This is a genomic window from Streptomyces sp. NPDC047061 (assembly GCF_040643955.1).
GTDB lineage: Bacteria > Actinomycetota > Actinomycetes > Streptomycetales > Streptomycetaceae > Streptomyces.
The window spans coordinates 1-115,343 of record NZ_JBEYVI010000038.1; the positions used below are offsets into that span (position 1 = coordinate 1).

Annotated in this window: 86 protein-coding genes and 3 pseudogenes (1 of these 89 running past the window's edge); 34 read left to right on the plus strand and 55 right to left on the minus strand. The window is 72.4% G+C overall.

Annotated features, from left to right (window positions below; all coding sequences use genetic code 11):
- Nucleotides 1–366: 366 nt before the first annotated feature.
- A pseudogene (locus ABZ887_RS38805) lies at nucleotides 367–477 on the plus strand (aldehyde dehydrogenase family protein); the annotation flags it as partial.
- 57 nt (nucleotides 478–534) lie between these two features.
- Here the strand turns inward: ABZ887_RS38805 and ABZ887_RS38810 are convergent.
- The 3 genes and pseudogenes from ABZ887_RS38810 to ABZ887_RS38820 form a co-directional block, all read right to left on the minus strand.
- Nucleotides 535–582, minus strand: a pseudogene (locus tag ABZ887_RS38810) (excalibur calcium-binding domain-containing protein); the annotation flags it as partial.
- A gap of 16 nt (nucleotides 583–598) precedes the next feature.
- Nucleotides 599–1,774, minus strand: a complete 1,176-nt coding sequence (locus tag ABZ887_RS38815; protein WP_361300677.1) for a cytochrome P450 — start codon at nucleotides 1,772–1,774, stop codon at nucleotides 599–601.
- Between the two features lie 243 nt (nucleotides 1,775–2,017).
- Nucleotides 2,018–4,033: a discoidin domain-containing protein gene (locus ABZ887_RS38820; protein ID WP_361300923.1), complete on the minus strand. Its 2,016-nt coding sequence runs from the start codon at nucleotides 4,031–4,033 to the stop codon at nucleotides 2,018–2,020.
- A gap of 315 nt (nucleotides 4,034–4,348) precedes the next feature.
- Between ABZ887_RS38820 and ABZ887_RS38825 the strand changes: the two genes are divergently transcribed.
- Nucleotides 4,349–4,993: a dihydrofolate reductase family protein gene (locus tag ABZ887_RS38825; protein WP_361300680.1), complete on the plus strand. Its 645-nt coding sequence runs from the start codon at nucleotides 4,349–4,351 to the stop codon at nucleotides 4,991–4,993.
- Between the two features lie 45 nt (nucleotides 4,994–5,038).
- On the opposite strand, the gene ABZ887_RS38830 is transcribed toward ABZ887_RS38825, so the two are convergent.
- A complete protein-coding gene (locus ABZ887_RS38830) occupies nucleotides 5,039–5,167 on the minus strand; it encodes a hypothetical protein (RefSeq protein WP_361300683.1) in 129 nt (42 codons plus the stop codon).
- A gap of 387 nt (nucleotides 5,168–5,554) precedes the next feature.
- Between ABZ887_RS38830 and ABZ887_RS38835 the strand changes: the two genes are divergently transcribed.
- Entirely contained in the window at nucleotides 5,555–6,685 is a 1,131-nt protein-coding gene (locus ABZ887_RS38835) for a glycoside hydrolase family 19 protein (protein ID WP_361300686.1), read from the plus strand.
- An 89-nt stretch (nucleotides 6,686–6,774) separates the two neighbouring features.
- Here ABZ887_RS38835 and ABZ887_RS38840 read toward each other — a convergent pair whose 3' ends face one another.
- Complete coding sequence (locus tag ABZ887_RS38840; RefSeq protein WP_361300689.1) at nucleotides 6,775–9,561, minus strand: lectin; 2,787 nt, start codon at nucleotides 9,559–9,561, stop codon at nucleotides 6,775–6,777.
- 267 nt (nucleotides 9,562–9,828) lie between these two features.
- Here ABZ887_RS38840 and ABZ887_RS38845 point away from each other — a divergent pair, with 267 nt between their 5' ends.
- Nucleotides 9,829–11,316 (plus strand): FGGY-family carbohydrate kinase, encoded by a 1,488-nt coding sequence (locus tag ABZ887_RS38845; protein WP_361300692.1) that lies wholly within the window; start codon nucleotides 9,829–9,831, stop codon nucleotides 11,314–11,316.
- A gap of 115 nt (nucleotides 11,317–11,431) precedes the next feature.
- Here the strand turns inward: ABZ887_RS38845 and ABZ887_RS38850 are convergent, their stop codons facing one another.
- The 18 genes from ABZ887_RS38850 to ABZ887_RS38935 form a co-directional block, all read right to left on the minus strand.
- Entirely contained in the window at nucleotides 11,432–12,688 is a 1,257-nt protein-coding gene (locus tag ABZ887_RS38850; RefSeq protein ID WP_361300695.1) for a DUF3103 family protein, read from the minus strand.
- Between the two features lie 72 nt (nucleotides 12,689–12,760).
- Nucleotides 12,761–13,489 (minus strand): GntR family transcriptional regulator, encoded by a 729-nt coding sequence (locus ABZ887_RS38855; RefSeq protein ID WP_361300698.1) that lies wholly within the window; start codon nucleotides 13,487–13,489, stop codon nucleotides 12,761–12,763.
- A gap of 151 nt (nucleotides 13,490–13,640) precedes the next feature.
- On the minus strand, nucleotides 13,641–14,564 hold the full coding sequence (locus ABZ887_RS38860; protein WP_361300701.1) for a hypothetical protein: 924 nt from the start codon (nucleotides 14,562–14,564) through the stop codon (nucleotides 13,641–13,643).
- Nucleotides 14,565–14,690: 126 nt separating this feature from the next.
- Nucleotides 14,691–15,524, minus strand: coding sequence for a dimethylargininase (gene ddaH, locus ABZ887_RS38865; protein WP_361300926.1), 834 nt, complete (start codon nucleotides 15,522–15,524; stop codon nucleotides 14,691–14,693).
- 15 nt (nucleotides 15,525–15,539) lie between these two features.
- Nucleotides 15,540–16,829 carry an MFS transporter gene (locus ABZ887_RS38870; protein WP_361300704.1) on the minus strand — a complete coding sequence of 430 codons (1,290 nt, stop codon included), beginning with the start codon at nucleotides 16,827–16,829 and terminating at the stop codon, nucleotides 15,540–15,542.
- Nucleotides 16,826–23,932, minus strand: coding sequence for an amino acid adenylation domain-containing protein (locus ABZ887_RS38875; protein ID WP_361300707.1), 7,107 nt, complete (start codon nucleotides 23,930–23,932; stop codon nucleotides 16,826–16,828). The genes ABZ887_RS38870 and ABZ887_RS38875 overlap by 4 nt, the downstream gene beginning before the upstream one ends.
- 35 nt (nucleotides 23,933–23,967) lie before the next feature.
- Nucleotides 23,968–24,999 (minus strand): TauD/TfdA family dioxygenase, encoded by a 1,032-nt coding sequence (locus ABZ887_RS38880; RefSeq protein WP_361300710.1) that lies wholly within the window; start codon nucleotides 24,997–24,999, stop codon nucleotides 23,968–23,970.
- A gap of 11 nt (nucleotides 25,000–25,010) precedes the next feature.
- Nucleotides 25,011–25,220: an MbtH family protein gene (locus tag ABZ887_RS38885; RefSeq protein ID WP_361300713.1), complete on the minus strand. Its 210-nt coding sequence runs from the start codon at nucleotides 25,218–25,220 to the stop codon at nucleotides 25,011–25,013.
- Between the two features lie 134 nt (nucleotides 25,221–25,354).
- Entirely contained in the window at nucleotides 25,355–26,596 is a 1,242-nt protein-coding gene (locus ABZ887_RS38890) for a cytochrome P450 (protein WP_361300716.1), read from the minus strand.
- Complete coding sequence (locus tag ABZ887_RS38895) at nucleotides 26,566–27,360, minus strand: thioesterase domain-containing protein (RefSeq protein ID WP_361300719.1); 795 nt, start codon at nucleotides 27,358–27,360, stop codon at nucleotides 26,566–26,568. The genes ABZ887_RS38890 and ABZ887_RS38895 overlap by 31 nt, the downstream gene beginning before the upstream one ends.
- Entirely contained in the window at nucleotides 27,357–29,177 is a 1,821-nt protein-coding gene (locus ABZ887_RS38900; protein WP_361300722.1) for a non-ribosomal peptide synthetase, read from the minus strand. The genes ABZ887_RS38895 and ABZ887_RS38900 overlap by 4 nt, the downstream gene beginning before the upstream one ends.
- Nucleotides 29,178–29,215: 38 nt before the next feature.
- The gene (locus ABZ887_RS38905) at nucleotides 29,216–33,736 is read right to left on the minus strand and encodes an amino acid adenylation domain-containing protein (protein ID WP_361300725.1); all 4,521 of its coding nucleotides are present in this window, start codon (nucleotides 33,734–33,736) and stop codon (nucleotides 29,216–29,218) included.
- 89 nt (nucleotides 33,737–33,825) lie between these two features.
- A complete protein-coding gene (locus ABZ887_RS38910) occupies nucleotides 33,826–38,541 on the minus strand; it encodes an amino acid adenylation domain-containing protein (RefSeq protein ID WP_361300728.1) in 4,716 nt (1,571 codons plus the stop codon).
- Nucleotides 38,542–38,659: 118 nt separating this feature from the next.
- Nucleotides 38,660–39,949, minus strand: a complete 1,290-nt coding sequence (locus ABZ887_RS38915) for a glutamate synthase-related protein (protein ID WP_361300731.1) — start codon at nucleotides 39,947–39,949, stop codon at nucleotides 38,660–38,662.
- Nucleotides 39,946–40,947, minus strand: a complete 1,002-nt coding sequence (locus ABZ887_RS38920) for an asparagine synthetase A (protein WP_361300734.1) — start codon at nucleotides 40,945–40,947, stop codon at nucleotides 39,946–39,948. Before ABZ887_RS38920 ends, ABZ887_RS38915 begins: the two co-directional genes overlap by 4 nt.
- A complete protein-coding gene (locus ABZ887_RS38925; protein ID WP_361300737.1) occupies nucleotides 40,944–42,284 on the minus strand; it encodes a methylaspartate mutase in 1,341 nt (446 codons plus the stop codon). The genes ABZ887_RS38920 and ABZ887_RS38925 overlap by 4 nt, the downstream gene beginning before the upstream one ends.
- Entirely contained in the window at nucleotides 42,281–42,724 is a 444-nt protein-coding gene (locus tag ABZ887_RS38930) for a cobalamin-dependent protein (protein ID WP_361300740.1), read from the minus strand. Before ABZ887_RS38930 ends, ABZ887_RS38925 begins: the two co-directional genes overlap by 4 nt.
- 88 nt (nucleotides 42,725–42,812) lie before the next feature.
- Complete coding sequence (locus ABZ887_RS38935; RefSeq protein ID WP_361300743.1) at nucleotides 42,813–44,093, minus strand: helix-turn-helix domain-containing protein; 1,281 nt, start codon at nucleotides 44,091–44,093, stop codon at nucleotides 42,813–42,815.
- Nucleotides 44,094–44,357: 264 nt separating this feature from the next.
- Between ABZ887_RS38935 and ABZ887_RS38940 the strand changes: the two genes are divergently transcribed.
- Complete coding sequence (locus ABZ887_RS38940) at nucleotides 44,358–44,546, plus strand: hypothetical protein (protein WP_361300746.1); 189 nt, start codon at nucleotides 44,358–44,360, stop codon at nucleotides 44,544–44,546.
- 98 nt (nucleotides 44,547–44,644) lie between these two features.
- Here ABZ887_RS38940 and ABZ887_RS38945 read toward each other — a convergent pair whose 3' ends face one another.
- The 5 genes from ABZ887_RS38945 to ABZ887_RS38965 form a co-directional block, all read right to left on the minus strand.
- Nucleotides 44,645–47,719: a BTAD domain-containing putative transcriptional regulator gene (locus tag ABZ887_RS38945; protein ID WP_361300749.1), complete on the minus strand. Its 3,075-nt coding sequence runs from the start codon at nucleotides 47,717–47,719 to the stop codon at nucleotides 44,645–44,647.
- A 271-nt stretch (nucleotides 47,720–47,990) separates the two neighbouring features.
- On the minus strand, nucleotides 47,991–48,554 hold the full coding sequence (locus ABZ887_RS38950; protein WP_361300752.1) for a hypothetical protein: 564 nt from the start codon (nucleotides 48,552–48,554) through the stop codon (nucleotides 47,991–47,993).
- A 163-nt stretch (nucleotides 48,555–48,717) separates the two neighbouring features.
- Nucleotides 48,718–49,182 (minus strand): DUF1153 domain-containing protein, encoded by a 465-nt coding sequence (locus ABZ887_RS38955; protein WP_361300755.1) that lies wholly within the window; start codon nucleotides 49,180–49,182, stop codon nucleotides 48,718–48,720.
- 100 nt (nucleotides 49,183–49,282) lie between these two features.
- The gene (locus tag ABZ887_RS38960) at nucleotides 49,283–49,876 is read right to left on the minus strand and encodes a hypothetical protein (protein ID WP_361300758.1); all 594 of its coding nucleotides are present in this window, start codon (nucleotides 49,874–49,876) and stop codon (nucleotides 49,283–49,285) included.
- Nucleotides 49,877–50,114: 238 nt separating this feature from the next.
- Nucleotides 50,115–51,353, minus strand: coding sequence for a 4-hydroxybenzoate 3-monooxygenase (locus ABZ887_RS38965; protein WP_361300761.1), 1,239 nt, complete (start codon nucleotides 51,351–51,353; stop codon nucleotides 50,115–50,117).
- Nucleotides 51,354–51,576: 223 nt separating this feature from the next.
- Here ABZ887_RS38965 and ABZ887_RS38970 point away from each other — a divergent pair, with 223 nt between their 5' ends.
- On the plus strand, nucleotides 51,577–52,365 hold the full coding sequence (locus ABZ887_RS38970; RefSeq protein ID WP_361300764.1) for a DUF5995 family protein: 789 nt from the start codon (nucleotides 51,577–51,579) through the stop codon (nucleotides 52,363–52,365).
- 231 nt (nucleotides 52,366–52,596) lie between these two features.
- On the plus strand, nucleotides 52,597–53,973 hold the full coding sequence (locus ABZ887_RS38975; RefSeq protein ID WP_361300767.1) for a glutamate decarboxylase: 1,377 nt from the start codon (nucleotides 52,597–52,599) through the stop codon (nucleotides 53,971–53,973).
- Between the two features lie 52 nt (nucleotides 53,974–54,025).
- Here ABZ887_RS38975 and ABZ887_RS38980 read toward each other — a convergent pair whose 3' ends face one another.
- The 3 genes from ABZ887_RS38980 to ABZ887_RS38990 form a co-directional block, all read right to left on the minus strand.
- Nucleotides 54,026–54,553 carry a hypothetical protein gene (locus ABZ887_RS38980; protein ID WP_361300770.1) on the minus strand — a complete coding sequence of 176 codons (528 nt, stop codon included), beginning with the start codon at nucleotides 54,551–54,553 and terminating at the stop codon, nucleotides 54,026–54,028.
- 118 nt (nucleotides 54,554–54,671) lie between these two features.
- The gene (locus tag ABZ887_RS38985; protein WP_361300773.1) at nucleotides 54,672–55,790 is read right to left on the minus strand and encodes a Gfo/Idh/MocA family oxidoreductase; all 1,119 of its coding nucleotides are present in this window, start codon (nucleotides 55,788–55,790) and stop codon (nucleotides 54,672–54,674) included.
- Nucleotides 55,790–56,587: a sugar phosphate isomerase/epimerase gene (locus ABZ887_RS38990; RefSeq protein ID WP_361300776.1), complete on the minus strand. Its 798-nt coding sequence runs from the start codon at nucleotides 56,585–56,587 to the stop codon at nucleotides 55,790–55,792. The genes ABZ887_RS38985 and ABZ887_RS38990 overlap by 1 nt, the downstream gene beginning before the upstream one ends.
- Nucleotides 56,588–56,669: 82 nt before the next feature.
- On the opposite strand from ABZ887_RS38990, the gene ABZ887_RS38995 reads away from it, so the two are divergent.
- Genes ABZ887_RS38995 through ABZ887_RS39005 form a run of 3 tightly spaced genes read left to right on the plus strand, consistent with a single transcriptional unit; the run spans nucleotide 56,670 to nucleotide 58,575 of the window.
- Nucleotides 56,670–57,299 (plus strand): TetR/AcrR family transcriptional regulator, encoded by a 630-nt coding sequence (locus ABZ887_RS38995; RefSeq protein WP_361300779.1) that lies wholly within the window; start codon nucleotides 56,670–56,672, stop codon nucleotides 57,297–57,299.
- Nucleotides 57,300–57,341: 42 nt separating this feature from the next.
- Nucleotides 57,342–58,007, plus strand: a complete 666-nt coding sequence (locus tag ABZ887_RS39000) for a nitroreductase (RefSeq protein ID WP_361300782.1) — start codon at nucleotides 57,342–57,344, stop codon at nucleotides 58,005–58,007.
- Nucleotides 58,008–58,050: 43 nt separating this feature from the next.
- Complete coding sequence (locus ABZ887_RS39005) at nucleotides 58,051–58,575, plus strand: hypothetical protein (protein ID WP_361300785.1); 525 nt, start codon at nucleotides 58,051–58,053, stop codon at nucleotides 58,573–58,575.
- Between the two features lie 40 nt (nucleotides 58,576–58,615).
- Here the strand turns inward: ABZ887_RS39005 and ABZ887_RS39010 are convergent, their stop codons facing one another.
- Both ABZ887_RS39010 and ABZ887_RS39015 read right to left on the minus strand, forming a co-directional pair.
- Entirely contained in the window at nucleotides 58,616–59,560 is a 945-nt protein-coding gene (locus ABZ887_RS39010) for an amidohydrolase family protein (protein WP_361300788.1), read from the minus strand.
- Between the two features lie 95 nt (nucleotides 59,561–59,655).
- Nucleotides 59,656–59,919, minus strand: coding sequence for a DUF2630 family protein (locus ABZ887_RS39015; RefSeq protein ID WP_361300791.1), 264 nt, complete (start codon nucleotides 59,917–59,919; stop codon nucleotides 59,656–59,658).
- Nucleotides 59,920–60,252: 333 nt separating this feature from the next.
- Here ABZ887_RS39015 and ABZ887_RS39020 point away from each other — a divergent pair, with 333 nt between their 5' ends.
- On the plus strand, nucleotides 60,253–61,599 hold the full coding sequence (locus ABZ887_RS39020) for an RICIN domain-containing protein (protein WP_361300929.1): 1,347 nt from the start codon (nucleotides 60,253–60,255) through the stop codon (nucleotides 61,597–61,599).
- 49 nt (nucleotides 61,600–61,648) lie between these two features.
- On the opposite strand, the gene ABZ887_RS39025 is transcribed toward ABZ887_RS39020, so the two are convergent.
- From ABZ887_RS39025 to ABZ887_RS39035, 3 genes are all read right to left on the minus strand, one after another.
- On the minus strand, nucleotides 61,649–62,914 hold the full coding sequence (locus tag ABZ887_RS39025; protein ID WP_361300794.1) for an MFS transporter: 1,266 nt from the start codon (nucleotides 62,912–62,914) through the stop codon (nucleotides 61,649–61,651).
- A gap of 212 nt (nucleotides 62,915–63,126) precedes the next feature.
- The gene (locus ABZ887_RS39030) at nucleotides 63,127–63,564 is read right to left on the minus strand and encodes a transcriptional repressor (RefSeq protein WP_361300932.1); all 438 of its coding nucleotides are present in this window, start codon (nucleotides 63,562–63,564) and stop codon (nucleotides 63,127–63,129) included.
- A 79-nt stretch (nucleotides 63,565–63,643) separates the two neighbouring features.
- Nucleotides 63,644–63,850, minus strand: a complete 207-nt coding sequence (locus ABZ887_RS39035; RefSeq protein ID WP_361300797.1) for a DUF2180 family protein — start codon at nucleotides 63,848–63,850, stop codon at nucleotides 63,644–63,646.
- A gap of 180 nt (nucleotides 63,851–64,030) precedes the next feature.
- On the opposite strand from ABZ887_RS39035, the gene ABZ887_RS39040 reads away from it, so the two are divergent.
- From ABZ887_RS39040 to ABZ887_RS39070, 7 genes are all read left to right on the plus strand, one after another.
- Complete coding sequence (locus ABZ887_RS39040) at nucleotides 64,031–64,750, plus strand: GntR family transcriptional regulator (RefSeq protein ID WP_361300800.1); 720 nt, start codon at nucleotides 64,031–64,033, stop codon at nucleotides 64,748–64,750.
- Entirely contained in the window at nucleotides 64,747–65,739 is a 993-nt protein-coding gene (locus ABZ887_RS39045; protein WP_361300803.1) for an ADP-ribosylglycohydrolase family protein, read from the plus strand. The genes ABZ887_RS39040 and ABZ887_RS39045 overlap by 4 nt, the downstream gene beginning before the upstream one ends.
- A 216-nt stretch (nucleotides 65,740–65,955) precedes the next feature.
- Entirely contained in the window at nucleotides 65,956–67,434 is a 1,479-nt protein-coding gene (locus tag ABZ887_RS39050) for a cytosine permease (protein WP_361300806.1), read from the plus strand.
- Nucleotides 67,431–68,384 carry a PfkB family carbohydrate kinase gene (locus ABZ887_RS39055; RefSeq protein ID WP_361300809.1) on the plus strand — a complete coding sequence of 318 codons (954 nt, stop codon included), beginning with the start codon at nucleotides 67,431–67,433 and terminating at the stop codon, nucleotides 68,382–68,384. The genes ABZ887_RS39050 and ABZ887_RS39055 overlap by 4 nt, the downstream gene beginning before the upstream one ends.
- A 158-nt stretch (nucleotides 68,385–68,542) precedes the next feature.
- Nucleotides 68,543–69,463 carry an NADP-dependent oxidoreductase gene (locus tag ABZ887_RS39060; protein ID WP_361300935.1) on the plus strand — a complete coding sequence of 307 codons (921 nt, stop codon included), beginning with the start codon at nucleotides 68,543–68,545 and terminating at the stop codon, nucleotides 69,461–69,463.
- 67 nt (nucleotides 69,464–69,530) lie between these two features.
- Complete coding sequence (locus ABZ887_RS39065) at nucleotides 69,531–70,388, plus strand: DMT family transporter (RefSeq protein WP_361300938.1); 858 nt, start codon at nucleotides 69,531–69,533, stop codon at nucleotides 70,386–70,388.
- Nucleotides 70,389–70,505: 117 nt separating this feature from the next.
- Complete coding sequence (locus ABZ887_RS39070; RefSeq protein ID WP_361300812.1) at nucleotides 70,506–71,063, plus strand: universal stress protein; 558 nt, start codon at nucleotides 70,506–70,508, stop codon at nucleotides 71,061–71,063.
- Between the two features lie 105 nt (nucleotides 71,064–71,168).
- On the opposite strand, the gene ABZ887_RS39075 is transcribed toward ABZ887_RS39070, so the two are convergent.
- From ABZ887_RS39075 to ABZ887_RS39085, 3 genes are all read right to left on the minus strand, one after another.
- Nucleotides 71,169–71,675 (minus strand): MarR family transcriptional regulator, encoded by a 507-nt coding sequence (locus ABZ887_RS39075; RefSeq protein WP_361300815.1) that lies wholly within the window; start codon nucleotides 71,673–71,675, stop codon nucleotides 71,169–71,171.
- 146 nt (nucleotides 71,676–71,821) lie between these two features.
- Nucleotides 71,822–77,647: a DUF4157 domain-containing protein gene (locus tag ABZ887_RS39080; protein WP_361300818.1), complete on the minus strand. Its 5,826-nt coding sequence runs from the start codon at nucleotides 77,645–77,647 to the stop codon at nucleotides 71,822–71,824.
- A gap of 121 nt (nucleotides 77,648–77,768) precedes the next feature.
- The gene (locus ABZ887_RS39085; protein ID WP_361300821.1) at nucleotides 77,769–80,153 is read right to left on the minus strand and encodes an excinuclease ABC subunit UvrA; all 2,385 of its coding nucleotides are present in this window, start codon (nucleotides 80,151–80,153) and stop codon (nucleotides 77,769–77,771) included.
- A 334-nt stretch (nucleotides 80,154–80,487) separates the two neighbouring features.
- Between ABZ887_RS39085 and ABZ887_RS39090 the strand changes: the two genes are divergently transcribed.
- The 3 genes from ABZ887_RS39090 (at nucleotide 80,488) to ABZ887_RS39100 (ending at nucleotide 84,710) form a co-directional block, all read left to right on the plus strand.
- Nucleotides 80,488–81,480, plus strand: coding sequence for a phospholipase D-like domain-containing protein (locus ABZ887_RS39090; protein WP_361300824.1), 993 nt, complete (start codon nucleotides 80,488–80,490; stop codon nucleotides 81,478–81,480).
- Between the two features lie 146 nt (nucleotides 81,481–81,626).
- Nucleotides 81,627–82,463: a PaaX family transcriptional regulator C-terminal domain-containing protein gene (locus ABZ887_RS39095; RefSeq protein ID WP_361300827.1), complete on the plus strand. Its 837-nt coding sequence runs from the start codon at nucleotides 81,627–81,629 to the stop codon at nucleotides 82,461–82,463.
- A gap of 216 nt (nucleotides 82,464–82,679) precedes the next feature.
- Entirely contained in the window at nucleotides 82,680–84,710 is a 2,031-nt protein-coding gene (locus ABZ887_RS39100) for an NAD(+) synthase (RefSeq protein WP_361300830.1), read from the plus strand.
- Nucleotides 84,711–84,782: 72 nt separating this feature from the next.
- On the opposite strand, the gene ABZ887_RS39105 is transcribed toward ABZ887_RS39100, so the two are convergent.
- The gene (locus ABZ887_RS39105; RefSeq protein ID WP_361300941.1) at nucleotides 84,783–85,247 is read right to left on the minus strand and encodes a PaaI family thioesterase; all 465 of its coding nucleotides are present in this window, start codon (nucleotides 85,245–85,247) and stop codon (nucleotides 84,783–84,785) included.
- Nucleotides 85,248–85,318: 71 nt separating this feature from the next.
- Nucleotides 85,319–85,903, minus strand: a complete 585-nt coding sequence (locus ABZ887_RS39110; RefSeq protein WP_361300833.1) for a TetR/AcrR family transcriptional regulator — start codon at nucleotides 85,901–85,903, stop codon at nucleotides 85,319–85,321.
- Between the two features lie 516 nt (nucleotides 85,904–86,419).
- On the opposite strand from ABZ887_RS39110, the gene ABZ887_RS39115 reads away from it, so the two are divergent.
- A complete protein-coding gene (locus ABZ887_RS39115; protein ID WP_361300836.1) occupies nucleotides 86,420–87,031 on the plus strand; it encodes a hypothetical protein in 612 nt (203 codons plus the stop codon).
- A 48-nt stretch (nucleotides 87,032–87,079) separates the two neighbouring features.
- Here the strand turns inward: ABZ887_RS39115 and ABZ887_RS39120 are convergent, their stop codons facing one another.
- Entirely contained in the window at nucleotides 87,080–87,769 is a 690-nt protein-coding gene (locus ABZ887_RS39120) for a DUF6215 domain-containing protein (protein ID WP_361300840.1), read from the minus strand.
- A 158-nt stretch (nucleotides 87,770–87,927) separates the two neighbouring features.
- Between ABZ887_RS39120 and ABZ887_RS39125 the strand changes: the two genes are divergently transcribed.
- Both ABZ887_RS39125 and ABZ887_RS39130 read left to right on the plus strand, forming a co-directional pair.
- Nucleotides 87,928–88,632, plus strand: coding sequence for an alpha/beta fold hydrolase (locus ABZ887_RS39125; RefSeq protein ID WP_361300843.1), 705 nt, complete (start codon nucleotides 87,928–87,930; stop codon nucleotides 88,630–88,632).
- 56 nt (nucleotides 88,633–88,688) lie between these two features.
- The gene (locus ABZ887_RS39130) at nucleotides 88,689–90,602 is read left to right on the plus strand and encodes a cellulase family glycosylhydrolase (protein WP_361300846.1); all 1,914 of its coding nucleotides are present in this window, start codon (nucleotides 88,689–88,691) and stop codon (nucleotides 90,600–90,602) included.
- 29 nt (nucleotides 90,603–90,631) lie between these two features.
- Here ABZ887_RS39130 and ABZ887_RS39135 read toward each other — a convergent pair whose 3' ends face one another.
- Nucleotides 90,632–91,462 (minus strand): AfsR/SARP family transcriptional regulator, encoded by an 831-nt coding sequence (locus ABZ887_RS39135; RefSeq protein WP_361300849.1) that lies wholly within the window; start codon nucleotides 91,460–91,462, stop codon nucleotides 90,632–90,634.
- Between the two features lie 285 nt (nucleotides 91,463–91,747).
- Complete coding sequence (locus ABZ887_RS39140) at nucleotides 91,748–92,728, minus strand: EamA family transporter (RefSeq protein WP_361300852.1); 981 nt, start codon at nucleotides 92,726–92,728, stop codon at nucleotides 91,748–91,750.
- A 459-nt stretch (nucleotides 92,729–93,187) separates the two neighbouring features.
- On the opposite strand from ABZ887_RS39140, the gene ABZ887_RS39145 reads away from it, so the two are divergent.
- Nucleotides 93,188–94,465 carry an FAD-dependent oxidoreductase gene (locus ABZ887_RS39145; protein WP_361300855.1) on the plus strand — a complete coding sequence of 426 codons (1,278 nt, stop codon included), beginning with the start codon at nucleotides 93,188–93,190 and terminating at the stop codon, nucleotides 94,463–94,465.
- 27 nt (nucleotides 94,466–94,492) lie between these two features.
- Here ABZ887_RS39145 and ABZ887_RS39150 read toward each other — a convergent pair whose 3' ends face one another.
- The 5 genes and pseudogenes from ABZ887_RS39150 to ABZ887_RS39170 form a co-directional block, all read right to left on the minus strand.
- Complete coding sequence (locus ABZ887_RS39150) at nucleotides 94,493–95,323, minus strand: AfsR/SARP family transcriptional regulator (protein ID WP_361300944.1); 831 nt, start codon at nucleotides 95,321–95,323, stop codon at nucleotides 94,493–94,495.
- 82 nt (nucleotides 95,324–95,405) lie between these two features.
- Complete coding sequence (locus ABZ887_RS39155) at nucleotides 95,406–96,074, minus strand: ScbR family autoregulator-binding transcription factor (RefSeq protein WP_361300858.1); 669 nt, start codon at nucleotides 96,072–96,074, stop codon at nucleotides 95,406–95,408.
- Nucleotides 96,075–96,289: 215 nt separating this feature from the next.
- Nucleotides 96,290–96,955, minus strand: coding sequence for a ScbR family autoregulator-binding transcription factor (locus ABZ887_RS39160; protein ID WP_361300861.1), 666 nt, complete (start codon nucleotides 96,953–96,955; stop codon nucleotides 96,290–96,292).
- 174 nt (nucleotides 96,956–97,129) lie between these two features.
- A pseudogene (locus tag ABZ887_RS39165) lies at nucleotides 97,130–97,231 on the minus strand (short-chain dehydrogenase); the annotation flags it as partial.
- Between the two features lie 92 nt (nucleotides 97,232–97,323).
- Nucleotides 97,324–98,055: an HAD family phosphatase gene (locus ABZ887_RS39170; RefSeq protein ID WP_361300864.1), complete on the minus strand. Its 732-nt coding sequence runs from the start codon at nucleotides 98,053–98,055 to the stop codon at nucleotides 97,324–97,326.
- A gap of 397 nt (nucleotides 98,056–98,452) precedes the next feature.
- On the opposite strand from ABZ887_RS39170, the gene ABZ887_RS39175 reads away from it, so the two are divergent.
- Nucleotides 98,453–99,409 carry a ScbA/BarX family gamma-butyrolactone biosynthesis protein gene (locus tag ABZ887_RS39175; RefSeq protein ID WP_361300867.1) on the plus strand — a complete coding sequence of 319 codons (957 nt, stop codon included), beginning with the start codon at nucleotides 98,453–98,455 and terminating at the stop codon, nucleotides 99,407–99,409.
- Nucleotides 99,410–99,457: 48 nt separating this feature from the next.
- Here the strand turns inward: ABZ887_RS39175 and ABZ887_RS39180 are convergent, their stop codons facing one another.
- Nucleotides 99,458–100,060 carry a TIGR03086 family metal-binding protein gene (locus tag ABZ887_RS39180; protein ID WP_361300870.1) on the minus strand — a complete coding sequence of 201 codons (603 nt, stop codon included), beginning with the start codon at nucleotides 100,058–100,060 and terminating at the stop codon, nucleotides 99,458–99,460.
- 64 nt (nucleotides 100,061–100,124) lie between these two features.
- Here ABZ887_RS39180 and ABZ887_RS39185 point away from each other — a divergent pair, with 64 nt between their 5' ends.
- Entirely contained in the window at nucleotides 100,125–100,925 is an 801-nt protein-coding gene (locus ABZ887_RS39185) for an AraC family transcriptional regulator (protein ID WP_361300873.1), read from the plus strand.
- Nucleotides 100,926–101,165: 240 nt separating this feature from the next.
- Here ABZ887_RS39185 and ABZ887_RS39190 read toward each other — a convergent pair whose 3' ends face one another.
- Complete coding sequence (locus ABZ887_RS39190) at nucleotides 101,166–101,846, minus strand: lamin tail domain-containing protein (protein WP_361300876.1); 681 nt, start codon at nucleotides 101,844–101,846, stop codon at nucleotides 101,166–101,168.
- 495 nt (nucleotides 101,847–102,341) lie between these two features.
- On the opposite strand from ABZ887_RS39190, the gene ABZ887_RS39195 reads away from it, so the two are divergent.
- On the plus strand, nucleotides 102,342–103,679 hold the full coding sequence (locus ABZ887_RS39195) for a jacalin-like lectin (RefSeq protein WP_361300879.1): 1,338 nt from the start codon (nucleotides 102,342–102,344) through the stop codon (nucleotides 103,677–103,679).
- A 68-nt stretch (nucleotides 103,680–103,747) separates the two neighbouring features.
- Here the strand turns inward: ABZ887_RS39195 and ABZ887_RS39200 are convergent, their stop codons facing one another.
- The gene (locus tag ABZ887_RS39200; RefSeq protein WP_361300947.1) at nucleotides 103,748–105,397 is read right to left on the minus strand and encodes an FAD-dependent monooxygenase; all 1,650 of its coding nucleotides are present in this window, start codon (nucleotides 105,395–105,397) and stop codon (nucleotides 103,748–103,750) included.
- 304 nt (nucleotides 105,398–105,701) lie between these two features.
- Here ABZ887_RS39200 and ABZ887_RS39205 point away from each other — a divergent pair, with 304 nt between their 5' ends.
- The 3 genes from ABZ887_RS39205 to ABZ887_RS39215 all read left to right on the plus strand — a co-directional run bounded on the left by ABZ887_RS39205 (nucleotide 105,702) and on the right by ABZ887_RS39215 (nucleotide 109,338).
- On the plus strand, nucleotides 105,702–106,151 hold the full coding sequence (locus ABZ887_RS39205; RefSeq protein ID WP_361300882.1) for a hypothetical protein: 450 nt from the start codon (nucleotides 105,702–105,704) through the stop codon (nucleotides 106,149–106,151).
- A 125-nt stretch (nucleotides 106,152–106,276) separates the two neighbouring features.
- Nucleotides 106,277–106,693 (plus strand): nuclear transport factor 2 family protein, encoded by a 417-nt coding sequence (locus ABZ887_RS39210; RefSeq protein ID WP_361300885.1) that lies wholly within the window; start codon nucleotides 106,277–106,279, stop codon nucleotides 106,691–106,693.
- Nucleotides 106,694–106,980: 287 nt separating this feature from the next.
- Nucleotides 106,981–109,338, plus strand: a complete 2,358-nt coding sequence (locus ABZ887_RS39215) for a nitrate- and nitrite sensing domain-containing protein (protein ID WP_361300888.1) — start codon at nucleotides 106,981–106,983, stop codon at nucleotides 109,336–109,338.
- Between the two features lie 18 nt (nucleotides 109,339–109,356).
- On the opposite strand, the gene ABZ887_RS39220 is transcribed toward ABZ887_RS39215, so the two are convergent.
- On the minus strand, nucleotides 109,357–110,535 hold the full coding sequence (locus tag ABZ887_RS39220) for an AI-2E family transporter (protein ID WP_361300891.1): 1,179 nt from the start codon (nucleotides 110,533–110,535) through the stop codon (nucleotides 109,357–109,359).
- Nucleotides 110,536–110,649: 114 nt separating this feature from the next.
- The gene (locus tag ABZ887_RS39225) at nucleotides 110,650–111,384 is read right to left on the minus strand and encodes a serine hydrolase (protein WP_361300950.1); all 735 of its coding nucleotides are present in this window, start codon (nucleotides 111,382–111,384) and stop codon (nucleotides 110,650–110,652) included.
- A 336-nt stretch (nucleotides 111,385–111,720) separates the two neighbouring features.
- Between ABZ887_RS39225 and ABZ887_RS39230 the strand changes: the two genes are divergently transcribed.
- Nucleotides 111,721–113,172 carry a cytosine permease gene (locus ABZ887_RS39230; protein ID WP_361300894.1) on the plus strand — a complete coding sequence of 484 codons (1,452 nt, stop codon included), beginning with the start codon at nucleotides 111,721–111,723 and terminating at the stop codon, nucleotides 113,170–113,172.
- A gap of 34 nt (nucleotides 113,173–113,206) precedes the next feature.
- Here ABZ887_RS39230 and ABZ887_RS39235 read toward each other — a convergent pair whose 3' ends face one another.
- Entirely contained in the window at nucleotides 113,207–113,725 is a 519-nt protein-coding gene (locus ABZ887_RS39235; RefSeq protein WP_361300897.1) for a transglycosylase SLT domain-containing protein, read from the minus strand.
- Nucleotides 113,726–114,118: 393 nt separating this feature from the next.
- On the opposite strand from ABZ887_RS39235, the gene ABZ887_RS39240 reads away from it, so the two are divergent.
- Both ABZ887_RS39240 and ABZ887_RS39245 read left to right on the plus strand, forming a co-directional pair.
- Complete coding sequence (locus ABZ887_RS39240; RefSeq protein WP_361300900.1) at nucleotides 114,119–114,841, plus strand: response regulator transcription factor; 723 nt, start codon at nucleotides 114,119–114,121, stop codon at nucleotides 114,839–114,841.
- On the plus strand, nucleotides 114,838–115,343 hold the start of the coding sequence (locus ABZ887_RS39245; RefSeq protein WP_361300903.1) for an ATP-binding protein. 982 nt of this gene lie beyond the right edge of the window; only the first 506 of its 1,488 coding nucleotides appear in the window; its start codon is at nucleotides 114,838–114,840; its stop codon lies beyond the right edge, outside the window. The genes ABZ887_RS39240 and ABZ887_RS39245 overlap by 4 nt, the downstream gene beginning before the upstream one ends.

Below are 115,343 nucleotides of genomic sequence, written 5' to 3' on the forward strand. Positions count from 1 at the left end.
CACCCCCCACCTGCCCCGCCCCACGACGAGACAGCACGACAAACGCGCCGGCACCCGAGAACGGACACCGACACGAACGCCGGAGAGTGGATGACGACGAGTCTGCGGGCACACCACCACCCCCGACAAGCCCCAACGAACGTGCCCTCCGTCCTACCGCACACCACCCCCGAACAGGCACAATGGACCTGACACCCACTCAAGCCCCCCATGCGCCCTGCCCTGTTCCCGGGCGTCGGCGCCACCGCCACCACCTTCGGCCTCTTCGAGGCGGTGACCACCCCGGCAGGGTCACCGGACGCGCACCGAGTGCGGCACCGCGGCGAGCGGCGGGCTGGTGGACCCGGGGCCGGAGCGGCCGGGCTCGGCTGCGAGGTGCCCTTCGGCGGGATGAAGCGTTCCGGCTTCGGCCGGGAACTCGGCCGACTCGGCATCGAGGAGTTCACCAACAAGAAGCTGATCCGCGCGGTGGCCTGAACTGGTCCGATGGCAGGCCGTTGTCGTGTCCCCCGCCCCCGGGCGGGCTTGGCGCTGTCATTCGCAGGCAACGCCGTCGCCGTCCCGGTCGAGATGCGAGTCGTATCAATGACGTCGGTCGTCAGGCCGGAGCGTCCCAGAGGACGTGGAGGGCGGCCGGCTTGCGGAAGACCAGGCCGTGCGGGGTGGCGGGGCGCTGCGGGTCGAGGCGGAGTCCGGGGAGGCGTTCGAGCAGGCGCTGGAGGGTGATGCGGGTTTCCAGACGGGCCAGGTGGGCGGCGAGGCAGTGGTGCGGGCCGTGGGCGAAGGCCAGTTGAAGGCGGGCTTCCGCGCGCCGGACGTCGAAGCGGTCCGGGTCGGTGAAGACGGCCGGGTCGCGGTTGGCGCCGGTCAGAGAGACGCTGACCAGGTCGCCGCGGCGGATGGCGGCCGGGCCGAGCACGGTGTCGCGGGTGGCGTAGCGGTCCACCACAGCCGCGCCGGGCTCCAGCCGCAGGGACTCCTCCACGGCTCCGTCCAGCAGGCCGGAATCCGCCTGCACCAGGGCGAGTTGGGCGGGGTTCTGCAGCAGGTGGAGCAGGGCGTTGGTGATCATCGCTTCGGTCGTTTCGATGCCGCCGAACATCAGCACCGCCGCGTTGGAGGCCACTTCGGGCACGTCCAGCTGCCCGGCGGCGGAGACGAGGAGCGAGGAGGCGTGCGGGTCGGCGACGGTTGCCTCGACGGCGGCCCGCAGCTGTGCGTAGGCGGCGGGACCCGCCGGGCCCGCCGCCAGGCCCTCGGTGATGTCCGAGACCGACCGTACGATGGCGTCGTACCAGGAGAGCACCGTGTCGGTGGTCGTCCCGACCAGCCCGAGGGCGTCGGTGACGACGGCCACCGCGAGCGGTCCGGCGAAGGCGCGGCGCAGTTCGCCGGCGCCCTCCGGTTCCAGTGCGGTGATGAGGCGGTCGGTCTCCCGTTCTATGAACGCGGCGAAGTTGTCGTGCACCCTTCTGGGCCGGAAGGGGGCCGCGAAGGGCTCGCGGTGGCGGGTGTGCGCGGCACCGTCCAGGGACAGCATGCTCGGTCCGACGACCTGGGCGGTGGTGAAGCGGGGGTCGTCCACGGTGAACGTGGCGGAGTCCCTCATCACGTCCAGCCCGAGGTCACGGCGGGTGACCAGCCAGCCGTTCAGCTCGGGCAGCCACGACACCGGCTCGTGGGCGCGGAGCAGTGCCAGGCGCGGGTGCGGATCCCGGGCGAGTTCGGCGAGCGTGGTCGAGGCTCCGAGGGGGAACGAGTCGGCGGTGCTCATCGCGCTGTCCGGCCGGGAGGAGGGAAACGGTTCACGAGGCATCGTAATCACGGCGCCTCGTCCGCACGTGCACCGGCCCTGGCGCGCGGTACGCCCACGGAGTTGAGCGAGGTGCGTCCCCGGGAGGACACGGGTGCGCCGCGGGACGGACGACCTGTGGATCAAGCGGGACGGCCTGACCGGGGTCGGCGGCGGAGGCCGCAATGGCCGGGCCTCGGTGGTGGTGGTCGGGCCGGTCTCGCCTCAGGCGCTGTGGACCCCGACCTCGTACAGCGAGTACCCCCAGTCGGTGCCGCGGTCGAGGCCGTGGATCCGGACGTAGCGGGCCGGGGTGCCGGTGAACCGGGCCGTGTCCAGGCCGCCGTCGCCGCTTGTGGTGGACCAGGCGGTCTGCCAGGTGGTGCCCTCGGTGGAGAGTTCGATGCGGTACGACTTGCCGTACGCGCGTTCCCAGTCCAGCGTCACCCGGGAGACGAGGTGGGTGGAGCCCAGGTCGACCTGCCACCACTGGTCGTCGCTCCAGTCGCTGGCCCAGCGGGTGGAGTCGTCGCCGTCCACGGCGCGGCCCGGCTGGTAGCTGGTGAACGGGTTCGACTCGGACGAACTGGCCGTGGCCGGCTGCCCCTTGGCGAGGTTGGCGGAGGCCTGGTGCTGTTCGGTGGCTCCCCAGGTGTCGAGGTAGGACTCGGCGCCCCGGAACAGGTCGTTCACCACGTCCTGGCCGCCGACCTGCCGGATGTCCTCGATCCAGTCGGGGATCATGCCGGCGTGGGCCGCGCCGTCGGTGTTGATGTCGAAGGTGCGCTCGCCGGAGGTCTGCTTGTCGATGAGGGAGCCGCCGTCGACGCTCTTGAAGGGGTAGGTCACCTTGTTCGCCGCGTCCGCGCCGCGCGGGGCGGGGTGGTCGCCGATGCCGTTGAAGTCGGTGCCGTAGCCGTAGCCCACGTCGTACTTGTCGCGCAGCGCCTTGGTCCGGGCGGCTTCCGCGACGAAGCCCTCGGAGCCGTGCATGTACTGGGCGACGAAGCCGCCGAGGGCGTAGACCCGCTCGGTCCAGTTCAGGTCCATCCAGCTGTGCGAGGAGATCACGCCGGGGTAGGACGCCGACTCCAGGATGTCGAGGGCCTGACCGACGGCCTTGACGCCCATGTGGTCGATCTCCAGCATCATCTTGCGCTTCATCATGCCGCGCACGGCGTACTCGCCGAGGTCGGTGAGACCGCGCTTGTTGCACTGTGCGTCCGCGTCGTACGAGGGGACGTCCACGCCCGCCGGGAGGTCGGACTCGGCCTCCGAGGAGGCGGTGCCGATGGGGTTGTCGTGCTGCGGGCCGGTGCACTTCTCGGTCTGCCAGAAGGTGCCGGTGGACAGGAACTGGCCGACGTTGATGGCCGTTCCGAGGCCGCCGGAGTCGAAGCGGACGCCGCACAGCGCGTTGTCGAACTTGTGGCAGAGGAACATCGAGCGGACGCCGAGTGCGTAGAGCTCGTCGAGGCCCTTGTCGATGTCCTCCTTGCTGCACTGCGGGATGTCGAGGATCTGCTTGCAGCCGAAGGGTTCGGAGGTCTCGACCCCGAGGACGACGGCGAGTTTGCCCTCCTCGATGACCTGCCGGGCCTGAGCGCTGTCGGTGACGACGCGGAACCAGCCCTTGCCGGTGCCGCCGTACATCTTGTCGATGTAGGCCTGGAGCGCGTAGGTCATCTTCGCCTGCAGCCGGATCGAGGTCATCTCGTCACAACTGCGGTCCTTGAAGGGGTAGACGGAGCAGATCATGCCGTTGGTGACGAGGTCGTTGACGAGCACGCGCTGGCCGCCGCGCCAGGCCCGCTCCACCCAGGCGTAGTAGTCGGCCTGGTGCGTCATCGAGTCGTACGCGGGCCAGTTCTCGAAGGTCGGCCAGCCGACCGGGTCGTGCTTGCCGTCACCGCCGTGGGTGATGTAGTCGAAGAGCGCGAGGGAGCCGTCGGGGTAGTGCTCGGGGCAGTCCTTGAGGGCGTCGGCGACTCCGGCCTCGGAGAAGACCTTGCCGCAGATCAGCCGGCCCCCGAAGGCCTCGTTGCCGAACAGGTGGTTGTGCGCGTCGACGAACCCCTGTACCTCGCCTGCGGAGTTGGTGCCGGTGAACGGCTCGCCGGTGACGTCGATCTGGACGTCCGGGGCGGGTCGTGCGGTCGGGTCCCACCAGTTGTTGCCGGCCGCGGCACTCGGGGTGGGTCCGAAGGCCATGGTCAGTACCAGGAGCAGCAGCGACAGCATGGTGACGTGCTTGCGTCCGCGGTACGAACGTGCGGTCGGCGTCACGGTCCACGTCCCTCGGTCGACGGGAGGGCGCGATTGACGAAACCATGGGCTTGTCATGAACCGCGCAATACCTGGGACGAGGATCATGCCCCGCGCCGACGGAGTCAAGTGCCCGGGACGCCTGACCTGACATGCTGCCGACGGGCGCGCTGCGCGACACGCCCTGGAAGAGAGTCGTGCGCCGTTGTCGATCCGGCCACCTTCTGTTCGACGTCATGATGTGGGGCGCTCGGCCGCACGACGACGCGACAGGGTTCGGTGAGGATGCAGGTGGATCAATTGCTGAGAGTCATGAACTTCAATGTCTCGCGTGACGGAATCGCTGCCGGTGAGCATCAAAGCCTGGAGAAGCCGTTCGGCCTCGACCATGCGGACCGGCTGTTCGCCTGGGCCGGAGCCACGGCAAGCTGGCCCATGCGCACGGATCCCGGAGGGAGCCGGGGCCTGGACGACTACTTCACGCGGGACTTCGCACGCAACATCGGTGCGGAGATCATGGGCCGCAACAAGTTCGGGCCCCTGCGCGGGCCCTGGCAGGACCATGAGTGGCGCGGCTGGTGGGGCGAGGAGCCCCCGTTCCGCACGCCGGTGTTCGTCATGACCCACCACGAGCGTCCCTCGTTCACGCTCTCCGACACCACGTTCCACTTCGTCGACGGCGCCCCGGCCACGATTCTCGAACGGGCCCGGGACGCGGCGCGAGGCAAGGACGTCCGGCTAGGCGGCGGGGTCACCACCGTCCGGCAGTTCCTCGACGCCGACCTCGTGGACACCCTGCATGTGGCGGTGGCGCCGGTGACGCTCGGGGCCGGACTGCGCCTCTGGGACTCCCCCGACGAGCTGCTCGACCGGTTCCACCTGGAGGTGGTGCCCAGCGCGAGCGGCGTGACGCACCACTTGTTCTGGCGAAGGTGACACCGCGAGGACGACCAGGCTGCCGTCGACCGGGGCGATGAGCCGTTACGGCCTCACGCGGTCGGCCTGCGGGTCGTGGTCACCGGCCTGCGCGGCGAACTCGCTGTTGATGTGCACCACGTCGTAGTCGGCGCCGTGCTTCAGGCCCGGGCTGACCAGGATGTGGTCCAGCATCTGCCGGGCCGTCCGACACCGCCCGGGCGGCGGCGAACACGGCCGCGAGAGTCTCGGCGGGAGGGCGCCCCTGCAGCGACGAAGAGCTCGATCACCTCCTCCGTGAGACGGCCGAGCTCAGCCTGATCAGCAGCCGTACGCCGTCCTGGCCGGTCTGCTCCACGTACTGCGTGCGCGGGTCCTCACCACGCGCCAGCCGGCAGCCCTCGATGCGCCGCCACCGGCGCCGGACGATCAGCCGTGGGGACTCGGCCCGTATCTGTCATGTTCACATCTTGACGGACTTGGTATAGACCTTTTACCTTCCCGGTGTCAGGTCGCCCTGATGTGCGTCCTGTCGGTGTCCGCCGCACCCGCATGCCACCTCGGAAAGGCTGCCCACCCCCCATGGCTGATCGTTCTTCCCTCCTCACCACCGCGTTACGCGGCAGTCCTGTCATAGCCCTGCTGGCCCTGCTGGTCAGCCCGTTGGCCACGGCGCCGGCGGCCGCGGTGACCGGTACGGTCACGGGCCTCGCCGGCAAGTGTCTCGACGTCGCCGGCGCCGGCACGGCCGACGGCACCCCGGTGCAGCTCTACGACTGCAACGGCACCGGCGCCCAGCAGTGGACCCCGGGCGCCGACAGCACCCTGCGCGCCCTGGGCAAATGCCTTGACGTCACTGCCAACTCCACCGCCGACGGCGCCAAGGTCCAGCTGTGGACCTGCACCGGCGCCGCCAACCAGCAATGGACCGTCACCGCCGCCCACGACATCGTCAACCCCGCGGCCGACAAGTGCCTGGACGTGACCGACCGTTCCTCGGCGAACGGTGCACGGATCCAGATCTGGACCTGCACCGGCGCCGCCAACCAGAAGTGGAACGCCCCGGCCAACGGAGGCGGAGGCGGCAACCCGTCCGGGTTCGTGGTCACCGAGGCGCAGTTCAACCAGATGTTCCCGAGCCGGAATTCCTTCTACACCTACCAGGGCCTCACCGCCGCACTCAGCGCCTACCCGGCCTTCGCCAACACCGGCAGCGACACCGTCAAGAAGCAGGAGGCCGCCGCCTTCCTCGCCAACGTCAGCCACGAGACCGGCGGACTGGTGTACGTCGTCGAGCAGAACACCGCCAACTACCCGACGTACTGCGACTGGAGCCAGTCCTACGGCTGCCCGGCCGGCCAGGCCGCCTACTACGGGCGCGGCCCCATCCAGCTCAGCTGGAACTTCAACTACAAGGCGGCCGGTGACGCGCTCGGCATCGACCTGCTCAACAACCCCTGGCTCGTGCAGAACGACTCGGCCGTCGCCTGGAAGACCGGCCTGTGGTACTGGAACACCCAGAGCGGCCCCGGCACCATGACCCCCCACAACGCCATGGTCAACGGCGCCGGATTCGGCCAGACCATCCGCTCCATCAACGGCTCCCTGGAGTGCGACGGCCGCAACCCGGCCCAGGTCCAGAGCCGCGTCGACGCCTACCAGCGCTTCACCTCCATCCTGGGCGTCACCCCCGGTGCCAACCTGTACTGCTGACCTCCCCCGTGTGTTCGTGGAGCCGGCCGGGCGGGCAGATGCCCGGCCGGCTCCGGGGCGTCAGGGCGGTTCGCTTCCCCGCCGACGGGTCAGCTCGGCAGTTTCCAGTTCTGGGCCGCCGTGCCGTTGCAGGTGTACAGCTGAAGCTGCGTGCCGTTCGTGGTGGAGGAGTTGGGGTCGTCGAGGCACAGGTTCGACTCGGGGTTGACCAGGGACCCGTTGGCGCCGGTCGTCCACTGCTGTGCGCCGGTGCCGTTGCAGGTCCACAGCTGGATCAGGGTGCCGTTGGTGGTCCCGCTGTGGTCGGCGTCCAGGCACTTGCCGAGGGCCCGGACGGTTCCGTCGCCGGCGACGATCCAGTCCTGGGCGTAGGTGCCGTTGCAGCCCCAGATCTGGACGTGGGTGCCGTCGGCGGTGCCGGAGGACGCGTCGTCCACGCAGAGGGTCGAGGCCACCGACGAGGTGAGCGGACCGATGCGCGGCGAGGCCGGGGCCGTGGTGTCGCCCGCGTAGGAGGGAGGTGCCGCGCCGGCCGCGGTCGCCCACGAGGTGTTGGCGCTGGTGCCCAGGGTGAAGTCGAGCGTGCCGCCGGACGTGATCGCCGTGGTGGGGGCGTAGGCGTTGTTCCACGCCGTGCCGTTCCACGCCGCGGACTGGACGTAGGGGGCGTTGTCGGCCGCGCCGTTGCCGTTGACCGTCAGCGTCCCGCCCGAGGGAAGGGTGATCACGGCCTGGGTGAACAGCGGTGAGCCGAGGGCGAGGTCGGCGGTGCCGGGTGTCTCGGGGAACATGCCGAGCGCCGACCACACGTACCAGGCGCTCATCGCACCGAGGTCGTCGTTGCCGTCGGCCAGGCCGCCCGGGGTGTTCGACCAGATCTGGTCCTGGATCGCCCGTACCGTGCCCTGTGTCTTGTAGGGCTGCCCGGTGTAGTCGTACTCCCACGGGAGTTCGATGCTCAGCTCGTTGCCGACCCAGGCGTAGCCGTTGGCGCCGGTGTAGCTGCGCAGCACGGTGTCCAGGTAGTGGTTCATCGCGGTGTTGCCGCCCTTGGCGTGCGCCAGGCCGCCGATGTCGAAGGGGACCATTCCGGTGTAGATCCAGGAGTCGGCCTCGACCATGTCGGTGCCGCTGGTGGGGTCGAAGCCGCCGGTCCAGGAGCCCCCGGCGTTGCGGGGTTCCACGAATCCGGAGGCGGGGTTGAGGACGTTGCGCCAGTCCTGGGCGCGGTTGGCGTAGGTCTTCTGGTCGGCGGTGTCGCCGAGTGCTCCGGCCATCGCGGAGATCGCGAAGTCGGCGGTGTCGTACTCCAGGGTGGTGGCCACCGGGCCGTAGAAGTTGCAGCAGCCGTAGCTGCCGTCGTGCGGCATGTATCCCGGCGAGTTCAGGTAGGCGAGGCCGGGCCGGTCGTTGTTGGTGGTGCTCGCCTGCTTGACCATGTCGGCGAGGGCGGTGGTGGTGTCGAAGCTGCGGGCACCGAAGGCGTAGTAGTCGGCGATGATGGCGTCCGCCGGGTCACCGACCATGACGTACGACTCGCCGTTGTTCTCCGACCACTTGGGGAAGACGCCCGTCTGCGCGTAGTCGTCGACCATCGACTGCGCGGTGTCCGAGGCGACCTGGGGGGCGATGAGCGCTTCGAGCTGGGCCTGTGAGCGGTAGATGTCCCAGCCCGAGTAGTTCGCGTACACCGCGCTGTGGCCCGCGTCCACGATGTGCGTCCTGCCGTCGAAGCCGTAGTACTGGCCGTTGGCGTCGCTGATCACGTTCGGGTGCAGCAGCGAGTGGTAGAGCGCGGTGTAGAAACTCTGTTGCTGCGCGGCCGTCCCGCCGGCGATCTGGACCTTGCCGAGCGTGCTGTTCCACGCGTTCTGTGCGGCGGTGCGGGTCGCGTTGAAGTCCCACCCGGTGTTCTCCGCGGTCCGGTTGGCGACCGCGTTCGCGATCGACACGTAGGAGACGCCGACCTTGGCCTGCACGACCGGGTTGCTCGTGGTGTTGAAGGTGACGTAGCCGTTCGAGGCGGCGGCGTCGGGGGAGACGCTGTCCTTGGTGGTCTGCGTCGACTTCGGGCGCGTGGTGCTGGGAGTCTTGCCGTGCAGCACCGGCTGGTTGGGCTTCTCGGCGGCGTTCTTCGACACTGTGGCCGGCGCGGTGGGAGTGGCGGTCGACGCCTTGGCGAGCGAGCTGCCCTGTGTGGTGAACGGTTGGTCGAAAACCATGTCGAAGTACACGGTGTACGTGTTTCCCGCGCCGCAGAAGTGGCCGCTGGTGACCTGTCCGCTCACCTCTGTGCTCGACACCTTGGTGAACTGGGTCGAGCTGGCACCGTTCTGACTGCCCGTCAATTTGAAGATCAGGTTGGCCTGGCTGGTGGACGGGAAGGTGAAGCGGGCCATGCCGCTGCGTGTCGTGGTGGTCAGTTCGGTGGTCACCTGGTTGTCGAGCGCGACCTTGTACGACCCGGCGGACGCCGACTCGTTGGCGTGCGAGAACGTGCCCGTGGCGCCGGTGTTCACGGCTCCCACCGTGGGCAGCACCGGTATGTCACCGGCCGCGCCGCAACCGGGTCCGGCGATGTGGGTCAGGCTGAAGCCGGTGATCGACGAGTCGTTGTACTCGTAGCCCCCGCCGTCGGGGCGCGACGGCGTGTCCGGGCTCCACTGCACCATGCCGAACGGGACGTCGGCACCCGGGAAGTCGTCTGCCTGGTTCGACGTTCCGATGAACGGATTGACGAGCGTCGCCGGCGAGGTGACGAGCGCGGCCTTCCCGGCCGCCCACGCGGGCGTGCACAGCCCGGCCGCGGCCAGCGCCGCGGCGGCGAGGAGACCGACCGCCATGGTTCCGGGAGGTCTCGACAGTCGTGTGATCACGGGGTTTGCTCCTCTACTCGGAAGTGGAGGTCCGACAACGTTGTCTTCGCGTCGAGAACGCGGCCCCGGGTGATACGGCGCGCCGAGATGTCTTGATCACCCAAGACTGACAACGTTGTCCAACCGTGGAGATGAGGTGCCTGGGATGCGAACGCTTCGATGGGACCCTGGGGCCATGGGCGCCCAGGGAGCAGAGCGGGAACTGTTCGTGAAGCTAGCCACAAGGCAGGAACATGTCAACGACTGCAGCGGACGGGGAGGCAGGACATGATCGACGTCGTCTTCGGGGTTGACGTCGGCACCTCCAGTACCAAGGGCGTGGTGGTCGACACCGCCGGCCGGATCCTGGGCGAGGCCGTACGCCGTCACGTGGTCGACCGGCCCCGGCCGGGGCACGTCGAGATGGACGCGCACGTGTGGTGGGACGAGTTCGTCTCGCTCGCGGCCGAGCTGCTCGACCGCGACGACATCACCGTCCGGGCCGTCGGAGTCAGCGGCATGGGCCCGTGCACCCTCCTGGTCGACGACGCGGGAGAGCCGGTGCGTCCGGCGGTGCTGTACGGCGTGGACACCCGCGCCGAGGAGCAGATCGCGCGGCTGAACGGGGAGTTGGGGCCGGACACGATCTTCCGCAGGTGCGGGTCGGCGCTGTCGTCCCAGGCCGTCGGGCCGAAACTCGCCTGGATCCGCGAGCGGGAGCCCGAGGCGTGGACCCGCGCCCGCCGCCTCCTCATGCCCGCGTCGTGGCTCGCCCACCGGCTGACCGGCGCCTATGTGCTGGACCTGCATTCCGCCAGCCAGTGCACCCCGCTGTTCGACATCCACGAGCAGCGCTGGATCCCCGAATGGGCCGAGCGCATCGCGCCCGGCATCGAACTCCCCCCGCTGCGCTGGCCGGGCGAGGAGGCCGGCCGGGTGAGCACACCGGTTCCGGGCATCCCGGCCGGGACACCGGTCGTGGTGGGGACGATCGACGCCTGGAGCGAGGCCATCAGCGTCGGCGGCCACGGCGTCGGCGACCTGATGCTGATGTACGGCACCACGATGTTCCTGGTGAACACCGTCGACCGGCTCGTCACCAGCCCGTCGATGTGGTCCACGGTCGGCGCCCTGCCCGGCACCCGTTGCCTGGCCGGCGGCATGGCCACCTCCGGAGCCGTCACCGACTGGCTGGGGCATCTCTTCGGCGACGTCTCCCCCGGCGTGCTGTTCGACGAGGCGGCCGCCTCGCCCCCGGGTGCGAACGGCCTGGTGATGCTGCCGTACTTCGCCGGGGAGCGCACACCCGTCATGGACCCCGACGCCCGGGGCGTGGTCGCGGGACTGACGCTGGGTCACACCCGGGGCGACCTGATGCGGGCGGCGCTGGAGGCGACCGCCTACGGAGTCCGGCACAACGTCGAGACGATGCTCGCGGCCGGTGCCGACATCCGGCGGGTCGTCGCGGTCGGCGGCGGCACCCGCGGCGGACTGTGGCCGCAGATCGTCAGCGATGTCACCGGTCTCGAACAGATCGTCGCCCGCACGACCATCGGTGCCAGCTACGGTGCCGCCTTCCTCGCCGCCGGGCTGATCGGCCGGCCGGAGATCACGGCCTGGAATCCGGCGGAATCGGTGGTCCGGCCCGACCCCGCCACCGCGGGTGTCCACGACCGCAGGTTCAGCCAGTACCGGGCACTGTACGAGAGCACCACCGCGGTGACCCACGCTCTGGCCCGCGACCAGAGCACCGGCGGTGACGAAGGTACTCCGTGACGTCGCCTGCACCCTGCGCGCCGTCCGAGCGTGCGCTCGGACGGCCGCGTCCCCGGCGCGGACCGGCCCGTTCGCCGACGTGCGGCGGCGGCCGGTCCGCTCTCGCGTGCGGGGTCTAGAACTCCTCGACGAAGTAGGGCTCGACGGTCATCCAGCCGTTGCCGGAGGCGCCGTTCAGCCGGCCCGTGGAGTTCTGGGCGAGGGTGTACCAGGACTCCACGTAGTCGGGGTCGTCGGTGAACCAGCTGTCGGGGATCGCGCTCAGGACCGCGTTCACCAACGGGATGTACGTGCCCTGGTCGGTCACGGTGAGCAGCGCCGTGGTGATCGCCTGGGCGAGCGCACGGTAGTTGGTGCCGTCGTCGTCCTCCATCATGACGACGTCGGCCAGGTTGTACTTGTAGTTCGACCAGTTGACCAGGATCTGGTTCGGGTAGTAGACGGTGCCGTCGTAGTCCAGGTAGGGCATGTCCACCGAGTCGACGCGTGCCGTGCCGTCCTGGCCGAAGCCGGTCACGAGCGAGAACATCTCGGCGGCGCCCTTGAACCAGGGTTCCTGGTCGTCGTTCACCTCGACGGCCGTGACCTTGGTCGCCCACCAGCCTGCCGTGCTCGCGGCGGCGGCGCTGTTCGGCGCTTTCGCCGGGAGGGAGGTCAGGCCCTTGTCGGCGAAGGCCTTCTGCAGCACCTTCAGGCCGGCCCGGTGGGCCTTGGTGACGTCGATGTCGAGGATGTACAGCGGGCGGTCGGGAACGCGCGCGGTGTCGACGGCGTGGGCGTTGCCCCGGCTGTCGTATGCCGTGAGGCTCTTGGCGTCGTCGGCGGCCGCGGCGACGGCGATCCAGGGAGTCGCGCCGGCGTCCAGGCGCGAGCGCATGGACGGCGCGCCCAGCCGGACGCGCAGCAGCGACCCCGTCGACGCGGGCAGGCCCTTCAGACCTGCGATGCGGCGGTCCGCGGCGGAGACGGAGGCGAACAGGTTCCTGCCCGCCGGAGGGGTGGTGCTGCTGCCCGCCAGCGCTTGGAGGTCCACGTCCTCGGTGCCGAGCGCGGCCGTACGGACCTGTTCGCGCCACCGCGGGTCGCGCAGCGAGGCGGACAGCGCCCGCGCGATCTCCTGCTCGGTCGACGCCACCGGAGACTTCCGGAACGGCGTGGCCTGGTCTCCCGCGTCCCGCACCGGTGCGGCGATCGCCGGCTGGACGGTGCCGCCGATGACGGCGGACAGCATGACGCCGATGAGGACGCCGCGTCTCCTGCTTGATCTGCTCACCATGCTCCTCGTGTTGTCGGTCGCCGCCGCGCCCACGGTGAACGGGCGGCCGTCATAGGGGTGGTGGGCCCGGACCGGGGCCGATGTTGTCCTGTGCATGACATGACAGGAAACGTGGAACGAACACGCGTCCACGCTTGATCGGAGACTCGCAGGGGCCGGGAAACCCGGCTACCGGGGGCTGTCGGTGGTCGGTCGCCCGTCAGGACCGCTCAGCGAACCGAGCATGATCTTCTCCGTGTCGGCCAGATACGCCGCCGCCGCGCGCCGCGCCTCCTCGGCGTCCCGGTCGACCACGGCCCGTACCACCGGCGCGAGCCGGTCCGTCGCCCGCGCCGCGTCCTCGAACGGCGCCCGCAGCGCGGCCCGTACCGGAAGGTACGCGTTGAACAGCGTGTTCGTGAGGAGGAGATAGACCCGGTTCCCGGTGGCCCGCGCCAGTTCGCGGTGCACTTCCACGTCGGCGAGCTGGACGGCGTCGGCGTCCGGGCCGTCGGCGACCTGGTGCAGCAGGTGCTCCAGCCGCCGGGCCTGCCGCTGCGTGCGCCGGTCGGCCGCGCGGCCGGCGATCAGGGTGCCGATGTGCCGCCGCACCTCGAAGACCTCCCGCAGCCACGTGGGATCCTGGGCGGCCAGCATCGGGAGCAGGTCGGCGCCGCCGATCCGCAGGTAGTCCAGGATGCGCGTGCCGATGCCGTGCCGGGTGCTCAGCAGTCCCGCCTGCTCCAACCGGGTCAGCGCGTGCTTCAGGGTCGTACGGGTGACCCCGTACCCGGCGGCCAGCTCCCGCTCGGGGGGCAGCAGGGTTCCGGGGCGGTGCGTGCCGCTCAGGATGTCGTCACGCAACCGTGCTTCCAGCAGGTCGACCACGGTTGTGCGCGGAATGCTCTCGACGGCCACGGAGGATCTCCCAGGCTTCGGTCGGTGGTTCGGCGGCTCACTGGCCCATTGGCTCAGCCACCGGACCAGTGAAGCAGCCCCCGACCACGCCGTCAATTGCCTGATCGCGCACGGTAGTTGTGCGCGGTCCCCGACCGGAGAGTTCCCTTCGTCATCGAGGCCCGTCTAGCAGCACGACGTGGACCAGATACGGGAGTACCTCGTTGACGCCGGGGTCCTGGTCCAGCAGTACCGCGACCGGGGTGAGGCCCTGGGCGCGCAGGGCGTCGAGCGGCCGGGACCAGTGCACGGGGTGGGACGGTCCGGCTCCGGGCGGCGGGAGTTCCTGGTCCGGGCCGATCGCCGGCAGGGTCCGAGGGCCGGGGTCGGCGGCGGTCAGGGCCCGCAGCGCGCGTGCGGTGGCGCGGCGGACCGCCTCGGCGCGGGTGGCGCCGGTGGCGACGACCGTGTCCGGGCGGGGGCCCACCCGGATCGCGCAGCCGGGCAGGGAGAGCAGGCCGGACAGGTCGTGCGCGACGGGTTCGCCCGCCGCGTAGAGCCGCCGTGCCGCACCTGTGGCGCTCTTGGCGCAGTCGCCGGGGGAACAGTGGCCGTCGCACAGGCCCGCGAGGCACAGGCGCGGCACGCGGGTACCGGGCTCGGCGAGGCGCCGGGCCAGCAGGGCCTCGCAGTGCGCGGTCATGCCGGTTTCCAGGGCGCTCACCCAGGTGAGGCCCGCCGCCACTCCCACCGGGGGGTGCCCCGGTGGGTCGGCCGTGACGGCCGGCCGCCCGGCGGGGACCCGGCGCAGGACGCCGGTGTCCAGGTCCAGCCCCCACGCCGCGGACCGGGGGGCGACCGCGCCGAGGCGGGACCGGCCGGCCAGGTGTCCCGCCAGCGCGGCCAGCAGTGTGTTCAGGTCCTCCTCGTCGCCACCGGTCCGGGCCGCCCGGTCCCCGGTGGCGGCGGACGACAGCAGGGCCGCCGCCCGGTCGGCCAGTTCCCCGGCATCCACCGCCGGCCCGGCCTCCCGGGACACGAAGGCCGCCCGGGCCTCCTCCTCGGTCGGAGGGTGGGTGAACTCCTCGCTCGTCATGCCTGGTCGTTCCTCTCCGGGCTCCCCCGTCGGAGACCCTCGTCGGTCGATGAAACCGGGAGGCGATCTACAGCGGATGGACGCTCGATCCCGCCATCTGTCCGGTACCTGGGTGTCCGCCGCATGTCAGTCGAGTGCGGGACGGTCGCGGAGTTCGAGGGTGCAGCACTTCACGCTGCCGCCGCCCTTGAGCAGTTCGGACAGGTCGAGGCCGACGGGTTCGAAGCCGCGGTCGCGCAGGCGCCGTGCCACCCCGGCGGCCGACTCGGGCAGGACGACGTGGCGGCCGTCGCTGACCGCGTTGAGGCCGAAGTGCTCGGCGTCGGCCTCGTCGACGAGGATCGCGTCGGGGTACAGGTTCCGCAGGACGGCCAGGCTGTGCGGGGCGAAGGCGCCCGGGTAGTACATGATCTCGTCGTGGCCGAGGACGGTCAGGGCCGTGTCGAGGTGGTAGAAGCGCGGGTCGACCAGCTCCAGGCCGACGACCGGGCGGCCGAGGAACTCCGCGGCCTCGGCGTGGCTCTCGGGGGTGCTGCGGAAGCCCGTGCCGGCGAGCAGCCGGTCGCCGGCGAGCAGGAAGTCGCCCTCGCCCTCGTTGACATGGACCGGGTCGTGCACCCGGTAGCCGCGCTCGCGGAACCACTCCAGGTAGGCGGGTCCCTCGGCCGCCCGCTCGGCGTCGCGGAACCTGGCCCCGAGGACCCTGCCGTCCACCACCGTGGCGCCGTTCGCCGCGTACACCATGTCGGGACAGCCGGGCAGCGGGTCGATGAACTCGACGTGGTGCCCGAGTTCGCGGTGCAGGGCGACGAGCTGTTCCCACTGGGTGACGGCGAGTTCCGTGTCCACCGGTTTGGCGGGGTCCATCCAGGGGTTGATCGAGTACGTGACCTCGAAGTGGGTCGGGCGGCACATCAGGTAGTGCCGGGGGCGGGCGGAACGCTGGGTGCGGAGTTCCATGGCGGTCATCAGTCCTTACGACGTCCGGGGAAGGTTGCGGAGGGTGCGAAGGGGGCTCGCGAGCAGGACGAGAGCGGCGGTCAGCAGCACGGCGGACATGATCCAGATGGTGGGTCTGCTGCCCACGGCGCCGCCCAGCCAGCCGCCGAGCAGGGCGCCGACGGGGATCGCCCCGTAGTTGACGGTCGACGCGCTCGCCCGGATCCGGCCGAGCAGGTGGGAGGGGCAGTACGTCTGGTAGAAGCCGGCGACGATGACGTTGCCCGCGACCACGCCGCACACCGCGACGCCCCAGGCGAGGGCGCTCACCATGAGCGGCAACTGCCGTCCCGCGAAGGGCAGCAGGAAGATGAAGGGCGCCACGACCAGCATGCACAGCAGCAGTCCGCGGGCGGTGCCGAACCAGCGGGCGATCCGGCCGGCGACGGCCGCCCCGGCGAGGCCGCCGACGCTCACCACCGCGAACACGGTGCCGACTGCGCCCGGTCGGAGGCCGACGTCCCGCACGAGGAAGACGGTCTGTACGGCCTGGATTCCGTTGAGGGCCAGGTTGGCGAGGGCACCGAAGCCCGCCAGCGTCCGCAGGTACGGGTCGCGGGCCACGAACCGCACGCCTTCGGCGATCTCCCGCCGGAGCGCTCTGCGCTCGGACGGCTCCGGCGGGTTCTCGGGTACGTCGATCCCGCCGAGGCAGAGTGCGGAGACCAGGTACGTCACCGCGTCGAGGAGGACCCCGGTGACCGCGCCCAAGGCCTGGGTGACCAGGCCCGCCACACCGGGTCCCGCGACGTCCGCCGCCGATTCGGCGCCGTGCAGCTTGGCGTTGGCCTCCAGCATGTCGTCGTCGGTCACGAGCGCGGGCAGCAGCGCCGTGTAGGCGGTGCTGAAGAACACCTTCGCCGCGCCGGAGAGCAGGGCGACGAGCACGACCTGGGTGAGGGTGAGCACCCCCAGCCAGGCGGCCACGGGAACACTGCCGAACAGGAGCATCAGCGCCAGGTCGCAGACCAGCATGGTGCGGCGGCGCGGCCAGCGGTCCACCCAGGCACCCGCCGGGAGGCCGATGAGCAGCCACGGTGTCCAGGCCGCCGCGGTCAGTACGCCCATCATGAACGGGGAGGCGTGCAGCGTGACCACCGCCACCAGGGACAGGGACACATGGCCGACCGCGGTGCCCAGGCCGCTCGTGGTCTCGCCCAGCCACAGCCTGCGGAAGTTCCGTTCGGACCACAGGCCCAGGCGGCCGCGGGCGGGCCGCCCGTCCTCCCGCCCGGGGGCGGCGGGATCGGCGTACGCGCGGCTCATCGGTGCTCTCCCGGCTGTGCGGTGCGGAGTTTCTTGGCGACCGCTTCCGCGATCAGGGCGATCGGACCGGGCCGGGTCATCGCGCCGTGCTCGCAGGCGAGCAGGTCGTGTTCGATCAGGCCGGTGACGTACGGCCGCCAGGCGCTCTCGTACGGCCAGTCGGCGGGCTTGTCGAGCGCGGCGCCGATGAACAGGGCGTCGCCCCGGTAGACACCGGGCACGTGTGCGGCCAGCAACCTGTCGTGGTCGGCGAAGACCCGGGGCAGGACGTCGACTGCGTCGCCGAGCATGGCCCGCAGGGCCTCCGGTACGCCCCCGTCGCCGCCATGTCCGTCCGCGCTCTCCCCGCTGTCCTCGCCGTCCCCGGCGTCCTCGCGGTCCCCGCCGGCCGCCTGGCCGTCGGTGGCGTAGCCCAGTGAGGCCAGCAGTGCCGCGAGCGGGTCCGGCCGTTCCGCTGGGCCCGACGTGTCGCCGCGGTCGGGGGCCGGGGTCGGCGGGTAGCCGTCCAGCAGGATCAGGGAGCCGGGCTCCTCGCCGTCCGCCTGGAGCCGTACGGCCATCTCGTGGGCGACGACGGCGCCGAAGGACCAGCCGAGCAGGTGGTAGGGGCCCTGGGACTGGACGGACCGGATGTGCCGCAGGTAGGTCGCGGCCAGTGCGCCGACGCTGTCGGGGGTGGCGCCCCGCAGGCCGGGGGCCTGGAGGCCGTAGACCGGGTGGGCGGTGTCGATGTGGCGCAGCAGGCCGGAGTAGACCCAGCTGATGCCGGCTCCCGGATGGACGCAGAACAAGGGGGTCGCGGTGCCGCCGGTCCGCAGCGGCAGCAGGGTCCCGAGGGAGTCCTGCGGTCCGCGCTCGGTGTCGAGGTGGCGGGTGAGACCGGCGGGGGTGGGGTGTTCGAACAGGGCGCGGATGCCGATGTCCTCGCCCAGCACGGCGCGGATCCGGCTCAGCAGCCGGGTCGCCAGCAGCGAGTGGCCGCCCAGGGCGAAGAAGTCGTCGTCCACCGAGACCGACTCCAGACCCAGCACGTCGGCGAACAGACCGCACAGGGTCTCCTCGCGGGGGCTCGCCGGCGCCCGTCCGGCCGCCGTTCCCGCGAAGCGCGGTGCGGGCAGCGCCGCGCGGTCCAGCTTGCCGTTGACGTTCAGGGGCAGCGCGTCCAGCACCGTGACCGACGCCGGGACCATGTACCCGGGCAGCGCACCCGCCGCGAACTCCCGTACGGCGGTGCCGTCGGCCTCGCCGGTCACATAGCCGGCCAGCCGCCCCTCGTGGGCGACGACCACGGCCTGCGTCACTCCGGGGCAGCGGGCCAGTACCGCCTCCACCTCGCCGAGTTCGATGCGGAAACCGCGGATCTTGACCTGGTGGTCCGTGCGTCCCAGGTACTCCACCTCGCCGTCCGGGCGGCGGCGCACCAGGTCGCCGGTGCGGTACATCCGCTCCCCCGCCGCGAACGGATCGGCGACGAACCGCTCGGCGCTGAGGGCGGGGCGGTTCAGATAGCCGCGGGCGATGCCCGCGCCGGCGAGGTACAGCTCGCCCGCCACACCGACCGGGACCGGGCGTAGGCCCTCGTCCAGCACATGGGCCCGGGTGTTCGTCAACGGCGTCCCGATCAGCGGGGTTTCGTGTTCGGCCAGCCGGGCGTGGAGGGCGTCGACGCTGTACTCGGTGGGGCCGTAGAGGTTGTGGCCGGTCACTCCGGGGGTCTCGCGCACGGCGGTCCACAGGGCCGGTCCTGCGGCCTCGCCGCCGAGCATCAGGACCGGGAGCGGGCGTCGCTCCAGCAGCCCCTCCTCGAGGAGTTGCTCTGCGTAGGTGGGGGTGACGTCCATGGCGTCGATCCCGGTCTCGGCCACGTGGCGCACCACGGCGGCGGCGTCACGGCGGCAGTCGTCGTCGAGCAGGTGCAGTTCGTGCCCGGCCACCATCCACAGGATTCCCTCCCAGGAGGTGTCGAAGGACAGCGAGGCGGTCAGCGCGAACCTGAACCGCCGCCCCGGGTGGGCGCGTTCGGCCTCCGCGATGGTGGTGGCCCGGTGGAAGGCGTACAGGTTGGCGACGCCCCGGTGCTCGATCACCACGCCCTTGGGCCGGCCGGTCGAGCCGGAGGTGTAGATGAGGTAGGCGGCGTTGCGGGCGCCGGCCCGGGGCGTGGCCGGGCCCGGGTGGCCGGTCAGGGAGCCCTGCTCGTCTTCCGACAGCTGGGGCAGGCCGTCCAGGATGTCCGGAAGAGGCCAGGCGGCGTGGGTCAGGGCGAGCAGCGGGGCGGTGTCGCGGAGCATGTGGGTGAGGCGGTCCGCCGGGTAGTCGGCGTCCAGCGGGAGGTAGGCGCCGCCCGCCTTGAGCACGGCCAGGAGCGCCACGATCGAGCCGGCCGAGCGGTCCAGGGCGAGGGCGACGACCTCCTCGGGTCCGACACCGGCGGCAACCAGCCGCCCGGCCAGGGCGTCGGCGCGGGCGTCCAGCTCCCGGTAGGTCAGCGAGGTGTCACGGCTGACCAGGGCCACGGCGTCGGGGGTCCGGGCGGCCTGTGCCGCGAATACCTCCGGCAGCAGGGCGCGCGACTCGGGGAGGACGGTGTCGTTCCAGCGCTCCAGCGCCGTACGGTCGTCCGCCGTCAGGACGTCCAGGCTGCCGACGGCGCGGCCGGGGTCCTCGGCGACCTGGCTCAGCACGCTGGTGAGGGCGGTGGTGAGCCGCTCGGCGGTCGCGCGGTCGAACAGGTCGGTGGCGTATTCGAGCGCGCCGCCCAGTCCGGTCGTGGCGCCGTCCGGGCCGTGGCGTTCGGTGACATTGAGGCACAGGTCGAAGGGGGAGGTCGTGAAGTCGGTGGTCTCGTGCTCGGCGTGCACCCCGGGGAAGGCGATGTCCGCCTCGGTGGTGTTGTCGTAGGCCAGCATCACCTGGAACAGGGGGTTGCGGGCCGGGGAGCGGACCGGGTTGAGCTCCTCCACCAGCCGTTCGAAGGGCACGTCCTGGTGGGCGTAGGCGGCGAGGTCGGCGGTGCGGACGCGGGTCAGCAGTTCGGTGAAGCTCGGGCGGCCCGACAGGTCGGTCCGGAGGACGAGGGTGTTGACGAAGAAGCCGACCAGGTCGTCCAGGGCGCCGTCCGCCCGGCCGGCCACGGGGGTGCCGACGGGGATGTCGTCACCGGCGCCGAAGCGGTGCAGGAGGGTGGCGAACGCGGCCTGGAGGACCATGAACAGGGTGGCACCGTGGGTGCGGGCCAGTGCGGTGAGACGGGTGTGGAGGGCGGGGTCGAGTTCGAAGCGGACGGTGTCGCCGCGGTGGCCGGGTACGGCCGGGCGGGGCCGGTCGGTCGGCAGGCCGAGTTCGTCGGGGAGCCCGGCGAGGGCGTGCTTCCAGTGGGCGAGCTGCCGGGTCAGGAGGCTGTCGGGGTCCTGGTCGGTGCCGAGCAGTTCCCGTTGCCAGAGCGCGTAGTCCGCGTACTGCAGCGGCAGCGGCCGCCAGTTCGGGGCGGTGCCCGCGCGGCGGGCCCGGTAGGCGGTGAGGAGGTCGTCGAACAGCGGGCGCAGGGAGGCGCCGTCGGCGGCGATGTGGTGGACGACCAGGACGAGGATCTGTTCGTCGGGTCCGTCGGGGATCAGGTGGGCGTGCACGGGGACGTCCGTGGCGAGGTCGAAGACATGGCCCGCGGCGTCGGCGACGGGTATGTCCGCGACGGTCAGCAGCGGGGCGGGCGGCTCGTCGAGGACGTGCTGGTAGGGGACGCCGCCGAAGGTGCGGTAGACGGTGCGCAGGGCCTCGTGGCGGCCGACGACGTCCCTGAGGGCGGCCTCCAGGGCGGTGGTGTCCAGGGCGCTGCGCAGCCGCAGGGCGAGGGAGACGTTGTAGGTGGCGCTGGGGCCCTCGGCCTGGCCGATGAACCAGAGACGCTGCTGGGCGAAGGAGAGCGGGAGCCGCTCCGGCCGGACGGCCGGCCGGGGTGCGGGGCGCGCCGGGGTGCCTGCGGTGCCGTCGGGGAGACGGTCGGCGAGGCCCGCGGGCGTCGGTGCCTGGAACAGTTCGGCCAGCGGGAGCTCGGCGCCCAGGACCGTGCGGATGCGGCTGACCAGCCGGGTGGCCGTCAGGGAGTGGCCGCCGAGGGCGAAGAAGTCGTCGTCGACGCCCACCGAGGCCAGGCCGAGCAGTTCGGCGAACAGGCCGCACAGGATCTCCTCGCGGGGTGTGCGAGGGGCGCGTCCGCCGGCTGGTCCGCCCAGGTCGGGGGCGGGCAGGGCGGCGCGGTCCAGTTTGTCGTTGGCGGTCTGCGGGAGCCGGTCGAGGACCATCACAAGGGGCACCATGTAGCCCGGCAGGGTGCCGACGGCGTACCGGTGCAACGCGCTTGCCAGGTCCGGTTGTTCGCCCGCGGGGGTGCAGTAGGCCACCAGCCGCTTCCCGCCGTCGTCCTCGCGGACGATCACGGCGACCTGGCCGACGCCCTCGTGCCGGGCGAGTACGGCCTCGATCTCGCCGGGTTCGATGCGGAAGCCGCGGATCTTGACCTGGTGGTCGGTGCGGCCGAGGAACTCGACGGTGCCGTCCGCGCGGTGGCGTACCAGGTCGCCGGTGCGGTACATCCGCTCGCCCGGCTCGAAGGGGCAGGCCACAAAGCGTTCGGCGGTCAGGGCGGGCCGGTCCGCGTAGCCGCGGGCGAGGCCGGCTCCGGCCACGTACAGCTCGCCGTGGACGCCCGGCGGCACCGGGCGCAGGCCGCCGTCCAGGACGTAGGCGCGCATGTTGTCGAGAGGGGTGCCGATCGGCACCCGGGTTCCGCCGAGGTCGTCCTCGGTGATCCGGCGGAACGTGGCGAAGGTGGTGGTCTCGGTCGGGCCGTACCCGTTGCCCAGGACCAGGCCGGGGCAGGCGTCGAGGACCCGGCGGAGCATGGCCGGGGCGGCCGCGTCGCCGCCGGTGGTGACCGCGCGCAGGCCGGCGAGGGAGTGCGGGCTCTCCTCGGCGACGACGTCGAACAGGCCCTTGGTGAGCCAGGCCGCCGTCACCGCGTGGCGTTCGATCGTGTCGCGCAGGACGGCCGGGTCGAGGTGGCCGGGCGGGGCGACAACGACGGTGCCGCCGGACAGCAGGGGCGCCCACAGTTCGTAGGTGGCGGCGTCGAAGGCGTGCGGCGAGTGCAGCAGGACGCGGCGGTGGTTCCCGCCGTGCCAGCGGTGGTCGGTGGCGAGGGCGACGACGTCGCGGTGGCGGACCGCGACGCCCTTGGGCTGCCCGGTGGAGCCGGAGGTGTACATCACGTACGCGAGCTGGTCGGGGTGGGCCGCCGGTGCCCGGAATCCGGGTACGGGGTCGCCCTCGGGCCGCATCACCAGGGCGTCGGGGACGAAGCCGAGGTCGTCGCGGTCCGTCAGCAGCACCGGGGCCCCGGCCTGGGCCAGCACCCATTCCAGCCGGTCCGCCGGCAGGGAGGCGTGCAACGGGACGTACGCCCCGCCCGCAAGCACGATCGCCAGCGTGGCGACCACGACCTCGGCCGAGCGCTCCAGCAGCATCGCCACGGGCGTCTCCGGGCCCACGTCCAGCGCGGCGAGCCGGGCCGCGAGGCTCCGTGCGCGGGTCTGCAACTGCGCGTAGGTGTAGGTGACTTCGTCCGACACCACCGCGACGGCGTGCGGGGTGCGTGCGACCTGCCGGGTGAACGCCTCCGTCAGGGTGCCGTCGCCCGGCACCGGGCGTGCGGTGTCGTTCCACTCCCCCAGGATCCGGGCTCGTTCCTCCTCACTCAGCAGGTCGTGCCGGCCGACCGGTACGTCCGCGTCGGCAGTGGCCGCCCTGAGCAGCCGCTCCCAGCGGGCGGCGAACGCCGCGACCGTCCCGGGGTCGAACAGGTCGGCCGCGAACTCGATGGAGCCGGTGATCCCGGCCGGGGCACCGTCCGGGGTGTGGTTCTCCTCCATTCCGATGTTGAGGTCGAACTTCGCGACCCTGATCCCCAGCGGCTCGGGCGTGAAGTCCGGGCCGTCCGGGGCTGCCTGGCCGCGGGAGGCGTTCTCGTTGTTCTGCAGGACGGCCATCACCTGGAACAGGGGGTGGCGGGCCGTCGAGCGGACCGGGTTGAGCTCCTCCACCAGCCGTTCGAAGGGCACGTCCTGGTGGGCGTGGGCCTCCAGGTGGGTCTCCCGGACCCGGGCGAGGAGTTCGGTGAAGGACGGGTCGCCGGAGACGTCGGTGCGCAGCACCAGCGTGTTGACGAAGAAGCCGACCAGGTCGTCGAGTGCCTCCTCCGAGCGGCCCGCCACGACCGAGCCGACCGGCACGTCGGTGCCGCCGCCCAGCCGGGAGATCAGCGCGGCCAGGGCCGCCTGGAGCACCATGAACAGGGTCACCCGGTGGGTGCGCGCCAGGTCCAGCAGCCTGGCGTGCAGGTCCGCGTCGAGGCGCAGGGGCAGCGCGTCGGCGCCGCCGCCCAGGGCGCGCGGGCGGGGCCGGTCGGTGGGCAGGGTCAGTTCCTCGGGGAGGCCGGCCAGCTTGGCCCGCCAGTAGTTGAGTTGACGGGCCATCAGGCTGTCCGGGTCGCTGTCGCTGCCGAGCAACTCGCGCTGCCAGAGCGCGTAGTCGGCGTACTGGACGGGCAGCGGCTCCCAGTCGGGGGCCCGGCCCGCGCGCCTGGCCGTGTGGGCGGTGGCCAGGTCGCGCAGGAACGGCCCCTTCGACCAGCCGTCGCCGGCGATGTGGTGCAGCACCGTCAGCAGCACGTACTCGTCCGGCGCAAGGACGAACACCCATATGCGGACGGGGAGTTCCCCGCGCAGGTCGAAGGGTTCGGCCGCCGCCGCGTCGCGCCGCGCGGGATAGCCGTCGGGGTCGGCCGTGCAGTCGACGACCGTGAAGGAGAGATCCGCCGCCGCCTGCCCGGCGGACACCACCTGTTGCACGGGGACGCCGGCCACGGCCGGGAAGACCGTGCGCAGCGCCTCGTGCCGGGTGATGACGTCCACGACCGCGGCGCGCAGGGCCGCCGGGTCCGGTGCGCCGTGCAGGCGGACCGCGAACGGCAGGTTGTAGAGCGGGCCAGGCCCTTCGATCTGGTCGGTCAGCCACAGACGCTGCTGCGCGAAGGAAACCGGGATCACGGATCTGTCCTTACGTCACGGGCCACGGGGGCTGGTCAGGCGGTGGGCAGGGGTGCGGCGCGGAAGGGGGCGGGCGGCACGCTGGGCCGGCAGTCCAGGACGTCGACGGGCGATCCCATGGCGACGGCGATCTTCCGGTCGCCGCGGAACGGGTCGCGGCCGTGGGCGGCGAGGACGTTGTCGACGAGCATCACGTCGCCCCGCTGCCAGGGTTCGCGGACGGTGGCCGCCTCGTAGACGGCGTTGAGGATCTCCACGTCGTCCCGGGTGAGGGGGGCTCCGTCGCCGACGCCTGTGTTGAAGGGCAGGCCGTCGGGGCCGAACTCGTCGGTCAGAGCCTCGCGGATCATCGGGTCCAGCGACCATTCGTTCCAGAACGCGAGGTGGTTGAACCAGACCTCCTCGCCGGTCTCCGGGTGCGTGATCGTGCCGGGGCGCAGCTGCCGGGTCCGCAGCCGGCCGTCCTCCCGCCACTCCCAGGAGACGAGGTTCTCGGCGCAGTACTCCTCGACCTTCGCCGGGTCGTCGGTCGCGAAGGCCGTGCGCCAGTCCAGGGACACGTACTCCGAGTAGTTCCGGGTGAGCGTCCAGCCGCCGGCACGCACCCGGTCCACGAGGGCGGCGGGCAGGTTCGCCAGGACCTTGCGGCAGTCGACGACGGGGGTGGCACCGCCCTCGGCGGGGGCGGTGAGGCAGGCGAAGAGCAGCTTGCCGGGGAAGGTGAGCGTGTAGCTGTTCTCGTTGTGCATGCGGATCGACTGGTGGGACGGCAGGTCGGTCGAGGAGAAGACCCCGTGGCCGAAGTCGCTGCGCGGGGTGGCCTTCTCCCGGTAGGGGGTGGGCTCGGGCAGCAGCACGTCGCGGACCCGGGCGACGTCCTCGCTGCCGGTGACCGGCAGGCCCCGCAGGAAGATCGCGCCGTGCTCGGCGAGCGCCGCCCGCAACTGCGGACTGTTGCTCTGGAGCCATGCGACGGCCGCGTCCATGTCGTGGACGCCGGTCACGCGGGTCAGGGCCGGGCGGCCGGGAGCCGTCTCCCAGCGCGGGGTGGTCGGTGCGTTCGACACGGCGGGGCCCCCTAGCGGCCGAGGGCGGCGAGCAGGCTCGCCGGGCGGATGTCGGTCCAGTTCTCCTCGATCCAGGCGAGGCAGGCCTGCCGGTCGGCCTCGCCGAAGGCGACCGTCCAGCCGGCCGGGACGTCGATCCACGCGGGCCACAGGGAGTGCTGGTTCTCGTCGTTGACAAGCACCTTGTAGGTGCCGTTCTCGTCCTCGAAGGGATTCGTCATGATGGTCTTTTCCTCCGTCGTGAGCGGGGCGGAAATCGCGGAAATCCGCGATGCAGAACTGCCGTCCGGGCTTTTCGAAGTTATCGGCGCCAGATAGGGCCGACAGGCAGGAATTCCGGCAGGAGAGCGGAAGTTCAGCGGGATCGGTGGGCTCGGCGGGCGAGCAGACGCACCGGGAAGTGGTCCAGGCCGAAGTTGATGATCGAGCGGTTGTACTGGACCGGTCCGGTCGGCTCGATCCGCTCGACGCGGTCCAGCAGGGCCGTGAAGAGTGCGCTCAGTTCCGTCTTGGCCAGCGGGGCGCCGATGCAGTAGTGCGCGCCGAGGCCGAGGGCCACGTGGCGGTTGGGGCTGCGGTCGAGCACGATGTCGTGCGGGCGGTCGAAGGCGGCCGGGTCGTGGTTGGCCGCCCAGGTCCATACGACGACGCGCTCGCCGCGCCGGATGTCGTGGCCGCCCAGCACGGTGTCCCTGGTGGCGGTGCGCAGGGTGTGCAGTCCGACCGAGGTCCAGCGCAGCAGTTCGTCGAGGGCCGGCCCCATCGCGGCCTCGCCGCTCTGCAGCCGGTGCCACAGATCGGGGTGCCGTACGAGCGCGAGCAGGCCCATCACGGCGGTGTGGCGGACGGTCTGGACGCCGCCGACGACGATGTTGTCCAGGTTGAGGACCACGTCCTCGACGGGCAGCAGCCGCCCGGCGATCCGGTACGTGGCCATCATGCTGATGAGGTCGTCACGGGGGTCGGCCCGCCGCTTCATGACCTGGTGCATGAGATACGGGATGAGCCGCTGATGACCTGCTCTGCGCTCCTGCGCGGTGCGGCCGAGGAAGGCGTCGTCGCAGACCTGTACGACCATCTCGCGGTCCTGGTCCGGGACGTCGAGCAGGTCGCACATCACGGTCAGGGGCAGCGGGGAGACGACGTCGACGAGGTCGACCTCGCCCCGCTCCACCGCCGTGGTGACGATCCGGTGGGACAGCTCGGTGATGCCGGGGGCGGCGCCGCGGGCCCCGCCCGGCGAGAGGAACGGGGTGGCGGGCGCCCGGAGTTCACGGTGCCGGGGCGGGTCGGTCAGGGCCATCATGCGGCCCGCGCCGACGGGTGTGTTCCCGGCTCCTGCGCCGAGCAGCGAGCCGCCCTCCGAGCTGTAGGTGGCCGCGTCCTTGAGGACCTCGACGGCCAGGTCGTAGGAGAGCACCGACCAGACCGGCCCGTCGTCGGCGGTCCCGGTGCGCTGGACGGGGCCCGCAGCCCGCAGCCGGTCGACGACGGCGGGCAGGTCGGGGCGGGTCCACAGGGCGGGGTCGCTCAGGTCGACGGGGGCGGCCGGCGCCGGGCCGGAGGTCAGTGGGCGAGGGGCTGTGCTCGTGGCCATCGGGGCTCCCTGGGGGTCGGATCGGGCCGGTGCCCGACGATCGAGGTCAGCAGGCCCACGGGTCCGGGCCGTTGTACGGTCGCCAGCAGATGGCCGCCGGGAACGACCGTGAGGTCGAAGGCGCCCGAGGTGTGCTCCGCCCAGCCCGCGAGCAGGGTGGCGTCGAGCATCGGGTCGGCGTCGCCGGCGACGGCGTGCAGAGCGGTGTCGAGCAGCGGGCCGGGCCGGTACCGGTAGGTGTCGCGCACCGTGAGGTCGCTGCGGATGGCCCGCAGCGCCAGCTCCCGCAACTCCGGCTCCGACGCGACGAGTTCACCCATTCCGCAGGTCCGGAGCAGATCCTCGGCGCCGTGCTGCGGCGGGGTCGGGGCGGACCAGGTGCCGGGCGCGGACGCCGAGGCGGCGATCACCGTCTCCGGGCGGTGCCCGGCGGGCAGGGCGCGTGCCACCTCGTAGGCGAGCAGGGAGCCGAAGCTCTGTCCGTAGAAGCCGAAGCGGCCGTCCAGGTGCGGGAGCAGGGCGTCCGTCACCGTCCGTACCAGCTGGTCGAAGGTGGCGGGCATCGGGTGGCGGCTGCGTCCGCCCCGGGCCGGCATGCGCAGGGCCCACACCTCGGCGGCCGGGGCGAGCGCCTGGGCCAGCGGGGCGAAGGCGGTGGCGTCACCGCCGGCGTGCGGGAAGCAGAACAGCCGGTAGGGGCGGTGGTCCTGGGGTGCGGGCACCAGCAGCCAGTCCCCCTCGATCCGGGGCCGTGGCGGGGTCATCGGGCAGCCGCCGCACCGCCGACGAGGGCCGGCCGCCGGGGCGCCGGGGCCTGGCCTGCCGTGCGGACCGCCTCGGTGAAGTCGGCGAGGTCGCGGGCGTCGAGCAGGTGGCGCAACTGGAGTTCGATGCTCAGGGTGCGGCGCAGGATGTGGATGACCCGCAGTGCGGCGAGCGAGTGGCCGCCGAGGGTGAGGAAGTCGTCGTCGGGGCGGATGTCGTCGCGGCCGAGGACGGTCCGCCAGACGTCGGCGACCTGTTCCGCCAGGCCGGTGCCGACCGGACCGGTGCCCGCCGGACCGGTACCGGTCCCCGACCGGTCCGCCGGCTCCGGCCGGGACGCGGCGAGGGGCGCCGGGGCGGGCAGCGCTGCGTGGTCGAGTTTCCCGTTGGGGGTGAGCGGCAGCGCGTCGAGGACGAGGGCCGTGGCCGGGACCATGTGGGCGGGCAGCAGGGTGCGGGCATGGGCCAGGATGTCGTCGGTGGCGAGGTCCGGGGTGCCGGAGGCGGTGACGTAGGCGATGAGCCGCTGGTCTCCGGGGGCGGCCTCGTGGACCTTGACGGCGGCCTCGCGGATCCGCGGATGACGGGTCAGGGCGCCCTCGATCTCACCCGGTTCGATGCGGAAGCCGCGCAGTTTGAGCTGGCGGTCGGCGCGGCCGGCGAACTCCAGGGTGCCGTCCGGGCGGCGGCGGGCCAGGTCGCCCGTGCGGTACATCCGTGCTCCGGGCGCGAAGGGGCTGGCCACGAAGCGTTCGGCGGTCAGGCCGGGGCGGCCGACGTATCCGTGGGTGACGGTGGGACCGGAGAGGTAGAGCTCCGCGGTGGTGCCGGGGGCCACCGGTCGCAGCTCCTCGTCCAGCAGGTGCGGGGTCACGGCGGGCAGGGCGTCGCCGATGTGCGGCCGGGGCCCGGCGATGCGGGTGGCGGTGGAGTCGACGGTGCACTCGGTGGGGCCGTACAGGTTGAGGGCGTCGGTTCCGCCGCTCGTGATCTCGTCCCAGGTCGCCTGCGCTACGGGCTCGCCGCCCATGAACAGCCGGACCGGGCGGGCGGCGAGCGGCTCGCGCAGCAACTCCCAGTGCGAGGGGGTGAGGTCCAGGTCGGTGACGCCGTGCTCGTCGAGCAGGGCGGCCAGCCGGACCGGGTCGGTGCGGGTCGTGTCGTCGACCACGACGACGGTGTCGCCCCGGCAGACCCGGGCCCACTGCTGGACGGAGGCGTCGAAGGACACGCTCGCGCTCCAGCCGACCACGCCCGCCTCGGACCGGTACATACCGCGTTCCTCCAGGCCGGCCAGGAGGGCGGCGACGCCGCCGCGGGTGGCCTCGACGCCCTTGGGGCGGCCGGTGGAGCCGGAGGTGTAGATGACGTAGGCCGCGTCCAGGGCGGTGACCGGGGTGTCGGGGCCGGGGCCGCCGGTCGCGTCGGGGCCGAGGGCCGGGACTCCGTCGGGCAGCGGGACGGCGCCCGGCTCGGCCGTGAGCAGCAGGGCCAGGCCCGAGTCCTCGGCCATGAAAGCGAGCCGCTCCCGGGGGTAGGCGGGGTCGAGCGGTACGTAGGCCGCGCCCGCCCGCCACACGGCGAGCAGCGCCACCGGCAGGTCGGTGGTGCGGCGCAGGTGGATGCCCACCCGGTCGCCGCGGCGGATGCCGTGGGCGCGCAGTGCGCCCGCCAGCTCCGCGGTGCGGCGGTCGAGTTCGGCGTAGCTGAGCCGGCCGTCGGCGGCCACGACCGCGGTGCGCCCGGGTGTGGCGTCGGCGGCGGCCAGGAACCGGGTCAGCGGATCGGCCGGACGGGGGCCGTGGGTGTCGGTCATGGGGCTTGTCTCGCTCTCTTCTCGGTCTGCGCGGGTGGTCACAGGGCCACGTCCATCGCGTGGAGCGCGGTCTCGTAGGCGTCGAGGTAGGCCTCGGCGAGCGCGTCGGGCACCACGGACCGCTGGTGGTCCACGGCCAGCAGGACACGGTCGGAGACGGGGTCCTGGATCAGTGAGGCGCCGAAGGCGAAGCTGTTGGGTTCGTGGCGCATCGTGGGTTCGCAGCCGATCCGGTCGTCCTCGATCCGCGCGTCGCCGAGGTGTCCGAGGGCGTGGAAGCGCAGGAAGCCGAACTGGCTGTCCAGCCGGGTGCCGGTCATCAGCCGGGCCAGCCGGGCGATCGGGACCCGGCGGTGCGGCATCATGTCCAGCTCCTCGCGGTGCACCTCGCGCACCAGCGCCAGCGGATCGTCGCGGACCGCGCCGGTTGCGGCGACCAGGGGAACGGTGTTGAGGAAGAGCCCGTACACCTCGGTGCCGCCGCGCCGTTCGAGGCGGCCGTTCATCGCGAGGCCCGTGGTGATCCGGCGGCGGCCGGTGATCGCCCCCAGCGCGTGCACGTGGGCGGCGAGCGCCACGGACTTGACGGGCACGCCGGTGGCGTCGGCCACGCGCCGCAACTGGCCGGGGGCCTCGGACAGCACCCGCTCCACGATGCGGGCCAGCTCGTGGGTCTCGCCGGCACCGTCCCACAGCTCGCCGCTGACGCCGTCGAGTTTGCCGCCCCAGTACGCGAGGGACGCCGGATCGGCCGCGGCCTCCCGCTCGACGGCCACGAAGTCCCGGTAGCGGGAGCCCGGCGGAGCGGCGGGGGCGCTCTCCGGGTGGGCCGACAACTCGGTGTGGCGGGCGAGGAGTTCGGCGAGGAGCGAGGTGAAGCTCCAGCCGTCGAGGATAGCGTGGTGCTCGGAGACGGTGAGCTGGAAGGAGGTGTCGGTGAGCCGCTGCACGGTGATCCGGAACAGCGGCGGTTCCAGCAGGTCGAAGGGGGTACGGCGGTGGTGTTCGAAGACCGTCGTGATCGCCGCGTCCTGCTCGTGGGCGGCCAGCCGCCGCAGGTCGTCGAAGGTGACGGGGGGTGCCAGGTCGCCGTGCACGAGTTGGAGGGGTTCGGCGTAGCCGGAGATGTCCAGGCCGGTCCGCAGGACGGGGTGGCGGGTCATCGCCTCGGTCACGGCCCGGCGGAACGCCGTCTCGTCGAGCGGTGCGCTGATCCGGTAGCTGTTGACGTTGTGGTAGCTGTCGGTCGATCCTGCGATCTCCATGTGGAAGACCATGCTGAGCTGCATCGACACCATCGGGTACGCGTCCACGACCCCGGCCGGGAGCTCGGCCCGGGTCTCGGCGTCGATCAGCGAGAAGGGGCCGTCGGCGGTGTCCGCACCGGTCACCGGGCGGGCCAGTGGCGCCAGGGCGGCGATGGTCGGCGCGTTGAAGATGTCCCGGAGGGTGACCGTCCAGCCGGCCTCGTGCAGTTCTCCGGAGAGCTGCACGGCGCGGATCGAGTCGCCGCCGAGGTGGAAGAAGTCGTCGTGCGCACCGATGCCGGAGACGCCCAGGACCCGCGACCAGACGGCGGCGAAGTCCCGCTCGGTGTCGTTGCGGGGGGCCACGTGTCCGGCCGCGGAGCCGGTGGGCGCGGTGCCGTGCGGGCTCGGGTCGGGCAGGGCGCGGCGGTCGACCTTCCCGTTGACGGTGAGCGGCAGGGTGTCCAGGACGGTGACGGTCGCCGGGATCATGTAGTCGGGCAGGGAACGGGCCAGGAACTCCCGCATCCCGGCCGGCTCGCGGCCGGTGACGTAGGCCGCCAGCCGCTGCTGGTGGACGGTGACCACACAGGTGTCCACGTCGGGGTGGGCGGCCAGGGCGTTCTCGATCTCGCCGAGTTCGATGCGGAAGCCGCGCAGCTTCACCTGGAAGTCTGCGCGCCCCAGGTACTCCAGGCCGCCGTCGGGCAGCCGTCTGGCCACGTCCCCGGTGCGGTACATCCGGGCGCCGGGAGCGGAGGCGTGGGGGTCGGCGACGAAGCGCCCGGACGTGAGGCCGGGCCGGTCCCAGTAGCCGTGGGCGAGGCTGCCGCCGCCGATGTACAGCTCGCCGGGGACGCCCACCGGGCAGGGTCGCAGCCAGTCGTCGAGGACCATCGCGCCGAGGTGCGGCATCGGTGTGCCGATCAGACTGCGGTCGAAGTCGTCGGCGGCGGGGCCGAGGTCGTGGGTGGTGACGTGGACGGTGGTCTCGGTGATCCCGTACAGGTTGCACAGCCGGGCCGGGGGCAGCGGGTCGAGGGCGTTCCAGCGCCGGACCACGGCGGGGTCGAGGGCCTCCCCGCCGAGCATGATCTGTTTCAGCGCGGGCAGGGCGCGCGGCCGTTGCCGCAGGGCGAGTTCGAGCTGGCGGAGCGCGGACGGGGTCAGGCACAGGAACGAGACGCCCTCGGCGGCCAGCAGTTCCGTGAACTCCTCGGGCGAGCGGCTGGTCAGGTACGGCACCACGACCAGCCGTCCGCCGTGCAGGAGGGCGCCCCACAACTCCCAGACCGTCCAGTCGAAGGCGTAGCTGTGGAAGAGGGTCCACACCTCGTCGGGACCGAAGGCGAAGTGCCGGGCGCCGGCGTCCATCAGGCGGCTGACGTGTTCGTGGGCGACCGCGACACCCTTGGGCCGGCCGGTGGAGCCCGAGGTGAAGATGATGTACGCGGTGTCCGAGGGGCGTGCCGCAACGGCGGGGCGGGTGGCCGGGAGGGACGCCAACTCTCCTTCCTGGAGGGTGGGTTCGAACAGCTGCCAGGGGCCGGCCGGGACGCGGTCGGGCCGGTCGGTGACGACGACCCGGACCCCGGTGTCCCCGAAGACCATCGCGGCCCGGTCGGCGGGGGCGGTCAGGTCCACCGGTACGTAGGCCGCGCCGGTCTTGAGCACGCCGAGGACCGAGACGGGGATCTCGTGCGTGCGGTCGAGGAGCAGGCCGACCCGGTCGCCGGGACGGACGCCGCGGGCGATGAGCGCGTGGGCCAGCCGGTTGGCCCGCTCGTCCAGTTCCGGGTAGGTCAGGGACCGGTTGCCGAAGGTGAGGGCCGTGCGGGTGGGGTGCGCGTCGGCCGCGTCCTCGAACAGCCGGTGCAGAAGGCGGCCTTCGGGTATGCGGACGGGGGCTGCGGGTGGCTCCGGGTCGGCCGCCCGGGTCAGTTCACGCACGGTACGGCCGGTGTCGTCGAGGGCGGCGGCCAGCAGGGCCCGCCAGTCGTCGGTCATCCGCCGTACCGTCGCGGCGTCGAAGAGGCCGGAGCTGAACTCGACCTCGCCGCGCAGCTCGCCGTCGTCGTAGACGGACCAGGTCAGGTCGAACTTGCTGGTGCCGTTGGCGTGCACCCGCCGGTCGGCCGAGGCGGGTCCGAAGGCCAGCGGCGCCCGGTTCTCGGTGTGGGAGCCGAAGACGACCTGGACGAGCGGCGGGTGGGCGGCGGAGCGGTCCGGGGCGAGCTGGTCGACGATGGTGTCGAAGGGCACGTCCAGGTAGCCGTACGCCTCGAAGGCGACGTCCGAGACGTGGGCGAGGAGTTCACGGAAGGTGGTGCGGGCGCCGAGCCGGATGCGCAGCGGCAGCAGGTTGACGAAGTAGCCGACCAGGTTCTCCAGTTCCGGCCGGTCGCGGGTGGTGACCGGGGTGCCGATCACCATGTCCTTGGCGCCGGTGTGGCGGTTCACCAGGAGCGCGAAGGCGGCCAGTTGCACGATGAACGGCGTCACGCCCTCGCTCTCGGCCAGCGCGCGGACCCGCGCCGCGGTGCCGGCCGGCAGGTCGAAGGGCTCGGTGCGGCCGAGGTGGCCGCGCTCCGCCGGGCGGGGCCGGTCGGCGGGCAGCTCCAGCAGGCCGGGGGCGCCGTCCAGCCGGTCCTTCCAGTAGGCCAGGTGGTCCTCGAAGGAGCGGTTCTGTTCCCCGGTCGCGTAGTCGGCGTACTGGACGGCCAGGTGGGGCAACCGGGGCTCGCGGCGTTCCGTCAGGGCGGTGTAGGTCTCCGCCAGTTCCGCCTCGAAGACGTCGGCCGACCAGCCGTCCCAGACGATGTGGTGGACGACGAGGACGACCGTGGTCCCGGTGTCCGACCGCAGCAGGGCCGTCGCCCTCAGCAGCGGTCCGGCGGCCAGGTCGAAGGGGGCCGACGCCTCGGCGGCGAGCCGCTGCCCGGCCTGCCGTTCCCGCTCGTCCGCCGGCAGGTCCCGCAGGTCGACGACGGTCAGCGGGATCGTGAGGTCGGGGTGGACGAGTTGGCGGGGGCCTTGCGGACCCAGGGCGAAGGTGGTGCGCAGCGCCTCGTGGCGGGCGACGACGGTGTTGAGGGAGCGCTCCAGGAGCGCGGTGTCGAGGGGGCCGGTGAACTCGAAGACCCAGGGGGTGTTGTAGGTGGCCGTCCCGGGGTGCCAGCGGTCCAGGAACCACAGGCCGCGCTGGAGGCCGGAGAGCGGTGCGGTTCTGGCGGGTGCCGGGGCCGATGGCCGCGTGGGGACGGGCGGCGGGGTGGGAACCGGCGGCGGGGCCGTGTCCGTGGGCGAACTCACTGTCCTTCTGCCTTCCTTGTCGGGGCGGGGTGCCGGTCCGTCGTGGAACCGGCACGGGGCGCGTGTCGGACACGCGGTGTGCCGTGTGCTCAGGCCGGCAGCAGTTCGGCGATCGCGCGCACGGTCCTGGCCCGGAACACCAGGTGCGGCGGGACGCGGGTGCCGGTCTCCCGGGACAGGCGCATCGCGACGCGTACGGCCGACAGGGAGTTGCCGCCGATCCGGAAGAAGCTGTCGTGGCGGCCCACCTCGTCCAGGCCGAGGATCTCCCGCATCACGTCGGCCACCAGGCGTTCCCTGCCGACCAGGGCGGCGGCTCCGTCCCCAGCGGTGGCGGTGGCCGGGGCCGGCAGGGCGCGGCGGTCGGCCTTGCCGTTGGCGTTCAGGGGCAGCGCGTCGAGGACGTCGACGGTGGCCGGGACCATGTACTCCGGGAGCCGCCCGGACAGGTACCGGAGGAGGGCGTCGGGGTCGGCGGTCGCGGAGCCGTCGGTGACGGCGGTGACGGTCGTGACGTAGGCGGCGAGCCGCCGGTCCCCGGGGGCGGGTTCGTAGACCGTGACGACGGCTTCCCGGACGTCCGGGTGACGGGTGAGGAGGTCCTCGATCTCGCCCGGTTCGACCCGGAAGCCTCTGATCTTGACCTGGTCGTCGGCCCGGCCGGTGATCTCCAGCGTGCCGTCCTCCGTGCGGCGCCCGAGGTCCCCGGTCCGGTAGAGCCGCTGCCCGTAGCCGCCGGGATCGGCGACGAAGCGGGTGGCGGTGAGGCCGGGCCGGCCCGTGTAGCCGAGGGCCAGGCCGCAACCGGAGGTGTAGAGCTCGCCGGTGACGCCGGGTCCGACGGGCCGCAGGGCCTCGTCGAGGACGAGGACGTCCTTCCCGTGCAGGGGACGGCCGATGGGGATGGAGGCGGTCGTGACGTCCTCGGGCAGGACGGTGTGGCAGGTGGTGAGGCCGAGGCTCTCGACGGGGCCGTAGCCGTTGGCGACCCGGAGTCCGGGGAACATCTCCAGCGCCTTGGCGACATGGGTCACCGAGGCCCGCTCGCCGGCGGTGAAGGCGGTGCCCAGTCCGGCGAACGTGTCCGGGAACTCCTCCAGGAGGAAGTTGAACAGGCTGGCGGAGAGCTGGAGTTGGGTGACCCCGTGGCGGCGGGTGAGTTCGGCGACGGTCTGCGGGTCGGGCCGCTGCCCGGGTTGCAGGACACAGGTGCCGCCGAACATCAGGGCGCCGTACAGCTCGAGGGCGAAGGCGTCCCAGGACACGGGTGAGCACTGGAGCCAGACCTCGTCCGGGCCGAACCGGGCGTAGTCCTGGCCCGCGTAGGTGCCGGTCAGGGCGCGGTGCGGCACGGCGACGCCCTTGGGACGGCCGGTCGAGCCGGAGGTGAACATCACGCAGGCCAGGTCGTCGCCGGTGACGGGCAGCCCGGGGTCGTGCTCCGGGTGGCGGGCCAGCTCGCCCGCGACGGCGTCCAGGTCGATGTGGGCGCCCTGCCAGGCGAAGGGGACCTCCTGTCCGCGGTGGGTGATCAGGTGTCCGGCGCCGCTGTCAGCGGCGGCCCCGGCGAGCCGTTCGGCCGGGAAGTCGGGATCGAGCAGGGTGTATCCGGCGCCGGTCTTCAGTGCCGCGAGCAGGGCCACGACGAGGTCGGGGCCGCGTTCGACGAGCACCGCGACGACCGTGCCGCGCCCGGCGCCCCGGGCGGCGAGGTGGTGGGCGAGCCGGTTGGCCCGTGCGTTGAGCTGTCCGTAGGTGAGTTCCTCGTCTCCGGCGATCAGGGCGGTGGCGTCCGGGGTGCGGGCGGCGGCCGCCTCGAACAGGGTGTGCGCGGGGGCGGCGACGGCCGCGGCCAGGGCGCCCAGCCAGCTGTCGCAGAGGGCCGCCATGGTCTCCGGGTCGAACAGGTCGCTGTCGTACTCGAAGCGGCCGGTGAAACCGGTGCCCAGGTCGTCGACGGAGACCGACAGGTCGAACCGGGAGACCCCCTGCATGTGGAGCTCACGGGTGACGGGGATGCCGTCGACCTCCAGCGGCCGGGTGTCCAGCGGGTGGAGTTCGAGCAGGACCTGGCAGAGCGGGTTGCGGTCCCGCGGCGGGTCGGTGACGGTGCGGTCGACGATCGTGTCGAAGGAGGCGTCCTGGTTGCGGTAGGCGCCCACCGAGACGTCCCGGACGTGGCGTACGAGGTCGCGGAACGGCAGGTCGGGGTCGACCCGCAGCCGTAGCGGCAGCAGGTTGACGAAGTAGCCGATCAGGCCGGCCGCTCCGGCCCGGCCGCGCACGTTCACCGGGGAGCCGATGACCATGTCCCGCTCCCCCGAGCGCCGGTGCAGCGTGGTCGCCAGGGCGGCGAGCAGCACCATGAACGGGGTGGCGTCCTCCTCGCGGGCCAGCTCGCGCACCGCCCGCGCGATCGCGTCCGGCATCGTGAAGCTGTGGTGGGCGCCCCGGAACGCCTGGAGTTCGGGGCGGGGCCGGTCGGTGGGCAGCGCGGTGGTCTGCGGCACGTCCGCCAACTGCTCGGCCCAGTAGGCGAGCTGGGTTTCGGTGGCGGCGGCCACGGCGTCGTCGTACTGCCAGGCGCTGTAGTCGGCGTACTGGGCGTCGAGTTCGGCCAGCCGGTGCGGGCGCCCGGCCCGCAACGCCTCGTAGACCTCCTTGAGTTCGGTCTCCAGGACCGACAGCGAGCCCTCGTCCCAGACGATGTGGTGCATGACCAGGAGGAGCACCGTCCCGCCGTCCGGCACGCGCAGGACGTGGGCGCGCAGCAGCGGTCCGGTCTCCAGGTCGAACGGTTCGACGGCGGCCGTCGCGATCAGCTCGCCGGTCCGCTCGCGGGAGGCCTCGGTGACGGTGAACGGGACGGTGACGCGCTCGCGCACGACCTGGCGGGGGCCGTTGTCGTCGAGGACGAAGCAGGTGCGCAGGCTCTCGTGCCGGGCGACCACGGTCTCCAGGGCCCGGTGCAGCAGGCCGAGGTCGGGGTCCGTGGCGAAGCGGAACACCCAGGGCACGTTGTAGGTGGCCGAGCCCGGGTTCCACTGGTCGAGGAACCACAGGCCGCGCTGGTACGCCGACAGCGGTGCCTCGGTGCGCCCCGACCGGGTCAGGGCCGGGAGCCGTTCGCCCTCGGGGGCGGTGGCGACGGCGGCGAACTCGGCGAGCGTCGGGGCCTCGAAGATCGCGTACGGGGAGACCACGCCGAAGACGTCCGCGACCCGCCCGACGACGCGCACCGCGGTGAGCGAGTCGCCGCCGAGGTGGAAGAAGTTGTCGTGGACGCCGACGTCGGGCACGCCCAGGACGTCGGACCACACCCCTGCGAGCAGCCGCTCGGCCTCGGTGCGCGGGGCGACGTACCCGTCCCGCACCGACGCGTTCCCGGCGCCCGGGTCCGGCAGGGCCGTGCGGTCGATCTTGCCGCCCGCGGTGAGCGGGAAGGCGTCCAGGACGGTGAGGCTGCCGGGGACCATGTGTTCGGGCAGGCGGTCCGCCAGGAACGCGCGGATCTCTCGGTACTCCGGCGGCACCGGCGCGGTGGTGGTGGCGTAGGCGGCGAGCCTGCCCTCGTGGGCGGTCACCACGCAGGTGGCGACCGACGGGTGGGCGGCCAGGGCCTGTTCGACCTCGCCGGGCTCGACGCGGAAGCCGCGGATCTTCACCTGGTGGTCGGTGCGCCCGACGAACTCCAGGGCGCCGGAGGCCCGCCGCACCAGGTCGCCCGTGCGGTACATGCGGGCACCCGGCACGGCCGAGAACGGGTCGGCGACGAAGCGCTCGGCCGTCGCCGCGCTGCGGCCCCAGTAGCCGGAGGCCAACAGCGGGCCGCCGACGTGGAGTTCGCCGGCGGTGCCGTCGGGGACCGGGCGCAGGGCGTCGTCCAGCACGTACAGGGCGCGGTCGCCGAGCGCCTCGCCGATGGGGACGCGGCGCTCGCCGTCGGCCGGGTCCGCGGGCTCGCGGACGTCCTGGACGGTCGCGGTGATCGTCGTCTCGGTCGGTCCGTACGCGTTCAGCAGCGGGACGCCGTCGGTGAGTTCGGTCCAGGCGGCCGCGGTCTCCGGGTACAGCCGGTCGCTGCCGGAGATCATCAGCCGCAGCGACCCGGGGACGCGGGCGCCGGCCCGCAGGGCGGCGACGACCTCCTGGAAGTAGCCGGCGGACAGGTTGGCGACCGTGACCTCCTCCGCAGCCAGCAGGGCGAGCAGTTCACCGGCAGCCAGGAGCCCCCGCTCCGGTACGACCAGGCAGGCGCCGGTCGTCAGAGCCGTCAGGACCTGTTCGACCGCCACGTCCACGGACGGCCGCGCCAGGTGCAGGACGACGTCCCGGTGGGTGATGCCGAACCGGGCGGTGGCCGCCTCGATGTGCTCCGCCAGCACGGACGCGGCGACGTGGACACCCTTGGGGCGGCCGGTGGTGCCCGAGGTGTGGACGAGGTAGCCGGAGCCGCCGGCCGTGCCGGACCCCGCGGCCCCGGCGGTGAGTTCACCGTCGGTCAGGAAGGCCGTCGCCCCGGCGTCCCGGACGATGAACTCGGTGCGCTTGGCCGGGGCGTCGGCGTCGACCGGCAGGTGGATCCCGCCGGCCCGCAGCACGGCCAGCAGCCCGGTCACGTGGTCGAGACGGTCCCGGCCGGAGACCGCGACGACCTGGCCCGGGGCGATGCCCGCCGCCAGGGCACCGGTCAGCCCGTCGAGTTCGGCGTAGGTGAGGGTCCGGCCCGCGGCGCGCACGGCGGGCCGGTCGGAATGGCGGCGTACGGCCGCCGCGAATGCGAAGGGAATACCGCGTGAGGACATGGGTTCACCCCGATGATGGAATGGCCCGCAGAATGGGCGACGCGAGAAACGCTAGGCCGCGCTCATCCGGTGGACGGGCAGATGGAGAGGAAGAAGAACGGCAATTTCGACGGCGCGGTCAATTGCCGTCCGGGGACCAGACGTCCTGCTCGTCGAGCGCGTCCGGGGCGTATTTTCCCAAGGCGCTGATCAGCAGCCGCATTTCCATGGCGAGGCATTCCGTGAAGCGGATCAGCCCCTGGCCCGGGTCCTCCGCGACGGACAGCAGCGCGGCCCGGCCCAGCCCGACGGCCCGTGCGCCGAGCGCCAGGCTCTTGACGGCGCGGGCGCCCTCCCACATCCGGCCGGACACCAGCAGGCAGGGCGGCGGGTCGGCGGCCAGGCGCCGCAGGCAGGCGGCGAGCGGCAGCCCGACCTGCCCGGTGAACGCGACGGGCGCCCAGCCGGTGCCGCCTTCGGCGCCGTCCACCGTCACCGCGTCCGCGCCCGCGTCCACGGCCACCCGCGCCGCCTCGGCGACATCGCGGCCGGGGTGGAGCTTGACCCAGACCCGGGCCCGGGGGAAGTTGTTGCGCATCAGGCGGATCTGCTGGCGGAGGATCTCCGCCGTGAACGTGCCGGGGCTGCTGGAGCGCAGCACGTGCCGCTCGCCGAGGGCCGCCGTGTCCAGGCCGTAGCGGTCGCCGAACCGTGCTGCCGCAGCCGTGTCGAGGACGGTCATCCCGCCGAGCCCGGGCTTGGCGCCCTGCCCCGTCTTGAGCTCGAAGGCGAGCCGTCCGGAGTCCAGCAGGGGCCGGGCGGTGGGGTCGCTGTAGACGAGGTTCCAGACCTCGGCGTCGGCGTCCTCGGTGCTCTGCTGCACGGCCACTCCGCCCAGCCCGTCGGCCAGTTCACCGGTGTAGGCGCGGAGCCGGCAGAGCAGGGTGGTCGAAACGCCGCCGGCCGGGCCGCCGGGTCCGGCCGGTCCGTCCAGGCGGCCGTAGCCGTGCACCGGGACGACGTTCTCGCCGATGACCATGGGCAGTCCGAGGCGGCCGGCCTGGCGGCTGAGCGCGAGGCCGGGGTCGCCGCCGGCGGCCCGGGTGGAGCCCAGCGCCGACACGTACACGGGCAGTGCGGCGGTGAAGCCGCCGATGCGCGTGGTGAGTTCGACGTCGTCGTACATCGGCTCGCGGCCCAGTTCGATCAGTTTCTTAAGCCGCCCCGCCATGAAGACGGGCGGGACGAGACGCATCCGGTCCAGGCCGTCCTCCGGACCGGTGGCGGCGCTGGCGCCTACGCCTGCGCCTGCGCCGAAGAGCACGTGCCCGTAGTCCTCGGCGGCCGGGAACGCGGCCGCGGCTCCCGACCGGGCCCGGCGGCGGACCTCGGCCTCGGGGAAGGCGGGGGCGACGGGGCTCGGGTTCACGGCGAGACCACCCCGGGCAGCTTGGGGAAGGCGTTGGCCTGCCAGACCGCGTCCCGGCCGGCGACGTACCGGGTCAGCCGCTCGACGCCGATGCCGAAGCCGGCGCTGGCGGGGACGCCCTCGCGCACCAGGTCGAGGTACCAGCGGTACTTCTGCGGGTTCTCGCCGGTCTCCCGCATCCGGGTGACGATCTGCGCGTAGTCGTTGGTCCGCTCGCTGCCGCTGCACAGCTCGCCGTAGCCCTCGGGGGCGATGAGGTCGAAGTTGCGCAGCACACCGGGCTCGGTGCGCGACTCGCGGTCGTAGAAGCCGCGGGATCCCTTCGGGTAGTCGGTGACGAAGAACGGGCGTGCGGCCTTCGACGACAGCAGTGCCTCGCCCGCCCAGTCGATCTCGGCGTCCGGGTTCTGGTCGTGTCCGACGGCCCGCAGTTCGGCGACCGCGTCGGCGTGTGTGAGCCGGCCGAACGACCCGCGCAGCAGCTCGGTGAAGGCGTCGACGTCCCGGCCGAGGAGTTCGAAGTCGGCGGGCAGCGCGTCACGGGTGGCGCGGACCATGTGGACGACGAGGTCTTCGAGGAGTCCGGTGATCCGCTCCCGGTCCGCGCCGGCCACCTCCACGTCCAGCTGGTGGAACTCCGCGAGGTGCCGGTGGGTGTCGGTGGTCTCCAGCGGCTCCAGACGGACGTTGGGGGCGATGCAGAAGATCTTGTCGAAGGCCAGCAGGGAGGCCTGCTTGTAGAGGATGGCGCTGGTCATGAGCTTGTAGCGGTGGCCGTAGAAGTCGATGTCCACCTGTTTGGAGCCGCGGCTGCCCGGGTCGGTGACCGGCCCGATGACCGGCGGCAGCATCTCGGTGAACCCGGCCGACGTCAGGTACGCGCGGGCGGCCGCGATCAGTTGGTTCTGGATGCGCAGGGTGCTGCGGGTGGCCGGGGACGAGAGGTGTGCCCGCGGGTCGGGCGCGGACGGCGGTGACTGGGGCGTGTCGTGGCTCATGGCTGCTGATCCCATCTGTCGGTGGTGTGGGCGTGGACGGGGTGGGACGGGCACCGGACGGTTTCGGTCCGGGCGCGCCGGTCGAAGGTCCGCTGTACGTACGACAGGGCGGCCATCAGGCCGTCCGAGCCGAGGATCGGAGCCCGGCCCCGTTCGGGCCTGCCGGGCAGCGGCATCGCTCCGGCGGCGGACCAGTACAGGCGGCCGTCGGCGTCCAGGCCGCTGCGGGCGCGTCCGGCGTTGTCGGGGTGGAGGCAGAACGGCACGTCCAGATAGCCGCGGGCGAAGGCGGTCACCAGGGCGCGGCCGATGTCCCGGTCGAGGTCGAGGACGGCGTCGATCAGGGCGCTCGCCTCCGCGTGGATCCCGGTGTCCGGGACGCCGGGCGGCCTCGGCGCGCAGGCTTCCGCGGCGGCCGCCGCCGCGGCCGTCTCCAACGCCGTCACGTTCTCCGCGACGGTGGGGATGCGGTGCGCCTCGGCGGTCGTCTTCACGATCAGCCGGGCCGCGCCGGTGCGGACCGCCAGCCGGGCCGCCTCCCGCAGCAGCAGCCGCGCCCCTTCGGGGGTCAGCGGGTACATCCCCATGTGCGCGTAGACGACGATGTGCCATTCGACGTCGGGCAGAAGCCGGGCGGCGAGCCGGGACAGCGCGGTGACCGACTCCTCGTCCTGGCGGGCGTTGGCCTGCTGTGCGTAGCTGAGGGAGACGCTGCGCAGTCCGTGCTGCCGGAAGAAGAGGGCCTCCAGCACGCTGAGCGCGATCAGCAGGCCGGGCGGGCAGAGCTGGCCCATCATGCAGCCGCCGAACGTCTCCAGATGGGGGCGCGCGCCGGTCTGCTGGGCCTCGGCGAGCAGCGCGCAGCTTCGTTCCCAGGCGGCCACGGCCACGTTGAGCGGGACCCGGCTGTAGGGCAGGCAGTACGAGACGGGCCCGCCTTCGGTGGCGTCCAGTCCGGCGGCCAGCAGCGCGGTCACGATCTTCTCGGGGCGGGCCGAGCCGTGCCGGACCTGCACCGGGAACGCGTCGTCGGCGACACCGCGCAGCACCTGCCGGGTCACGGCCGGGTCGTAGGTGGTGATCGGGTAGCCGTTGAGCGCCACGCCCCGGGCGACGGCCCGCCGCGCGGCCACGGCGTCGCCGGTCCTCGTGTAGCTGTCCACGGTGATGGTGCCGACCGTGGTGGCCGCCGCGCCGCGGGTGGCCCGCAGGCCGTCCCGCATCCGGTCGGTCCGGCTCATTCCCATCCGCGGCTGGACCACCAGGCGGCCCCGGGCCTGTGCCTGGGTCACGAAGCGCCCGAACGGCACCGGCGGTGAGGCCGGTCCGGCAGTCATACCGGCACCGCCCGGGACAGGGCGCGGACGAACGAGCGCAACTCGTCGGCGGACGCGCTCTCCTCGAAGACCTTGTCGAAGCCGGCCGCCCGCAGGGTCCGCGCGACCGACCCGTCGTCGGCGCCCGTGATGCCGAGCTTGCCGCCGATCACCAGCTGGGTGCGCAGCAGTTCGGGACAGGCGCGCAGGCCGGGGACGACCCGCTGGGCGTCGATGAACCCGTGTCCGTTGACGCTGCTGAGGACGATCAGGTCGGGGGCCAGTCGCCGGCACTCGGCGATCAGTTCGGCGTCCGGGACGCAGGCGCCCAGATTGGTGACGCGGTGGCCGAGCTCTTCCAGCAGCAGTTGCAGGAAGACCAGATTCCAGGTGTGTGCGTCCGACGCCATGGTCGAGACGACGACGTCCAGGCCGACGCGCTCGGCCTTTCCCAGTTCCACGGAGATTCCTCGTTGGTTCAGTAGGGATGGGGAGGTGGGGGGGGAACGGCGGAGCGGTGAGCGGCGGGGTGCGGGGGCTCGTGGCGGGTCAGGAGACCAGCGCCGCCGGGAACGGGGTGCGGGGCAGGGGCTCACCGGGCATCGGCGCCAGGCCCGGGGTGCCGTACTGCTCGCGGCAGACGGTGCGGACGAGGTTGAGTACGGCGAACCGGGCGCTGTTGCGGTCCGGGATCAGGCGGAGCAGGCCGCGGCAGAGGAGTTCGTGGAGGGACTGGTGACAGCGCTGTGCGCTGTCACCAGCGGCCGCCGCGGCCTCGTCCAGGGACCAGTCGGACGCCGACTCCGACAGCAGTCGTACGAAGGCCAGCTGATCGGCGGTCAGCGAGCGCAGGGCCTCGTCCAGGGCCTCGCGCACGTCCCCGCGTTCGCAGTGCGTCACCGGTGGGGCGGACAGCCCGAACGGGGCGGCGGAGAGCCGTTCGGTCAGCCGGCCCGGGGATTCGAGGAGCGTCCAGCCGGCCGCGTACTCCAGTGCGCGGGGCAGTCCGTCGAGGTGGGCGCAGAGTCCGGCGATGGCCAGGGTGTCGGACGGGTCCAGGGTGAGGCCGGGGCGGAGCCGCCTCATGTGGGCCAGCATGAGCCGGACGGCGGGCACGTCCGCCAGGTCGCTCGGTGCCGTGTCCGGGCCGGGGGTGTCCAACGGGGCCAGCGGGACGACCTGTTCGCCGTCGAGGGACAGCGGCGACCGGGTGGTGACCAGGACCCGCAGGCCCGGGCGGCGGTGGAGGACGCGGTCCAGCAGGGTGTGGTCCAGCCCGTCGTCGGCTCCGTCCAGCACCAGCAGCGCGGGCCGGTCGCCGACGGCTTCCAGCAGGCCGGTGCCGCCGGCCGGCGCGGCGAGGGACGACCGGTCGCCGCGGGAGACCCAGTGCACCGGCCAGCGCTCGGAGCGGTGCGTGTGCCAGGCCGCCTCCAGGGCCAGCCGGGTCTTGCCCACCCCGCCCAGGCCGACGACGGACACCAGTCGGTCGCCGCCTCCGGTGAGGCAGCGGGCGAGCGTCGCGGTCTCCCGTTCACGCCCGACGATCGCGGTGCGCGGGGCGGGCGGGGCCGTGGGCTCCTCGGCGGGCGCCTGCCGGCGTGCCGACGCCTCGAAGGCGGAGCGTGCGCGACCGGTCAGCCGCAGCGCGTCGGCGACCAGCCGTACGGTCTCGTGCCGGGGCCTCCTGACCCGGCCGGCCTCCATGTCCCGTACCGCACGCACGCTCAGCGTGGCGTGATCGGCCAGGCACTGCTGGGTCATTCCGGCGCGTTCACGCTGGGATCTGAGCAGTTCGCCGAAGCCGGACACCGGCTGACCACCATCCATGCCGTCTTCCCTTCACATCACCACACCGACGATCGGGCCGAGGCCGGGTCCGGTCTCCGCCTGGAATGGATGGTGGTGGGAACGGATATACGGGGGATCATCAGCCGTCCTCGGCCGCGGGGGCACGGTGGTGATCGGGCCTCCATCCTGTGTAGATCGGCCATCGGCAGTCTTGGACCAGAACGAGGCACACGGCCTCACCGGGCTCCTCCCGGTACCCGAGACCCAGCTCCTGGGCCCGATCCCGAAGGCGGACGGCACCTGATGAAGGCACTCCCGAAGTCCCTGGTCCCGCGTAAGGCCGCGCTCCTGATCGCCACCGTGGGCTGCTGTGCCGCCGCGCTGACCACGGCGGTGTCGGTGGGCACGCACCCGGACGTCCCGAAGCCGGCCCACTCCACGACCGTGCTGGCCGACGGCGGAACCCCGGAGGAGTGGAACAGCACGGGCTGACCCCGGACGGCCCGCCCGTACGGGTGAGCGGCTCAGCCGACCTTCGGCTGGGCCGCTCACTCGTTCAACGGGCCACCTGTGTAAGGGGGTTCACGGTCTCAGGGGCCTGGTGGCGCGTCCGGCAGCTTTGCCGCCAGCTGCTCCGCCTCGTCGGCGTCGGGCAGTCCCAGGCGGGTGAAGACGGCGACCGCCTGCCGTGCCCGGGACAGCGCCGCCGGGTTGTCGCCGAGGTCGGCGAGCGCCCGGCCGAGGACCAGCAGGGCGTTGCCCTTCTCGCGCTCGGCGCCGAGTTCCTCGCACAGGGCCAGGGCCGCCTCTCCCTCGGACAGGGCGAGGTCCGGTTTCCCCATGACCCGCCAGGTGGCCGCGAGCCGGGACCTGGCCTGTGCCTCGCGGCCCCGGATGCGGAACGCCGTGCAGGTCTCCAGGCACCTGGTGTAGCTGGTGACGGCGTCCAGGTGGCGGTCGAGTTCGTGCAGTGCCATGCCGTGGACGTACCACGCGTAGGAGGTGCCGTGCGGGTCCGCGACGTCCCGCAGTTCGGCAAGGACCTCCTCGCACATGCTGACGGCCTCCGGCGCGCGGCCGCTGCGCAGGCGTGCCTGGGCGGCGTTCAGCCGGGTCACCAACTCGCCCGAGCGGTGGCCGAGTTCCCTGGCCAGTTCGATGGCCCGGTCGTAGGAGTCCACGGCGTCGGCGTACCGGTGCTGGAACTGGGCTATCAGACCGCGGTCGTTGAGGATCTGCCGGAGGATGACGGTGTCGCCGGCCCGCCGGCAGGCCTCGGTGGCCAGCCGGGTCTGCGACTCGGCCTCGGCGAGCTGGGTGTTCTGCAGCGCGGCGTTGCCGCACACGAACCGGGCCCGGCCCTCGGCCTGGTCGTCGCCCCGCAGTGCGGCGGCCTCGGCCACCATCCGTGCCGCGGTGGCCAGTTGCGCGTACGGGATGTCCCGTCCGAAGGGGGTGATCGCGACCAGCAGGTCGGCGGCCTTGCGCAGCATGGGGGTGTCGCCGCCGAGCGCGAGCCTGGCGGCCGCGGTCACCGCGTTCGTGGTGCAGTCGAACTCCGAGGTCACCCAGGCGCGGGCGTCGGCCAGGGTGCCGAACCGGTGTCCGGGCGTGGCGCCGCCGCCGAGGATGGCGCCGACGGGATCGCCGGGCACCATGCTCTGGAACGCCGAACAGGCCACACCGAGCAGATGGTCGAGGAGCCGGCCCAGGGCGGCGGTGCCCTCGGCCCCCGCCGTGTCGGACGGCTCGCCGGTGCGGTGTGCCGCGGCGGGGGCGGTCAGCTGCAGCGCGAAGGACCGGAGCAGGTCGTGATAGCGGTACCGGCCGGGCAGCGGTGCCTCCAGCATGGCCGCGTCGACGACCGATTCCAGCAGGTCCTCGGCCTCGTACTCGTCGAGTTCGAGCACCACCGCGGCGGCCTCGATGCCGATGCCGGGCCGGGCGAGCGGGGCGAGCAGCCGGAAGGCCCGGGCCTGGTCGTCCGTGAGCTGGCGGTAGCCGAGTTCGAAGGCCGCGGCCACGCCCAGGTCTCCCGCGCGCAGTTCTCCGATGCGCAGTCGCTCGTCGGTGAGCCGGGCGGTCATGGCCTCGATCCGCCACCGGGGGCGGGCGGCGAGCCGTGACGCCACGATCCGCACGGCGAGCGGCAGGTGTCCGCACAGGGCCACCAGCTCGGCGGCGGCCCCGGGTTCCTCGGCGACCCGCCCCGCACCGGCGATGGAGCGGAGCAGGGCTAGTGCCTCGTCGGTGTCGAAGACGTCGAGATCGGTCTGGAGGATGGTGGGCAGTCCGCTGAGCCGGCCCCGGCTGGTGATGATCACCCCGCAGTCGGCCGAGCCGGGCAGCAGCGGTCTCACCTGGGCGGGGTCGCGGGCGTTGTCCAGCATGAGCAGGATGCGACGGCCGTCGAGCGTCGTACGGAAGAGGCGGGCGCGGTCCTCGGTGGCCGCGGGCAGGCTGTGTCCGGGGGTCCCGAGCGCGGCGAGGAAGCTGCCCAGGACGGTGGCCGGGTCGGCGGGTTCCAGGCCGTTGCCGTGCAGGTCGGCGTAGAGCTGCCCGCCGGGGAAGTCGGGTTTGGCCCGGTGCGCGCCGCGGAGGGCGAGGGTGCTCTTGCCGATGCCGCCCATGCCGCTGATGGAGACGACGGGCAGGGCCACCCGGGTGGGGTCGGTGAGGGCGCTGCACAGTGCCTCGACCTCGGTCGTCCGTCCGGTGAAGTCGGCCGCGTCGGCGGGTAACTGGGCCGGCCGCAGGGATGGGGCGGGCGCCTCGGCCGGTTCGACGGGATCGGCGGGTTCGGGGCGTTCGCGGCGCTCGGTGGATCCATCGGCCACGGGTGCGGCCCGCATGACCGTCGCCGACGGCCTGGCGGTGTCCGTGGCCCGGCCCCCCGCGGGCCCCATCAACTGCGGATCGCCCGCGAGGACCTGGGCGTGCAGGCCGGTCAGCTCCGGGCCGGGGTCGATGCCCAGTTCCTCGGCGAGTACCTGGCGTGCCCTGCCGAAGACCGCCAGTGCCTCGGCCTGGCGTCCGGCGGCGTAGAGCGCTCGCATCAGGAAGCCGTAGGGTCTCTCCTGCATCGGGTGCTCGTGCGTGAAGGCGATGAGATCCGGTATGACCAGCCCGTGCTGCCCCTCGCGGAGGCGGTGCTCGAATCTCTGCTCCATCAGGGTGAGCCGCAGCGCGCCGAGCCGGGAGCGCTGTTGTTCGGCGAACGGTCCCGGCACACCGGTCAGAGGTTCGCCCCGCCAGAGCGCGAGCGCCTCGTTCAGCAGGCTGCCGCACTCCGCCTCGCGGCCGGCGTCGCGTGCCCGCAGGGCTTCGGCGGCGAGTTCCTCGGCGCGGACCGCGTCCACCGACGCGGGCGGGACCGTCAGTTGATAGCCGTCACGCAGCGACACCAGAAGCTTGGGCGCGGCCCGGTCCTCCTCCATGACCTGACGCAGTCTCCACGCGTAGGTGCGCAGGGTGGAGAGGGCGGAGTCCGGGGGTTCCTCGCCCCAGACCGCGCTGATCAGCTCGTGGGCGGAGGCCGCCCGACCGGACCTGAGCAGCAGGGCGGCCAGCAGCGCCTGCTGCTGCGGAGACCTGGTGGGGAGCGCCGTCCCGTTCCGTAATACCTGCACGGCCCCGAGCACGACGAACCGAATGCCCTCGGCCATTCCCCTCCCCTGACCCCCAGCCTCCCCGCCGGGTGCATCCCGATGCTCTGCCAGCCCCCATCCACCTGCAAGCCGCCTGACCGATTATCGAGATCTTTTGACCGAAAATAGCAGTCGATTCCGGACAGCCGGTGACAGCCGGTGGCGCCGACCGCGCAGTTCGAGCGGTCGGGATCCCGGCACCGGGCTGCGACCTGCTCCTTCGTCAGCGCTGCGGGTTGCGGTGGAGGCCGCCGTTCCGTCAGGGCGTGGTCCGTCAGGGCCCGGCCCGTCAGCCGGCACCGCCCGTGCCTCCGATGCCGCCGCGCCCGCCGCTCTCGCAGCCGCTCCCGAGGCAGATCCCGCCGCGGCCGCCCGTGCCGCCACGGCCGCCGTCGCCGGTACCGACCGCGACCCCGCCCGTGCCGCCGGTGCCGCCGTCGGCGCTGCCGCCGCAGATCCCGGCGCAGATCCCGCCCGCGCCGCCGGTGCCGCCCTCGCGGCCGGGCGTGCCGGTCGTGCCGGTGCCGCCGTTGGCGCTGCCGTTGCACAGCCCGGCGCAGATCCCGCCCTGGCTGCCGTTGCTCCCGTTGACGGTTCCGTTGCAGTTGCCCGCACACACCCGGTCGCCGATCCGCACACTGCCGTCGCCCCCCTTGATGGGCCCGAACCGGCCGAAGCCGCCGCCGGGCCGGGCGCTGTCGGCGGGAAGCTGCCGGGCGGCCGCCGTGGCCGTACGGCTCTGCGGTACCGGCGCCGCCATCGCGGCCGGTGCCAGCGCGCCGGCCGCGACACCGGCGGTCAGGGCGGCCGAGGCCGTGAGACCGAGACGGACCTTCCAAGAACGCATACGCATGGCATTCCTCTTTCCAGAGAACTGTTTTCCGTGGTGTGGTTTCCGATGTATCAAATAAAGCCGGTCATGAGCCGTGCCGTCACGGTCCGGGAACTCGGGGCTTGACAGAAACGCCCCGGCCCGCATCGGGCCGGGGCGTCCTGGGAATTTCCCTGGAGTTCCCTCAGGAGCCGAAGAGGGAATCCAGCCCCAGCAGCGCGGCCCAGTCCCCGTCGCGGAGCTGCTTGTCCCAGGTGTCGAACTCCTTCTCGGAGATCTTGTACTTCTTGACGACCTCGGACTTCTTCGCCTGCCCGGACTCCACGGTCAGCACGATCCGCGCCTTGTCCAGGCCCGTGAGCTCCGACCTGGGCTTGTCGGGCAGGTCGTCGAACCGGAAGCAGCCGGGCTTGCCGGGCTTGCCGGGCTTGCCGGGTTCTCCCGGCCGACCGGGCGCACCGCCCTTCCCGCCTTCCCCACCCTTCCCGCCTTCCCCGCCGTGGCCGCAGTGGGACGCGGCGGCCGGGGCCGTCAGGCTGGTTCCCGTGGTGACACCCGGTGCCGCCTGGGCGGCGCACGCGGTGCCGGTGGCCAGGGCCAGCGAGGCCACCGCCAGGACGAGCGGACGCTGCCAGCGAGTTCTGGACATGGGGGTTCTCCGTTTTCCTTGATCAAGATCGTGATTCTGGGGGGGGTGGGGGGTGGGGGCGGAGGCCGCTCGGGCCTTCGCCCCCACCGGGGCGGGACGGTCAGAAGATGCTGCCGCCACCGGCCCCGCCGGCCCCGCCCTGGCCGCCGAAGAGGACGCCGAGCCCGCCCGCGCCGCCCTTGCCGCCGTTGCCGCCCTGGAAGATACCGAAGCCGCCGTTGCCGCCCTTGCCTCCGTTGCCGCCCTTGAGGATGCCGGAGCCGCCGGAGCCGCCGTTGCCGGCGCTGCCGCCGAACAGGCCGGAGCCGCCGTTCCCGCCGGCGCCGCCGTTGCCGCCGATGACACCGTCACCGCCGCCGCCACCGCCGCCGCCACCACCGCCGGACAGGATGCCGTTGCCTCCGTTGCCGCCCCTGCCTCCGTCGCCGCCGACGCCCAGGACGCTGCCGCCACCGGAGCCGCCGGAGCCCCCGCCGCCGCCGATCAGGCCGCCGCCACCGGCACCTCCGTCACCGCCGGCGCCGCCGCCCTGGACGAAGCTCACGACATGGGCCGGCATCGGGGCGGCCATCGCGGCGGACGCCGGAAGGATGATGCCCCCGGTGATCAGGGCGGCCGAGGCGGCCAGTGCCGCGAGGCCACAGCCTCGGCGCTTGGCACGGATACCGCTGCTGGTGCGAGAAATACGGGTCATGAGTTCTCTCCTGTCGATTGTCGATCGCCGATATACGGGTCGCGATTTCAGCGAAAGAGGAAATCCTCTTGGGGATTTCCGTTCCGGTGAGGCCCGCACTTCAAGTAGGCCCCGCGGGCGACCCGGGGTCACGTTCCGAGCGGTCGTGACTTGACCTGGAGGGACCAGTCGGGTATTGCACGCAAAACGGGCATCACGGAGCGGCCGTGCCGGCGCCCGGGCGTTCCCGTGGCGGTGGTCAGCGGCCGGTGGAGGCGGGGCGGTCCTGGGCCGGGTCCAGGCCGGTCATGAGTTCCGCGAAGGCCCGCCCGGCCGCCGGGGAGGAGAAGAGCCGGTCGAGGCGGGCGCGGGCCAGACGGTGCAGGAACGGGCCGCAGTGGGTGGCGTCGCCCGCGTCGTGGACCGTCCGGGTCAGCCAGTGGGAGAACTCCTGGTCGCTCCACACGCGTCGCAGGCAGCGCTCGGAGTAGGTGCGCAGGGCGGTGTCGTCGCCGTCGCGGACGTGGTCGCGGACGGCGCGGGCGAAGAGGTCGGCGTCGTACAGCGCGAGGTTCATGCCCTTGCCGCCCATGGGGGACACGATGTGCGCGGCGTCCCCGACGAGGAACAGCCGGCCGTACTGCATGGGGTCGTTCACGAGGCCGCGCAGCCGGAAGGTCTCGCGGTCGGTGACCGGGCCCGCGACCAGGGCGGGATCGCCGAGCCGGGTGCGCAGCGCGTCCCAGATGCGGGCGTCGGACCAGGCGCCGGGGTCGTCGTCGGGCGGGCACTGGAGGTAGTAGCGGCTGCTGTGCGGCCCGCGGGGGAAGTGCGCCGCGAAGCCCTGGGGGCTGACGGCGAGCAGGGGGTGGGCGGGGGGCGGCGCGTCGGCGAGGACGGTGAGCCAGCTGATGCCGTAGTCGAGGGGGTGGGCGGTGAGGTGGCCGTCGGGGACGGCGGTGCGGGTGACGCCGTGCTCGCCGTCGCAGCCGGCGACGAAGGCGCAGGTGATCGCGTGCGGGGTGCCGTCGGCGGCGCGGTAGCGGACCGTCGGGCGGTCGCCGGTCAGGTCGTGCAGGGTGACGTCGGCCGCCTCGTAGCGCAGGTCGCCGCCGTCGGCGAGGTGGGCGGCGGTGAGCTTCTGCACGAGGACCTGCTGGGGGCACAGGCGTGCGCCGGGGCCTTCCGAGCCGTCGCTGTCGTCGACGAGGTGGCTCTCGCCGTCCACCCGGAACTCCAGGATGCCGTCGTGCGGCGGGCCGCCCAGCACCAGGTCGGCCAGCCCCCAGGACTCGAACATCCGCACGGCGCGGGCCTCCACGATGCCGGCCCGCTGCCGCTGCGCCACATGCTCGCGGCTGCGGCGTTCGAGGACGACGCAGTCGACACCGCACCTGCGCAGCAGACTCGCGACGGTCAGCCCGGACGGGCCCGCGCCGATCACCACGACGGTGGCGGATTCCTGCGTCTCGTCCAACTGCGGTGCGCCCTCGGCCACTTGGCACCTCCGGGGTCAGCGTAGCCGAGTGCGGCCGGCCCCGCGCCGGCCCCCGGCACCGGATGCGCCCCGGCCGTGGCGGCACGTCCGTGGGGCCCGTGTCCCGTTTCCCGCACGGAGGGATCTCCACCCGGTGCACGGTGGTAGGACAGGGCTGCCACCCGCGCACCCACAGCACACCGTGTGCGGGCCGGACATCCACACCACGGGAGGGGAAAGGGACATGACGGCACAGAACATCGACGATGTCGTGGACGGGCTCGCCGGGATCGTGCGGGAAGCCGGCCGCGCCGGCGACCGGGCGGGATACTTCGCGGCCCTCTACCGGCAGGTGACCGTCGAGATCCGCACCGCCATCCACAGCGGGCTGTTCGAGGACGGCGCCCGGATGGACCGCTTCGACACGCTCTTCGGCAACCGCTACTTCGACGCGTACGACGCCTGGCGGCGCGACCGCAGCGGACCGCGCTGCTGGCGCGAGACCTTCGGGCTCCTCGACGACGCCGACACCATCATCGTCCAGCACCTGCTCCTCGGCGTGAACGCGCACATCAACCTCGACCTCGCCGTCGCCGCAGCCCGGACCAGCCCGGGCAGCGACATCCACGCACTGCACCACGACTTCCAGCTGATCAACGACATCCTCGCGCGCGTCGTCCTGGCCGTGCAGGACTCGGTCGACGCACTGTCCCCGTTCATGTCCCTCCTCGACCGGGCCGGAGGACGCACCGACGAACAGATCCTCGACTTCAGCATCCGCCAGTCCCGCCAGGAGGCCTGGCACAACGCCCTTCTCCTCGCCGGCCAGGACGACACCGGACGCGCCGCCACCATCGAACGCCTCGACGTCCGTGCCACCGTGCTCGCGCGGCTCATCACACGACCGGGCGGCCTCCTCCGCCCCGCCCTGGAGGTCATCCGCCACACCGAGAACAACGACGTACCGGCCGTCATCACCCACCTCGACAACGCCATGCAGCAGACCGTCGCCCGGCACGGCCCCGCGGACTGACCGTCCGACACCCCACCGGCACCGCGGGGGGCCGCGCCCCGCCTCGGCGCAGCCCCGCCGCCCGTAATCCCCTGCCGACCCCATCCGCCCGTATACGCAAGGGAAAATTCAGTTCATCGGTGCGCAAATCGATCGCTGGATCGGTGTAATCGGCACACATGTCGGACCGCGCGGCGATCTAGCGTCGAAAGCGCACGGGGGCCACACGGACCAGAAAGCACCGAGGCACACATGCCCATCCCGGATACCGACGTCATCTCCGCGACCGCGTTCGACACCCTCACCCCGCCCGCCGCCGCCGACCCGTACCCGGCCGTCGACGAACTGCCGCACTCGGCGTCCGCACCCGACCTGGTACTGCAGCGGCTCCGCGACGAACTCGCACTCGACGGCAACCCACAGCTCAACCTCGCCACCTTCGCGACCACCTGGATGGAGCCGCAGGCACGTCGGCTGATGGCCGACACCGCCGAGAAGAATCTCGCCGACCGCGCCGAGTATCCCCAGATCACCGCCATGGAAGAACGCTGCGTACGGATGCTCGCCCGGCTGTGGCACGCACCGCACCCCGAACAGGTCCGCGGCTGCTCCACCACCGGCTCCAGCGAGGCCGCCCTGCTCGGCGGCCTCGCCCTCAAACGCCGCTGGCAGCAGCGCCGGCGCGCACAGGGCAAGGACACCGCCCGCCCCAACCTGGTGATGGGCGCCAACGTCCAGGTCTGCTGGAAGAAGTTCGCCAACTACTTCGAGGTCGAACCGCGCTACGTCCCCGTGGAACCGGGCCGCTACCACCTCACCCCCGACACCCTCACCGCCTACTGCGACGACAACACGATCGGTGTCGTCACCGTCCTCGGCTCGACCTACGACGGCTCCTACGAGCCCGTCGCCGACATCTGCATGGCCCTGGACGGCTACCAGGCCGCCACGGGCACCGACATCCCCGTCCACGTCGACGGTGCCTCCGGCGCCATGGTGGCCCCCTTCCTCGACCCCGGCCTCATGTGGGACTTCCAGCTCGAACGCGTCGCCTCCATCAACACCTCGGGCCACAAGTACGGGCACGTCTTCCCCGGTCTGGGCTGGGCCCTGTGGCGCGACACCCAAGCCCTCCCCGACGACCTCGTCTTCGACATCGACTACCTCGGCGGCCGCTCCCCCAGCTTCACACTCAACTTCTCCCGCCCGGGTGCCCACGTCGCCGCGCAGTACTACACCTTCCTGCGCTACGGCTTCGAGGGCCTGCACCACCTCGCCCTCCGCAGCCGCACGGCAGCGCACGCCCTCGCCGCCCGTGTCCGTGCCATCCCGCCGTACGAACTCGTCACCGACGGATCCCAGCTCCCCGCCTTCGCCTTCCGCCTCGCACCCGGCACCCACGGCTTCACCGTCCACGACGTCTCCCACGCCATGCGCACACGGGGCTGGCACCTGCCCGCCTACGCGCTGCCCACCCCGTGCCAGGACATCTCCGTCCTCCGCCTCGTCGTCCGCACCGGACTCACCGCCCAGCTCGCGGACACGTTCATCACCGACCTCACCGAAGCCACCGAGCGGCTCCGCCCCCGCCAACCGGCGGTCTCCTCCCAGACCCCTGCGACCGTCTGAGGGGCGGCACACGGCTCCTCCGGTCAGCTCACCACAGCCCGCTGGGCTCTCCTCACCAGGGCCCGCTGGGCTTCCTTCCGGCCGCTCGGAGCAGGATGTCCCGTGTGGAACCCATCCCGTACCTGTCGACCTGGCTGGAGAGTTCGGCCACCTCCAGCAGGAGCGGCCGGATGTCGACACCCGCGTCGTGGGCGTCCCCGCACAGGCCGTTCAGGTCGACCATCATGTCCCGGGTGTCGCGGCCCTGGTCCTCGACCGAGATCTCCAGCAGCCGCTGCCGGAAACCCCGGGGAGTGGGCTCGAAGGGCAGCGTCGTCGCCCAGGTGAACGAGTGGTACCGCTGCAGGAGCGCGCGGAGGGCGGCCCGTTCGCCCTCGTCGCCCTCCTGATAGAGGGAGAGCACGTCCCGCAGCGCCGTCTCGGCCTCCGGCCGGATCCCCGCCTCGTCCAGCGGCCGCGGGCCCTCCTGCATCTTCCGTGTCCAGTCGGGGTCGGTGAGATCCACCGGCCTCGTCGCGATGGGCTCGATGTACGCGTCGATCACCGCGACCCGTTCCTCGAGCTCCGCCAGTTCCCCCACGGCTTCCCCTCCCCCTTATCCGGGCGGCGGCCGACGGCCTGCCGCTGCCCCGTCCTCCCACGGCGGGAGGACGGGGCAACAGGAGCATAGGAGGCGTCCGCGGCAGGCAGTGGCCGCCTCAGGCAGTGGCCCCGAAGGGGTCCCAGTCTTCCGGGACCAGGGGTGTCGCGGGGGCGGCACTCGCGATCCGGACGGTCTCGCCCGAGGCGACGGCCTCGTCGATGGACGTCATGGTGTCCAGGACGTGGTAACCGAGTTCCCCGGTGGCGATGTGCGGGCCTCCGCCGCGGAGCGCTCGCGCCATGTCCAGGACGCCGAGACCGCGGCCGGCCTCGATGCCCACGGGGGTGACGGTCTCCCACTCGGGATCGCGGCCCCGCTGCGGGATCCGGGTGATCCTGACCTCGCCCGCGAAGGTGTTGGGGTCGGGCAGGACCAGGGTGCCCTCGGTGCCGGTGATCTCGACGTATCCGGTGCGGGTGAGCGGGGAGTCGAAGCTGAACACGCTCTGGCCGACGCCGCCTCCCTCGAACCGGGCGAGTGCGGAGACGTGGGTGGGGACGGCCACCTCGAACTCGGTGCCCGCCCGCTCGCCGCTGCGTACGGTACGGACCTCGCGGGCGGTAGAGCCGAGCGCGGCGACCCGGGTCACCGAGCCGAACAGGCAGACCAGGGCGGTGAGGTAGTAGGGGCCCATGTCGAAGAGAGGCCCGGCGCCCTTGGCGAAGAGGAACTCGGGGGCGGGGTGCCACAGGTCGGGTCCCGCGTACTGCATGACGGTCTGCGCGGACAGCGGGGTGCCGATGTCGCCGCGGGCGACCGCCCGCAGGGCCGTCTGCAGGCCGGGGCCGAGGATCGTGTCGGGGGCGACCCCGATCCTGAGGCCGGCCGCGGCCGCCTGGTCGAGCAGGGCCCGTGCGTCGGCGCGGTCCACCGCGATGGGCTTCTCGGACCAGACGTGCCTGCCCGCGGCGAGGATCGCCGAGCTGACCTCCGCGTGGACGGCGGGGACGGTCAGGTTGACGACGATCTCGACGTCCGGGTGGGCGAGGACGTCCGCGGCGGTTCCCCACTCCGCGACGCCGTACTTGCGGGCCTGGGTCTCGGCGCGCGTGGTGTCGAGGTCGCCCACGACGGCCACCCGCAGGTCGGGGAACCTGGTGAGGTTGGTCAGGTACTGGTCGCTGATGTTGCCGGCGCCGATGACGCCGACGCCGATCGGGTTCCGTGCCGCCATCAGGCGATGCCCTTCCCGTTGAGGTAGGTGACGCCCGCCGCGATGCCCTCGAAGATGTCGCCGTCGTAGTGGTCGAACTCGATGACGGCGTACTCGGCGTGCGGGGCCGCGGACAGCGCGTCGTCCAGCCGTATCCGGCCGCGGCCGGGGGCGACCTGGCCGGTGTCGGCCGGGTCGAAGGGGGCGCCCGAGGTGAACGGGTCGTCGATGACGGGGCCGTCCTTCACGTGCAGGGCACCCACCCGGGAACCGAGGCGGTCCAGCAGGGCGACGACGTCGTTGCCGCCGGCCGAGGCCCAGAACAGGTCGATCTCCAGGACGACTTCCGGGTTCAGCCGGTCGGCGAAGCAGTCGAAGGCGTTGACGCCGGCGACCGTGTGCACGAACTCCTGCGAGTGGTTGTGGTAGCCGACGCGGAGTCCGTGGTCGGCCGCCCGTTCGGCGGCGTCGTTCAGGAGGGCGGCGGTGCGGGCGATCTCCTCCTCGTCGGCCCACCGGGCGGCGGGGACGAACGGGTCGAAGAGGATCTCCACACCCAGCCGGCGGGCGGCCCGGAACGTCTCGTCCAGGGAGGCCGCGGACGCCCCGTCGGGCGACAGGAAGCCGGCGTGCCCGGTGGGCGCGGACAGGCCGTGCCGGGCGAGTGCGGCGGCGAGTTCCTCGGCGCGGTGCACGAAGTCGAAGGCCTCGACATTGGTCAGGCCCAGGGCGGCCAGGCGGCCGAGGGCCGCGTCCTGGTCGGCCTGTAGGGCATGGCGTACGGAGTAGAGCTGAACCGACATCTGCGGTGTCGACATGGGGACTCCTCTCGGCGCGGGCGGCCGGGAAACAGAATACCGACAGGGCTGACGGTTTCTAGGGGTCGTTAGCATCTCGTTCATGGCACGGGACGCGGCGCGGCAGGGGACGGCCCCACGGAACTACCCCAAGGGGGAGCGGCGGCGCGCCCAGATCATCGAGGCCGCGTTCACCGCGTTCGGGCAGGTCGGCTACCGCAACGCGAGCATGGTGCAGCTGGCCGCCGCCTGCGGTGTCTCACGCGCGGGCCTGCTGCATCACTTCCCCACCAAGGAGTCGCTGCTGGAGGCGGTCCTGGAGGAGCGCGAGCGCCAGGACGACGAGCACTTCTTCCAGTCGGGTGCGGTCACCCAGGACGGCCTGGAGTACTTCGCCAGCATGATCCGGCTCGTCACCCACAACCAGGCCAACCCGCTGATCGTGAGCCTGTTCGCGGTGCTGTCGAGCGAGGCCACCGCGGCCGACCACCCGGCGCGCCCGTACTTCGTGAAACGCTACGAACGTGCCCGCCGGGAAATGCAGTCGGCCGTCGACGACCTGGCGCGTCGCGGTCTGCTGCGTCCGCACGTGGCGCCGGCGGGGCTGGCGGCGGATCTGATCGCGTTCATCGACGGCCTGCAGATCCAGTGGCTGCTCAGTCCGGACGCGATCGACATGCCGGGGCATCTGCGCACCCTGCTGCACAGTCTCGTCAGCGTCGAACTTCCGTAGTTCCGCGGCCCGTCGGGGGCCGTCTCGAAAGGACGAGTGGACGTGGACGTGTACGAGGCCGTGGACAGCCGGCGGGCGGTGCGCGCGTTCAGCGACGAGCCGGTGCCGCGGGAGGTGCTCGACCGGGTGCTGGCCGCGGCACGGCGGGCGCCGTCGAGCGGGAACCTCCAGCCCTGGCAGGTGTACGTCGTGACCGGCGAGCCGTTGGCCGAGCTGAAGCGGCGGGCGACGGCCAGGGCCCTGGCGGGGGACCCGGGCGACGAACGCGAGTACCCGATGTACCCGGCCGAACTGGGCCCGCCGTATCTGGACCGCTTCGCCGCCGCGGCCGACCAGCGGTACGCGGCGCTGGGCATCGAGCGCCAGGATCCGCAACGGCCCGTGAAGATCGCCGCGTTGAACTCGGGGGCGTTCGGGGCGCCGGTCGTGCTGTTCTGCTACCTGGACCGGGCGATGGGCCCCGGACAGTGGGCGGACGCCGGGATGTACCTGCAGACGGTCATGCTGCTGCTCAGGGCGGAAGGGCTGCACAGCTGCCCCCAGGTGATGTGGACGATGTACCGCGAGACCGTCGGCCGACTGGTCGGGGCCGAGGACGGGCTGGTCCTGCTGTGCGGTCTCGCGGTGGGCTTCGAGCGGGCGGGTACGCCACCGGTCCGCACCGGCCGGGCCGAGGTGGCCGAGACGGTGCGGTTCATCGGGGCGTGAGCAGGCCGGTGAGCCCGTGGAGCGGTGTGCTTGAATGCCCGGCATGGACGGCTCCGACCGCATGTGGATCAGCGCGATCCCCTCACTCGACCCGGACACCCCGGAAGTGATCCTCGACCTCGATCACAGGTCCGCCGATCCGGCCGAGCAGATGGCCTGCATGCTGCTGAACCGGGGACACGAGGGTGAGGCCGGAGTGTTCTACCTGCTGCCGGAGGATCTCTCCGCCCGGTACGAACGGACCGGCGAGCGGCTCTCGGTGTCCCTGCTGGCCCGCCGGGACGTCCTCGCCCAGGATCTGACGTCGCGTCCGGCCGCGCTGCGTGCACACCTCGACCGGCTCCCCCGCGATCCAGGCGGCGGAGAGCTGGTCGTGCTCGTGCGCCGGGAGGCCGTCACCGACTTCGTACCCCCGGAGCGGGACGGTTTCCAACAGCCCGTCGCGCTGATCGGCCACAGCATCGAGCACCGTGACGGACCGGTCGGCCTGGCCGAGCTGGTGAGCCTGTTCGAGAGCGGCGAGGCGGGAATCGCCGTCGTCGCCGCGCCCGGACCGCCGCCGGCCTGACCGCGGCCCGGTGTTCCGCCACGCGATGGGCGTGTCGCGGTCACAGCCGGAACAGGCGTGCCGCGTTGTCGTGGCACACCGCCCGCAGCCACGCGTCGCCGAGCTCCAGTCGCTCCAGGGCGTGGAGTTGGTGCACGTAGGGGTACGGGATGTTGGGGAAGTCGGAGCCGAGCAGGACGCGGTCGCCGAGAGCGGCGACGCGGGGCAGGGCCCGGGTCGGGAACGGCATGAACCGCTCGGTGAAGTCGGTGAACCCCATCGTGGTGTCCAGCCGCACCTCCTCGTACCGCTCGGCGAGACCGAGGAACTCCTCGTACTCGGGCATCCCCATGTGCGCGACGATCAGCCGCAGCCTCGGATGCCGTGCCAGTACCCGCGCGATCGGACCGGGGCCGGTGTGCTTGCCGGGGGCGGGACCGGAGCCGCAGTGGATCACCACGGGGATCCCGGCGTCGGCCAGCAGTCCCCAGGTCGCATCGAGGAGTCCGTCGGCCGGGTCGTACCCGCCCACCTGTACATGTGCCTTGAACACCCGGGCGCCCGCCTCGACGGCCGCACGGACGTACGTCTCGACGCCGGGCTCGGGGAACAGGGTCGCCGTGTGCAGGCAGTCGGGGGTGCGACGGGCGAAGTCGGCGGCCCAGGTGTTCAGCCAGGCCGCCATGCCGGGCTTGTGCGGGTAGAGCATCGCGGTGAAGGAGCGGACGCCGAACTCCCGGAGGAGGGCGGTGCGTTCGGCCTCCTCCTTGCGGTAGGTGATGGGCCACCCCAGGTCGCCGATCAGCGGTCCGCTCGTGTCGAAGTAGTTCCAGACCTTGTGCAGGACCCGCTCGGGCATGAAGTGGGTGTGCACGTCGACCAGTCCGGGGAGCCCGAGCCGTTCCCGGAAGCGGCGGATCTCGCCGGTCTCCTCGTGCGAGTCCGCGTCGGGCACGGCCTCCTCCGCTCCGGTGGCACCGCCGGGCGCCGTGTGGTGATCGTTCATACCGGCCACGATCGCCGCCGGGGAGCGGCACGTCCAGTCCCTGTCGGCCCCCGCACCGGGGTGCCGCCCTCCTGGCGGGTCGGGCCGGTGCGGCCTCAGGACAGGTAGCGCTCCACCTGGGACGCCGGGCGGACGTTCGCCTCACCGGGGTCCTGGCCCGCCTCGACCTTGGCGCGGCGCTGGCGGAGCAGGTCCCAGCACTGGTCGAGTTCCGTCTCCAGGCGCGCCAGACGGGCGTGCTCGGTGGTCCCGTCGATCTCCTGCTGTGCCAGGCGGTCACGCAGGTCCTTCTCCTGGCTGATCATTTCGGCGATGCGGCCGAGGATCTCCTTCTCGGCCTCGGCCTCGGGTCCTGTCATGACTGCCTCATTCCGGACGACGGCGTGGATCACGGTGACGACGAGGCGTTCGCCGGTGCCTGCGCGCCCGCCCCGTCCACCACCTTCCCACCTTCCCCCACCCTGCCCCCAACCGCATCGGCGGACGGCCGGACTTGCCCCGTGCGCTTCTCGCAGGCCGTGCGCTTCCAGCAGGCCGTGCGCTCTGGTGACGTAGCGTCAAGTTCCGTTGTGTGACGCGGAATTCAGGTGGGACGACTGGCGCGGAACGCCTTCCGGCCGGTAAGTCATGGCTCTGTCACCATCGGCAACTCCTGCCACAGCGAAGGGATACCCCCCGTGCGTCTGCGCCCCATGCGCGTCCTGTGCTGTTCCGCCGTCCTCGCCCTGTCGGCGCCCGTGTTCCTCCCGGGCACCGCGTCGGCCGCGGTCCCGACGGCCTCGGTCTACCTCCAGAACTACGTGACCGGCCTCAACGCCGCCGACAGCGGCGGCACCGTGGCCGCGCACAACCCCAAGGGCAACGAGGACCACCAGCAGTGGACCGCCGTCGCGGTCAGCGGTGGCTACCAGCTCCAGAACGCCGACGAGTCCGGCACCTGTCTGGGGCGCAACGGCACCGCCGCGGTCACCGCCGCCTGCGGCGCGGACGGCACCACCTGGACGGTCACCGCGGGCGCCGACAGCACCTACTCCGTCACCGTCCCCGGCACCTCCCAGTACCTCACCGGCTCGTCGTCCGACTCGGCCGCCGTACAGGTCGGCTCCTCCGGCGACCTCGCCCGCTGGTACCTCACCCCGGTCTCGTACGCGACCTCGGCGATGCCCTCCGCCGACACCCGCACGCTGGACCAGGTGACCTTCCTGACCGCCCACAACGCCTTCGCCAACAGCTCGGACGGCAACTTCGCGTCCTTCCCGGTCAGCCTGTTCCCCAACCAGAACTACGGCATCAGCCGGCAGCTGTCCGACGGGGTGCGCGGGTTCATGCTCGACGACTACACGGTCTCCGGCCAGGCCGTGCTCTGCCACAACAGCTGCGACGGCGTCAGCAGCCCGGTCCCGCTCGCCACCGACCTGCAGCGGATCGTCGACTTCCTGAAGGCCAACCCCGGCCAGTTCGCCACCGTCTTCCTGGAGGACTACGCCTCCTCCGACGTGCTGAAGTCGTCCCTCGCCGGCGTCAGCGGCCTGTCCGACGTGCTGTACCGGCCCGACCAGGAGGGCGTGGCCACCAAGGGCTGGCCCACGATGGCCGATCTCGCGGCCCGCGGAAAGCAGTTGCTGATCTTCAGCGACCGGACCCGGGCGAGCGACACCGCGAACGGCTGGACCACCCGGGACACGTTCGGCGTGATGTACCAGCGCGAGTGGACCGTGGAGAACTACTGGTCGATGGGCGCCGGCCTCGGTTCCTCCGACTGGTCCTGCTACAGCCGCTGGGGCACCGGCAGACCGCTCACCACGGACTCGTCGGCCTTCCACCCGCTGTTCGTGATGAACCACTTCCGGGACTATCCCATCGCCGGCACCGCCTCCACCGACAACGGCAAGATCCTCAACCGGGCGCAGAACTTCTGCACCCCGGCCGCCCGGAAGAAGCCCAACTACGTGGCCGTGGACCGCTACGACACCGGGTCGCCCACTCCGCTGACCGCGGTGGGCACCCTGAACACGTACATCCTCACGCCGGGCCAGTGAGCGGCTGCCGGCCGGGGGCGGCGGGTGGACCACCGCCCCGGCCGGCGGCTCACCCCCGGTTCGGCTCGGTCAGGTCCGGCTCGGTCAGGTTCGATGCTGTCAGGTCCGGTGCGGGTGCGGCGGTCTGCGCCGGCTCCGCGGTGTCCTTGCCGGTGACCACCTTCGAGGGGCGCCCGCCGCGGTCCAGGAGGCCGCCGGTGACCGCCAGCCCCAGGCCGGCCACCGCGAGGACCGCGCCGACCAGATTGGGCGCGGCCCAGCCCCAGCCGGCCGAGATGACCAGGCCGCCGAGCCAGGCCCCGGCCGCGTTGGCCATGTTGAACGCGGAGTGGTTGGAGGCCGCCGCCATCGTCGGGGCTTCCTTCGCGTTGATCATCAGGAGCATCTGGACGGGCGTGGTGATGAGGGCGCCCATCGCGCCGATGAAGGTGACCGTCACCAGGGCCGGGACCGTGCTGTGGACGGTGAAGTAGAACGTCACCAGTGCCGCCCCCAGCAGGATGATCCCGGCGTACAGCGTCGGGCGCAGGGCGCGGTCGGTGAGGGGGCCGGCGAGCAGGGTGCCGGCGGTCATGCCGACGCCGTAGAGGGCGAGGACCCAGGTGGTCGAGGCGTCGGAGAGGCCCGTCAGGTGCGTGAGCATGGGGACGAGGTAGCTGTAGACGGCGAAGAAGCCGCCGAACCCGACGACGGCGGTGGCCAGGCCGATGAAGACCTGCCGGTTGCCCATCGCCCGCAGCTCCTGCCGGATGCCCGCCTGCGGGCCGCGCGGCTGGTGGGGCACGAGGAGGGCGAGTGCGAGGAGCGCCACGAGGCCGATGACGGAGACCGCGCAGTAGGCGTAGCGCCAGCCCAGATGCTGGCCGAGGGCGGTGCCGGCGGGGACGCCGACGATGTTCGCAATGGTGAGGCCGAGGAAGATCCGGGAGACCGCGCGGGCCGCGCGGTCGGCGGGCACCAGCCGGGAGGCGACGACGGCACCCACGCCGAACAGGGCGCCGTGCGGCAGTCCGGCCAGGAAGCGGGCGGCGAACAGCAGGCCGAAGTTCGGGGCCAGCGCGGACGCCGTGTTGCCCACGACGAACAGCCCGGTCAGCAGGAGCAGCAGCCGCTTGTGGGGTATGCGCGCGCCGATACCGGTCAGGACGGGGGCGCCGACGACGACGCCGAGGGCGTAGGCGGAGACGAGGTTGCCGGCATGCGGCACCGACACTCCGACGCCGTCGGCGATCTGGGGCAGCAGGCCCATGGTGGCGAACTCGGTGGTGCCGATGCCGAACGTGACGACGGCAAGGGCCAGCAGAGCCAGAGGCATGGTGAGCGGGGGAACCTTTCGGGGACGGCGGGTTCGGGGAGGGGAAAGCGGGACGGGACCGAATGGTGTCCCCACCCTCCGTGACCGGCCGCACCGAGCGCCCTTGCCCAGTCCACCCCTAGAACGTTGCAGCGTGACGCGGCGAGCGCGCATTCCTGGATCGGCGGGCACAGCGGGGTGAGCTGCGTCACTCGAAGCCGGCTCGGCGGGAGCTACTGCTGCGCGGTGGCCTGGCGGCACTGCGCGCACAGTCCCCACCAGGTGATCTCGGCCTCGTCGACGGCGAAGCCCTTGTCCTCGTCGGGGGTGAGGCACGGTGCCGCGCCGACGCTGCAGTCGACGTCCTCGATCAGACCGCACCGGCGGCAGACGAGATGGTGGTGGTTGTCGCCGACCCGCAGCTCGTACCGGGCGGGCGAACCGGCGGGCTCGATGCAGCGGACCAGCTGTGCCTTCGTCAGGTCTTCCAGCACGTTGTAGAGGCCCTGCCGGGAGAGTCCGCCGGCCGCGGCCCGGTCCGTGCCGATGCGTGTCTCGAGATCGGCCGCCGTGGAGTGCGGACGGCCCTGCAGCGCGGTCAGCACGGCCCGGCGCTGGGCCGTGCTGCGCAGACCCTTGCGCTTGAGCAGGTCGCCCGCAAGCTGCTCCATGGTCATTTCGCTCTCCTACGGCATACCGACCGTTCCGCCCTGTGAGTGCACGATACAACCAGAGTTGACCCGGTCAGTTCTAGGGAGCCTCCGCCGTACGGCAGGTGCCGCAGACCAGGCGCCGGGACGGAAGGGTGCTCGTCATGGGGATCACCCCGATGGGGCGCTGGACGGTGGTCTGCACGACCCGGGAGTGGTCGGCGCAGGTGAAGAGGCCGCAGCGGGTGCAGGCGCCGATCCCGTTGGCGTCGTGACGCCCCGCCTGGGCGCAGTCGTAACAGTGCATGTCGCTTCCCGATGAGACGGCCCACTCGCTTGTGCGGTGGGGTGCGTGACGGTTGTGCGCCGACGGGGTCTCGCCACCTCGGCACACATCGAACATAACCGCCCAGTTTTGACAGAGTCAAGTTTAGAGAGCGGGCCGGAACCTCTGGACCACCGGGACTTGTTCACTTACTGTCTAGACATGCCTGGACAGGTTCACAAGCACTATCGCATCGCCCGAGTTCTCGCCGACGAGATCCGAGCCGGGGTCCATGCCGACGGCAGCCGGCTCCCCGGGGAGCACGCGCTCAGAGAGCGGTTCGGCGTCAGCCGCACCACCCTTCGGCAGGCTCTGCAGGTTCTCGGCGAGGAGGGCCTCATCGCCACCCACGCGGGCATCGGCTCGTTCGTCACCTTCGACGGAACCCCGCTCGACAACCGCCTGGGCTGGACCCGGGCGCTGGCCGCGCAGGGCTCCGAGCTGACGACCGAGATCCTCCGCTTCGAGGAGATCACCGATCCGGAGCTGGCCGCCCGGCTCGCGCTCGCGTCCGACGCGTTCCTCGCCCTGGACCGGGTCCGGCGGCTGCCCGACGGGCGGGGTGTGTCGCTGGAGCGCAGCCGGGTGCCGGTGACCGAGGGGCTTGCCGGGCTGCCGGAGCGCGGGCTCGACGGCGGTTCGCTGAGCCGGGCGCTGATCGCGGCGGGCCGGGTCAGCGACTCCGGCGAGGGTGTCGTCTCGGTACGCGGGCTGGAGGAGGCCGAGGCCGCCGTGCTGCACCGCTCCCCCGGCGAGTCCTTCCTCCGCCTCGACCAGGTGTACCGGGCCGCCGACGGCTCGGTGGTCGAGCAGGTCGGCAGCCTCCTCGACCCCGCCCGCTTCGAACTGCACGTCCGCTCGGGCAACGGAGACCGCTCGTGACCGACCGACTCGACCGCGCCCTGGGCGCCTTCTACGGGCTCGCCCTCGGTGACGCCCTCGGGATGCCCACGCAGGTGATGTCCAGGGCGGACGTCGTACGGGTGTACGGCGCCGTCACCGGCTTCGAGGCCGCCCGTGCCGACAACCCGGTCAGCGCGGGCATGCCCGCCGGGTCCGTCACCGACGACACCGACCAGGCCGTCGTCGTCGGCCGGCTCCTTGTCGAGGGGGACGGCCGGATCGATCCGCTGCGGCTGGCCCACGAACTGCTCGACTGGGAGAAGGAGATGAAGGCCAAGGGGTCCTTCGACCTCCTCGGCCCGTCCACCAAGGCCGCGCTGGACGCGGTGGCCCGCGGTGTCCCGCCGCGGGAGGCGGGCCGCACCGGTACGACGAACGGCGCCGCGATGCGCGTCACCCCGGTGGGGATCGCCTTCGCCGCCGACCCGCTCGACGCGTTCGTCGACCGTGTCGTGGAGTCCTGCCAGGTCACCCACGACACGACCATCGGCATCGCCGGCGCCGCCGCCGTGGCCGCGGCCGTCAGCACCGGGGTCGGCGGCGGCTCGCTCGACGAGGCCGTCACCGCCGCCGTGTCCGCCGCCCGTGCCGGTGCGCGGCGCGGGCACTGGATCGCCGGGGCGGACATCGCCGCCCGGATCGAGTGGGCCCGGGAGCTGGTCCGGGGCCGCACCGAGGCCGAGGCCCTGGACCGGGTCGTGGCGCTGGTCGGCACCAGCGTGGCGAGCCAGGAGTCGGTGCCCGCCGCCTTCGCGGTACTCGCGCTGGCGGACGGCGACCCGTGGCGGACCGCGCTGCTCGCCGCCAACCTCGGCGGCGACAGCGACACCATCGGGGCGATCGCCGGCGCCGTCGCCGGCTCGGTCGCCGGGCTCTCCGCGCTGCCCGCCGACGCCGTCCGCACGCTGCGCACCGTCAACTCCCTCGATCTGGAACCCCTGACGGCCCGCCTGCTCGCCTACCGCTGAACCGCCCTGGCCCCCGCCGCCCGACACCCCGCTCCACCGACCGACACCCCTCTGCGCTGAACCGCACTCCGCTGCGCTGACCCATCACCCGCTGCGCCGACGGACACTCCGCTTCGCCGCACGACACCCCGCTTCGCCGACCAGCGCTCCGCTCCGTCGCCGACCGACGCTCCACCCCGCCACCCGCCCTTCCGCACCCCGCAAGGAGGTTCCGTCATGGCCGTTTCGAAGACGAACGATCGCGTCGGTACCGTCGAGACCCGGGGGATCGAACCGGTCCCCGACAGTGAGCGGCACGGCCATGCCGGCCAGATGTTCTGGACCTGGTTCGCCGCCAACATCAGCATCCTCGGACTGCCGCTCGGGGCCACCCTGGTGGCGTTCCGCGGCCTCGACATCTGGCAGGCGGTCCTCGTGGCCGTCCTCGCTTCCTTCGGCTCGTTCGCCCTCGTCGGCGCCCTGAGTCTGGCCGGCAAGAAGGGCGGCGCGCCGGCCCTCACGCTGTCCCGGGCGGTCTTCGGACAGCGGGGCAACGCGGGACCGACCCTGATCACCTGGCTCAGCCGGGTCGGCTGGGAGACCATCTCCACGACCACCGCCGCCTACGCGCTTCTGGCACTGCTCGACACGGCGTTCGGCGTCCGGAAGAACACCGTGCTCACGCTGGTCTGCCTGCTGGTCTTCATCGCCTGCACGCTGCTCATCAGCGGCCTCGGCCACGCCACCATCATGTGGATCAACAAGTGGGCCACGGTCGTCTTCGGGATCCTGAACCTGGTCGTGATGGGCTTCCTGATCTCGACCGTCGACTGGACCAAGGTCCTCGACGCCCCGGCGGGTCCGGCCAGCGCGGTGGTCGCCGGGGTGGGCTTCATCGCCTCGGGCACGGGTATCGGCTGGGCCAACGCCGGTGCGGACTACGCCCGTTACCTGCCGCGGGCGATCCCGGGCCACCGGCTCGTGGTGGCCTCGGCGTTCGGCGCGGGCATCCCGCTGGTGCTGCTGATCTCGCTCGGCTCGCTGCTCTCCGCGGGCGACCGGACGCTGGCCACCGCCTCCGACCCGGTCGCCGCGGTCAACGCGATGCTGCCCTCGTGGATGGCGGTCCCGTACCTCGTCGCGGCCTTCGGCGGACTGCTGATGTCGAACCACCTCTCCACGTACTCCGCGGGACTCACGATGATCACCCTCGGGCTCCGGGTGCCACGCGCCTACGCCGTCGCTCTCGACGTGGTGCTGATGTTCGCGGGCGGCATCTACTTCATGCTGGTCGCCGACGACTTCTACGGGCCGTTCTCGACCTTCCTGACACTGCTGGCCGTGCCCATCTCGGCCTGGATCGGGGTGATCGCGGTGGACTCGCTGCGCGGCCGCGACTACGACCCGCGGGCCCTGATGGACACCACCCGGTCCAGCGCCTACTGGTACTCGCGCGGCTTCCGGCTGCCCGCGGTCCTCGGCTGGGCACTCGCCATCGTCGCCGGCCTGCTCTTCACCAAGGCGTCGACCAGCGCGGACGACGTCTGGTTCGCGGGCCCGCTCTCGGACACCTGGCTCGGCGTCAACGGCCTCGGCTGGGCCGTCTCGATGGCCGTCGCCGCCGCGGTGTACGCGCTGTGCGGCCGACGTGCCACCCCCGCCCGGGGTGACAGCGGCGAACCCGCCGCCGCCCGTCTCCAGGGAGCGGGCCGATGAGCAGGAGGGTCGTCCTCGCCGGGAACGTGATCGCCGACGTGGTGATCGAGATCCCCGCGCTGCCCGAACGCGGCGGCGACGTCGCCGGCACCCACACCGGGACGACCGCCGGCGGCGGCTTCAACACCCTGGTGGCGGCCCGCCGCCTGGGCACGGAGGCCGTCTACGCCGGTGTGCACGGCACGGGACCGCACGGCGACCTGGTGCGCGCGGCGCTGGCCGCGGAGGACATCGGCACGCTGCTGCCCGCCCGCGCGGACCTCGACACCGGCTTCACGGTGGCTCTGGTCGACTCGGGCGGCGAGCGCACCTTCGTGACCAGCTTCGGCGCCGAGGCCACACTGACGGCGGCCGACGTGGCCGCGGTCCGGACCCGGCTGCGCCCCGACGACCTCGTCCAGCTCTCCGGCTACGGACTGGCCCTGCCGGGCAACGGCCCGCTGCTCTCCGGCCTCACCGCCGCGCTGCCCGCCGGCAGCGTCCTCTGTCTCGATCCGGGACCTCTCGTCGCCGACGTCCCCGAGAGCGTCCTCGCGCCCGTGCTGGCCCGCACCGACTGGCTCAGCACCAACGCCCGCGAGGCCCGCATCATGACCGGGCACGCGGACCCCCGGACCGCGGCGGCGGAGCTCGGGCAGCGGCTGGCTCCCGGGGCGGGGGTGCTCGTACGGGCCGACAAGGACGGCTGCTGGCTGGCCACCCCGGGTCGACCGCCCGTGCACGTACCGGGTTTCCCGGTCACCGCCGTGGACAGCAACGGGGCGGGCGACGCGCACGTCGGGGCGTTCCTCGCCCTGCTCGGCCAGGGGTTCGATCCGCTGACGGCCGCGCGCGGCGCCAACGCGGCGGCGGCCTGCGCGGTGACCCGGCGCGGCCCGGCCACGGCGCCCGACCGGACGGAACTGGCCGCGTTCCTGGCCGGCGACCCCCTCGCCGAGCGGCTCGCCTGACGTACGCGCACGCCTCGAAAACCGCATCGCCGGGCCGGGAGAAGCGGGAAGAGACTGCCGGTACCGGGTCGTTGAACGCCAAGCCGCGGTCGGTGGGTCACCGGCCGACGGCTCGTCGGCCGAGGCTTGTCCCAGTGAGGAAGAGCGGTGATCACGCGATGAAGGCGGTGCGGTTCCACGCGTACGGCGGGATCGATGTACTGCGGGTCGAGGAGGTCGAGCGGCCGGTGCCCGGGCCTGGGCAGGTACTGGTCGAGGTCCGCGCGGCCGGGATCCAGCCCGGTGAGGCGATGATCCGCGAGGGCGCCCGGCACGGCCGCTGGCCCGCGACGTTTCCCTCCGGACAGGGCAGCGATCTGGCGGGCGTGGTGGTGGAGACCGGTCCCGAGGTGCGCGGCTTCGCGGTGGGCGACGAGGTCCTCGGCTTCACCCATCGCAGGGCGAGCCACGCGGAGTACGTCGTGGCCGACGACGTGAACCTGGTGTCCCGCCCCGAGGGACTGCCCTGGGAGGTGGCCGGATCGCTGTACGTGGCCGGGACGACCGCGTACGCGACGGTGTTCGCGGTGGACCCCCAGCCGGACGAGACCGTCGTGGTGTCCGGCGCGGCCGGCGGCGTGGGGTCGCTCGCCGTACAGCTCGCGCGACGGCGCGGCGCCAACGTCATCGGGCTGGCGAGCGAACGCAACCACGCCTGGCTCGCGGACCACGGCATCGTCCCGGTCGCCTACGGGGAGGGCGCGGCCGAGGGGATCCGGAAGGCCGCAGGCGGCCAGGGCATCGACGCGTTCATCGACACCTTCGGCGACGGCTACGTGGACCTGGCCGTGGACCTGGGCGTACGACCCGAACGGATCAACACGATCCGGGACTGGCAGGCCGCGGCCAGGGTCGGCGCACGGACCTACGGGGAGGGCGCGGCCGCGAGCGCGGTCGTGGTCGGCGAACTCGCGCGCCTCGCCGCACGGGGCGGGCTGGACGTCCCGATCGCCCGCGTCCACCCGCTCGCACAGGTCCAGGACGCGTTCCGGGAGCTGGAGCAGGGCCATCCCCAGGGCAAGATCGTGCTCCGGCCGTAGCCCCGCCCCGGGCCACCGGCCCAGGCGTTCCGGGGCTGAGCGGTCGGGGCGCAGCAGGCATGCTGGAATCATGGTGCTCGCCGTGCTCTTCGCCGTCCTGGGTGCCGTCAGCAACGCGGCGGGCACGGCCTTCCAGCGCAAGGCCGCGTCCACCGTGCCCGGCCGCAGCGGACTGCGCCTGCTGCTGGTGCTGGTACGGCGCCCCGCCTGGGCCATCGGTATCGCCGGGGTGGCGGGCGCCGCGGTCTTCCAGGCGCTCGCCCTGGTCAACGGGCCGATGGCGCTGGTCCAGCCGCTGTTCATGCTGGAACTGCCGTTCGCGCTGCTGATCGCCATTCCGCTGATGCACCGCCGGCCGAGCCCGGAGGGTTGGCGGACGATCGCGGTGGTGGTGGCGGGCCTGGCGCTGCTGCTCACCGCGGCGGCCCCGTCCGGCGGCCGCCAGCAGGCGTCGATGCAGCGCTGGATCCCGGCTCTCGCCCTCACCCTGGGCGCCATCGCCGTCGCGGTGCTGCTCGTACGGTCGTCCTCGTCGCCGCTGTTCCGCGCGGCGGCCCTGGCCTCGGGCGCGGCGATCGGCAACGCGCTGACCGCCGCCCTGATGAAGTCGGCCACCGGTCGCCTCGCCGACGGGGGCCTCGGCGCGTTCCTCACCACCTGGCAGACGTACGGCTTCGCGCTCACCGGGATCGCGGCGCTGCTGCTCCTGGAGAACGCGCTGCAGGCCGGTCCGCTCGTGGCCTCCCAGCCCGCGCTGACGATCGGCGACGCGGCGGTCAGTCTGCTGTTGGGCGTCGCCCTGTTCGACGAGTCGGTCCGCACCGGGTGGTGGCTGCTGCCCGAGGTGGCCGGGGCCGGGCTGATCCTGTGGGGCGTGACCCGGCTGACCCGCGTCGTGCCGCACCTCGTCGACGTCATGCGGTGAAGACGTCATGCGGTGAAGGGGGGCCGCGGGTTCGGCCGCGTCGCCGATACCGTCCGGCTCTCGGCAGTTCAGTGGCTGTTACACGGGCCGCCGTCCGTAGCGCCGGAGGCCGGTGAGATGATCACAGGGTGGGGCTGGAAGAACTCGTTCGGCGCCGGAAGCGCCGACCCGTCACGCCGTGATCCGGCGTCCCTGACCACCGAGCAGACCTTCCAGGCCCCCGGAAGGGGAAACACCGTGTCCGTGTTCCAGCGCATCCTGGTCGCCGTCGACCCCAGCCCCGCCCGCCGCTCCGCCGTGCGGCTGACCGGCGAGCTGGCGCAGCTGACGAACGCCGAGGTCCGCGTCATACACGTCATCGCCTCCGCCGCCTCCGTCGCCGCGGTCGTGCCCCTGGAGGAGGACTCCGAGGCCCAGGCCGTCCTGGACGAGGCGCTGACGGCGCTGCGCGACCAGGGCGTGAAGGCCGAGGGGACCCTCGTCAGGGGGCTGACCACGCAGGTCGCGGCGGCCATCGCGGAGACCGCCGAGGAGTTCGCGGCCGATCTCATCGTCCTGAGCCCGCACCACCGGAACTCCGTCGAGGCGCTGTTCGACCCGCGGGTCAGCGACGCCGTGGCGCACCACACCAACACGGCGATCCTGCTGGCACCGGAGGGCAAGGACGAGGCCTGACCGTTCCCCGGCCCACACCGGCCGGCGCCCCGGGGCCCGCTGCGGATACGACGTCCGCGGCGGGCCCCGGGGCTTACGGGCCGTACCGCCGCGGTGGGCTCCGCGCTAACGGCGCCGCCAGGGCAGCGCCTCCTGCTCGTCGCTGTCGGCGTCCATGCGCTGGAGGGCGGTGTTCACGGCCTCGCCGATGTCGGCGAACCGGGTCACCTGCTCGGGGGTGAGGACGTCGAAGACGGCCCGGCGGACCGCCTCGACATGACCGGGGGCCGCGCGCTCCAGGAGGCTCATGCCGGCCGGGGTGAGGACGGCGTGCTGGTTGCGGCGGTTGGCGGGGTCCTCGCGGCGGTCGACATAGCCGGCCTCCTGGAGACGGGTCACCGCGTGGGTGAGACGGCTCCGGGTGATCTTCAGGCGTTCGGCCAGCTCGGACATGGTCAGGCTGTGATCCTTGACCGAGGAGAGGTTGGCGAGCAGGGTGTAGTCGGCATGGGTCATCCCCGCGTCGCGGCGCAGCTGGCGGTTCAGGTGGTCCGACAGGTGGGTGGAGAACTGGACGTAGGCGAGCCACGCCCGTCGTTCCTCGGGGTTCAGCCAGCGTGGCGTCGTGGTCATGACCGCAGCCTAGCGAGACACGTTTGAACATTGAAACCTACGCGCGGCCTTCCTCCTGCCCCTGCACCGGACGGCCCCGGCACCGGACGGCAGCACGTCGCCGCCGGCCGCCCGCCGTACCCGGCCCGGGCAGCGCTCGATGCCTGCTACCTCCGAGGGCGCCGGTCGGGGGCGTCCGTCGAGCGGTAGTCGCTGCTCTCCCCCCGGGTGGCCCGGTCGCGGAACTCACGGCGGAAGCGTCCGAGGATCGCGGACTTGAGGTCGTGCACCACGGGCGGCAGTGCCAGGTAGTTCGAGGCGTCGTCGGCTCCGCCGAGCCACAGTTCCGCGACGTGGTCCACCTCCCAGGCCTGGCCGTCGGGGGTCCTCGGCCAGCCGTCCCCGAAGCCATGGGCCGCGGCGTCGCGCACGGCGGTCTCGAACAACGCGGTGTACGCGAGGCTGTAGCGCCCCTTGGCGATGCCTTCGAGGACCTGTTGCCGCATGGCGGCGGTGTCGGCGACCGGGATGCCCGCGCCACGCGGTGACTGACCCAGCGTCAGCGCGTCGGCGGTCGCCACGTGCCGCATGATGTCGCGGACCAGCAGTTCACCGACCGCGGTGTTGCTCAGCGGCGCGAGGTGTGTCTCGAACCAGGCCGTCATCTCGGCGCGCTCGCCGGGCTGGCTGAGATCGACGTGGACCTCGTAGTCCTGGCGGGTGGCGCGGTCGGCCTGCCGGTCGAGCGCGGCGTAGGCGCTCCGGGCGTCGTAGCCCGGTTCGGCGGTCATCCGGGCGACGACGCGGTCCGCCTCGTCGGCGATCCGGGTGAGCTCGGCCCCCGTTTCCCGGTCACGCGAACTCCTGGCTTCCCGCCGGGAGCGGGCCGCCAGGGCCGCCACCTGCCCCGTGGACACCGGACGGAGAAAGCGCCTCTCCTCCGTGAGGTCCTGGCGGATGTCCGTGAGAGCGCCGCTGACGCTCTCCCCGCGGCGCACGTCTGTCTCGAGGTCGCGCAGCACGGCAAGGTGGTGGTCGATGAGCAGAACGGCGGCCGGATCGCTTCCGGCGGTGCGCCGCCAGTCGTCGAGTTCGGCCCGCAGCCGGGCGATCTCCGCAAGGGCCCCGTTCTCCGCCTTCGCCTGGGCGCGCGGGCGCCGGGTCGTCCCCACGGCAGTGCGGTCCTCCGGCCGCCGGTCCGCCGCGTCGGCGGGCGCGCTGTCCGTCTCGAGCTGGGCGTCCTCCCGCCGCCACCGGTAGAAGTCGTCGAGGTCGCGCATGATCCATGCGTACAGCGGGCTCGCCGGGTCGACGTGCGTGGTCTCCGCCCCGTACTCGCGGCTGTACTCCTCCGGTGAGGAGACTTCGATGCGCCGCGCGGGCTCTCCGGGAGCCGCCGGGACCTCGACGACGATCCGCGGCGGATTCGTCGTCGCGGTGACCCGGGTGATGCCGGTGGAACCGTCGGGGCGGGTCGACTGCACGAACTCGGTGTGGCTGCCGGTGCGCAGGGCGGCACGGGCGGCCAGCGCGACGTCGGCCGGCGCCGGCATCCGGCGGACGATGACGTTCTCGGGGTTGGGATGCAGGTGCACGAGCGACTGCCAGCCGTCGCCCTCCGGAGGCCGCACCGTGAACTCGGTCCCCGACTGCACGGCGAACTCCCCGGTGTTCGGGTTGTAGAAGAGCCCGACCTCGGCGCCCCCGGCGGCCGCGACCGCCCGGTCGTAGGTGGCGACGGCCTGCTCGCCGGAGGCCGTCCGGCCGCCGAAGGGCCCCGGCCGGGTCGGCCGGGCGGCGGGGTCCACCGGCCCGGGCGGCCGTTCCCGGCCGAGCCGCGCCCCGAGGATCCGGACCGCGAGGTCGCGCTCGGCGATGTTGACGTCGCCCTCGGCATGCGACGGCGGCCGTGACCCTCGTACGGTTCCGGTCGCGGTACGTTGCTCGCCGCTCTCCTCGTGCGGTCCGCCCGGCACTGCGGGCTCGGGTTCGGCGGCGGACCGCCGGTCCGCGGCGAGCCGACGCGCTCCCAGCGCCCGGGCCTGCGCGACCATGTCGCCGGCCGCGGACGCGGCGGGCCCGCCCTCGCTGACGCCGGGGCCGGTGCCCTTCTCGATCGCGCCGGTGACACCCATGGGCTCGGTGGCGCCACGCGCCGGCGGAAGCGGTGACCCGCTGCCGTCGGCCGGGGCATGCGCTTCCCGGCGACCGGTGGTGGTCGGCACCTGGGCTTCGGCGTCGCCGCCGCGCGGCCGGGCGCCCTCCGCGTGCCCGAGGCCGCCGCCCATCGATACGACGGTGATCGCCCCGGACCTGAGTGCGCCGAGGAGAGCCCGCGCCCGCCGTGAGGCGCGCTCGCCCTCGGGGAGATCCGCCTCGGGACCGGTCTGGGCCCATTCGGTGGCGAGCTGGACCGGAATGGTGATGAGCTGCTGGACGTTGCCGACGACGCCGTAGACGTGCAGGGCCTGCTCGGTCCGCTCCAGCCGGTTGATCCAGCTCGGCAGTCGACCGGCCGCGCGCCCGGCCTCGGCGGCCTCTCGGGCCAGGAACGTGCCGACGCCCATGGTGGCGGCGATGCCGCCGACCGCTCCCAGGACGTCGAAGACCGTCCCGATGTCCCAGCCGTGTCCGCTCCGGGCCCGCCGGGCCAGCGAGTCGACGGCGGTGATGGCGCCCGCGATGCCGCCCGTGGCCGAGAGGGCGACCCCGAGGCCTCCGGTGGCGAAGACCCCGGCGACCTCGGCGGCGGTGGCCAGGTCCCGCAGCCGCTGGAGGGCCCGCCCGCGGGGCCCCGGTGCGGACTGCATCTCGGCTTCGACGGGGACGGGGCCGCCGAGCGCCGTGCCGAGTTCCTCGGGCAGCCGGATGGCGAGCTTGCCCCGGCCGTAGCCGGAGTTCTCGGCGAACTCGCGGAAGGCGTCCCGGATCGCGGCGACGTGGCCGGCGTGGCCCGGGAGGTTGCTGCGCCCGATGTACACGTCGCGGCTGCCGGGGGAGGTGATGTCGACCAGGGCCCAGCGGCGCGCCCCCTCGCGGGACTCCCGCGCGAGCTCGCCGAGCATGGTGCGGATCTCGGTGACCTGACCGTTCTCCTCGCTGGCGAGGGCCAGCCGGGGCCGGAACTCGGCGATCCCGCCGACCGGTGCGAACCGGCCGTGTTGCTGCCGCACCCAGTGCTCGTGCTCGGCTCCCTCGCCGGCGAACCGGGCGATCTGGTTCTCCGTGGTGGTGATGCAGGCCCAGACCGACTGGCCGCTCCGCAGGAGCTGGATGTCGAGCAGCACCTCCTCGTCGGAGAGCGCGGTGAGCGGAGCCTGCCGCTCGCGGTGTTCCCGCAGCTGCTGGGCGACGGCGAGCCGACGGCGCAGCGCAGTGAGGGTCCCGGTGTAGACGTCGAAGCCGCTCGCCCGGCCGGCCGCGACCAGCCGTTCCAGGGTGGCGCGGGCCGCGGCGACACGGCGGGGATCCGCGGACGCGAGCGCCGCCCGGAGCTCGGCGCGGGCGTCGGCCAGCGAGGTCGCCTCCTGGTCGGCGGCCTCGGCGGCACGTGTGCTGAGTGACGCGATCCGGACCGGCCGGACCGACACGCTGGACGCGCGCAGGACATGGTGGTCCGGATCGGCGACCGCCGCGTCGGACCACTGCGGTGTGGCCACGCAGCGCACGAGGAAGTCGCCCTCGCGGTCGAAGCCGATGGACCGTTCGTTGAGCGGCTGGGTGAGCGTGTCGACGAAGCTCCCGATGATCGACCCGAGCATGCGGACGCTGTTCGACACGCCGATGACCATGAGGTACGAGGCACGGGCCGACCACGGCCAGTGCTCCTCCCTCATCATGGCGAGGTCCTTCGCCTGGTCGTCGGCGGCGGCGCCGGCGTCCCGCGACAGGTTGGTGCCGAGGGCGCCCAGCGGGCTCTGTCCCTCGCCGTCGCCCACCGCGGTGGCCCGGGCGCGTCGGTCGGCCTCGGGTCGGGTGAGCCCGGTGACGTCGATGATCTCCCAGTAGTACTGGACCGGCTGCAGGCGGTTGAAGACCTCGTCCTGGTAGGCCAGGGACAGTGCCGTGTAGTCGAGGGTCATCGTGAACCGGTTCGTCGCCCCCGAGGTGCTGACCGCGCCGTCTTCGGGCCCGGCGCCCGCCATGGTGATCTGCGACGGGTACGGTTCGGCGTTCGCGCCGGTGCGGCCGCCCGGCACGTGTTCACCGGGGGTCAGCGCGGTGCGCGAGGCGCGGGCCTGCGTCCGGGCCGCCTCGACCGGCACCGCGGCGGCGGCCGTGCCGGGGGGCGGTGGCGTGAACCCGGTGGTGCGGGCGCCGTCGGCGATGCTCTGGCGGGTGCTCGGGTCGCGGGACTCCCGCAGCGCCTGCTCGGCGGCCTCGACCCGCCGGTCGAGGGAGGCCTCGGTCTCGCCCTCACGCAACGGGATCGTCGTGGCGGCCCGGTCGATCGTGATCGTGAGCTGTGGGGTTCCGGTCCGGCTCACCCCGGAGCCGTAGCCCACCGGGCCGCGCAGGGCCCCGCCTCCGCGGGGCTGCGGCGCCGTGCCGCCCGGCGTGAGGGTGGCGGTACCGTCGCCACGGCCCTCCCCGGTCGTGCCCGCGCCGGGTCCCTCGCCCGTGGTGCCGTCGGCGGTGCCGGAGCCTTTGGCCCGCCGCCTGCGCAGCCGGGCCGTCGCGTCCCTCGCCCAGGCCGGGGCCTCGGACTCGGTCCCGGAGGCACCACGCGCCCGGCGGCCCAGTGAACGGGCCAGCTCGGGCGGGATGCGCACACCGGGCATGTAGGCGACGAGAACGCTTTCGCCGGCGGGGCGTCCGGGGTCCGGCGCCGCGGAGTACCGACGGAACGACTGGATGGCGAAGGCCTCGCCGCGCAGGCCGAGGAACCAGACACGGCCGGTTCGCCGCTCACGCAGGAGCATGACCGGCGCGTCGATCATCACCGGGTGCGCGTCGTCCTGCTCGAACAGGTCCCGCACGCTGCCGTCGGGCCGGATGGTCACGATGTAGTTCTCGGCGAACAGAACGCACTCGGCGGGTCGCAGGATCGCGGGCGGGACGTTGTCCCGCCGGGCCTCGGCGTCGAGCCTGACGGTCGCCAGGTCGGCGAAGACGTCCGGAAGCCGGTTGACGAACGCGGCCGGGTCGGCACCGGTGTCGATCGGGTCGAAGTACGCCGCGGCGGCCGTCGGCGACGGCAGGTCGTCGTGCTGTACGCGGGCCTGGCCCTGGTGGGCCTGGACGGCGACGTGGGCGAGTTCATGCGCGAGAAGCCGCCGTCCGGCGAGGGTTCCCGGGCCCTCCCACCCGGTCCCCAGGACCACGTGCGCCCCGAAGGCGTACGCCCGCGCGCCGAGCGCCAGCGCGGTGTCCGCGGCCACCGCACCCCGGTGGAGCCGGACCGGCGCGAGGTCGACCCCGAGTGCTGCCTCCGCCGCCTCCCGCAGCTGCGCCGGGAGCGGCTCACCGGGAGTGCCGGTACCTGCGGCCGCCACCGGGTCGGCAGGGTGTCCGCCGGGCGGGGCGGGAGGCCGGGACCCGGGTGGCCGCGGGGCGCCCGGCGCCGCTTCCTCCAGGATCGGGAGCAGTGCCTCCGCGACGACGTCCGCGTGCCGTTCAGCAGCCGCCACGTCCGTCCCGCTCGGCGCGGCGCGCAGCAGGTCCGCGAGGGGCTGTGCGCGGGGCAGGCGGGGCGGGCGTGACGCCGGGGCGGATCCGGAGGTGCTGGGGAGTCTCGGGCCGTCGTCACCACCCGTGCCGTCAGTCGCCGAAGGCCCGGTCCCCTGACCGCTCCCGGCACCCGTCACCGCCCACAGCGGGATCGCCCGGCGGCTCGCCTGCGCCTCGGCGGAGAGCCCACGCCCCGCGCTGTCCAGGCCGGTCTCGGCCTGCCGCAGCCGGAACGCGGGGTCCGGCTGCGGCTGCGGCTGCGGCTGCGGCTGCGGCTGCGGCTGCGGCTGCGGCTGCGGCTGCTGGGAACGTTCGGCGCCCATGCGCGTCTCCGTCAGATCAGCGGACCCGTCTGCGGACTCAGCATGTCGGCACCCCGTCAACGCAGCGTCACCGAGCGGCGCCGGCCTGGTCGGCGCGTCCGGCCGTTGCCTGCGGACTCGCTCAGGCGCCGACGTACTGCGCGAGGTGCTCGGCGGTGAGGGTCGAGCGGGCGGCCACCAGGTCGGCCGGGGTGCCCTCGAAGACGATCCGGCCGCCGTCGTGGCCGGCGCCGGGGCCGAGGTCGATGATCCAGTCGGCGTGGGCCATCACCGCCTGGTGGTGCTCGACGACGATGACCGACTTGCCGGAGTCGACCAGCCGGTCCAGCAGGCCGAGGAGTTGCTCCACGTCGGCGAGGTGCAGGCCCGCGGTCGGCTCGTCGAGGACGTAGACGCCGCCCTTGTCGGCCATGTGCGTGGCCAGCTTCAGGCGCTGGCGCTCACCGCCGGACAGGGTGGTGAGCGGCTGGCCGATGGTGAGGTAGCCGAGGCCGACGTCGTTCAGCCGCTGGAGGATGCGGTGGGCGGCCGGGGTGTGCGCCTCGCCCGCGGCGAAGAACTCCTCGGCCTCGGTCACCGGCATCGCCAGCACCTCGCTGATGTCCCGGCCGCCGAGGTGGTAGTCGAGGACCGACGCCTCGAACCGCTTCCCGTCGCACTCCTCGCAGGTGGTGGCGACGCCCGCCATCATCGCCAGGTCGGTGTAGATCACGCCGGCGCCGTTGCAGGTGGGGCAGGCGCCCTCGGAGTTGGAGCTGAACAGGGTGGGCTTGACGCCGTTCTGCTTGGCGAAGGCCTTGCGGATCGGGTCGAGCAGTCCGGTGTACGTCGCCGGGTTGCTGCGCCGGGAGCCGCGGATGGCGCCCTGGTCGACGGAGACGACACCGGCGCCGGCCGGGATCGAGCCGTGCACCAGGGAGCTCTTGCCGGAGCCCGCGACACCGGTCACGACGGCCAGGACACCCAGCGGGATGTCCACGTCGACGCCCTGCAGGTTGTGGGCGGACGCGCCGCGGATCTCCAGCGTGCCGGTGGACTTGCGGACCGTGTCCTTGAGGGCGGCCCGGTCGTCGAAGTGGCGGCCGGTGATGGTGCCGCCGGTCCGCAGCGCCTCGACGGTGCCCTGGAAGCAGACCGTGCCGCCGCCCGCACCGGCGCCGGGACCGAGGTCGACGACGTGGTCGGCGATCGCGATGACCTCCGGCTTGTGCTCCACGACGAGCACGGTGTTGCCCTTGTCGCGCAGCCGCAGCAGCAGGCCGTTCATCCGCTGGATGTCGTGCGGGTGCAGACCGGTGGTGGGCTCGTCGAAGACATAGGTGACGTCGGTGAGCGAGGAGCCGAGGTGGCGGATCATCTTGGTGCGCTGGGCCTCGCCGCCGGACAGGGTACCGGCCGGCCGGTCGAGCGAGAGGTAGCCGAGGCCGATCTCCACGAACGACTCCAGGGTGTGCCGGAGGGTGTCTAGGAGGGGGGCGACCGAAGGCTCGTCGATGCCCCTGACCCATGCGGCCAGGTCGCTGATCTGCATCGCACAGGCGTCGGCGATGCTGATGCCGTCGATCTTGGAGGAGCGGGCGCCCTCGCTCAGCCGGGTGCCGTCGCAGTCGGGACAGGTGGCGAAGGTGACCGCCCGCTCCACGAACTCGCGGATGTGCGGCTGCATCGACTCCTTGTCCTTGGAGAGCATCGACTTCTGGATGCGCGGGACCAGACCCTCGTAGGTCATGTTGATGCCGGCGATCTTCATCCGGGTCGGCTCCCGGTACAGGAAGTCCTGCAGTTCCTTCTTGGTGAACTTGCTGATCGGCTTCGCCGGGTCGAAGAAGCCGGACTCGGCGTAGAGACGGGAGTTCCAGCCGCCGCCCTTGTAGCCGGGGACGGTGATCGCACCCTCGTTGAGGGACAGGTTCTCGTCGTAGAGCTGGGCGAGGTCGAGGTCGGTGACGGCGCCCCTGCCCTCGCAGCGCGGACACATGCCGCCGGTGATGCTGAAGCTGCGCCGCTCCTTCACCTTCTGCCCGGCGCGTTCGACGGTGACGGCGCCCGCCCCGCTGATCGAGGCGATGTTGAAGGAGAACGCCTTGGGCGAGCCGATGTGCGGCTTGCCGAGGCGGCTGAAGAGGATGCGCAGCAGGGCGTTGGCGTCGGTGGCGGTGCCGACGGTGGAGCGGGGGTCGCCGCCCATCCGCTGCTGGTCGACGATGATCGCGGTGGTCAGGCCTTCGAGGACGTCGACCTCGGGGCGGGCCAGGTTGGGCATGAAGCCCTGGACGAAGGCGGGGTACGTCTCGTTGATCAGCCGCTGCGACTCGGCGGCGATGGTGTCGAACACCAGCGAGCTCTTGCCCGAGCCGGAGACTCCGGTGAAGACCGTCAGCCGCCGCTTCGGGATCTCGATGCTGACGTCCTTGAGGTTGTTCTCCCGCGCGCCGTGCACACGAATCAGGCCGTGGCTGTCGGCCACGTGGGGCGCGGACGTGGTCGTTTCGGTCTCTCTGGCCATGCTCAAACCCGTCTCCGTCTGCTGCGCGGGGTCTCGGTCGACGGCCGCCACGCTAGCCGGGGAGGAAGAGTAACGCTTCTCCATTCCTGACCGGCCCCGCCGCCCGGACGGTCACACAGGGTCCGCCGGATGCCCGGCTACGAAGATTTTGCGTTCTCGCGGTGTGCCCATGAACCGGCCCCCACCTGCACCGAGTCCGCTATGTCCGGCTGCCCGCCCCGCAGGTAACGGTGAGTTCACCGGGCTTCCCTTCCTCGGCAGTCTACGCGCGTGGTGTCATGCCCACGCTCACCCACCCCCCACGTGAGCGTCTACTCGACTAGGAGTCACGCACATGCTGTCGAAGCTTCTCGTTCGCGCGGGTGTCGCCCTGGCGGCCGGCACGGCCGTGGTCGCCACCGCGGTCCCCGCGAACGCCGCGAGCTACACCGCGTTCGCCTTCTCGCTCAGCAGCAGCGAGCCGACGATCTACGACTTCATCAACTCGGCCACCAGCTCGCTCGACATGACGATGTACGAGCTGGAGGACACCACGGCCGTCAACGACCTCATCGCCCTCAAGAACAAGGGCGTCACCGTGCGGGTCGTCCTGGACCAGGCGCACAAGAGCGCCAACAACTCCGCCTACACCTCCCTCACGAACGCGGGTGTGGGCGTGGCGTGGTCGCCGACGAGCTTCGTCTACACGCACCAGAAGACCATCACGGTCGACGCCACCAAGTCGCTCGTCCTGACGGGCAACCTGACCTCCCAGTACTACTCGACCGGCCGGGACTACGGCGTCTTCACCGACGACACCCGTGACGTCGCGGCGATCGAGAAGGTCTTCAACGCCGACTACGCCGGCACCTCGATCACCCCCACCGACGGCGACCACCTGCTCTGGTCCCCCACCGACTCGCGCAGCCGCCTGCTCACCGTGATCAACGCCGCCACCAAGACGCTCGACGTCGAGGAGCTGGAGTTCAGCGACAGCACGGTGGTCAACGCCATCGTCGCCAGAGCCAAGGCCGGCGTGAAGGTCCGGGTGGTCCTGGAGACCCCGTCCAGCTACTCCAGCGAGGTCTCCTCGATCAAGAGCGCCGGTGGCACGGTCGTCGGCTACTCCGACCCCAACGGCTTCTACATCCACGCCAAGGCCATGGTCGCCGACTACGGCCTGTCCACCCAGGAGGTGGAGGCCGGCTCCATGAACATCAGCAGCAACTCCCTCTCCAACAACCGTGAGCTGGGCATCATCCTCACGGGTACCGGGGTGGCGCAGTCGGTGGCCACGACCGTCGAGACCACGTTCAACAGCGACTACTCGGGCGGCACCGCCGCGTAGTTCCGGGTCCCCGGGCCCGCCCCGGCCGCGCTTCGGCCCGGCCGGGGCGGGTACCGCCCGCCACCTCGTCCCCCGCCGGCAGGGCGCGCCGCCCGGCGTGCCACCCGCGCCGTGTGCGTCGGCCACGTGGCCGTAATCTTGCGCAGGTGAACGCCGAGACGGTCCCGGAACCCCTGGACGCCCCGCAGCCCCGACCGCAGTCGCTCCTGCTCGCCTTCTTCGGCAACCACGTGCTGGAGCAGGGGCCGCTGGCCGTCTACTCGGGCAGCATCATCACGGTCCTGGGCCGGGCGGGCGTCGGCGAGCAGGCCGTGCGCTCCACGCTCACCCGCATGGTCAACCGGAACCTGCTGCAACGCCAACGGCAGGGCCGCAGGATGTACTTCGGCCTGACACCCCTCGCCACCCAGATCCTGCACGACGGCCGGCGCCGCATCTGGGACACCGGCGCCGTCAACGACGACTGGGACGGCTCCTGGACCCTGCTCGGCTTCTCGCTGCCGGAGTCCTGGCAGCGCCAGCGGCACGACCTGCGCTCCCAGCTCGGCTGGTCCGGCTTCGGGCCGCTCTACAGCGGGCTGTGGATCGCGCCCGGCCGGGTGGACGTCTCCGCCGTCGTCGCCGAACTCGGACTCTCCGCCCACGTGAAGATCTTCCACGCGCTGGCCGACGAGGCGACGGACATCGACCTCATGATCCGCGACACCTGGGACCTCGGGTCGATCGCGGCCCGGTACGAGGACTTCCGTACCCGCTGGGACGCGTGGCGGGCCGGCCCCGACGACGACGCCGTCGTCACCCGGCTGCGGCTGGTCAGCGAGTGGCTGGGCATCATCCGCACCGATCCGCGGCTGCCCGTGCGGCACCTGCCCGCCGACTGGCCGGCCCACCAGGCGGAGACGGCGTTCCACCGCGTCGCGGCCGAGACCGAGGCCCCCGCCCGCCACATGGCCGCGGCGCTGCTGGAGACCACGCCCCTGTGACCCGCCGCGCACGGCCGCGCGCCGTGCACCGCCGACCGCCGCGCGGCCTGCGCAGAACGCCTGGTCAGCCCAGATCATCAGGCGATCTATGCTGCTTGGGGCAGGAGGTTCGCCAGTCCGCCGAAGGATCGAAGGATCAAAGAAAAGGGTGCCCGTGTACGGCGACGCTCTCTGTCCGGCATCCACACCGTGTCCGTCTCTCCCGAGGAAGCCCCGTTGAACTTCTGGTCGATCTATGAGCACGGCTTCGCACGCGTCGCCTCGTGCACGGGCCACACCGTCATCGCCGACCCCCGGGCCAACGCCGAGGCGGTCCTGCGCCAGGCCCGCCGCTGCGCCGAGGAGGGCGTCGCGGTGGCCGTCTTCCCCGAGCTCGGCCTGACCGGTTACTCGATCGAGGACCTGCTGCTCCAGGACGCGGTGCTCGACCAGGTCGAGGAGGCCCTCGCGACGGTCGCGGCCGGTTCGGCCGGTCTGCTGCCCGTCCTCGTCGTCGGCGCCCCGCTGCGCCACCGCAACCGCGTCTACAACTGCGCGGTGTTCGTGCACCGCGGCCGGATCCTCGGGGTCGCGCCCAAGTCGTACCCGCCGAACTACCGGGAGTTCTACGAGCGGCGCCAGATCGCCGCGGGCGACGACGAGCGGGGCGGCAGCATCCGGATCGGCGGCGAGAGCGTGCCGTTCGGGGTGGACCTGCTGTTCGAGGCGGAGGACGTCCCCGGACTCGTGCTGCACGCCGAGGTCTGCGAGGACATGTGGGTGCCGGTGCCGCCCAGCGCGGAGGCGGCGCTCGCCGGGGCGACCGTGCTGGTCAACCTCTCGGGCAGCCCGATCACGGTCGGCCGTGCGGAGGACCGCAGGCTGCTGTGCCGCTCCGCGTCGCAGCGCTGTCTCGCCGCGTACGTCTACGCGGCGGCCGGACTCGGCGAGTCGTCGACGGACCTGTCCTGGGACGGCCAGACCATGATCTACGAGAACGGCGCGCTGCTGGCCGAGACGGACCGGTTCCCGCTGGACGACCAGTACGCGGTCGCGGACGTGGACCTGGACCTGCTGCGCCAGGAGCGGGCCCGGACGGGGTCGTTCGACGACAACCGGCGTACCCACGCGGCACGCACGGGCGACTTCCGGACCGTCCCGTTCCGCCTCGACCCGCCGACGGCCGACCTCGGGCTGCGCCGTCGCGTCGAGCGCTTCCCCTTCGTCCCGGCCGACCCGCAACGGCTCGCCCAGGACTGCTACGAGGCGTACAACATCCAGGTCGCCGCGCTGCAGCAGCGGCTGGCGGCGATCGGCGGCCCGAAGGTGGTCATCGGGGTGTCCGGCGGCCTCGACTCCACGCACGCGCTGATCGTCGCCGCCCGTGCCATGGACCGCGCGGGCCGCCCGCGCAGCGACATCCTCGCCTTCACCCTGCCGGGTTTCGCGACCGGCGAGCACACCAAGGGCAACGCCCACCGCCTGATGAACTCGCTCGGTGTGACCGCGGCCGAGCTGGACATCACGCCGACCGCGCGGCTGATGCTGCAGGAGATGGGCCACCCGTTCGCCGCCGGCGAGCCCGTCTACGACGTGACCTTCGAGAACGTGCAGGCCGGTCTGCGCACCGACTACCTGTTCCGGCTGGCCAACCAGCGCGGCGGCATCGTCCTCGGCACCGGTGACCTGTCGGAGCTGGCGCTGGGCTGGTCGACGTACGGGGTCGGCGACCAGATGAGCCACTACAACGTCAACTCCGGGGTGCCGAAGACGCTGATCCAGCACCTGATCCGCTGGGTCATCAGCAGCGAGCAGTTCGACGCGGAGACCGGCAAGACCCTTGCCGCGATCCTCGACACGGAGATCAGCCCTGAGCTGGTGCCGGGTGAGGAACTGCAGTCCACCGAGTCGAAGATCGGCCCGTACGCGCTGCACGACTTCACCCTCTACCAGGTGCTGCGGCACGGGTTCCGGCCGTCGAAGATCGCCTTCCTTGCCTGGCACGCCTGGCACGACCGGGAGGCGGGCGCCTGGCCGCCCGGTTTCCCCGAGGGCGAGCGCAAGGCGTACGACCTGGCGGAGATCCGGCACTGGCTGGACTACTTCTGCCGGCGCTTCTTCGCCTTCGCCCAGTTCAAGCGCTCGGCGATGCCGAACGGCCCGAAGGTCTCGGCGGGCGGTTCGCTCTCGCCGCGCGGCGACTGGCGTGCTCCGTCGGACAGTTCGGCGAAGGCTTGGCTCAACGACCTGGCCCGCGTCCCGGAGTAGCCGCCGCCCCTGGGCAGAGCCCCGCCCCTGATCCGTCGGAGGCGGGGCTCTGCGCATGCGTCCGGTCCGTCGTCAGTCGCCGGCCGGCCGCATGACGAGGCAGGTGGTGGTCGCGTGGGCGATCAGTTTCCCGCGCTCGTCCAGGACCTTGCCCTCGGCCGTGGCGGTGGAGCGGCCGACGTGGATGACGGTGCCCTCGGCCGTGAGGGTCTGGCCTCCGGTGTGGGCGGCGCGGATGTAGTTGACCTTGAGTTCCAGGGTGGTGTAGCCGACGCCGGCGGGCAGCGTGGTGTGCACGGCGCAGCCCATCACGGAGTCGAGGAGGGTGGCCGCGATGCCGCCGTGGACGATGCCGAGGGGGTTGGCGAAGTCGGGGCGGGTGTCGAGCGAGATGACCATGCGGCCGTGCTCCACCTCGTCGAAGCGCATGCCGAGCAGCCGGCCGATGGAAGGGGTGACGCTGCCGGCCGGCTGGTCGGACTGTATCCGGCGCATCAGTTCGAGGCCGGACAGGGCGGCGAGTTCGGCGGTGGTCACGGGTGGCTCCTCGGGTGTGCTGGTGGTGGTGCGGACCGGGCCGCGGTCCGGGCCGCGGGCCGCGGTGGTCGTCACTGGTCGTGGAAGGCGTGGGTGAGCAGTTCCCGCAGTTCGGCGGCGGCCGCGTCCAACGGCGCGGTGGTCCGTTCGGCGCGGCACATGATCACGGCGCCTTCGAGGGCGGCGATGACGAAGGCCGCCAGCCGGGTGCTGCGCGGCCGCGGCAGGCCGTGCCGGTGGAAGTGTGCGGCCAGCGCCTCCTGCCAGCGGGCGAAGACGGCGGCGGCGGAGCGGGCGAGCTGGGGTGCCTCGTCGTTGGTCTCCGCGGCCACGGCGACGATCGGACAGCCGACGCGGTAGTCACTCTCCGCCAGCCGTTCCCGCCACAGCGCGAAGAAGGAGTCGACCGCCGCCAGGGGGTCCTCGGCCTCCATGGCAAGGTCGATCCGCCTCAGCATGTGGTCACCGGCCCGGGTCACCGCCTCCTCGACCAGCTGGGCCCGCCCGCCGGGAAAGTGGTGGTACACGGAGCCGCGGGGGGCGCCGGTGCGGGCCAGGACCCGGTCGATACTGGTGGCGCCGGCGCCGTACTCACGGAGCAGCTCCGAGGCACCGCGGAGCATCCGCTCCCGGCTGTCGCTCCTGCGCGGGCTCATGCGACCACCGCCCTTTCCTCGGAGACACGTCCTCCCCCGAGACACATCATGCCCTTACGGGTCAGTAACTTATGGTGTATGCCAGAGAACATGCAAGAGCCACCGACGAACGATCCACCCGGTTTGTGGCCGGCACCCCGGTCGGGGTAGGGCCGATCTTGAGCGAGGCACCCGACTCCGGGTGACACGCGATGCGTTGGTGGTCCAAGGAAAGACGCTCCGCTTCCTGCGGGGAAATGCAGGTGCAAGGCCTGCCCGGCGCTCCATGCGAAGAGCCCCGCCCCTGATCCGTCAGGGGCGGGGCTCTTCGCATGTGCGGTCTACGCCGGCCGCCTGACGCACCCTGACGGGTGAACACCCGGCCGACACCCGGACGGCGCCCCGAAGCGAGGCAAACCACCTGGTCAGGTCCCTCGCCGCAGCGCGGTCGGAGCCGTGCACGACCGGTGACCGGTTGCGGGGCCTCTCCTCGCTTTCCACGGTGGGCGCAGGAAAGCAGTTCTCGAAAGGAAACCCATGCGCGCCCTGGTCTCCCGCGGCCTCCTCGTCTCTCCCCTGGTCTGTGCCGCCCTGGTCCTCGGCCCGGCGGCCGCCTCCTCCGCCGCCGCCGACGCCGGCCGAGCAGCGTCGGGACCCGGTGCCGCGCAGACGCTTCCGCGGCCCGGCTCCGACATCGCGACGCTCCTCGACCGGATCGACGCGACGGACACGACACGGTACGACCGCGCCCTGACGCCTCTGCTGGACGCGCTGCCCGGCCTGACCACGGCGCAGGGCACCCGGACCGACCCGACCCGGGCCGCCGCCTACGCCGAGGCGGTCCGCGAGTGGAGCGGCACGCTCCAGGAGCGGCTGCGGCATCGGCACACCGGCTCCGCCGACCGCGCGCACCGGTTCGCGCCCCGCGCGGCCGACCCCGTCCCGGACCTGCTGAGCGCGATCCGGTCCGCCGTCAACAGCCTGCTCACCTCGCTGACCTCGCTCGACCTCGGCGGAGTGCTGAGTGCCGCCACCGGCCTGCTCGCCCCGGTCCTCGACACGGTCACCGGCCTCCTCGGCGCCGTGCCCCCGCTGCCGGCGCTGCCCTCCGCGGACAGCCTCGTCTCCACGACGACCGTCGCCCCATGAGCAACTGACGGGCCGCGCCGGCGGCTCACCCGGTTCCACCCGGGGCCGTCAGTGCCCGTTCCAGCCCTGGAGGGTCGGCAGCACCTGCTCCGCGACCCGCAGCAGCGCCGTGTCGTCCGGCGGTACGTCGTCCTGCCGCCAGATCGCGACCTCGTACGTGCCCTTGCCGTCGTCCCTCCCGTGCTTGGAGACCAGGACGCAGCGCGCGGTGCCGCCGGGGCCCGTGCTCGCCTTGCCGCCGCCGAGGCTGAAGCCGATGGAGAACGTCGGGCTGGAGTAGAGGACGGCGGGGTGCCCGAGGACGGTCGTCCTGCGGGCGTCGCCCAGGAGACCGCCGGCCTCGGCGACGGTCATGTCGTCGTACGACGCCGTCAGCTTCACGGAGTACGTCTCCAGGGTCACCGTCGCCTCGGGTTCGGCGATCTTCGTGCCCCCGGCGAGCGTCAGCCACTCCCCGCTGCCGTCGGCGGTCTCGATCCGCTCGCGCGAGGTCCCCAACAGGGCCGGCAGGTCCGGGCGGTTGAGCGCCGCGCACAACCGGGCACCGGACACGTAGCGGGCCGGCAGGTGGTCGTCCGAGGCCGAACAGGTCGCCGGTCCGGCGGACGCGTCCTGCTGGTGGACGAACTGCTTCTGCGCCCACAACGCGCCCACGACGACCGCGAACAGGGCCACCGCCGCAAGCGCCTGAAGTCCCGGTCTGCCGGTCTTTTCGGGCTCGCCGAAACCCTCGGTCATGTCCCCCACCCCCGCTGTGCGTCCCCTGTGCGCGCTGGAGCCTAACGGATGTTCACGGGGAAGGCACGCTCCGCACATCCCTCTCGGTGGCCGGGGGTTCCTCCGGGAGTGTTTGATGGCGGGAGCACGATTCAAGCCGGAGGAAACAGGGGGACGCGGTGGCCGACGGACGGGTCGTCGAGGCGGGCGGGAGCGCCCTGGTGGTGCGGCGCAACCCGCGGGACCGGACGCGCGCGGCGGTGCTCGTCCTGCACGGCGGCCAGGAGAACGGACGCCGTCCGGCGCGCCCCTGGCAGCCGGCCGCGCTGCGCATGCGCCCCTTCCTGAGCGCCGCCGCCTCGGTCTCCTCGCCTCGTGACGTGCTGATCGGCCAGGTGCGCTACCGCTACCAGGGCTGGAACGACGACGCCGACCCGCTCCAGGACACCCTGCGCGCCCTCGACGAGTTGCGCGGCCTGGCCGGTGACGCGTCCGTGGTGCTGGTCGGCCACTCGATGGGCGGCCGGGCGGCCCTGCGCGCGGCGTCCGATCCCTCGGTGCGCGGTGTGCTGGCACTCGCCCCCTGGTGCCCGCCCGGCGACCCGGTCGACGATCTCACCGGGACGCGGATCGTCGTACTGCACGGGGACCGCGACCGGACCACCGACCCCGCCGACTCGGCGGCGTATGTACGGAAGGCCCGTACTGCCGGCGCACAGGCCGGGATGGTGCTGCTCAGGGGCGGCGACCACGCGATGCTCCGCCGCAGCCGGGACTGGCACCGCGCCTCCGCCGCCGCCATCAGGCGGTTGCTGCGCCCCGAACGCGACCTCGAGGGGTGGACGGCCGAGGCCTGTGCGTCGGACGAGCCGCTTCTGCGCTGACCCGGGCCCTGGTAGGGTGCCTCGCCCCCACGGGACCCCCACGCAGAGGACTGCCGATGCCGATCGCACGATCGTTCCGGATTGTCACGTACCTGACATCCCTGTTCCTGGTTCTCGCCCTGTTCGGCACGGCCCCGGCCACCGCCGGGCCGCGGTCCGCCACACCGGTACCGGCCGCCTCGGCCGGCGGTACCTGGCAGCCCCCGCTCTCCACCCGGGGCCGCTACATCGTCGACGCCGCCGGCAACCGCTTCCGCCTCAAGGCCGCCAACTGGGACGGCGCGCAGGGCTCCTGGACGGGCAGCGGCAGCATCGACGATCCCGCCAACCACCACGCCGGGCAGGACTCCTACGGCATCCCCCTCGGACTGGACCGCGCGCCTCTGTCCCAACTCGTCTCGGACTTCCAGGCCCTCGGCATCAACAGCATCCGGCTGCCGTTCTCCAACGAGATGATCCACACGACGACCCCGGTACCGGACGCCGCGGTCACCGCCAACCCGCAGCTGCGCGGCAGGACACCGCTGGAGGTGTACGACGCCGTCGTGACCGCCCTCACCGGCGCGGGCTTCGCCGTCATCCTCAACAACCACACCAACACCTCCCGTTGGTGCTGCGGCGTCGACGGCAACGAACGCTGGAACACCGGCCAGTCGACCCAGCAGTGGGCCGACGACTGGGTCTTCATGGCCCGCCGCTACGCCGCGAACTCCCGTGTCGTGGGCGCCGACCTCTACAACGAGGTGCGCCGGAACATACTCGACGACCCCAACTGGGGCCTGGGCGACGACCACGACTGGTACGCGGCGGCCCAGCTCGCCGCCGACCGCATCCTCACCGAGGCGAACCCGAACCTCCTCATCGTCATCGAGGGCATCAACTGGACCGGCCTGCCGGTCGACGGCTTCCCCCACGGCCGCCCGGTCCTCACCCCCGTCCGCACCCTCTCCAACACCCTCGTCGACGCCCACAAGCTGGTCTACTCGGCCCACTTCTACGGCTACACCGGCCCCCACCACAGCGGCGCCACCGGCATCGGTGAGACCAGCGACCCCCGCTACCAGGACCTGAGCCGCGACGACCTGTACCAGGCCCTCGCCGACGAGGCCTTCTTCGTCACCACCGAGGGCAAGCACTACACCGCGCCCGTGTGGGTCAGCGAGTTCGGCATCGGCGCGAACGAGGCCGGCACGGCGGCCCGCACCTGGTTCGGCAACATCACCGACTACTTCACCGACCACGACGCCGACTTCGCCTACTGGCCGCTGGTCGGCTGGGCGGGCCACGACGACTGGTCGCTGCTCAACTACGACACCTCCGGGCACCGGTCCGGCATCCTCGACGGCGGCGACTGGCGGGCCACGGCCTGGGACCACCTCATGAACTCCGCCGGCCGCACGGGGTACGTCGCGCCGGGGACGACCTGGCGCATGCTGGCCACGGACCACGGCGACCAGGTCGAGTCCCTGCGCGTGCGGGCGGGCGGCGACTGGGACTCGGGCGCCTACAAGGCGGTCTGCCCGGACGGGCTGCGGCTGATCGGCCTCGCGCACTCCGGCGGACGCGGGCTGTGCACCGACGCGACCGCCGGCGACCTGCGCGCCACGGGCAGCGCGCAGACGGTGGTCACGGACGAGCGGTACGTGCCGGCGGGCGGCGACTGGGCCTCCGGGTACACCAAGTACCAGTGCCCGGCGGGCCAGTTCGCCATCGGCTACAGCCGTCGCGGGGAGCGGGTGTCGGCGGTGCTGTGCGCACCCGCGCGCGCCGCGCTGGGCACGAGCGGCCGGACGGTGTGGTTCGACCGGTCCGACAACCGCCCCGCCGACGGGGCGGGCGACGACTTCGCCTACGGCGCCTACAAGGGCCAGTGCGCCGCCGGTGAGTACGTCGCCGGAGTCGCCTTCACCACCAGGGCGGGCAGCACACAGGGTCCCGCCGCCGTGCTGTGCGTCCCGTTGGCGGCCTAGCCGCCGCGAACCCCGTCCCCGGTGGAGGTTCAGGGCACGCGGGCCAGTTCGTCGTGGTGCGGCGGTGGGCCTGGGTTCTCGGCGGTGGCCGTGAGGATGGACTGCTGGAGGCGGCGCAGGCGCGCCGACGGCTCCAGCCCCAGGTCCCTGACGAGGAGGGTGCGCAGCCGCTGGTAGGCGAGGAGGGCCTCGCCGCGCCGGCCCGAGCGGTAGAGGGCGAGCATGAACTGCGCGTGCAGGTTCTCGTGGGAGGGGTGGCGGCTGGTCAGGACGGTGAGTTCGGCGAGCAGTTCGCGGTGCCTGCCGAGCCTGAGGTCGGCCTCGATGCGCTGGTCCAGCGCGAACAGCCGGCTCTCCTCCAGCCGCCGCGCCTCCGTGCCCAGGTGGACCCCGGTGGGCACGTCGGCGAAGGGCGGGCCGCTCCACAGGTCGAGCGCCTGGCGCAGGGTGCCGGAGGCGCCCGCGAGGTTCCCGTCGTCCATGGCGCGACCGCCCTGTTCGCGCAGCCGGTCGAACTCCCGGATGTCGCTGCCGCCGCCTCCGGCGGCGAGCAGATAGCCGCCCGGCAGGGTCTCCAGCACGTCCTTGGCGGAGCGGGCGGCCGCGCCGCCGGGATCCGCGCCCCGGCGCAGTGCCGCCGCGATGAGCTCCCTGAGCTGGAGCACATAGGTCTGCAGGGTGGTGCGGGCACTGCGTGGTGGAGTGCCCGCCCAGAGTTCCTCGATCAGGGTCGGGACGGACACCACCTGGTCGGCGTGCAGGGCCAGCAGGGCCAGCACCTGGCGGGGCTTCGGCGCGGTCGGGGCGATGGAGGCCCCGTTCTCCCGTACGTTCAGTGCGCCCAGCAGCCCGATGTCCACACGCGTCTCCCTGGTCCTCTCAGCTGACACTCCGCCAGTAGAAAACAGCATGGACAGTCTGTCAACAGGGCAGCGGCTGGACCATTTCTGACGAACCGCCGGAGAACGACGGCAGCGCTCCACCCCGCCCCTCCCGGTCACCGAAGCGCCAGCTTAACCGCACTGCTCCGGTGACCGCGGGGGCGGTCTCGATCCGATCGGGTCACTCGACTCGGCCACCGAATCAGGCTGGATCCCACCCTTGGAGGTCACCCAAAAGAGACCACCTGGTCGGTTACTTTGTGGTCACTCGGAGCGCGCTCTCCGCCCGCGGCTGCCGACGGGTACGGCGAGGAGCACGATGCCCAGCGCCAGCACCGCCAGTCCGCACCAGGAGACGCCCGGCAGGCGCTCGCCCAGGACCGCGACTCCAAGGACCGCGGCCACGGCCGGCTCGGCCAGGGTCAGGGTCGTCGCGGTCTGGGGGGCGGTACGGCGCAGGCCGTGCCCGAACAGGCGGTAGCAGAGGAAGGTGGTGACCGCCCCGAGGTACAGGACGACCAGCGCGCCCCGCACCGTCAGCAGCCCGCCACCCGCACCCCACAGCACCACCGGCAGGACGAGCAGCGCCGCTCCCCCGAACATCACGCCCATCACGGCGCCGGAGGCATGCCCGCGGGCGATCAGTTCCCCGCCGACCAGGGCGTACACGGCGTACGACAGCCCCGCGAGCCCGGCCGACAGGACGCCGAGGACGTCCACGGGGGCGCCGTCACCGGAGAGCCCCGGCCCGAGGACGAGCACCGTGCAGCCGAGGACGGCCGCCGCGGTCGCGGTGGCCCAGCGGGCCGAGGGGCGGGAACGGCGGCTGCACCAGGCGAGGAGACCGGCGAAGACGGGGGCGCCGCCGAGCGCGATCACGGTGGCCACGGCCACGCCCGTGCGGGCGACGGCGGGATAGAAGGAGAGCGGGTACCCGGCCACCGCGAGGGTGCCGAGGGCGAGCAGCCGGCGCTCGCCGCCGGTGCAGGCCCTCGGCAGGGAGCGGCTGCCGGGTGCGGCCAGGAACAGCAGCAGACCGCCGAGGACCAGGCCGGCGGCACCGACGGCCGCGGCCGGCACTGCGGCGGGGGCGAGGGAACTCGCGGTCCCGGTGGTGCCCCACAGCACGGCGGCCGCGAGGATCGGGAACGGCCCGGCGAACGGGCCGGAACGGCGGGGACGCGGGCGCGCGGAGGCGGCGCCGCCGAGCGCGCGGGAGGAAGGGGATGAGGTGTCGTTCGGCACAGTCGTGAACTTCCGTCGTCGAATACCGTCTGCGGACTGGTTTCGATGCGGGCGCACGACGTGAGCCCCGGGCCGCCTCGGAGGCAGGGCCGGGAGCGTGGGTTCGAGCCGTCAGCGGGTGCGCCCGGTCAGGCGCAGAGCGGCGGCAGGACGACGTGCCAGTAGGTGTTCACGGGGCGATCCTACCGGGGCGGGCCGACCGCGGGCACCGACCGGTACTGACGGTTCCGTGATCATCGGCAGCCGCCCTCCGCACGTCAATGACATGCTCGACGTCACTTGTCGTATAGTTCGACCAAGTTTTGGCCAACGTGCGTCGATATCGTTTCCGGACACCCGCCCGTGGGAGAGACTCACCCGCGGAGGGGGGACGAGCACGTCCGTTTCACGCCCGGACGTGCCATCCCGCAGTGTCGCGCCGCTTTGGGGAAGGCGGCGAGCAGACAAGCGGAGGATTGCATGACGCAGTCGCTTCCGGGGCAGCGCCCTGCCCAGGAGCAGACGTTCGCCGGACACGGGCGGCCACCCGTCGTCGTGATCGGTGCCGGGCCGTACGGACTGTCGGTGGCCGCCCACCTGCGGGCGGCGGGGGCACCGGTCCGCGTCTTCGGTGATGTGATGGGCAGCTGGCGGCACGCCATGGCCACCGGGATGTACCTCAAATCGACGCCGGACGCGACCGACCTGTCGGCGCCGGAGCCCGGTGGCCGGCTGGCGGACTTCCGGCGCGCGCAGAGCGAGCCGGAGCTGACCGAGCTGACACCGATCCCGTGCGATGTCTTCGTGCGGTACGGGCAGTGGTTCCGGAAGCGGTACGTCGGTGAGGTCGAGCCGACCCGGGTGACGGCGGTCGAACGGCCGGCGGACGGCCCCGGCTTCGTCGTCCGGCTGGACGACGGGAAGGAGATGGCGGCCTCGGCCGTCGTGGTGGCGACGGGCCTGAACGGTCTCGCCCATGTCCCGGACGAGCTGCGGCAGCTCGCCCCCGAGGGGCCGGGCCCGCGGGCCCGCGTGTCCCACACCAGCCACCACACGGATCTGTCCGTGTACGCGGGACGGCGGGTGGCCGTCGTCGGCGGTGGCCAGTCCGCGCTGGAGAGCGCCGCGCTGCTGCACGAGGCGGGCGCCGAGGCGCAGGTCCTGGTGCGCGAGCGGACGGTGCTGTGGGGCATGACGCCCGACCTGGCCCGGCCCTGGACGCAGCGGGTGGCCAAGCCGGCCTCGCCGCTCGGCACGGGCTGGATCCTGGCCGCGGTGTGCGCGTCGCCCGGCGGTGTGCGGTGGCTGCCCGCGTCGGCCCGGCTGCTGCTGTTCCGGCGGGCGCTCGGGCCCTCGGGCGGCTGGTGGCTGCGGGACCGGGTGGAGGGTGCCGTACCGGTGCGCACCGAGCGCCGGGTCACGGGGGCCGCGGTCCACGGCTCGGAGGTGCGTCTGGACGTCGCCGGTCCCGGGGGCGAGCGCGAGTCCCTGGCCGTCGACCATGTGCTGGCGGCCACCGGTTACCGGCTGGACCTGGACGCCCTGCCGTTCCTGTCTCCCGCGGTGCGGGACGCCGTGGCGTGCGTGCCGGGCTCGCGGGCGCCCGCGTTGCGGGGGACGTTCGAGTCGTCGGTGCCGGGCCTGTACTTCACGGGTTCGCTCGCGGCGCCGATGTTCGGGCCGATGATGCGGTTCGTGGCGGGCACGGAGTTCGCCGCCGTCCGTATCGCCCGGCACGCCGCGGCGGCCGTCGGATAAGTCAGGCAGCCGGTTCGGGCGGGCCCGTCAGCCGATCCGGGCGAGCGGGTCCGCCGCACCGGGACCGGGAGCCGGGGTCTCGTCGGCGGGGGCCGTCAGCACGGACTGCCGGATTCTGCCCAGCGCGGCGGAGGGTTCCAGTCCCTGGTCGCGCACCAGGGTGGTGCGCAGTCGCTGGTAGGCGTCGAGGGCGTCGCTCCGGCGGCCCGAGCGGTGCAGGGCGAGCATGAGCTGGCCGCACAGGCTCTCGTGGGTGGGGTGGCGGGCGGCCAGCACGGTGAGCTCGGGGATCAGCTCGCGGTGCCGGCCGAGCCGCAGGTCGGCCTCGATGCGCTGGTCCAGCGCGCACAGCCGGCTCTCCTCCAGTCCGCGGATCCGGGCGTGCAGGTACTCCCCCGCGGAGATGTCGGCCAGGGCCGGGCCCCGCCACAGGTCGAGCGCTGCGCGCAGCAGCCGGGCGGCCTCGCGCTGGTCCCCGGCCTCCCTCGTCCGGTATCCGCTGTCGGCGATCCGCTCGAACTCCCGGACGTCGCTGATGCCTTCACCGCTGTCGAGCAGATAGCCGCCGGGCACGGTACGCAGGACCTGTTTGGCGGTGCGCGCGCCCGCTCCGTCGCCGGTCTCCGCCAGTGCCGAGGCGATGAGGTCGCGCAGGTGCATGATGTACGTCTGCAGGGTGGGGCGTGCGCTGCGCGGTGGCTGTCGCCCCCAGAGTTCCTCGGTCAGCGTCCCGACGGTCACCGCCCGGTCGGCGTGCAGTGCGAGCACGGCGAGCACGTGACGCGGCTTGGGTGCGGTCGGGATGATGGGGACGCCGTTCTCACGCACGTCGAGAGCGCCGAGTATGCCGATGTCCATGCCGTACCTCTGCTCGTCCGCCACCGTGGGTGGTGTGGGGCGATTCCCTGGCCCCCGAGTCAAAAACGGCACAGGCGGTTTGTCAAACCGAACTCCGGCCGGTCGGCGCGCTCTTGGCCCGCGACCAGGGGTCGGAGCAGGTGTCGGGATGCGCGATGCCCGCGAACTGGTCACCCCGCGCGGCGAGTTGGGGCAGCACGAGGGACCAGAACTGCTCGACGTGCCGGGGTGAGATCCGGTCGCGGTCCTCCGCGCCGAGCACTTCGAAGCCGACCGTCGCGGCGACTATCACCGCGGCCACCCGGTCCGGTGACACCCCTTCGGCCAGCTCCCCCGAACGCTGCGCGCGCAGCAGTTCCTCGCACACCCAGGCACGCCACCAGCAGCCGAAGCCCATGGCGTTCTTGCGGGAGGGATCGACGCTCAGCTTGAAGCCGGCGCGGACGACGACGTCGGCGGCGACCGCGCCCAGGACCTCGCGGGTGACCGTGACCAGCAGGTGCAGTGCGGAGGCGGCCGACGGCCGCCGGTCGGCGACCAGTTGCTCGACGGACCGCCGGGCCGCGCTCTCCACCTCGATCGCGAGGGCGTCCTTGTTGGGGAAGTGGAAGTGCAGCGCTCCGGTGCTCACTCCCGCCCGCCGGCTGATCGCGGGCAGCGAGGACAGCGCGTACCCGTCGGCGGCGAAGAACTCCGCGGCGGCAACGACGAGGGCCTGGCGGGTTCGGGCCGCCCGGAGCTGCTTCACCATCGCGTCCCCCTGTCGATCCGGGCGAACCCGGAATCGGGTGGTCAGATTCCCCTTGGGCCTGCAACGTTCCGATACGAAAGCCTTGGCGAACAGCATGGTCGGGAGCTTGCCGGTGCTCGGGGCCCGGCCGGACTGGTCCGGCGGTCCTCGCACCCCGCCCGAGGCGCGACTCCACGGGCGTAACAAACCAGGAAGGCGGTTTGGTTCGAGGCTGGTCAGGCCTCGGTGGGTACGGGCGGTGCCTGCCGGTTGCGCTCGACTTCCTCGACGACCCGGGCGCCCCGGTCCGGCGCGGTGTCCAGCCGGATCAGGGCCGCGGGAGTGGCTATGGCCGGGAGTACGTGGTTGTAGAGGACGGAGATGCGGTCGTTGAGGTCGGTCCAGTCGGAGACGACCTCGGACATGAACTGGGTCCCGATCCAGGCCCCGAGGAAGCACTCGGCGGTCTCGCGCGGCGTGACGTGCGGCAGCACCTCGCCACGCCCCTTCGCCTCCACGAGCTTGTCCGTCACCAGCTGGGTCCAGGCGGGCCAGGCGCTGCCGAACAGGGAACGCCCCTGGATGTCGGCGGACAGCCGTATGCCGGCGAGGAGGATGACCTCCTTGGGGATCCGGTAGGCCAGCGTCATGCCGATGTCCACCCACTCCTGGAGCTTCAGCTCGCGCGGAACCCAGTAGTCGTCGCTGATCTGGGCGTTGATCACACCCCGCGCGAGGGCTTCCTTGGAGTCGAAGTGGAAGTAGAGGGCACCCTTGGTGACTCCGGCCCGCTCGAGGATCTCGGAGATCGTCGCCGCCGTGTATCCGCGCTCCGCGAAGACCGCGGCGGCGGCCTCGACAACAGCGCGCCGGGTCCGAATCGCACGCTCCTGACGCACCATGGGGACCCCTCCTCGGTCAAAACAAAACCGGACGTGACGTACCTTACCCCAATCGGGGGTCGGTATTTCGGCCGCACAGTATCGATTCCCGGACGGCCCCGCCCTGATCCCACGCCGGTTTCACGCAGGTCCCGCGCCGGAGCCGGAGCCTCGGCGCGGAACCTGCCGGGCAGTTCACCAGGCGGTGCGACCGCCGTCCACGGTAAGTGTGGCACCCGCGACGAAGCTCGCCCTGCCACCGCACAGCCGGGCGGCCGCTTCCACGTCCTCCTCCGGACCGGCGGCGCGGGCCGCGGCGACCCCGATGCCGCCGCTCACGCCGGTGACGGGAGCGCCCCGGCCCGCCGGTACCGCACCGCCCCCGGCGGTCATCCCGTCACCTCACGCGCGCCGGAGAGAGAGTCGGCGTCCTGCCAGACGGTGCCGAGCCCGGCCTCCCGGTCGAGGGTGCGCAGGCGCTCCTCGTCGATCTCGGCGAGGCCGCCGACCAGGTGCCGGACGCCGAGTTCGCGCATCAGCTCGCGCTGGAAGCCGTGCGCGAAGGTGCTGGGGTGGCCCACGAAGGGCACGTCCAGTTCCTTGGCGTGGCCGGCGAACCGGGCGACGTCGTCGATGAAGAGGACCTGGTGGTGGTCGAGGCCGAAGCGGTCCCGGACGATCTCCCGGATGCCCGGGCGGAAGTCGTTGGTGCAGATGTAGTGCGGCGCGGTGAACAGGTGCTCCCAGGCGCCGAGATGGCGGCGGAAGTGGTCCTCGTCGAGGCCGCCGTAGCAGATGACGTCCAGGCCCAGGGCGCGCAGCCGGTGCAGGAGTTCCTCGGCGCCGTCGAGGATGTGGACGGGGTGGTCGCGGAGGTACCGCTCGCGCTCGGCGAAGTAGTCGGCGATGGCCTCCCGCTCGCTCACCCCGGCGCCGGTCTCCTCCAGCAGCACCTTCGCGGCCGCGAGCCGGGACTGCGAGAAGAGCCGCTGCTCCAGCTCCCGGGTGTACGCACCGCCGTACTTGAGGACGAGACGGTGCAGAACGGGGCTGAAGCTGTCGTTGAGCAGGACGCCGTCGATGTTGACGGCGGCGAGGCGCAGGGTGCGCAGTGGTTCCATCGGGGGTCTCCCTCTCGCAGGCCGTTCGACAATCATGCAGGGGCTGTCGAGGCGGGGTGCGGTTCGGGCGCCACGTCAGGAGGGCCGACGCCGGGGGAACTTGGCCAAAAGAGACCGTCGGACAGGTTTTCGCGCGGGCGGTCCGGACTCCGGCCGCATCGACAACAAGCCGTCGACATCTGCCACTTAGTCCGTTTTTCGCCGTGCCTTCAGCGTGGTTGAGCGCAAAAATACTTGGCCAAACCACCACTGAGCGGAGTCATGCATGGATCGAGTCGAACCACGCTTGGTGAATCCTTTACCTAGTGGCCGACCCGAGAAAACCGGTAGGTCCGTATCTTATAGGCGTCGAACAGAGCTTCAAGCCAACGAAGAGCTATCCGACGGGGGGTTGCCGATGAGCCTGTCCACCGGCGAGATCGGAGTCGGTCTGCCCGCACTGCCCCGGCTGACCACCACGGTCCCCAAGGAGTACGTGCACCGCGCATCCCTCGCCGAGGTGTTCCTCACCGGCTGTACCGCCCAGGACGACGGGCTGCGGTTCTCCCTCACCGGACAGTGGCCCCGCGCCCACACGTTCTTCAACAGCCCCGACGGTGCGAGCCATGACCCGCTCCAGGCCGCAGAGACGTTTCGTCAGGCCGGTATGTTCGTGACGCACGCGGAACACGGTGTCCCGCTCGGCCATCACTTCGTGCTGTGGTCGCTCAGCTGCCACACCGATCTGGAGCGGCTGCGGATCGCCTCCCGGCCCACCGACTTCGAACTCGACGTGACCTGCCCGGACTCCGCACCGCGCGGCCGGGCTTCCGCGCGCCGGATGGGCATCGGGTTCGTCCTGCGCCGGGACGGCCTGGCCGTGGCCCACGGGGAGGGGCGCTACTCCATCGTCACACCGCCCGTCTACGCCCGGCTGCGCGCCAACCGGCCGGAGCGGCAGGCGGCTTCGGCCGGACCCGTCGTCGCGCCCGGCCCGATGCCACCGGCGGCCGTGGGCCGCACCTCCCCCGCCGACGTGGTGCTGACGGCCACGGACGCGCCGGACCGCTGGCTGCTCACCCCGGACCTGGACCACCCGATCCTGTTCGACCACGGCGGTGATCACCTGCCCGGCATGGTCCTGATGGAGGGCGCCCGTCAGGCCGCCTGCGCCCGGCTGGCGCCCCGTGCGCTGATCCCGGCGAGCACGTCCACGTCGTTCAACCGGTACGTCGAACTCGACAGCCCCTGCTGGATCGACATCACGGGGGTGACGACCAGGTGCGACGGCACGGCGACCGTCGACGTCGCCGGCGTGCAGGACGGCGAGGTCGTCTTCACGTCCGCGGTGAGCGGACCGGTGGCCGGGGTCTGAGGAACACCCGCGTCCGATCGTGCGCCGAGCATGCGCCGGAGGAGGAGATCAGCCCGTGGACCGGTCCCAGCCCGGGTCGCGGCCGGAGGCCGCAAGGGCGCGATCCAGGAACGAGGCGGTGGCAGGCACCGGCACCGGAGCGGCGAAGCCACCGTACCGGCGATATGTCTCGGCGTGTTCTTCGACCACTCCGAGAACCAGACGGGCCAGATCGTCCTCGACCACGACCTGCTGACCGGTGGCCTTGGCGACGTCCCAGCCGTGGAGCACCATCTCCTTGATCACCATCTGGGCGACCGACGCTGCCGGCATGGTCATCCCGCCCAGATCCACCTCCCCCTCCCAGACGGCCGGATCCGACCAGGCCGCCACCGCACGGTCGAGCTGGTCCGCGTAGGCACCGGCCCAGCCGGGGTCGGTGGTGAAGTCTCGCGTCACCAGCTCTTCCGGCAGAGACTCCCGGCGTGCCCGGCGTTCGAGGCCGTGGGAGGTGTAGAGCACCCAGTGGTCGACCAGGGTCCTGGTGTCGAAATCGGCGCAGGGCGTCGGCCCGATCAGCTGTTCCGTTCGGACACCGCGGGCAATGCGCGCGGCCTCCGCTGCGGCATGGGCCATGAGGGGGTGAAGTGGGTGGATCGGGTGACCGTTCATGTGCCGATCCTCACCCCGTCGGCGAACCGTGTCTTGAACAAACGCGACAGCTAGCCTGGCGGGTATGACCTCCCCGGACCTCGGACGTGGGGTGCTGCATCCCGGCCGGGCCGCGGCCGCGATCACCCTGACCCGGCACGATCCCGACCCGCGACTGGCGCGCTTCGTCGAGTTCTACTGGCTGGTGCGCTGGCACCGTGACGGCCTACCTGCCTACGAGCAGAAGGTGCTCGTCCACCCCAACGTCCACCTCGTCTTCGAGGCCCCGTCGGCTCTCGTCTACGGGGTCAGCCGGTCACTCTTCGTACGTAGGCTGGAGGGGACCGGACACGTGCTCGGAGTCAAGTTCCGCCCTGGAGGGTTCCGCCCGTTCACCGACCGCCCGGTGGCCGACCTCGCCGACCGGGCCGTCCCGGCCGCCGAGGTCTTCGGCTCCGGGTCGGACCTGCTCAATGACGAGGTGCTCCGCAGCGTCGGGGATCCCGCTGCCATCGCCTCCCGCGTGAACTCCTTTCTGCTCGCCCGCGCGCCGGAGCCCGATCCGGTGGCCGAGCAGGTCGCTGCAATGGTTGACCGCATCACCGGCTCGCCCGATCTGCGCAGGGTCGACCAAGTGGCCGAGGAGTTCGGCATCACTGTGCGTCGCCTGCAACGCCTGTTCGCCGAGTATGTCGGTGCCGCCCCGAAGTGGGTTCTGCGCCGAGCCCGGCTGCACGAGGCCGCCGAGCGCGCCGACCGGGGCACGGACATCGACTGGGCGGCGCTCGCCGCCGACCTCGGCTACGCCGATCAGGCCCACTTCACCCGCGACTTCACGTCCACGGTCGGTACGTCACCGGTTCGCTATGCCTCGGGCCAACCGTGATTCCTGCTCGACGTGGCCGGCCCCAGCAGCAGCGCAGGAGATCCCGGGCCGTGCCTGCCGCCATGCCTGCGTCAGACTCCGTCATCGTCGGCGTACGGGTCGCGCAGCCCCCGGTGTGCCCGGAGTCCCCGGGCAGATCGGGGAGTTGAGACTCGGACGCTGTTCCTCAACCCTCTGGACCAGGACTGGCGGGGCCGCCGCCGGGCCCCTCGAAGGGGCCTGGCGGCGGAGGTCCCACTGTCAGTGGCGGCGGTCGAAGGTGTGACGCTCACCCGCGTCACGGTGACCGAAGTCGCGCCGGTCACCCCCGTCACGGTGACCGAAGTCGCGCCGGTCACCCCCGTCACGGTGACCGAAGTCGCGCCGGTCACCCCCGTCACGGTGACCGAACGCACGCCCGTCGCCCCCGTCACGGTGACCGAAGTCGCGCCGGTCGTCCATGTCACGGCGGTGGTTCAGGCTCCAGGAGGCGGAGTCGACGTAGCGCCCGTGCTCGTTGCGCAGGGTCGCGGTGTCGGCGTCGTGGTTCCACACGGAGGAGCGGCGGTCCTGGTACAGGTCCGTCCTGGTGTCCCGGCCTTCCCCGGTGTGGACGCGGACCGTGGCGCCGCCCTCCAGCCGGTAGTGGCGGAAGGTGTAGCTGTGACCGTCGACGTCCGACAGCGTCCAACCGCTGAGGTTCACGTCCCGGCGGGCTGTGTTGGTGACGTCCACCCACTCCCGGTTCAGGGCGCGGCCGGAGTAGACCGCCCTGCCCTGCACGTCGTGCTGTACGGCACTGATGACGACCGCGTCGCGGTGCGCCAGGGCGGAGTGCGGAGCGGCCGCCGCGGCCGGCAGGGCCGTGACGCCCACCAGGGCGGCCGCCACGGCGGCGGCGGAGCCGAGACGGCGGGCGGTCGCGGAAACGGAAACGGACACGTGGTCCCCCTTCACGGGGTTTGCGCACACCCCCGCCGCGTGCGGCGCGAAGTCGCAGGCCGCGAGGGGTGTGTGGAGCTGGACGGCGGCCGGGCGGCCGCGCATCCACACCTTGCAACCCGGCCGTGCGGCCCTCGGGACACACACGGCGCCTATTACGGATCCTTCGCTTTCCTATGACTCTCGCATGTAGCGTCCATTTATGAGTTGAATGAGTGGATTTGACGGCTCTTCAGCCCCTTCTGCCCCGCAGACAACGGCCTCGGCCGCCACCGGACCACCGCGCGAACAGCACCCCGGTCACCCGAAAGTGAGTAACAGTCAGCGCCCGATCGGCCCCACGGGCGGAAGTCGATCTTCTGGCCGTCACGTGGAATTTCCAAACTGGTTAGTAACAAGAGGGGGTCCGAAGAAAGCGTTTGCCGCTACGTTTTGGCGTGCCTCATTGGCATGCCCACAGCTCTCAGCGCACACCTCCCCGTAGGAGACACCCCCATGCGCAGACTCGTTGCCTGTCTGGCGGCCGCCGTCGCCGCTCTCGGCGGGCTCACGGCGACGGCCACCCCGGCCGCGGCGGCCGGTTCGGGCACGTTCAGCGTGCTCACGTACAACGTCGCCGGGCTTCCGGAAGGCCTGTCGAGCGCCCCCACCCCGCGCGACACCAGCACGACGGAGATCGGCACGCGCATCGCGCCGTACGACATCGTCAACGTCCAGGAGGACTTCAACTACCACGCGTACCTGTACGCCACCGACACCCACCCCTACCGCACCGCGACCAGCGGCGGCGCGGGCATCGGGAGCGGTCTCAACACCGTCTCCAACTACGCCTGGGACGGGGACGACTTCGAGCGCGTCGGCTGGAACTCCTGCCAGATCGACTCCGGCGACTGCCTCACGCCGAAGGGCTTCACCTTCATGCGCGAGCGGCTCGCCGAGGGCGTCTACGTCGACTTCTACAACCTGCACACCAACGCGGGCACGAACGACGGCGACGAGGCCTCCCGGGCCGACAACCTCAGCCAGCTGACCTCGTTCATCAGCACCCACTCGGCCGGCAACGCGGTGGTGGTGATGGGTGACACCAACACCCGCTACACCCGCACCGCCGACACCATCGCCGAGTTCGCCTCGAACAACGGGCTCACCGACGCCTGGGTGCAGCTGATCCGCGGTGGCAGCGCGCCGGCCAAGGGCAGCGACGCGCTGGTCTGCGACCAGTCCGGGGCGACCGTGCCCAACACCTGCGAGGTCGTGGACAAGGTCCTGTACCGCAGCAGCAAGCTGGTGAACCTGAGCGCGACCTCGTACAACAACGAGCACGCCAAGTTCCTGACGTCCGACGGGCTGATGCTCTCCGACCACGACCCGATCACGGTCGGCTTCTCCTGGTCGCAGAACGCCAACTTCCAGCTCAGCGACCAGTTCGGCGGTCCGCACGGCGACTACTACCAGGACATCGACAAGGTGGCCGCCGGCGCCCGCGCCACCACCGTCTCGCTGCGCACCGGATCCCGGGTCGACCAGGTCGGCATCACCCTCGCCGACGGCACGACGCTCACCCACGGCGGCACCGGCGGCACGGCGTCCTCGCTGACGCTGGGCAGCAGTGAGTACGTGACGACGGCGTACCTGTGCGAGAGCAAGTACAACAACACGACCCGCATCTTCTACGCGAAGTTCACCACCAACCTGGGCCGCACCCTCGCCGGTGGTACGACGACCTCGGACTGTGTGACCCGCACCGCCCCGTCGGGCTGGCAGATCGCCGGCTTCCACGGCCGCTCCGGTGACGAACTCGACAAGGTCGGCTTCATCTACACCAAGCGCTGACCGCGTCCGGCCGGCCGGCGGGCGTCACGAACGCCCCGCCGGCCGGCCGGGGGCGGCTTCACGGGTCCTCAGCCGAGTGCCTCGCGGTACTCGGCGAGCGCGGTCTCGGTACTCGTCAGGGGGAAGCGGGCGCCGAGGTGGCCGTCCGGGCGGACGACGAAGCCGGTGGGGCCGTCGGGACGGTAGCGGCGGGCGAACTCACCCGCCGTGTCCCGGTATTCCGGGACGAGGGGCACGTGGGTGCCGTCCTCCGTGCGGATGGCCAGAACGTCCCAGCCCGGGGCGAGGACGGCTTTGATCACGTCGGTGGGGTCCGCCGCGTAGAGCAGCACGACGTGGTCCGGGCGGCCCCGCAGGATGTCGAGCAGGCGCAGCGGGTAGGCGGCCAGTGGTGTGGTCAGACCGGCGCAGTCGGGGGCGCGGTCGCCGGGTTGCGGGACGTCCGGGGGGCCGTAGGGGGCGGTGGCGAGGGGGCCGTCCCGGTAGCCGACGAGCAGCTGGGCCTCGCGGAGCATGACGGTCCGCGGGTCGTCGGGGTCGGCGCCCATGCCGTGCACGGCGTGGCGCACGGTGCGGCCGACGACCTCCTCGCCGACCGGGCGGCGCTCGGCGTCATAGCTGGCGAGCAGGGCCGGTCCGGCCTCGCCGCGCAGGACGAGGGCGAGTTTCCAGCCGAGGTTGCAGGCGTCCTGGATGCCGGTGTTCATGCCCTGGGCGCCGGTGGGCGGATGGATGTGCGCGGCGTCGCCCGCGACGAAGACGCGTCCCTCGCCGTAGCGGTCGACGATGCGGTGGCTGATCCGGAAGACGGAGGACCAGCGCAGCTGGGAGAGCGTCCCGGGCCGGGGCGCGAGGCGGTCGACGACGGCCTGGAGGTCGGGCAGCTCGGGGAGCCGCCGGCCGCCCTGGAGGCCGTGGGCCGCTCCGTCGGTGCCGACGGCCTCGTCGGTGTCCTCGGCGGAGAGTTCCGGCGGGACCAGCATGGACATGCGGTAGCGGCCCGGTCCGGGCAGCGGGATGCAGACCAGCAGGTCGTCCGTGGCGCCGTCGGCCCCGCGGTGCTCGGACCTGAGGCCGTAGCCGGCCGGCAGGTCCCAGTCGGCCACCACGTCGCCGAGCATGTACTCCTCGGTGAAGGCCCCACCGGCGAAGTCGAGGCCGAGGACCTTGCGGACGGTGCTGTGCGCCCCGTCGCAGCCGACCAGGTAGCGGACGCGCAGTTCCTCCTCCGCGCCGGAGGCGGTGCGCAGCCGGGCCGTGACCCCGTCCGGGTCCTGGGCGAAGGAGAGCAGTTCGGTGCCGCGCTCGACGACCGTGCCGAGCCCGTTCACGTACTCCTCGACGATCCGCTCGACCTCGTACTGCGGCAGCGCGGCGAAGCCGTACGGCACCTCCGGCGGCAGTCTCAGCTCGACCCGGCCGGCCTCCTCGCCGTTGACGTAGATCAGCTGCCCGCGTATGGGCACGGCGTGCTCGACGACGGTGCGGGCCAGGCCCATCCGGTCCCAGAGCTCGATGGTGCGCGGCTGGATGCCGACGGCCTTGGCGTACGGCAGCCGGGCCGGGAGCCGGTCGACGAGTCGGCAGTCGGCACCGTGCCGGCGGAGTTCGGCGGCGGCGCTCAGCCCGACCGGGCCGGCGCCCACGATCAGGACGTCGGTTGTGTGCGTCACGGGCGTCTCCCAGCAGGTAGCCCCGGACCGGTTGCGTCCCTCCATGGTCGCCCCGCCGCGGGCGGGCGGCGAGCCGAGCCGCCGCCACGGGCACCCGGCGCGGCCGGGCGGATACGCGTGGCCGCCGTAGGTGCACAGCTTGCGGTAGAACGTGGCGCGGCCGATGCCCGGGGCGGCCGCCGCGCCGGCCTTGGTGACAGCGCGCGCCACGCGCGGGCAGACGGGTGCGGCGGGCGGGTTCGGCGCGCCTCACCTGTTTGGGTGAAGACACTTGGGAGGTCGAGTCGTACGGTCTGGGTGGACCGATGACCGGCGCCGTCGGCCCTTCGAGGAAAGGTGCCCTGGAGCCTTGGCCATTGAATATGTCCTTCGCACCGCCCTTGAGCGGCACATCATCAGCACACGACGGCACTTCACGGATGTCGTCCAGGACATCCGCGCGGAGATCGACGCCCGGGCGTCGGCCGGCGGGCCGGCCGACCGGCTGGCCATGGCCCGGTGCCCAGAGGCCGGTCCGGACCGGGCCGCCGCGCTCGCCCCCGGGGTGAGCCGCCTGGTCCGGCTGGTCCTCGACAGGCCTTCGACGACCGCGGAACTGGCCCGGACACTGCCGGACGTCGGCCTGTACTGTCCCGTGTCGATCCTCGTGCAGCAGATCACCGACGGCGGAACACGGCTGAGCTACGACTCCGTCGCGGGCGCGATAGCCGTCCACCAGGACGAGGCCGCCACGGCGGTCGCCCAGAGCTTCGACGCCGAGATCCTGGCGCTGCTGCGCCGCGTCGCGGACCGGGACTGAGTCCCGGACCGGACGGAGCAGTCTCCGCCGTCCGCTCCCGCAGGGCCCCACGATCGCTGACCTGCCCGTCCCGTCATAGCGTGGAAGGGCACCGATCGGCCGGAAAGCCCAACGGAGTGATCGCCATGACCGAGAGCCGGACCGAGCGGAACAAGGCCGTCGTCGTCGAATTCCTGACGACCGCGTTCAGCTCCAAGGACTTCGCCTCGCTGGACCGGTACGTGCACCCGGACTACATCCAGCACAACCCGTTCATCCCGCCCGCGAAGGCCGGACTGCGCGGATTCATCGCCGGGCTGCCCGACGACACCCGTTACGAGCCGGGGGCGATCATCGCCGAGGGTGACCTGGTCATGGTCCACGGCCGGTACTCCGGCGGCCCCGACGAGCCCCTCCTCGGCGTCGGCATCTTCCGTTTCGAGGACGGTCTGGTGGTGGAGCACTGGGACGTCCTGCAGAACGAAGTGGCCGCGCAGGACACCGTGTCGGGCCATTCCATGTTCACCAACCCGCAGACCGGCCAGGCCGACCCATCGGCCTGAAGCACAGAAACCGCTGTCTGCGCCGCCGCCTGCCCTCGTGTGTGCGCCCGAGGGGGGACCGGGGCCCCGTCCGTTCGCCCCACCGAACCGATCAAGAGGGAACAGGCCACCTCCCCCGGCACCCGTGCATTGACCATCGATGGTTTTGATTGAGCTTTGTACCATTTCGGAGAAACCGCTTCACCCAAACACCGGTCGATCCCGATCGCTGGGTGTTAGAACTTGGCAACTGAACGTCGGGCTGGGCACAGTCCTGCGCACCATCCCTGTTGTGAAATGGGACGATCTTGTCCAAGTCCAGACCTCTGACCGGCAATTGGCGCGTCGCGAGACGCCTCCAGGCCATTCTGCTCATCCCCGTGCTCGTCGCCCTCGGCCTCGGCGGCGTCCGGGTGAAGAACTCGATCGGCACTCTGCAGGACGCCAACGACGCGGTGCGCGTGGCGGAGTTGGTGCAGGCGGCGAACGCCTACGCCAGTGACGCCATCAACGAGCGCGACGTGTCGGTCATCCCGCTCCTGCAGGGCAAGCGGGACGCGCCCGCCGTGGTGGCGGCCCGCAAGATCACTGACGCCGACGCGAAGGCGTTCGACACGGCAGTGGCCCGGGCGCCGAAGACCGCGGGCCTCACCCGGCGCATCGAGCTGGTGCGGGCGGGCGAGAAGCAACTCGCCGCGGTGCGGGCCAACGCGTTCACGGCCAAGGTGTCCGGGGTGCAGACGGAGGAGAGCTACCACGCCGTCCAGCACCCGCTCATGGAGATCTCGAACGAACTGGGCTTCGGCAGCAACAACCAGGCGAGCTTCGGGCGCACCCTCTACGCCATCTCGCTGACCCAGGCGGCCGAGTCCCTGGTGCGCGCCATCGGCACGCACCTGCTGGTCGAGGACCGCGACACGCTCGCCGAGGGCGAACTGCAGACCCAGCTGGGCTCGTTCAGCTCCTACGTCTACCTGGAGCAAGTGGGTCTGCAGGAGTACGCGGGCGCCGGTACCGCCGGGGACATGACCCGGCTGCGGACGGCGCTGGCGGACGCGCAGAAGAAGGGTGCGCAGCAGACGGCCAAGGCCGCCGAGGAGGCCGAGGCGGCCGGGCAGACCTTCGTGAAGCCACCGGCGCTGACGAAGATGATCACCGAGATCGCCGCAGGGACACCGACCGAACAGCTGGCCGCCGAGGGCATCACGCCGGAGTCGTTCTTCGCGGCGTCCGCACTCGCCTTCGACGCCTACCGCGGTATCGAGGTCAATCTCACCGACACGGCCCTCTCCAATGCCCGGAGCATCGCCGCCGACGCCAGGATGGCCGCGATCGTCAACGGCTCCCTGGCTCTCGGGGCCGTACTCGTGGCCGTCCTGCTCGCGGCGTGGGTGGCCCGCTCGATGAGCCGGGGCATGCGCAGGCTCAGTGCCTCGGCGATGGAGATCGCCGAGCAGCGGCTGCCGGCGGTGATCACCCAGTTGTCGCTGGCCGTACCCGGCCAGGTCGACACCAGGGTCACGCCGATCCCGATCACCACCACCGACGAGATCGGCGAGGTCGCCCGCGCCTTCGACCACGTGCACCGGGAGGCGGTCCGGCTGGCCGCCGAACAGGCCGTGCTGCGCGGCAACATCAACACGATCTTCACCAACCTTTCCCGGCGCAACCAGTCGCTGATCGAGCGACAGCTCTCCCTGATCACCGACCTGGAGGAGCGCGAGGCCGACCCGGAGCAGCTGGCGAACCTGTTCAAGCTGGACCACCTGGCCACGCGGGTGCGCCGCAACGGCGAGAACCTGCTGGTCCTCGGCGGCGAGCGCCCCACCCAGCAGTGGGACCATCCGCTCCCGCTCGTCGATGTCATCCGGGCGGCGGCCTCCGAGGTGGAGCAGTACGAGCGGATCGAGCTGGCCGGCATCCCGGAGGCCGAGATCCACGGCCGTGCCGTCACCGACCTGGTGCATCTGCTCGCCGAGCTGCTGGAGAACGCCACCTCGTTCTCCTCGCCGCGCTCGACGGTCCGGGTCACGGCGACCCGGCTGCCGGACACCCGGATCATGGTCGAGATCCACGACAAGGGCATCGGTCTGGTGCCCGAGGACTTCGCGCTGATCAACCACAAACTGGCGAACCCGCCGACCGCCGACGCCGACGTCTACCAGTACATGGGACTGTTCGTGGTGGGCAGGCTCGCCGACCGGCACGGTATCCGCGTCCAGCTGCGGCCGGCCGCCGGGGAGTCCGGCACGACCTCCCTGGTCATGCTCCCGGGCACCGTCACCTGGCGCAGTGACACCGAGTCCGACGCCGACACGCTGGCGCTGGCGGCCTTCAAGGCACGCGCCACGCCCGGGCTGGGCGCCCTGCTGGCGACGGGACCCGCCGACCCGTTCGGCGCGCACGAGGCATGGGACGACGGCAACCCGGCCCCCGGCTTTGCCGCGCCGTCCGGCTTCGCCGGGCCGTCCGGTGGTTCCGCCACGTCCGGTGGCCACGCCGCGGCCGGCGCTCCGGCCGCCGGTGGTCCCACCGCCTCGCGTGGTCCCGTCGTGCCGGACGTCCCGGCTCAGGCCGGGCCACCCGCGCCGTCGGCGTCCTCCGCGTCGTCCGGACGATCCCGTCGCGCGTCGAAGCGCGGCCGGCGCCCCGCCAAGGACGGCTGAGCCGCCGGCCCCCGCGGGTCAGGGCGGTGGCACCGGGCGCAGGGCCCGTACCACCGCCCAGATGACGGAGATGAACGGCACGGCGACGACGGCGCCGATCACCCCCGCGACGATGCTGCCGGCGATGACGGACACGGCGACGACGAGGGGGTGCAGCCGCACCGCCCAGCTCATCACCAGCGGATGCAGCACATGCCCCTCCAGCTGGCCGATGACGACGATGAGCACGAGGACGGCGGCGGCCGTGAGCGGACCGCGGCCGGCCAGCGCCACCACCGTGGCCACGCTCAGCGCGACCGGCGAGCCCACCAGCGGCACGAACGCGGCGAAGAACTCCAGCAGGGTGAGCGGCAGCGCGAGCGGCACCTGGAGCACGACCAGGGCGATGCCGACGAGGACGGCGTTGGCGGCGGCCACGATGATGATGCCGCGGGTGTATCCGGCGAACGTCCGCCAGGCCGCGCGCCCCGCCCGGTCCCAGGCGCTCCGGGCGCCGGCGGGCAGCAGTTCGCGGCTCGTCCAGGCCCACAGCCGTTCGCCGGAGTGGATGAAGAAGACCGAGGTGAAGAGTGCGAGTGCGCCCCCGGTGATCAGTTCGACGAGGGTGCCGAAGCCGCTGAGCGCCCTGCTCGCCAGGTTGGAGCGGTGGGCCTGGATGTAGTCGATGATCTGCTGCTGGAGGCGTGACAGGGCGCCCGGCCCCAGCCGGAAGGGCGGGCGCTGCAGCCAGACCTCGATGCGGTGGATGCCGCCGCGGAACTCGTCGGCCAGGGTTGCCGACTCCTGTGCCACCGCGTTGCCCACCAGGGCCAGCAGGCCGAAGAAGAGGCAGATGCTGCCGACCAGGCTGACCGCCACGGACAGCGGTCTGGGCAGCCACCGGGCCAGCAGGTCGGCGAGCGGGCGCAGCACCGAGGTGATGACCAGGGCCAGGAACACGGCGACGGCGATCAGCTGGAAGCGGCCGAGGATGACGAAGACGCCGTAGACGACGATGCCGACCACGACGAGCCGCCAGGCGTAGGCGGCGGCGATCCGGAGGGCGGGGACGACGACCGCGCTGACGGACGCGGAGGTACGCGGGGCGCGGGATCGGCGCGGGAACCGGATCGCGCGCCCGGTCCGGCTGTCCGGTGCCGCGCCCCGTGGACGGCGCGCGGGGCCCCGCCCGGCCGCCGGCCCGCCCGCACCCGCCACCCTGCCTCCCGTTGCCGGCCCCCGTCGCGCCTTCGTCGCCTTCCATGCACGTTAGGTGCATTTCGGGCGACGGGCGGGGTGCAGTGGGCCAAGGGGGTCAGTGGGCCAACGGGGTCAGTGGGTCGCCGTGTCGGAGACGGCGGTGCGGGCGGCGCGTTCCACCAGGTTCACGCCGTCGGCCATGGACGTGTTGCCGTTGGAGAGGACCGCGACGAGGTAGTGGTGCCCGCCGGTGGTGATGCGGCCGATGCTGTTGATGTCCCACAGGCCGGTCGTGGTGCGCATGAGCCAGCCGTTCTTCAGCGCCCATCCGGAGTCGGCGGCGGCCGAGACACCCCAGGACTGGTCGGCGGCGATCTCGGTCATCAACGTGTCGATACGGCTTCGGGACGCCGCGTCGAGAGGGGTGGGGCCGGCGCCGAACACCGCGCGCAGCAGTCGTATCTGATCGGCCGCGGTGGTCCGGGTGAGCCCCCAGCGGCCGCCGGGGCCGCCCTGGGTCGAGGTCAGGCCGAGCCGCTTGTTGGCCGACTCCAGGCCGGGGGCCTCGCCGATGGCCCGCCACAGGGCGCTGGCCGCGGTGTTGTCGCTGTCGCGGATCATCACCTCCGCCTCGGCGCTCTCCCGTGCGGTGAGGGCGCGCCGGTGGTCGCGCGCGTGGAGCAGCATGGCGGCGAGGATGTCGACCTTGACGATGCTCGCCGTGTCGTACGGCGTGTCGTCGCCGTAGACGGCGGGTTCCCGGCCCGTGCCGTCGAGGTCGAGCACGGCTGCGGTCACCCGCGCCTCGCCCTGGGCCGCCACGGCCGTGCGGAAGTCGGCGGGGCCGGACCCGGTGCCGGCGGCCATGGCCGCCGGTGCGGCTCCGACGAGCAGGGCCACCGCCGCGGCCACGAGGGAGAGGGTTCGCTTGTGCATGGCGGGAGCCTTCGCAGTTCGAAAGGGAGGGACGGATGGGAGGGACACAGAACTGCGAACGTAGACAAAATGCCCGGCTCGCGACATGACCGGCGCCACGTCGGGAGCGGTTCAGGGGCATTTGTGAGCAGTCCAACAGGACCGTCCGCCAGAACCGCCCGCGAGCCGAACCTTCCGGTGTACGGAACCCGAATTCCGCATGCCTCATCCGCGTCGGTCCGGGGGAAGAATGTGGTCAGAGTGACGGGCCGGCCCCTGGGAGGTGCCATGAGCACATCGGCGGAACCGCGGGTGAGCGGTCTGGAGGTCCGGTCCATCGACTACGTGCCGCTGGACGAGCGGCACGGCAAGCTGTGGCATCTGGGTCCGCTGTGGTTCATGTCCAACGCGCAGATCGCCACCCTGGCCGTGGGGCTGATCAGCATCACGGAGGGCGGCAACCTGATCTGGTCGCTGCTGGCGATCGTCGCCGGCACCCTGATCGGCACGTTCTTCATGGCGTTCCACTCGGCGCAGGGGCCGCAGCTGGGACTGCCGCAGATGATCCAGTCCCGCCCGCAGTTCGGCTATGTCGGGGCGCTGCTGGTGTGGCTCTTCGCGTACGTGCAGTACGCGGGCTTCAACGTTTTCAACACCGTCCTGGGCGCTGAAGCCCTCGACACCACGATCCACGGCGGCGTGAAGCTCTGGGTGGTCGTGGTCACCGTGGTCGCGCTGGTCGTGGCGCTGGTGGGCTACGACATCATCCACAAGGCCGAGCGGTTCCTGACCTACACGTTCCTGGTCATCTTCGGGATCTTCACCGTCGGCGTCCTGGTCACCCTGCACTATCCGGCGGGCTCCTTCGACCTCGGCGCCTTCAAGGTGACCCCGTTCCTGGCGCAGTTCGGCGTGGTCGCCGGCTACCAGATCAGCTGGGCCATCTACGTCTCGGACTACTCGCGGTACCTGCCGCCGGACGTCACCGTCCGCAAGACGTTCTACTGGACCTACTTCGGTTCGGCGCTCGGCGGCATCTGGCTGATGGTGCTCGGAACGCTGCTGGCCGCCTGGGCGGGCGACAGCTTCGACACGATCCCGTCGATCAACGCCGCCGGCGACAAGGTCTTCGACGGCTTCGGCGCGATCGTCCTGCTGTTCTCCGCGCTGGGCCTGATCTCCGTGACCGCACTGAACATGTACGGCGGTTCACTGACCCTGATCAGTGCCATCGACTCGTTCAAACGGGTGCGGCCGACCCTGGCCGTGCGCCTGGTCACCCTTCTGGTGACCGCGGCGCTCTCGCTGATCGGCGCACTGGCGGCGACCACGAACTTCCTGACGAACTTCAACAACTTCCTGCTGCTGGTGCTGTATCTGTTCATCCCGTGGACGTCCGTGAACCTGATGGACTACTACGTGGTGCGCCGGGGTCACTACGCGATCGCCGAGATCTTCAAGCCGAACGGCATCTACGGCCGCTGGGGCTGGCAGGGGATCGCCTCGTACCTGGTCGGGTTCGCGGTCATGATCCCGTTCTTCTCGGTCGGCACGCTCTTCGTCGGCCCCGCCGCCAAGGCGCTGGACGGGGCGGACATCTCGCTGTTCATCGGCCTGCCGGTGTCGGCGCTGCTGTACTGGCTGCTGACCCGCTCGATCGACGTCGAGGCGGAGACCCGCGTCGCCGAGGCGGAGGCCGCGGCCCTGGAGCAGGCCGCGCACGAACACCGCGAGCCGTAGGACCCGGCTCCGGTCCGACGAGGTGCCGTCGACGTCAGTACGCGGAGTTGACGTTGTCGATGGAGCCGTACCGGTGGGCGGCGTAGTTGGCGGCCGCGGTGATGTTGGCGACCGGGTCGGTGACGCTGTGGGCGGTGCCGGCCACGTGGTACGCGTTGAAGGTGGGGTCGATGACCTGGAGCAGGCCCTTGGAGGGAGTGCCCTTCTGCGCGTTGACGTCCCAGTTGTTCTGAGCACCGGGGTTGCCGCCGGACTCGCGCATGATGTTGCGCTTGAGGCCCTCGTAGCTGCCGGGGATGCCCTTGGCCTTCATGATCTGCAGGGACTGCTTGATCCAGCCGTCGAGGTTGTTGGCGGAACCGGCCCGGGAGGCGGTGCCGCTGCCACCGGAGGAGGCCGTGACCGCGGTCGAGGTGTGCGCCTGCGTCAGTTCTGCGGCCTGTGCGTTCGCCGGCATCAGGGTGAGGGCGGCGGCCGCGGCACCGGTGGTGGCGAGGCCGGCGAGGCCGAGGGTGCGCAGGCGGGCAATGCGGGTGCGAGTGGTCATGGTCATGCTGATGCAACTCTCCGGTGGGGGACGGCGTCGGCGCCGGCCGCGGGGTGCGGCGGCGGTGGGCGGAGCCCGTACTACCGGCGGGAGTGGGCGGGTCCGGCGGGTTTCCGCTCGGCCCGTCGCCCGTCTCCCGGCGACGACAGCAATGGTTAGCGGCAGCCGGAGCGGGTGGCAATCATGTGACGTACTACCCGACTTCGGATTGAATGCCCGAAATGCTCATTAATAGGCGCCTTGCGTCCAGTTCAAGACGTTCCGTTCCTACGATCCCGGATAGGATGTGATGTGGCTCCTATGGGGGGTGTCACGCGTTCAGGCCCCTTTCCGGGGTCCGCCGGACGGTCCGGACTCGCTCCACAGCTCTCGTACAGGCCCCCGCGAGAGCATCCGCCCATGCCTGACACCTCCACACCGGCGCCGGGGGCGATCCGGGTGCTGATCGTCGACGACGAACCCGAGCTGACCGAACTGCTCTCGGTCGCCGTCAGCGCGGCGGGCTGGCAGCCGTTCGTGGCGCGGAACGGGTACGACGCGCTGCGCGCCGCCCGCGCCTGCGAACCGCACGCCGTCGTGCTGGACGGCATGCTGCCCGACCTGGACGGGATCCAGGTGCTGCGCCGGCTGCGGTACGAGAACGCCAGGGTGCCCGTGCTGATGCTGACCGCCCGGGACGCGGTGGAGCACCGGCTCGACGGGCTCGCCACCGGCGCCGACGACTATGTGACCAAGCCCTTCTCCCTGGAGGAGGTGATGCTCCGGCTGCGCGGGCTGCTGCGCCGCTCCGGGGCCGGCGGGGGCGCAGCGGAGGACGGGGTGCGGATGCTCGGCGACCTGGTGCTCGGCGAGCGGACCCGCGAGGTGCGCCGGGGCGGCGTGCCGATCTCACTCACCGCGAAGGAGTTCGACCTGCTGCGGTTCCTGATGGACCACCCCCGCCAGGTGCTCAGCAAGACGGAGATCCTCGACCACGTGTGGAACAGCTCGTTCGACGGCGGAAACCTGGTGGAGGTGTACGTCCACGGTCTGCGCGCGAAGATCGACAAGGAGCGCCGGCCGATGATCCACACCGTGCGCGGCGCCGGGTACGTCATCAGACCGGCGGACGACGAGGCATGACGGTCGCCGGGCGGGCCCTCAGCCGGCTCCGCGGGCGTTCGCTGCGGGTCCGGATGGTCCTCGTCCACTCCCTCACCCTGGCCGCCGTCTGCACGGCGATGGCCGTGGCGACCGTGCTCGTCCAGCGCTACTACCTGATCAGGGACCTGGACCAGCGGGTCACCGACGCCGCCCAGCACAGCCAGGGCGGCCGGGAACACGCACCGCCCGGGGCGAGCCTCGGCTTCCTCAACGAACGCGGCCAGCACACCGGCACCCTCGCCGCCCTCATGGACGACGACGGGATCACCACGGCCGAGGTGGTGACCGACGACGGCCCGCGCTCCCTGACCGAGGCCCAGTGCTCCGCCCTCGACGGCATCCCGGCCGACGGGACCCTGCACACCCGGACGATTCCCGGGCTGGGCGCCTACCGGCTGACGGCCGTCAGCGAGGGCGGCACCGCGATGCTGGCCGGGCTGCCGGTGGGCGGCGTCCAGCACATGATCGACTCCCTGGTCCT

Bases quoted from the DNA above. Each gene is read 5' to 3' on its own strand.
- ABZ887_RS39030 (WP_361300932.1), bottom strand. From the start codon at position 63,564: ATGGAGCAGCTTGCGGGCGACCTGCTCAAGCGCAAGGGTCTGCGCAGC.
- ABZ887_RS39230 (WP_361300894.1), top strand. From the start codon at position 111,721: ATGAGCACATCGGCGGAACCGCGGGTGAGCGGTCTGGAGGTCCGGTCC.
- ABZ887_RS39185 (WP_361300873.1), top strand. From the start codon at position 100,125: ATGACCTCCCCGGACCTCGGACGTGGGGTGCTGCATCCCGGCCGGGCC.
- ABZ887_RS38960 (WP_361300758.1), bottom strand. From the start codon at position 49,876: ATGACCCGTATTTCTCGCACCAGCAGCGGTATCCGTGCCAAGCGCCGA.
- ABZ887_RS39015 (WP_361300791.1), bottom strand. From the start codon at position 59,919: ATGACAGGACCCGAGGCCGAGGCCGAGAAGGAGATCCTCGGCCGCATC.
- ABZ887_RS39115 (WP_361300836.1), top strand. From the start codon at position 86,420: ATGCGCGCCCTGGTCTCCCGCGGCCTCCTCGTCTCTCCCCTGGTCTGT.
- ABZ887_RS39180 (WP_361300870.1), bottom strand. From the start codon at position 100,060: ATGAACGGTCACCCGATCCACCCACTTCACCCCCTCATGGCCCATGCC.
- ABZ887_RS38970 (WP_361300764.1), top strand. From the start codon at position 51,577: ATGACGGCACAGAACATCGACGATGTCGTGGACGGGCTCGCCGGGATC.
- ABZ887_RS38950 (WP_361300752.1), bottom strand. From the start codon at position 48,554: ATGCGTATGCGTTCTTGGAAGGTCCGTCTCGGTCTCACGGCCTCGGCC.
- ABZ887_RS38820 (WP_361300923.1), bottom strand. From the start codon at position 4,033: ATGCTGTCGCTGCTGCTCCTGGTACTGACCATGGCCTTCGGACCCACC.
- ABZ887_RS39195 (WP_361300879.1), top strand. From the start codon at position 102,342: ATGCGCAGACTCGTTGCCTGTCTGGCGGCCGCCGTCGCCGCTCTCGGC.
- ABZ887_RS38995 (WP_361300779.1), top strand. From the start codon at position 56,670: ATGGCACGGGACGCGGCGCGGCAGGGGACGGCCCCACGGAACTACCCC.
- ABZ887_RS39240 (WP_361300900.1), top strand. From the start codon at position 114,119: ATGCCTGACACCTCCACACCGGCGCCGGGGGCGATCCGGGTGCTGATC.
- ABZ887_RS39145 (WP_361300855.1), top strand. From the start codon at position 93,188: ATGACGCAGTCGCTTCCGGGGCAGCGCCCTGCCCAGGAGCAGACGTTC.
- ABZ887_RS39035 (WP_361300797.1), bottom strand. From the start codon at position 63,850: ATGCACTGTTACGACTGCGCCCAGGCGGGGCGTCACGACGCCAACGGG.
- ABZ887_RS38900 (WP_361300722.1), bottom strand. From the start codon at position 29,177: ATGACCGACACCCACGGCCCCCGTCCGGCCGATCCGCTGACCCGGTTC.
- ABZ887_RS39025 (WP_361300794.1), bottom strand. From the start codon at position 62,914: ATGCCTCTGGCTCTGCTGGCCCTTGCCGTCGTCACGTTCGGCATCGGC.
- ABZ887_RS38895 (WP_361300719.1), bottom strand. From the start codon at position 27,360: ATGACCCCGCCACGGCCCCGGATCGAGGGGGACTGGCTGCTGGTGCCC.
- ABZ887_RS39080 (WP_361300818.1), bottom strand. From the start codon at position 77,647: ATGGGCGCCGAACGTTCCCAGCAGCCGCAGCCGCAGCCGCAGCCGCAG.
- ABZ887_RS38910 (WP_361300728.1), bottom strand. From the start codon at position 38,541: ATGTCCTCACGCGGTATTCCCTTCGCATTCGCGGCGGCCGTACGCCGC.
- ABZ887_RS39225 (WP_361300950.1), bottom strand. From the start codon at position 111,384: ATGGCCGCCGGCACCGGGTCCGGCCCCGCCGACTTCCGCACGGCCGTG.
- ABZ887_RS38850 (WP_361300695.1), bottom strand. From the start codon at position 12,688: ATGCACAGGACAACATCGGCCCCGGTCCGGGCCCACCACCCCTATGAC.
- ABZ887_RS39120 (WP_361300840.1), bottom strand. From the start codon at position 87,769: ATGACCGAGGGTTTCGGCGAGCCCGAAAAGACCGGCAGACCGGGACTT.
- ddaH (WP_361300926.1), bottom strand. From the start codon at position 15,524: ATGGAACTCCGCACCCAGCGTTCCGCCCGCCCCCGGCACTACCTGATG.
- ABZ887_RS39005 (WP_361300785.1), top strand. From the start codon at position 58,051: ATGGACGGCTCCGACCGCATGTGGATCAGCGCGATCCCCTCACTCGAC.
- ABZ887_RS38990 (WP_361300776.1), bottom strand. From the start codon at position 56,587: ATGTCGACACCGCAGATGTCGGTTCAGCTCTACTCCGTACGCCATGCC.
- ABZ887_RS39210 (WP_361300885.1), top strand. From the start codon at position 106,277: ATGACCGAGAGCCGGACCGAGCGGAACAAGGCCGTCGTCGTCGAATTC.
- ABZ887_RS38935 (WP_361300743.1), bottom strand. From the start codon at position 44,093: ATGGATGGTGGTCAGCCGGTGTCCGGCTTCGGCGAACTGCTCAGATCC.
- ABZ887_RS38920 (WP_361300734.1), bottom strand. From the start codon at position 40,947: ATGAGCCACGACACGCCCCAGTCACCGCCGTCCGCGCCCGACCCGCGG.
- ABZ887_RS38945 (WP_361300749.1), bottom strand. From the start codon at position 47,719: ATGGCCGAGGGCATTCGGTTCGTCGTGCTCGGGGCCGTGCAGGTATTA.
- ABZ887_RS38885 (WP_361300713.1), bottom strand. From the start codon at position 25,220: ATGACGAATCCCTTCGAGGACGAGAACGGCACCTACAAGGTGCTTGTC.
- ABZ887_RS39175 (WP_361300867.1), top strand. From the start codon at position 98,453: ATGAGCCTGTCCACCGGCGAGATCGGAGTCGGTCTGCCCGCACTGCCC.
- ABZ887_RS39090 (WP_361300824.1), top strand. From the start codon at position 80,488: ATGCTGTCGAAGCTTCTCGTTCGCGCGGGTGTCGCCCTGGCGGCCGGC.
- ABZ887_RS38975 (WP_361300767.1), top strand. From the start codon at position 52,597: ATGCCCATCCCGGATACCGACGTCATCTCCGCGACCGCGTTCGACACC.
- ABZ887_RS39155 (WP_361300858.1), bottom strand. From the start codon at position 96,074: ATGGTGAAGCAGCTCCGGGCGGCCCGAACCCGCCAGGCCCTCGTCGTT.
- ABZ887_RS39150 (WP_361300944.1), bottom strand. From the start codon at position 95,323: ATGGACATCGGCATACTCGGCGCTCTCGACGTGCGTGAGAACGGCGTC.
- ABZ887_RS39130 (WP_361300846.1), top strand. From the start codon at position 88,689: ATGCCGATCGCACGATCGTTCCGGATTGTCACGTACCTGACATCCCTG.
- ABZ887_RS39010 (WP_361300788.1), bottom strand. From the start codon at position 59,560: ATGAACGATCACCACACGGCGCCCGGCGGTGCCACCGGAGCGGAGGAG.
- ABZ887_RS38845 (WP_361300692.1), top strand. From the start codon at position 9,829: ATGATCGACGTCGTCTTCGGGGTTGACGTCGGCACCTCCAGTACCAAG.
- ABZ887_RS39070 (WP_361300812.1), top strand. From the start codon at position 70,506: ATGATCACAGGGTGGGGCTGGAAGAACTCGTTCGGCGCCGGAAGCGCC.
- ABZ887_RS39075 (WP_361300815.1), bottom strand. From the start codon at position 71,675: ATGACCACGACGCCACGCTGGCTGAACCCCGAGGAACGACGGGCGTGG.
- ABZ887_RS39055 (WP_361300809.1), top strand. From the start codon at position 67,431: ATGAGCAGGAGGGTCGTCCTCGCCGGGAACGTGATCGCCGACGTGGTG.
- ABZ887_RS39085 (WP_361300821.1), bottom strand. From the start codon at position 80,153: ATGGCCAGAGAGACCGAAACGACCACGTCCGCGCCCCACGTGGCCGAC.
- ABZ887_RS39020 (WP_361300929.1), top strand. From the start codon at position 60,253: ATGCGCGTCCTGTGCTGTTCCGCCGTCCTCGCCCTGTCGGCGCCCGTG.
- ABZ887_RS39235 (WP_361300897.1), bottom strand. From the start codon at position 113,725: ATGACCATGACCACTCGCACCCGCATTGCCCGCCTGCGCACCCTCGGC.
- ABZ887_RS38890 (WP_361300716.1), bottom strand. From the start codon at position 26,596: ATGGCCACGAGCACAGCCCCTCGCCCACTGACCTCCGGCCCGGCGCCG.
- ABZ887_RS39160 (WP_361300861.1), bottom strand. From the start codon at position 96,955: ATGGTGCGTCAGGAGCGTGCGATTCGGACCCGGCGCGCTGTTGTCGAG.
- ABZ887_RS38925 (WP_361300737.1), bottom strand. From the start codon at position 42,284: ATGACTGCCGGACCGGCCTCACCGCCGGTGCCGTTCGGGCGCTTCGTG.
- ABZ887_RS39050 (WP_361300806.1), top strand. From the start codon at position 65,956: ATGGCCGTTTCGAAGACGAACGATCGCGTCGGTACCGTCGAGACCCGG.
- ABZ887_RS38835 (WP_361300686.1), top strand. From the start codon at position 5,555: ATGGCTGATCGTTCTTCCCTCCTCACCACCGCGTTACGCGGCAGTCCT.
- ABZ887_RS38940 (WP_361300746.1), top strand. From the start codon at position 44,358: ATGAAGGCACTCCCGAAGTCCCTGGTCCCGCGTAAGGCCGCGCTCCTG.
- ABZ887_RS38985 (WP_361300773.1), bottom strand. From the start codon at position 55,790: ATGGCGGCACGGAACCCGATCGGCGTCGGCGTCATCGGCGCCGGCAAC.
- ABZ887_RS38860 (WP_361300701.1), bottom strand. From the start codon at position 14,564: ATGACGAGCGAGGAGTTCACCCACCCTCCGACCGAGGAGGAGGCCCGG.
- ABZ887_RS39040 (WP_361300800.1), top strand. From the start codon at position 64,031: ATGCCTGGACAGGTTCACAAGCACTATCGCATCGCCCGAGTTCTCGCC.
- ABZ887_RS39060 (WP_361300935.1), top strand. From the start codon at position 68,543: ATGAAGGCGGTGCGGTTCCACGCGTACGGCGGGATCGATGTACTGCGG.
- ABZ887_RS38830 (WP_361300683.1), bottom strand. From the start codon at position 5,167: ATGCTGGACCACATCCTGGTCAGCCCGGGCCTGAAGCACGGCGCCGAC.
- ABZ887_RS39110 (WP_361300833.1), bottom strand. From the start codon at position 85,903: ATGAGCCCGCGCAGGAGCGACAGCCGGGAGCGGATGCTCCGCGGTGCC.
- ABZ887_RS38815 (WP_361300677.1), bottom strand. From the start codon at position 1,774: ATGAGCACCGCCGACTCGTTCCCCCTCGGAGCCTCGACCACGCTCGCC.
- ABZ887_RS38870 (WP_361300704.1), bottom strand. From the start codon at position 16,829: ATGAGCCGCGCGTACGCCGATCCCGCCGCCCCCGGGCGGGAGGACGGG.
- ABZ887_RS39200 (WP_361300947.1), bottom strand. From the start codon at position 105,397: ATGGAGGGACGCAACCGGTCCGGGGCTACCTGCTGGGAGACGCCCGTG.
- ABZ887_RS39170 (WP_361300864.1), bottom strand. From the start codon at position 98,055: ATGGAACCACTGCGCACCCTGCGCCTCGCCGCCGTCAACATCGACGGC.
- ABZ887_RS38955 (WP_361300755.1), bottom strand. From the start codon at position 49,182: ATGTCCAGAACTCGCTGGCAGCGTCCGCTCGTCCTGGCGGTGGCCTCG.